Consider the following 115343-nt stretch of genomic DNA (forward strand, 5'->3'; position numbering starts at 1 on the left):
ACCAGAACAAAGCGATTGATTGGTTTAATTTGGTGAGGGCTAAAAACAGAAAGCGCCGTAAATAATTCATTTACAGCGCTTTTGATCCTAATTGAATAATACTTGGCGGAGAGTTGGGGATTTGTTTTAACGTTAATTTTCTGCGCTTATTTGATATCTTGAATGGTTTTCAATTCGTACTCACCGAATTACTCACCACTTTTTATTTATAAGTATATAGCTGCAAACGCTATATTCAAATATACAAAAAAAGGGAAAAAACAAGTCTTTTTATTTATGAAAACGTATGTTCGAATCGAATGGATTTACTTTAAGCCCTCTAGTCGGAGGCAAACCAAGTACGAAAGATTTCGCAACTGCAACCATTTTAAAAAGATTTAGCGGCAGCCCGATCCCGGGGAATGTCACAACTAAGTCAGTCTGGATTGCTTATTCATCGCTAAAAGATTAACTTTATTTAATCGTGAAATAAACACATATCCAATTTTAGGGTGATATAAGCGACCACTGATTTGTGCACCATATTTAATGGCATTGATACAGTTGCCAGGCAAATCACATCAACTCCATTTCGCGAAATTCTTTTAGCCGGGCGCCGGAAATATTGGACAATATACTGGTAATCAAGAGGCAAAAAATTGCTAATTTAGTGCTCTAATCATGCTCGATAATTTTTTTAATAAACTTTCAAAAGCGATAACACTGACAGAAGCTGACAAAGGAATTTTCAGGCAGCATATCAGTGTAAAGAGACTGAGAAAACATCAATATCTGTTGCAAGAAGGAGAAGTTTGTAAATCGGTGGCCTTTGTGTGTAAAGGTATGCTCCGCTCTTACCTGGTGGACAAAAAAAATAACGAACACATTATACAATTTGCACCGGAGGGTTGGTTTATATCTGACCTAAATAGTTTCATAATAGAAGATATTTCCAATCTGAATATTGAGGCTGTGGAAGATTCTGAATTGATATTAATAAGCAAAGCTGCACATGTATATCTGGAAACCGCAGTTCCCGGATTTTACAAATTTAATTATATGCAGTACCGCGGTGCCTATATGTCGCTGCAAAAAAGATTAACAGACATGTTTATGTTGTCGATTGAAGAAAGATACACCAAACTTTTAAGCATATATCCGGATATTACGCAGCGGGTACCACAACACATGATCGCTTCATATCTTGGGTCAACACCTGAAACGCTAAGCCGTGTCAGGAAAAAAATCTTTGTAAAAAAAGACTGAAGCATTGATCGAAATCAATATTATTTCTTGATTCATGTCAAGATAAGGGAACAGGTTTCACGCTACTTTTATGCCGAAGCTCCTGTTATCAAATTAAGCGTTAAAACGCAGGTTTGTCGGCGCTGAAGCATTCGTTTAACTAAAAAACCAATTATTAAAACATGAAGAAATTATTACTATCTGCGGTGATGCTGCTTTTACAAACCTCGTTATTTGCCCAAACCACCACCTGGAAAAATGATAAAATGCATTCCAAACTTAAGTTTACTGTTACTCATCATTTACTTTCGGATGTGGATGGTTTGTTCAAAAAATTTGATGTGACCATAACAGCGGCCAAACCCGATTTTAGCGATGCCGTTTTTGAGCTATCAGCCGACGTGTCTTCAATCAACACCGAAGTTGAAATGCGGGATAATGATTTAAGAAGTGCTAACTTTTTTGATGCTGCAAAATATCCGGCTATCGTTTTCAAAAGCTCATCAATAAAGGCAGATGGAGCGAACAAGTATAAGCTTACCGGCAACCTAACCATGCATGGCGTTACCAAGCCTGTAACAATGGACCTTTGGTACCGTGGCACAAAAGAAAACCCAAATAGCAAGAAAAACGATGCCGGTTTTAAATTGAGGGGTACATTAAAGCGTTCAGACTTTGATATTGGTTCGGGCACTCCCAATGTACTTGTGAGCGACGAGGTAGAAATTGCAGCTGACGGCGAGTTTGCGAAAGCTAATTGATAATGCCGATCAAGCAATTTACTTTCCTTTGTCAGCCCGATGCACACAAATTATCCTATCAAAGCTATAATCTGATAAGAAATGATATGCTTCGGGTCTGTACGCGATTAAACCTGTATTTTTCTTAAGCAATAATATAATGAAGAAATACATCATTGCCATTGTATTAACTACTTTTGTCACTCGCCAGGCTTATGCTCAGTTGCCTGTAATACCGCTTGGAAATCAAAAATCCTTGCTGCAAAGCAGCAACCCTAAACTTGCAACCAATAAAAAACTTGTGTATGATTGCTGGCGGGAAGTGCTGGAAGCCGGCCATCTTGAATTGGCAGATAAATATCTCGCCGAAAGCTATATACAGCATAACCCAAATGTTCCCACAGGACGAAAAGGATTTGTTGAATTATTTTCAAAATTTGCAAAGCCGAGGCCAATTGTCGACACCATAAAAGCGCCTGTTGTAGCTATTGTAGCCGAGGGTGACCTGGTGGTAATAAGTTTTGCCGCGAAATTGCCGGAACCAACCGACAGCACGAAAACCTATACTACAACATGGTGCGACATGTTTAGAATTGAAAACGGCAAACTGGCGGAACATTGGGATGGGGCGCAAAAAACAAAGAATTAACTGAATAAGCATCTGGTCAAAATATTTAATACAAAATTATGTACGTGTCAAACAGAAGGAAATTCTTAGGGCAGTTGTCAGTTATTACCGCGGCTATTACCCTTCCTAAGTTTGCGAGATCTTCAGTTCAGGCCGATGAGGAATTCATAATAGTTGAGGCGGCTGAAGGCAAGCTTAGGGGTGTAAGAAAGGATGGGGTTTGCTTATTTAAGGGCGTTCCCTACGCCGGAAGGCTCTCGGGCGACAGGCGGTTTAAAAGGCCCGCCAAACTGGAACCGTGGCAAGGTGTCAGGGATGCCCTGGAGTTCGGGCCGCCAGCTATTCAGGGCGATACTTTCAATCCGTCGTCAAGAGAGGATTGCTTGTTTCTTAATATCTGGACACCGGCCAACGACGGCAAAAAGCGACCGGTAATGGTTTATAATCATGGCGGCGGTTTTGCAAATGGCTCCGGCGCGGCACCCGGTCAGGACGGTGCAAACCTGGCAAAATACTTTGATGTAGTAGTTGTGGAAACAAACCACCGGTTAGGGCTGATGGCTTTTCTGTATCTCGAAGATATTGCAGGCCCGGAATATGCGGGTTCTGGTAATAATGGCCTCCTGGATATCGTCGATGGTTTAAAATGGGTGAAAAAGAATATTGCGGCATTTGGGGGCGACCCTGAGAACGTGATGATATTTGGAGAATCAGGCGGCGGGGCAAAAACAAGCTGTTTATATGCGATGCCGGCGGCTGCACCCTATTTTAACAAAGCCTCCATCGAAAGCGGCCCGGGGCTAAGGATGCTGCCAAAAGAAGCGGCAGTGGAAATGACCAAGCTGGTATTCCAGGAACTCAACATCGATCTGAAAGACTGGAAAAAAATCCTCGACGTCCCAGTTAAGGATCTGATCGATGTTCAAAATAAAGTTCCCCGCCTTATGGCTAACAGCGACTACATCCGCAAACACGGCGTTGTAGGTTTTGTTCCTAATAATTTTGCGCCGGTGGTAGATGGTGTTGCACTGCCACATGATCCTTTTGATCCGTTTGCGCCGAAGATATCAAAGGATAAACCGCTGATGACCGGTTGGAATGAAGATGAATGGGCATTTTTTGCCATGTATTCACACGATGTCGGCCCGCTGAAAAGCGATTTTACATTTGACGCATTACAGGCAAAATTTGAACCGGAGTTTGGCGCTGATACGAAAAAAATTATTGAGACCTACAGGCGAACCCTGCCGAACGCGTCGGCAAGCGACATTTGGATGGCTGTAAAATCAATTAATATGATGGGGCTGGGGACGATTGCCATCGCAGAAAGAAAAGCGGAGCAGCACGGCGCGCCTGTATATTTGTATAATTTTGGCTATAAATCGGAAGCAAAAATCCCTGACACGGATTATCCTTTCGGTACGCCGCATGCTATGGATATTACGTTTAAATTCAATAACGAAGTGCCGGGTGCAAAGCCTGGGTTTTTGAGCGGGAACAAGCCTGAGCGCTTTGTTGCATCACATCATATGGCAGAGCTATGGACGACTTTTGCCAGGACGGGTAAGCCTGCAGCGAAGGATGTTCCAGAATGGCCTGCTTACAATTTGAACAATAGGCCGACTATGCGTATTGATACAAATTGCGAAGTAATTTATGACAGGTATAAAGAGGAACTGGCTTTGTGGCGGTCTATCGACAGAATAAGCTATCACCCGCTAAATTCAAGGTGAATATATATGTTTAGCGTTTTACCGGATTATTATCGAGCATGATAACGAAGCGAGTTTCGCCCCGCGTTTTTCCCTTTGCAATCAATTTGGATGCCACCGAAAAAGCTGCTGAACTTTGGCAATTGTTTAACAAGCCATTCAAACACAGCATCAACTGGAAATTATCATTTTTCGATTTTCTGAATGATTCGCTGGTCAGCGCGAACTACACGATCAATTACTGCAAACCATTAACAGAATTGACACCCCGATTGTCATTCTTTTTGAAGGCTTAAAGAAATACAGATAAATTGATCTAAACCTGTTTCAAAAGATATCATCGATCATTGTTACCAAGAACGAAAAGGCATCCATGTACAAACCTGGATGGATTTATGGATTTCGTCGGTATGGCTACAATTAAAGAAGTGGTACTCAAACACCAAAAAAAGAAGGCGGTACTTATAACATTAAGTATCGGTTGACTCACAATCGAAAAATAACTTACATCAACACGAATTATTTTGCTGGGGAAAGCCAACTTAAAAAGGACTTTCTGTAAAAGGCAAGTTTTTGCTTTCCGTGATAACCCCATTTACCGTAGTTCCTAAAGATTAGGAAATGGAAATGAATTGCATCTTTCAACCAACTTAACCCGTCAGCATCTAACATTAAGAAAAATCTCTAACGCCTCATTTAAAACAGAGGCATCAGAGATTTTCGGCAATTTATGAAATAGCCTAATTGATTTTTTTTTTACTTATATTTTCACAAATCCCCATTGCTGATTTTTGCCCCCATAGTAGTCATTTTGGTCGACCGCGCTACCATTTCTGAATGGAACTGCGGGATCAGTCCCTAAAGTAACTTCCAGGGCTTTTCCGCTATTTACGTTGATGATTTTATAGAACCCGTTGTATGTTGGCTGAATTAACCAGTTTTGATTAGCTCCGCCTGTACCTGTATAATCCCACATATCCACGGCACCGCCGTTAGCGCCAGACCAACCCCATACCTCTAAACATTTCCCGCTAACATGCATAGGCGTTAACATGTAGCCGCCATTTGCCGCAGCTTGCACTTTAAATTGCTGATTTGCTCCGGCTACATACTCCCATTGATCTGCCAGCGACCCATTAGCAGTTGCCCAGCCACCGATCTCCAAGGGCTTAAAACTATACCTGTTGATAATCTGGTACACACTACCAACCTGGAATGCCGGGGATGCCCCGGTTTGTGCCCCTTGTACAAGGGCCGCCAAATCCCGTTGATCCTTTACGGCGTAAGTCGATCTATTAATGAGAGACCCGGTATCCCAAAGAAATGGTAGTATACCGTTCCCCGAAGCCTGGTGCATACAGTAATTATACCAATAAGCCCTGGAAGCAAGGTTGAAGTTTAAAGAGTCTCCCATAAGGTTTCGGTCCATTACCGCAAATTCTCCCATTATTACCGGGATTCCATGGTCAACAAATTTTGTCTTCATCATTTGGAAATTTTCGTTAATGGTCGATTCCTCACCCCAAGTCGGATTGTTCGCAACATCGAAGGTGGTGTGATATCCCGAACCCCAATAAAAAAACCTGTTACCATATGATTGGTCGGCGTCCAACAAACAGAAGTTCCAGGGAGTGTAGTTATGGATTTCCACCATCAAACGGTTGGATGCCGGATCTGTTGGCATTGTGTTCATCAGATTGTTCGTATAAACAATATCACCTCCTTTGGGCCCCTGGATAACCAGCGTCCTGTAGCTGTTGTGTCCGCCGGTTGACCTCACCGCGTTGATAAAAGTTTGATGATAAGAAAGTAGAACTCTCATTTCTGTGCTATCCGTTGCGTTAGGTTCATTCGCGCTGGCAAAAAGCAGGTGTTGATCAAAACCACGCATTTGTGTTGCAATTTGTTCCCAAAGTGCTTTTTGTTTGGCATTAACGGCGGCCTGCGCGGTGGTAGTGCAATTAAGCTCCAACCATCCGCCGTCCCAATGTATATTTAATATCGCATACATCCCATCGTTGACGCAGTATTGCACAACCTGCTGCACACGGGCAAGCCAGGCCGGGTCTATTTTTGCAGTTGTTGAATCTGGTACATGTGACCAATTCCAATTGCAAGGGATCCTTATGGCGTTAAACCCCCTTTGTTTATAGCTGTCGATGAGTGCCTGGGTAATATTGGGGTTTCCCCACCCGTTTTCGTTATATTGGGCTTCCATAGTGTTGCCAATATTAATACCCAACGTCATATTTGCAGCGATTTGAGTTGCTGTACTGGTCATCCCTGTTTGATCGGGTGCTAGCGGCGAAATATTGTAACTCGGATAACTGGTGGCGGTTAGCGTTTTAGTGCTCGTTTTAACAAGCGATTTAACGTCCGGGGAAGCGATTTGTTGCTTCTTGCACCTTGTCAATGCCAGGATTGCAAGAATGCATAAAAAATAACTTAAAGTTTTCTTCATAAAAAAATGGTTAGGTCGGCGATGTTTAAATCTGCCGGTATTAATAATTTGGTTAATTGCGTGTGAAAGTGTTAGGTGACCATGTAAAGCGAGGATCTATTTATCGTTAGCTTTAAGGCTTATATATAGGTATTGGTGCAGGCAGTTATATTGGTAACTGCCCTAAGCCAACGGGGTATTAAAAAAAATAATGGTAAGGCAGTTGCCGTTCCGCGTAAAGCGGAGTTTAACATTAGTTTCATTTTTCGATAGGATAAAACAGGCCTGGGCCGGTTTATTTGTTAATTGGTTAGATGTCGTTTTTCAGCAAGCAGGAAACAATTAATGAAAACAAAACAATTAAAGTCAACGAAACACAGCTGCCGGAATAACGGGCATGTTTTAATTAGCGATAGTTGAATTTGTACCGGGTTTGTTAATCGATCAGTAAAATTAGGGAAGAGGCACTTTAATGATAGGGCACAAAAGTCAAAAAAAAGGGCACTAAAAGTTCATTTAAAAAAAACAACGGTCTTTGAGAAATTCGTGTAAACACCGTCTCATTTGAATAAAATTCATAAAATAGTGTAGAAAATGAGCATTAATCATTTTAATAAACTGTAACTAGGAATGTGCCGTACCTTTTAAAATCGGATAGCCTACAAGGTAACGACCAGTAACAGCGTTTTTTATTATGGGAATGCCCGGCAATGATTGTATCATAGCATTACCAACTCGTAGATTTCAGGGTAGGTTATTGACATTCGGCTGATCAACTAACGGAATCGACACTTTTATCTCGTTAATTGCGAATTTATTTTACTTTTATGGTACGGTAGTGTACCGGCTTGCTAAAGAGCCAGGTTCCTGATTTCCAATATCTCAACTAAATTTTAATGCGTGTAAAACTTTATATTGTCGTTTCAGCATTGTTTTTTGCTTACACGAACAATTTTGCGCAAAACAGTCAATACCAGTTTTCGCGGCTCAATATAAGTAACGGGCTGTCACACAACCAAGTCACCTGCATTTTTAAGGATTCTGAGGGCTTCATGTGGTTTGGTACTTCTTCTGGTCTCAACCGTTATGACGGTTATACTTTTAAAGTATTCAAGCACGACGTAAATAATAAAAACTCCATTAATGAAGATTACATAAATAATATTTGGGAAGGACCTGACAAAAAATTATGGATAACAACTCCGGCTGGATATTCTTTTTATGATCCCGAAACGGAACAGTTCAACAATGATGTATCGTCAGTACTTTATTCCCTTAAACTTCCGGGGTATCCGTCCGTTTCCAAGATAATTCACAACGGCAAAGGCGACTTTTGGTTTCTGTATCCCGAGTCGGGCATTTACAGGTATAATGAATTGAACAAAACCACCACACATTATTATCATCACCATAGTTCAAGCCCGTCGTTATATTCAAGTTTAGTTACAGACATTGTGCAGGATACAACCGGCAATCTATGGCTTGCTTATGACGACGGCGTAATAGAGCTATTTGATGTAAAACGCAATGTAATTACTTACCATACAGATATTTTTAAAAAGGCTGCTGATAATAAAGGCAGGAACTACTCGCTAACTATTGACAGTGAAGGCGATCTCTGGGTGTTTACCCCCAACATGGATTCCGGCGTCTATTATTACAGCCGCCGTACGGGACGGTTTCGGTACATCACAAAAGAATCGGCAGAAACGCCGCTTACATCGAACAACATCACTAATATTATTCAAGCCAACGACGGCCTCATGTGGATATCCACTGATCATGGCGGAATAAATTTATTGGATAAAAAAAGGGGGGGAATTACTTATTTACTAAATAGGGAAGATGACCCAAAATCGTTGGGACAGAACACCGTAGCGCTTTACAAAGACAACAAAGGTATTATGTGGGCCCGTACGCTTAGAGAGGGGGTAAGTTATTATCATAAAAATATTATTAGGTTCCCGTTATACAGGCACTTTGCTTCAGCCCCCGCCAGCCTTAAGTTTGAAGACGTCAATAAATTTGTCGAAGATAAAAACGGTAACTTATGGATCGGGACCAATGGAGGCGGCTTAGTTTATTTTGATCGCAAAACAGGCAAGTTTACCCAGTATAAACATGATCCGGGAAATCCGAATAGCCTCACCAGTGATATTATTGTTAGTTTGTGTATTGACCATGATCAGCAACTATGGATAGGTACGTATTTTGGCGGACTGGATCATTTTGACGGAAGAAAGTTTATTCATTACAAACATAATGGCAAGGTACCTACGAGCATTGCCGATGACCGGGTATGGAATATTTTGGAAGATTCATCGAACCGGTTATGGATAGGCACGTTTGCGGCGGGGTTGCAAATGTTTGACAGAGACAAAAAAATATTTTCCTCTCCCTTTAAGCAAACGGATATCAGGTCGCCTTATATATCCGCACTCATTGAGGACACCAAAGGGAATCTCTGGGTAGGAGGATATTTGGGGGTAGATAAAATATTAAAAAATGGACGTGATGTTATACATTATAATAAAAAGAAAAACGACCCTAACAGTTTAATCAATGATGACATTCATAATATCACGCAGGACAGCCGCGGCCTGATGTGGATAGCAACAAGGAATGGACTAAACATATTGAACCCCGAAACCAGCCGTTTTATCTCGCTTACAAAAAAGGACGGGTTGCCAGACAACCAGGTTTTGAATGTATTGGAAGATAACAGCGGGGCCATGTGGCTAAGTACGTCAAACGGCCTGGGCCGGATAACGTTGACACCAGGCAATGGCACCTATAAATTCCAATTTGAAAGTTTTGATGAAACAGACGGCCTGCAGGGCAGAGAGTTCACTGTAAATGCAGCTTTAAAAACCAATAAAGGGGAATTGGTATTTGGCGGCTCGCATGGCTTCAATATTTTCGACCCACTAAGTATACACCCAAATATAGATGAGCCTAAATTAATTTTCACCGGCTTTCAGCTATTCAACAAAAGTATAGCAGCTAATGAAGAAGTTGAAGGCCATGTGGTATTATCTAAAGCAATTTCGGCTACACAGGAGATAACGCTGAAACACAGCGAAAATGTGTTTACCATTGAATTTTCCGCCTTAAATTTCTTTAATCCCAATAAAATAACGCATCAGTATATGATGGAGGGTTTTGATAAAGGGTGGCTTACTGCAAATAATGCTACCCGGAAAGCTACCTATACCAACCTTGACGGAGGCGATTATACTTTTAAAGTACGGGCTATTGGCCGGGAGGGGAAATGGAAACCCAGCTATATAAAATTAAAAATAAAGGTATTGCCCCCCTTCTGGAAATCTACCTTGGCTTATATCATTTACCTGTTGCTGATAACAGTGGCTATCTTATTTATACGCCGGCGCGGGATACAAAAAATAAGAAGACAATTCATAGCAGAGAAAGAAAAAATTGTAGCTGAGCAAGAAAAATTTAAAGCCGAGAAAGAAAAACAGGAAGCAAAATTGATAATTGAACAGGAGCGTCAGGAGATTAAGCGAATGCAGGATCTTGATCAATTGAAAACTAAATTTTTGACCAACGTAAGTCACGAGTTCCGGACACCGATTTCGTTGATTATGGCACCGGTCGAAAAAATGCTTACCCACGCTGATCAGGAACAGAAACAACAGCTGGGCATGATAGGGAAAAACGCCAGGCGATTATTGAACCTGGTAAACCAATTGCTTGATTTCAGGAAGATGGAAGTTCAGGAGTTGAAATTACATACCAAGCCAGGGGATATTGTGAAGTTCATTAACGAGATATACCTTTCATTTACTGATATCGCTGAACAAAAAGAGATTAATTTTATTTTTGATACCTCGATTGATTCGTTGTTTACTGATTTTGACCATGACAAGATAGAAAGGATATTGTTTAACCTGCTATCAAATGCGTTTAAATTTACACTTCCGGGCGGCCAGGTAAGCGTTTTGCTTAATGTAGATGGCGAAACTGCCGACGCCCCGCTTGAAATTAAGGTGATTGATACCGGTATTGGCATCCCGCTTGAAAAACAAGGCAAAATTTTTGAGCGCTTTTTTCAACACGATATTCCCGAATCGATGATTAACCAGGGTAGCGGCATCGGCCTGGCAATTACGCATGAGTTTGTGAAAATGCACGGCGGCGAAATTACTGTTGAGAGTGAGCCTGATCACGGAAGTTGTTTTACCATTAAATTGCCTTTTGTAATCTATAACGGTGGGGAAATAAACCTTCCATCAGACGATGATATTGATAACGACAGCACAAACGACGTTACTCAAAATGAAAGTAAAACTATCGTTAAGCAACCGCGATCAAATAAAAAGCAGGTAGTTCTTTTGGTTGAGGATAACGATGACTTTCGCTTTTACCTGAAAGACAATTTAAAAGAGGTATTCTTTTTAATCGAAGCTTCAAACGGGAGGGAAGGCTGGCAAAAAGCCCTGTCGCAACATCCGGATATTATTGTAAGTGATATCAGCATGCCCGGGATGTCGGGAATTGAGTTGTGCAAAAAGCTAAAGAAAGATAAGCGTACCTCGCACATTCCCGTTGTGCTGTTAACCGCGTTATCGGGCGACGAAGAACAGATCAAGGGTCTGGAAATTGGCGCCAATGATTACATGACAAAACCATTTAATTTTGAAATACTGCTGTCAAAAATCAAAAATATTTTAACCCTTCGGGACACCTATAAACGCACGTACAAAAAGCAGATAGATGTGCAATTGCAGGAAACTCCTTTAGAAAATGAAGATGAAAAGCTATTAAAGAATATAGTTGAGTACATAGAACTTAATATCTTAAACGACAACCTTTCAGTAGATGAATTAGGTCGTCAGATGGGCATCAGCCGGGGATCGCTTTATAACAAAGTTTGGATGCTCACCAACAAATCACCTGGTGAATTTATCCGTTCCATAAGGTTAAAAAAAGCGGCTTACTTGCTTGGAAATAGCCAGATGACCGTTAGCCAGATCTGCTACGAGGTAGGCTTTAATACCCCCAAACATTTTGCGAAAATGTTTAAGGAGGAATATAACATACTACCTTCTGCGTATGTCAATTCCATTCGTCAGAAAAAAAGTAATTCCGAAGCTGAAAGTAAAGAATAATGATCTCTATGCTGTTTTGTTTGCTATAAATGCGAACGAATGAGCGACAAGTTGCCATGCAAGAACCTACATTCAAAACGGTGTTGCAAAATATATTTGTGCCTTTTACCCGGTCGGTAAGCCCCCAAAAGAAATAGCATTTATACAGTAAGCGATAGGCTTGGATGCACCAATTATTGTTTATTTCAAATTTACATGTCAAAACAAAGGCGAAGCCGTTGTCAGCGTTTGTTGGCCGATCAGTGACTATTGGTTATTTGCATTTTTTAAAAACGGTTCGTTTGGCTCCAAATTACAACTTTCGTTCGGTATTTAGGGTAAAATAGGTTGGTTTTAATGCTTAATAAGCTTATTTACAGGTAGTTGTTGAGTTTGGATTTTTGATCCATACTTTTGGATAAAACTACCCTTTCCCTTTTTTTACGTTACCATAGCTTCATCCCCGGAATATGAGTCCGAAGTAATGTCCTTAAAGAACGTTGCTTTTGAACATGTTTTCACCAATAACCAATAGGACCAACAGTTAACTTTTTTGAATTAGTAAACATCCGTCTGGCTGCACCTGAAGTTTTTTAACTGATTGTTCGGGCAGCCGTTTCATGTGAAGCAACTATCAGTAAAGTAGTTTTCGAAGGTTGTTTTTGGTATTGGGCCACCTAAAAGATGTGATAACGAAATAAATTATGAATGAGAGAAAAACCAATTAATTACTAACCAAAAACAATGTACCAATTATCAAACCTTAAAATCCTTTTAAAAGATGGATAAAAATTTACAAAAGAGAGTGAAATATCAGATTTCCTTAATTATCGCGGGTTTATTTTTTTATATATCTGCCCATGCGCAAACCGTAAGCGTTACGGGGAAAATAACAAGCGCCGACGATGACCAGCCGATACCAGGCGTAAGCATTAAGATTAAAGGGACAGCCCTGGGCACCGTGTCCAGCATCGACGGTAGTTATACCATTGCCGCCGAGCCGGGCAAAGTGCTTGTTTTTAGCTTTTTAGGTTATTCGCCACGTGAAATAACCGTGAAACAAACCGGTGCAATTAACGTCAGGCTAAATTCAACATCCAGCCACTTAAGCGAAGTTGTTGTTATTGGTTATGGTACTGCAAAAAGAAAAGATGCTACCGGCTCAATAAGTTCAATAAAGGGAGATGACCTACGCCAAACACAACCAACTACCTTTGACCAGGCCCTGCAGGGAAAAGTTGCAGGGGTTGTGGTTCAGCAGGTGTCGGGCCAACCAGGTGGCGGTGTATCTATTCAAATACATGGCGTGTCTTCTATATCTGGCTCAAATTCGCCATTATATGTAATAGATGGTATTATTATTCCACCGGTCGGTGATCCCGGTAATGGCTCCAATCCATTAAATACTATTAATCCTGCTGAAATAGAATCGATAGATGTATTGAAAGATGCGTCTGCAACTGCTATATACGGTTCGCAGGCAACCAACGGCGTTGTTGTTATTACTACAAAAAGAGGTAAATCAGGTGCTCCACAGGTAGCTTATGATTTCTATGCCGGTTATCAGGAGTTGCCAAAAGCACTCCCTACAATGAACTTGCAGCAATTTGCCACTTTCATTAATGCCAGGGCACAGGCGTGGGGCTTCGATTCAAGGGACGCATTTGCCAATCCTCAATATTTAGGTACCGGTACCAACTGGCAAAAAGAATTATTCCGAAAAGCTCCGATGAACAGTAATTCACTTCGAGTAAGCGGCGGCGATGATAGGACCCAATATTCACTTTCAGGCTCTTATTTTAACCAGCAAGGGATAGCTGCCGGGTCTGTATTTAAAAGATCATCAGTACGGTTTAACCTTGATAATAAAACCACCAAATGGCTAAAAATAGGAACCAGCCTTCAATTAGCTCACGTTTCTGAAAACCAAAATTCTACTGCCTCTGGTGTAATTGGCAGTGCGCTATTCCTTACACCCGATGTTGCTGTAAAAAACGCCGATGGCTCCTGGGGGGGGGTTACCAACACTTCCGGTTATGTGACTCCAGTTCCCAACCCGGTGGCGTTAGCCCAACTTAACAAAAACGTTAGCACAAGAAATCAAGTGTTTGGTAACGCGTATGTCGAAATACAGATTACTAAAAATTTAACATTACGAAATGAAGTATCCGGTAATTTCGATTTTAGTAACCGGGATTATTTTTATCCAACTTTTGCTTTTGGTAAATATGTTAAAGGTACTAATGATGGTGGCTCAAGCATGAACCAAAACTTTTATACGGTATTACGCAATTTCCTAACTTATAGCCAATATTTCAGTGAATTTAATTTCAAAGTTTTAGCAGGGCACGAAGGGCAGTCAAGCTCTTTCGAAAATGTTGGCGGCTCACGGAATAATTTCCCTTCAAACAATGTGCAGACCCTTAATGCCGGCGATGCTATCTCGGCCAAAAACTCAGGCGATAATGGTCTCGGCAATTCATCGGAAGCCTATTTCGGTCGGGTTGATTTAAACTTTTATGATAAATATCTGATCACCGGTAATATACGTGGCGATGGTTCTTCAAATTTTCCACCCAACAATAAATGGGCTACTACCTATTCAGGGGCATTTGCCTGGAAAATTAATCATGAGTCATTTTTGAAAGGTGTAAATGATATAAATGAGTTGACACTGAGACTTGGTTACGGCCTTACCAACAATCAAAACATACCAGGCAATACTTTTGCAACCCAACTTAATACGGTGGTTAATGGCTTATCGGGTATAGCACAGTTTCAAGGTAATTTGGCAAATCCTTACATAACATGGGAAAAAACAAAGGATTTCAATGCCAGCCTTGACGGAACGTTTTTTAACGGGCGCTTAGGTTTTTCATTTGGTGTTTATCACCGCTTAACAAACGGACTATTGTTAAGGGTTCCACTTCCTTTATATAGCGGTGCTTCCCAGCAGGGCGAGGGATCCATGCAAGCGCCTTACGCCAATGTGGGTTCTATGAGCAATAAAGGGTTTGATTTAAGAATCAGTACTACAAATATTAGTTCTAAAGCTTTTACATGGAAAACTGATTTTACCGTATCGCGTAATATTAATAAAGTGCTCAGTTTAGGTGCAGGCGGAGCTGATGCTAACCTAAGCCAGACAGCATATATAAGTCCCACCCAAAAACTCGTAGTCGAAAAAACGATGGTTGGTCAGCCCATTGGCGAATTTTATGGCTATATATTCGATGGCATATTTTCAAAGCAAAGTGATTTTCAAACACATGCCTTGCCTGTTGACCAAAGCGGTAAACTTTATCCAATTTCGCAATCCGGTGGAGGTATTTGGTACGGCGACCGTATGTTCAAGGATTTGAATGGCGATGGTGTTATCGACTCAAAAGACCAAACCTTTTTGGGTTCCCCGATCCCCAAATTTCAGGGTGGGATTAACAATACAGTTACCTTCAAAAATTTCGACCTGAGTATTTTCTTCAGTGGCAACTATGGCAACAAAGTATTTAATCAATTGGCTGTAACACAAACCAATTCGCTAAACAATACTAACTATTTTGCATCGGTATTAAATTACGCAAAATTGGCTTTAATAAATCCCGCCGGCTCTGCATCTGATGTTAACAATGTATACGTTACCAACCCAAATACCACTATTGTAGGTTTGAGAAATGATAATACCAACGAAAATTATCGTTCTTCCACTTTGTTTTTCGAAAATGGTTCATTCCTGAAGTGCAAAAACATCACATTAGGTTATAAGTTGCCGCAAAATATTTTATCAAAAATACGCGTGAGTGCTTTTAGGATATACGGTACCGTGACCAATGTGTTTACCATTACAAAATACTCGGGCATGGATCCTGAAATTGGCTCATGGAATCCACTTCAGGCTGGGTGGGACAATGGTTATTATCCTCAGCCACGCACATTTACTATTGGTGCAAACATAACCTTTAACTAATAGATCAATCACCACTCAAAAAAGGTATTTATGAAATCACTTAATAAAATAATATTTGCTTTGCTATTTGCGGCAGCAATTGCCGGATGCAAAAAGGCTTTTTTGGACCGTCCATCTACCTCGCAGATAAGTTCTAATAATTTTTACAAAACCACCTCCGATTTGCGGCTGGCTACAGCAAGCTTATATGGCGGTACGGCGTGGTCGCAATGGCATAATGGGGCTTTGCTACAACTTGGTGACATATTGAGCGGAACTGCTAATCGCCAATGGATTGGCGACTGGAGCCAGCTTTATACGCGTACAATTACAGAGAATAACGGCGTAGTGTCAAGCGGTTGGACGGGCCTGTATAATGTTATAGGACAATGTAACGGGGTTATTAATGCCATACAGCAACAAGCCTCTGCTTCTATCCCGGCAGCAGACAAAAATGCCGCCATTGCCGAAGCAAAGTTTATTCGTGCCGTAGCTTATTATCATTTGGCTATTTATTGGGGTGCAGTGCCTATTATTGAAGATAACAGTAAACTGATAAAAGATCCGCTTCTTAATCGCAACATTGTTTCGGATGTCTATAAACTAATCACCAAAGACCTTACTTATGCCGCGCAAAATCTTCCAATCAAAGGTGAAACAGGTAGGGTAACCACCTGGTCGGCGCAAGGAATGCTGGCTAAAGTATATTTAACAAGGGCAGGTTTGGGCAAAAGTGGCACGCGCGACCAGGTATTGTTGGATAGCGCCATAAAATACGCGCGCAATGTGTGCAAAAGCGGGTTATCGCTTCTTGGGCAGGATGATCCGCAGCATCTGGGTTATTATAATCTTTTCAGGTCGCAATTCAATGATAACCCTGAATCATTATTTGCCCTTCAATGGGCGCCAGGTGTCAATTGGGGAAATGGCAACCGTAATTTAAACTATTCGCCAAGCAACGATATAAATCCTCAAAAGTCAGGCGCATGGTCTGCATTATATCCAAGCTACGACTTATATAAGATGTACACAACCCAGGATTCAATAAGGCGCAAAGCCACTATTATGCTCATCGGAGATAGATATCCCGAATTAAATGCAGCCGGAGGTGGCTATAAGGCAGACCAGGTTTGTATGAAAAAACACATTATTGGCAACGAAAAAGATAACGCTGCGCCAACAATGGACCCTGAGTCATCCCCTGAACACAATGCAATCCTTAGGTTGGCCGATGTGTATTTGGTATATGCCGAAGCTATTTTGGGTAACAATGCTACTACAAGCGATGGTGAAGCCTTAACTTATTTTAATAAAGTGCGGTCAAGGGCCGGTGTGGCCCCTGTGCAGTTTTTGGATGCTGCTACAATACTGAAGGAAAGAAGGATTGAATTTGCTTTTGAAGGACAATATTGGATGGACCTGGTACGGTGGTCTTATTACCAACCTCAACAAGCTGTTGATTGGATCAATAAACAAGATCGGGCCGCATTTAGTTATGATGCTACTACCCATATAGCTAAAAGGGATACTACTGTCCCTGCACCTACTCTTCCGGCAACTATCAGTTCATTTACAATACAAATTCCGGGATCGGAGCTAACAATGAACCCTAAATTGGCAGCCCCACCAGTACCTTATTATTAATTAACATTTAAAAATAAATTATATGAAAAAGATTTTAAATGCCCGCTTATGTTTATTGCCGCTTTTACTAATGATAGTAGCTTTACTGCCTGCTTGTAAGAAGATGAACGACAGCAGCAATGCCGGTGCTCCCAGTATAACAAGCGTAAGATTGTATCATCCGTCGCCTAAGGATACGCTTATAGGTACTGGTAATCTTAATGCTGATACTTCCTTTACCGGACACTCAGGAAAATATGTGGTTATAATCGGGCATAATTTGCAAAATGCAACCAATATCACATTTGATGGGGTTCCTGCCAGTTTTAACACTGCTTTATTTGCGCCGAACAGCGCAGTGGTGAGTATACCTTACATTGAGTTTTCAAAAATTGATACTGCTAAACTCTATACTATACAGTATACTACGCCGGCAGGTTCAACATCGTTCGCTTTCAAATTAGGCCCGCCGGCGCCAACCATTAGCGCTGTATCCGATGTATTTGCCGCCCCCGGCGATTCGGTTTATCTGTACGGTTCCAATTTAGTATTGGTTCAGCAGTTTTCATATGGCGGAACCAATATTCCAAAATTTAACTCAAATGCCAATGGTACTTCTCTTGGTTTTCTGATGCCGGCAACAACATCCAACAAGTTAATCATAGTAACCACTAAATCTGGTATTGCCCGGGATACCATAAATGCGAAGCCGATCATTTATAGCATTTCCAACTGTAATCCCGAACTTGGTGATTCGGTTTATGTTTATGGTAATTATCTTAAGACTATCTCGTCAATTACTTTTGGCGGTGCTACTATTACAAATTTCACCGAAGGTCCACATGGCGCTTATGTTAAGTTTGCGGCTCCAGATAGGTATAGCTACGCTAATGGAACAGTGACCATTGGTACCAGTTATGGAACGGTTTCTACTGTTTATCAAGTAAATACTGCAGATAAGGTTTGGGATGGTCTTTTAGCAGATTGTTGGTGGGGTAATTATTTTGGTGTTAATCCCTGGGGGTCTACAGTTGAAGCCCTTGGCTATCGGGATGCCGCATATGATGGTCCGATGGGATCAAATACTCACTATGGGAATGATCAGTTTGGTATTTTGATAAGTCCTGTTTTAGCTGGCGGTGCAAGTACGTACTTTCCATTGGGTAATTCTAATCCAACTGCTAATCATCCTCGTAATTACTGGATGCCTGTGGCAAATCTTACAGATCCTCCTTCAAACTGGGCTTTTCAATTTGACATAAGTGTGCCTCGGCCATGGAATGGAGGCACTCTTTATATTAGCACTGAATTTGCAGGTGACAGTTATGTTGCGCGTTATGAGCCGTGGAAAATTCCTGGTTCAAATGTTACCAAATCTTTTAAAACGAAAGGCTGGCAAACCGTAATTATTCCTTTATCTGAGTTCAGATCAAAAGTTAACGAATTAGGGGATGGTGTATCAATTACTCAAATAAGCCAATTATTAGGGGGTACTGGTACTAATAGTTATAATATGACCCTTAAAAATTTTGATACTTCGCCAACTGCAACTGATTTTAAAGTCGCTATTGACAATATCAGGTGTGTGAAAATCAAATAGCCTACAGCCCCACTGCAGCATATCGTTGTGGGGCTTTTTAACCAATTAAAATAAAAATGAAAATTAAGTATTGTTTTACAATATTGATAACTGTTATTACAGTTATATCTTTATTCTCCTGTAAAAAAACGAACCCAGCCCCGCAACTAACAGTTAGTGCATCTACAATAACTTTTACAGGTGATGGGGGTACCGAGGACGTAACCGTTGCAGTTAATGCCGATTGGAGCATCGACAATCCTGCTTTTTCGTGGTTGCAAGTAAGTACAACATCAGGCAAAAGCGGTAGCACTGTTATTCATTTAACAACATTATCGCCAAATGGCACAGCGGCAATCCGCTCTGGTATTTTATACATAAGTTCGTCCAATGGCCAGGGAAGAAGGTTGATAGTTTCTCAGGCCCCCACCTTATACCCAAATTATAATACATCGCCTATAGCGCCAGATATGACTGGAATGACCAGTAACGCCGTGCAATTGGCGGCAAAAATGCGTACGGGAATGGGAATAAATTTTGGCAATACTATGGAATCGCCAAACGAAGGTGATTGGCAGAATAGTAAATTGACCGAGTCGTATATAAAATATATAAAAAGTTTAGGGTTTAACTCTGTACGGCTTCCCTGTAACTGGGTTTGGACCCATTTAAGCGACCGGAGCAAGGCAAAAATTGATCCTGCATGGCTTGCGCGGGTGAAAGAAGTGGTTGGATGGTGTGTGGCTAATGATATGTATGTGATACTGAATTCTCACGATAGTCCCAATGCCAATGCAATTAAGCAAGATTCTGTTAATGCGATGCAAAAAGCAATTTGGGAGCAGATTGCTACAACCATGCGCGATTTTGATGAACACCTTATTTTTGCCGGCTTGAATGAACCAAGTGCTGATAATGCTGCGCAGATGGCCATACTTAATGGTTATCACGAAACATTCATCAATGCGGTTCGCTCTACAGGAGGCAGGAACAGTTACCGTGTGCTGGTTGTGCAGGGGCCGACTACAGACCCTAATAAAACTTCTACTTTGATGACTACTCTTCCTGCAGACAAGATTGCTAACAAGTTGATGGTCGAGGTGCATGACTATACGCCTTCTACATTTACGATACTAACGGATGGAGATGTAAGTTGGGGCAAAATGGTTTACTACTGGGGAGCTGGAAATCATTCTATTATTGAGCCAGACCGCAACGCCACATTTGGAGAAGAGGATGCGGTCGCTGCTGAACTCCTACCGTTGAAACAGAAGTTTGTTGATAAAGGTATCCCTGTGGTGCTGGGTGAATATGCAGTATGGAGGAGGACTGCCGCCACCAACAGCAAGTATCTTCCTAAGGATCTGGATATGCACAATAAATCTGTGGATTCCTGGGCAACTTTTACGACCAAAACTATGAAAGCGAATGGTCTTATGCCATTCTATTGGGAGATAGGTTTTATGTTAGACAGAGCTAATAATGTGGTAAAGGACCAGCGTATGTATGATGCCATTAAATTAGGGTATAAGTAAAATTAATGTTGAATTAAAGCGCTTACTGGAATAGTGGTACTGTGAACAAATTAGACAGTACCGTTTTCTGGTGAGGTAAACTTCAAAAAATTCTGTGATCCTTGTGAATCACAGAATTTTTACCTCGATCGATTTGGCTAATGAATAATCAAGGCGGGCAACGTATTTAAAGCGGCACAATTGCCTACTGACCCGACAACGCTGAAAGGAGCGGTGGGGCTTTAAAAATACCCTAAGTTTTACGACAAAGATCAGAAGTGGTAAAAATTAAATAAGAGAGAGTTTTAGTTGAATATAAGTAGATGCCTGGGGCCTTTACCGAGAGGTCCCGGCATTTTTTAACTATAACAATTCTGTTTTCGACATGAAGGAAATCAACAATGATCTATTTAAACGCATGACGATTGCCGCGGCTAATGGTACCTGGTTAAAAAAGAGAATATGGAAGATCAAATCATTTCAAAAGCGCCGGAATTAGATGAAAGTAAAATTAAAGCTTTGATAGAGAATTTCGATACGATTGGGATGTTGCTTAAGGAGCACCTTACTATTTTAAGCAACCCTATCTTAACGCCTGAATCGAGAAAAATGTGTAACGAGGGCTTGGTTCTTATTAAGCAGTTCACTCAAAAATGTTTAGAACATTATGGGATTTAGGATATTATGGGATGCTCCCGCGAATTTGATATCCGGGCGAATGATTACCTGGTAAAAAAAGCGAACATGGAAAATCAAATTATTTCAAGAGCGCCGGAATTAAACGAAAGTGAAATTAAAGCTTTAATAGAGAATTTTGATACGATCAGTATTTTGTTGAAGGAGCACCCTGCTTTCTTCAGGAACCCTCTCATATCGCCTGAATCGAAAAAAATATTTAACGAGGGCCTGATACTTATTAAGGAATTCACTCAAAAATGTTTAGAGCATTATGGGATGAGGTACCTTTAAAATAAGATTTTGACGACAGGTTTTATAATATTCGATCTTTTATAGCCTGTGTTTTTGGGTATAACTGTAGAGATGTATTGAATGCAAAGAGAACGGCTACACAAATGGGCAGTCAAATAAACTTATAAAAGAGCAACGAAACAGATGAAAAAAATAATTTGGGTACTGGTGGTTTTGCAATTCGCTTTTTTGACAAAAGTAAAGGGTCAAAGAGCAATTAACGTAGATTTAAACAAGACATCGGGTAAACTCAATACCATGTTTAACGCCTGCGTAGGTGCCGGCCGGGCAAATGAAGGGCTGCGCGCCGACTGGCAGCAACAATTAGAATATGTAAGAAAACAATGTGGTTTTCGGTATATCCGCATGCATGGGCTACTCACCGATGATATGGCTGTTTATACCGAAGACTCAAAAGGGAACCCTCAATATAATTATATGTATGTAGATGCGCTTTTTGATTTTCTGCATAAAATTGGCATGAAGCCTTTTGTAGAGCTGGGCTTTATGCCTAATGCGCTGGCAAGCGGCAATCAAACGATTTTTTGGTGGCAAGGTAATGTTACCCCGCCAAAAGATTATAATAAATGGCAGGCGCTTATCACCAACCTTGTTCAGCATTTTACAGAACGGTATGGAGCAGGGGAAGTAAAGTCCTGGTATTTTGAAGTATGGAACGAGCCGAACTTATCTCCCGGATTCTGGACAGGGACGCAGGACGATTATTTCAAACTGTATGATTATTCAGCAAAGGCGGTTAAAAGCGTAGACCCCGAATATAAGGTAGGTGGACCGGGCACTGCAGGTGCCGCCTGGGTTTCTGACATGATAACCCATTGCAACAAAAACAACGTCCCGATTGATTTCATCAGTACCCATTCTTACGGTGTAAAACAAGGCTTCCTGGATGAGTATGGTAATTCGGGCACGGTATTGAGTAAAGATTCGCTGGCAGTGAGTGGTGACGTGTTGAATTCACGTAAACAAATTTCTCAATCGGCGATACCCGGCCTGGAGCTGCATTATACAGAATGGAGTTCATCGTACACACCGGCAGACCCTGTGCACGACAGTTACCAGGAAGCTGCTTATATCCTGGAAAAACTAAAACAAGTTGGCAACGCGGCCAACTCCATGTCGTATTGGGTTTTTACCGATATTTTTGAAGAACCCGGCCCGCGGTTTACACCTTTTCATGGAGGGTTTGGTTTACTAAACATTCTGGGCATAAACAAGCCTGCTTTTTATTCTTACAAGTTTATGAATAAGCTTGGTAGTACCGAGTTGGTCAATAACGATACACGTTCATGGGTTTGCAAAAATGATAAAGGGGATATCCAGACATTATTGTGGGATTACACTTATACTTTACCGGATTCTGTTAATAATCAGTCTTACTATATCAAAGATCTGCCCGCTAAACCAAAAGGCAAAGTGAAAATAAATCTATCGCATGTGCCTGCCGGAAAATATACAATGGAAGTTTATAAAGTAGGTTATAGGGCGAACGATGCCTATACACGCTACGTGGATATGGGCAAGCCCGGACAGTTAAACAAGCAACAGGTTGAGAAGTTAAAAGAAGAAAATGGCTCTCCTGTAGCAAAACAAGAAATTATAATAAAATCCAATGCTGTGTACACCGGCGAATTTGATATCAGGGAAAATGATGTTATTCTGGTAAACTTTATTAAAAAACCTTAACCCATGAATGTATTGATACCAAAGTTGAAAATAGTAAAGATAACCTGCATCTGTTATGCCTTTTTTTCGCTGCTGATAGTAGGAGTGGCAAATGCATAGCGTATGCTGAACGATAACGAACAAGAAGAAGAGAACTAAGAATTTATGAAATATATCATTGCCTGTTTTATGGCATTTTTTGTTGCCGGCGGAGTTTCGGCACAAAACAAAAGTGAGGTAGCGCTTAACGCGAAGATCAACCGGATAGTCAGCAAAATGACGCTGGAAGAAAAAATAGAAATGCTTCACGGCAACGCGTTATTTTCTTCGGGAGGCGTAAAACGTTTAGGTATCCCGGAGCTTACCTGCGATGATGGCCCGTTGGGTGTACGTGAAGAGATAAAGCGTTTTGACTGGGCTTCGGCTAACTGGACAACTGATTCTGCCACGTTTTTGCCAAACGGCTCGGCAATAGCGGCCACCTGGAACCCCATAATGGCAAACCGCTATGGCGTAGTTATTGGAGAGGAAGCAAATGCGCGCAAAAAAAATGTAATGCTTGCTCCGGCATTTAATATTTGCCGGATGCCGCTTTGTGGCCGTACCTATGAATATTATTCGGAGGATCCTTATTTGAATAGCCAATTGGTTGTTCAGTCCGTAAAAGGCATTCAAAGCCAGCATGTGGCTGCTTGTATAAAACATTTTGCCGCAAATAACCAGGAATTTAACCGCGATAGCGTAAACACCATAGTTGATGAAAGGGTATTGCGCGAAATTTATTTCCCGGCGTTTAAAGCAGCCATACAGCAAGGGAATGCTTATACCATTATGTCGGCCTACAATAAGCTGAACGGTTATTGGTGTTCCGAGAATGATTTTTTATTGAATAAGGTGCTGAAAAACGAATGGGGCTTTAAAGGAGTGGTCATGTCAGATTGGTCCGGGACGCACCATACCGTTGCTGCCGCCAACAATGGGCTGGACATTGAAATGGGATCAAGCGGGCCGTATGATCAGTGGTATTTTGCCGAGCCGTTACGTAATGCTGTTAAGGAAGGCAGAGTTCCGGTAAAAACAATTGACGATAAGGTGCGCAGGATTTTGTGGGTGATGTGTCATACCTCTATGAGCGCCAATCATCCAAATGGATCTATCGCTACATTAGAGCATGCCAAAACCGCCTATGATATTGCGTCAGAATCCATCGTTCTGCTAAAAAACGACAATCATTTGCTACCGTTAAAAGCAGATACCATTAAAAGTATTGCCGTAATTGGTGATAATGCCATCCGCACATTTGCTTTGGGCGGGTATGGCGCTGGTGTAAAGGCTAAATATGAGGTTACCGCGTTAGCAGGTATAAAATCAAGGTTCGGCAAAACGGCCAAAATCAGTTTTGCCCGGGGGTATAAAACAAACTACCTGGCAAGCAATACTGACGAGCAAAACCTTGGCTATGACCAACCCGATCAAAAGCTGATTGACGAGGCTGTGGCGCTTGCAAAAAATAGCGATGTGGCCATTTTATGTATCGGTTCTAACCGCGAATATGAAAGTGAAGGTCATGATCGTAAAAGCCTGGAATTGCCTTTCGGAGAGCAGGCATTGGTTAATGCGGTTACAGCGGTTAATGCCAATACTGTTGTTGTAATAATGGCCGGTGCACCCTATGATCTGAATGAAATTAAAAAATCCAACCATGCAGTTGTTTGGTCGTGGTTTAACGGTTCAGAAGCCGGCAATGCACTGGCCGACGTATTAAAAGGGGGTGTAAACCCATCAGGCAGGCTGCCATTTACTTTTCCTGTATCGTTAAAAGATTCCCCCGCTGCTGCCTTAAATACTTATCCGGGCAAAGGCGGTACGGCCGAATATAAAGAGGGGATATTGGTTGGCTATCGCTGGTATGACACCAAGAAAATTGAGCCGGAATTCCCATTTGGTTATGGGCTCTCTTATACTGATTTTTCCATCAGTAAACTTTCTACAGATAAATCAAGCTATAAAAAGAGTGAAACCATCCGTGCAAAATTCACCATCAAAAATACAGGCAGCCGTTATGGCGCCGAAGTTGTGCAATTATATATAAGCGATCCGGTTTGTTCTGTTTTGCGCCCGGAAAAAGAACTTAAAGGTTTTGAAAAGATATTTTTAAAGCCCGGTGAAACAAAAACAGTAGAAATGCAGGTGAACGTTGCTGACCTGGCATTTTATGACGAATTAAAAAAATCATGGAATGCTGAAGCCGGTGAATACATCCTTCAATTAGGTAATTCATCACGCAATATTTCAAAAACAGTAAAAGTCTCAGTTAAATAAACTCATTTCGGAAGCATTTTTAAGTTTATAGAAAATCTGTGAACTGAACATAGGGCTATCCGGAATATCGATAAACTCAGAAATAATTTCCAAAGCAAATGCCCCAGTTGGCTTTATTAAATAAGTGTAATAAATACAATAAATGATATTGACTTTCATGATGAAAAAGTTATTACCAGGGCAAAAAAACAAATGACAATATGAGAAATGCGATTTACAGGTTATGGGCAACGGCCTTAATTATCACGCTTATAGTGCCGTGTTTATACGCGCAAAAAGCTACTAATCCCATTATTTATGCAGATGTACCGGATATATCGATAGAGCGCGTAGGCAATAGCTATTACATGAGCAGCACAACCATGCACATGAGTCCTGGTGTACCGATTATGAAGTCGAACGACCTGGTAACCTGGAAGACGGTGGGTTATGCATATGATACTTTAGCAAATATTGATGCAACAAATCTCACAAATGGCAAAAATATGTATGGGGAGGGTTCGTGGGCAAGTTCTATCCGTTTCCATAATGGCACCTATTATGTAAGCACATTTTCTGCAAATACCAATAAAACGCACGTTTACAGTACTGAAAATATCGAAAAGGGTCCGTGGAAAGCCAGGTCTTTCGTCCCCAACCTGGGTGATCATTCCTTATTTTTTGATGATGATGGAAAAGTGTATATGATTGGCGGGAGCGGAGATTTAAGGTTAGTTGAATTAAAGGACGACCTTTCCGGTATAAAACCCGGCGGAACGGACAAAATTATCATTGAAAAGGCAGGCGAGCCTTCGGGCGGTACCGGCCTTGGTCCGGAGGGCTCTCAGCTGTTTAAGATAAACGGCAAATATTACCTTTTCAATATTACATGGCCAAAGGGCAATATACGCACTGTTACCATACACCGGGCAGATAAAATCACCGGCCCGTATGAAGGACGAATTGGCCTACAGGACCTGGGCGTGGCGCAAGGCGGATTGGTTGAAGCGCCAAATGGCGCCTGGTACTCTTATTTGTTCCGTGATTATGGCTCGGTGGGTCGTATTCCCTATTTGGTACCTGTAAAGTGGGTGGATGGATGGCCCGTTTTGGGCATTAACGGCAAAGTGACCGATACACTCGACTTGCCGGCCGGTAAAGGTTTGATCCCGGGTATCGTTGCCTCGGACGAGTTTGCCCATAAAAAAGGCGAACGGACACTACCGCTGGTTTGGCAATGGAACCATAACCCGGATAATAGCTCGTGGTCTGTAACGGCACGTAAAGGGTATTTACGACTCAGCACCGGCAGGATTGACACCAATTTCCTGATGGCACGAAACTCATTGACACAACGGACAATCGGCCCGGTATGCTCCGGGGCAGTTTCGCTCGACGTTTCTAATATGAAAGATGGTGATTTTGCGGGTTTGGGCCTTTTGCAAAAAAATTACGGGTTGGCTGGTGTAAAAATAATGGGTGATGGCAAAGCTATCGTCATGATCAATGCAAGCACCGGAAAACCTGTAGAAGCACAAAAAATCCCCTTAAACCAAAAGGTAGTATACTTTAAGGCGGAATGCAATTTTACGGACAGAAAAGACGTGGCCGATTTTTTTTACAGCCTTGACGGGAAAACGTGGATACCATTGGGCACGCAATTAAAAATGGCCTACACCTTCCCGCATTTTATGGGCTATCGTTTTGCCTTGTTTAATTATGCTACAAAAAATATAGGGGGAGCGGCCGACTTTGACTTTTTTCATATAACAAATTCCATTTCTCAGGAAAAATAAAGAATTGGCGATAAATGGATCTGATTTATTCTTAGGACTCAATAACTTGTTTGTAACCCAATTTAAGCCAGCCTGTTCGACCGGTACATACAATTACTATTATTAAATCAACAATTATGCAGTTAAAAAAACAAATACAGTCATTCGAATTCAAAAAGCTGTACGCTGCTTTTTGCCTTACATTAAGCATATTGGCAATTAGTGCCAATGCGCAAACTATAAATTTAAATGGCAAAGTCGGCGGAAAAAGATTTGATGGTGTAGGCGCCGTTAGCGGCGGCGGAGCCACTTCGGTATTGTTAAAAGACTATCCGGAAGTACAACGTAACCAAATTATGGATCTCCTGTTTAAACCTAAGTTTGGTGCATCTATGAACGCGCTACTGGTTGAAGTCCCGGGTGACGGGAATTCTACTCAGGGTTCTGAACCAAGCCATATGCATACCAGAGATGATCTCAACTATGATAGAGGATATGAATGGTGGGTTATGAGCGAAGCAAAAAAAAGAAATAAAGATATTTCACTTGATGCCAATGGATGGAGTTGTCCCGCATGGATTGGCAACGGTGTTTTTTGGTCGCAGGATATGTGCAATTACTATGTAAAATGGATACAGGGTCTAAGATCAACCTACGGGCTAACCCTTGACGCCATAGGCTGCCGCAATGAAAAAGGAGTTAATGAAGATTTTGTAAAAAAATTCAGAAAAATGCTTGATTCGAGCGGTTTGCAAAACGTTAAAATACACGCCTTTGACAACTGGGAAAAGAGCAAATTTGACTGGGTAAAGGACCTTGATACGGATATAGAATTACGAAATGCTGTGGCTATAATAAGCAACCATACCATGTCTGAAATAGCAACGCCTGAAGATGTGAAAAAATTAAGCGACAGGCTGAATAAACCCATTTGGAACACTGAAGAACATACCTACAAAGAGGGGTTTGATTGTGAAATAAGTTTGGTAAAATCTATTAATGAAAACTTTATAGTCAGCGGCGTTACTAAAATTATAAGCTGGTATTTAGTAGGTTCTGTTTATCCAACAGAGAGTTACCCTGAAACTCCCGCGGCAATGATAGCCAATTCGCCCTGGAGCGGTTTTTACAGAACCCGTGAGGTACTGTGGGGATATGCACATTATGGGCAATTTGCGCAAATTGGATGGCAATATTTAAACGGCGGTAGTGGTAAGTTAGATGGTGGCGGCACTTATGTTACCCTTAAATCGCCAGGCAAAGATTATAGTGTAATTTTTGAAACCAAGGATGCTAAAGCTACACAAACTGTTACATTTAACATAAGCGGGGCGCTCTCTAACGGTAAGCTTTGCGTTTGGCGCAGCAACGAAAAGGAACAGTTTGTACGCTTGGCTGACATTACACCCAAAAACAATACTTATTCCGTTACCCTCGACCCGAAATCTATTTATTCTATATCGACTACAACTGGCCAGCAAAAAGGTTCGTTTGCGGAAATCCCGGCAGAAAAGAAATTCCCGTTCCCATATTATGAGACGTTTGATGAATATACTTCACCTAAACAATATGGGTATTTACCACACTATACTGCCGATATTTCAAGCATTTTTGAAATAGCTAACCGGCCGGATAATAAAGGTAAATGCCTTCGCCAGGTTGTTGCGGCTACACCACAAAGTTGGGCGCCAGAATGGATGCCTTATACCATCCTTGGTGATGATAGCTGGCGGGATTATGAAGTCAGCGCCGATATATACTTAGATAATGGTGGCGCAGCAGGCGTCATGGGTCGTATTAATAATGTAGGTGCGGGTTATGGATGCGTATTGAAAGGTTATTATTTTAGTGTCGGGATAGATGGCACCTGTTCATTGTTTATTTCTACACAAAAGGAAAATGAAGCTGTCGGAGTTAAGCTTGCCGATGCTACTATACCTAAATTTTCGGCCAAAAAATGGCATAATTTAAAACTCCAATTCTCTGGAGATACGATCAGCGGTTTTATGGATGGTATAAAGGTGTTGTCAGCAAAAGACAGTGTTTTTTCCAAAGGCATGGCCGGCTTAATGACAGGTACGGATCCTAAGCTTAGAAATACTGCTTTTTTTGACAATCTGATTATTAATAAGGTAAATGGGCCAGTACCAAGGCCTGTACTGTTTAACGACATATCGCCTATTTATAAAAAATAATTTTTCAGGCTTAATAAAATTCTTTGCTGGGTTACTCACAAGAACTTATTTATAAATCAAAATAAAAAAATGAAAAGAAATTATCTCGTTCTAATTTTCATCAAACACACACACATTGTTCCGATAGTGAATAAAGTAAGTAAAAATATATTTTCTATGGCCTTCGCACTTACTGCTGTTTTTAGCCTAAGCAGCATAAGTACTCTTTCCGCACAAACTATTTGGTTAGATCAACTGGATCTCAGCACAGCTTCGCAGGGCTGGGGCATGCCTAAAAAAAACAGGTCGGTTGATGGCAACATCATGAGCATCGCAGGCAAAACTTTTGAGCGTGGCTTCGGCACACACGCAGAAAGCTCTCTTTTTATTCAGCTCGGTGGTAAGGCAAAGTCGTTTACCGCGCAGGTTGGCATTGATGATGAGGTGAAAGGGCGTCAGTCCGCCGTAGAGTTTATTGTATATGGCGATGGAGGGAAGCTTTGGTCGAGCGGTGTAATGCATGATGGTGATACTGCCCGGCTATGTAATGTGAAACTTTCGGGTGTGAAAAAACTTGAGCTGCTGGTAACAGACGGAGGGAACGGTAACAGCAGCGATCATGCCGACTGGGCAGATGCAAAATTTGAGGCGGCTGGTGTGGCAAGTTTTGCTACTTATTATCCTGTCCCAAGTGAGCCTTACATTCTTACCCCTAAGCCATCGGCAAAACCGAAGATCAATAGCGCAAGCGTTTTCGGTGTCCGTCCGGGCTCGCCGTTTCAGTTCAGGATACCTGCCACCGGAGACCGGCCGATGACCTTTATGGTTACCGGTTTGCCTCAGGGACTAAAGCTGGATCAAAAAACAGGATTTATCACCGGTAAGCTTTTAACAGCCGGCACTTACGTTATTCAATTAAAGGTAAAGAATGCGAAAGGTATAGCCGAAAAAAGTTTACGCATTATCTGTGATGATAAAATTGCACTTACCCCGCCAATGGGTTGGAATAGTTGGAATTGTTTCGCTGGAGAGGTTTCTGCTGAGAAAGTCAAGCGCGCTGCGGAAGTAATGGTGAAAACCGGACTTGTAAATTACGGATGGAATTACGTAAATATTGACGACTACTGGCAAAATAACCGCGATTCGAAAGATCCTTCCCAGCAAGGTAAGTTCCGGGACGAAGCTGGTAATATAGTTCCTAATAAAAGGTTTGGAGATATGAAATCCCTGACAGGCTATGTGCATGGCTTAGGTTTAAAGATCGGCATTTATTCCAGTCCTGGTCCCTGGACCTGTGATGGCGGTGCCGGTAGCTATGGTTATGAGCGGCAAGATGCCGAAAGTTATGCCAAATGGGGTTTCGATTATCTGAAATACGATTGGTGCAGCTATGGAGGGGCGTTAAATGGAATACCTGATAACGACCCAAACAAAGTAGCCTTAATATCTTACAACGGAGGTTATCAATTGTCTACCGCCGTCAAACCATATAAACTAATGGGAGATTATATCCGTCAGCAACCCCGCGACATTGTTTTCAGCTTGTGTCAGTACGGAATGTCGGATGTTTGGAAATGGGGCGGTTCGGTAGGTGGAAACACCTGGCGTACAACAAATGATATAACAGACAACTGGTCCAACGTTAAAAGTATTGCATTAGCTCAGGATCAGTCTGCAGCCTGGGCTAAACCCGGTAACTGGAACGATCCGGATATGCTGGTTGTAGGAACAGTAGGCTGGGGTAGCCCACATCCCACCATGCTTAAACCAGATGAGCAGTATCTTCACTTCAGCCTTTGGAGCCTTTTCTCAGCGCCTCTGCTAATTGGTTGCGATATGGAAAAGCTGGATGCCTTTACCCTGAATTTATTAACAAACGATGAAGTGATTGCTGTCGATCAGGATGCTCTTGGCAAACAGGCTACCTGTGTTCAGACTATCGGAGATTTGCGCATTTATGTAAAAGAACTTGAGGATGGCAGTCGTGCGGTAGGCTTTTGCAATTTCGGTCTGGAGAAAGTGGATATCTCTTACAAGGATCTGAAAAAGCTTGGTATTTCAGGAAAGCAAAAGGTGCGTGATCTTTGGCGTCAGAAAGATATTGCAACAATCCATGCGGGCAAAGAGGCTCTTTCGGTGAAGGTTCCGGTGCATGGAGTGGCTCTGTACAAATTTACGCCGATTAAATAGGAGGATAATATCTATTAACCTGCATCTGTTTTCCGACAGGCTGGAGCCGGAGGGAGTTTAGCTCGCGCGGGCAGAACACCGTCCCTCAAGAAAGAAGTTCGAACTATTGATGGAATTGAATCTATCCCCTGCGAAAAAGGATACAACATCATTATAAACAAGGGTTGCCAATAGTTTTTTTGACCGAATTATTAGTGATATTGACACTTTTAAAGTTAAACAGACAATGCAAAAGCCGCATTTGATGCAATTTTACTTTTAGTTGAGAAAGGTTATATTAAAGATAGCCCATATTGCTAATGCGCCAAACCTATCTATACTATTTAACGACACTAACTATTAATTAATATATAATAGCATGGTTATTAAAACCAAATTTCCTAAAGTTGTAAAACGTATATTTATTCTCATTGCGTTAATCAACTGTTCATTTTGCGTTTACGCAGCCGATAATGTCTACAATGTTAAAAATTACGGTGCCAAAGGCGACGGAAAATCGATGGACGCACTTGGTATTAATAAAGCCATTGAAGAAGCTGCTGCCAACGGAGGCGGGACGGTATTGGTACCTGCAGGCAATTATCTGTGCGGCTCAATTCACCTTAAAAGCAATATTAATTTATTAATAGACCAAGGTGCTACAATTATTGCGGCAACTATTGCCGAAGGAGGCATTTACGACGAACCCGAAGTAGCTGAAAACGATAAATATCAGGATTTTGGGCATAGCCATTGGCATAATAGTTTAATATGGGGAGAAAATCTGGAAAATGTGTCGATAACTGGTACCGGCATAATTCATGGCAAAGGCCTTGTTGGATACAACGAAAGGGGTGAAAAAAGGCCAAATAAGTCTATCGCATTAAAACGCTGCAAAAATGTTTTACTGCGTGATTTTACGATTTATGAAGGCGGTTGGTTTGGCATACTGGCAACTGGTGTTGACAACTTTACCCTTGATAATCTTAAAATCGACACGAACCGCGATGGAATTGACATAGATTGCTGTCGCTATGTTACCGTTTCTTACTGCAGGGTTAACTCACCAAATGATGATGGCATTTGTTTAAAAAGCAGCTTTGCGCTAAATCAACTTCGCGCAACGGAAAATGTTACTATCACTAATTGCATTGTAAGCGGCTACAATATGGGCTCCGTGTTAGACGGTACTTATAAAAGGACGCCGCCATCAAATAATTTTGATCGCGGACCTTTTGGCCGAATCAAGTTTGGAACAGAATCTAATGGTGGTTTTAAGAGTATTAGTATTTCAAACTGCGTATTTGATTACTGCCGCGGTTTAGCAATAGAAACAACCGATGGGGCTTCAATTGAGGATGTAACGGTAAATAATATTACAATGAGGGATATTGTTAACTCTCCCATCTATTTGCGAATCGGAGGCAGGATGCGAGCTCCTGAAGGCACTGCCCCTGGTCAGTTGAAACGAGTTAATATTGGAAACATAGTAGCCTATAACGCCGACCCAAGACAAGCTTCAATTATTAGTGGAATTCCATCAGCTTACATTGATGATGTTAGTCTGCATGACATTCGTATATACACTACAGGCGGCGGAACGCTGGAGCGGTCTAAGAGAGAGATGCCAGAAGTTATTAAAGACTATCCTGAACCTGAACGACATGGCATAACGCCTTCGTATGGTTTTTATGTGAGACATGTAAAAAATATTGACATGCACAACATTAAAGTAATGTCTTTAACAGCTGACCACCGCCCTGTATTTTTCTTTGATGATGTAATTGGTGTGCAAGCCAACTATCTTGATATAGCAAAGCCGACAGGAGAACCTCGGATAACATTTAAAAATGTTGAGAACATCAGCTTGAACGCTGTTACCGAATTAAAGAACACTACAATTACAAAAACTGCAACTACAGAGTTAAAGTGAGTGTGCCCAGGGCAGCTTTGCAGAAATAATCGCGAGAACACTCAAATACACTTAAAATAAAAAATAAAATAATATGAAACGCAGGCAACTTTTAAAGCATCTGGCAGCGTCAATTCCGGCGGTGGCATTGGCTAAACATATTCATGCTGCTGATAACCTACTTAATAGTAATCACGAATTTATGGCTTCGGCGCCGTTTAAACCAAGCTGGGACTCGCTGTCTTCCTATCAAGCTCCGGATTGGTTCCGTAATGCCAAGTTTGGGATATGGTCGCACTGGGGGCCACAATGCCAGCCAGAGCGCGGCGATTGGTATGCACGGGGCTTGTATGAAGAAAATTCCGATTATTACAAATGGCATGTAGCCCATTATGGGCATCCTTCCAAAGCAGGTTTCAAGGAAGTAATACACAATTGGAAAGCTGAGAATTGGGACCCGGAGAAACTTGTGGCATTGTATAAACGTGCAGGAGCACAATATTTTTTTGCAATGGCAAACCACCATGACAATCTTGATTTATGGGACAGCAAATACCAGCCATGGAACTCAGTGCGTGTAGGCCCTAAAAAAAACATTGTTGCCGGTTGGGCTAAGGCAGCTAAAAAACACTCACTTCCATTTGGGTTAAGTGTTCATGCAGCTCATGCATGGATGTTTTACGAAACTTCGCAGGTTTCGGATAAGAGTGGCCAATTTGCCGGTGTACCCTATGATGGCAATCTTACAAAAGCTGATGGCAAAGGTACCTGGTGGGAAGGGCTTGACCCTCAGGAATTGTATGCCCAAAATCATAAATTAAGCAAAACGTTCGATTGGGATTGGAAAGATAAAACGCGCTGGCCCTCTCCGGCTTACTGCGAAAGGTTTTACAAGCGCACTATGGACTTGATCAAGCAATATAATCCTGATTTGATTTATTTTGATGACTCAAGCCTCCCGCTTTACCCGGTAAGCGATGTAGGATTAAGATTTGCGGCCAATTATTATAACCAGAATATGGCAACACACAACGGGAAACTTGAAGCTGTTTTGTTTGGAAAAAAACTGACAGATACAGAGAAGAAATGTATGGTTTGGGATGTTGAGCGCGGCGTACTGGATAATATACAAGCCCATCCATGGCAAACATGCTCGTGTATCGGAAACTGGCATTATGATAGTGGATTGTATGAACGTGGTGGATATAAATCTACCCAAACAGTTGTTCAAATGCTGGTTGATATTGTGAGCAAAAATGGCAATCTCCTGCTCAATATCCCTGTTCGCGGCGACGGAACCATAGATGAAAAAGAAGTCGCGATTGTGGAAGGTATTGGTGCCTGGATGGATATTAACAGCGAAAGCATATTTGGTACACGTCCGTGGAAAGTTTTTGGAGAAGGGCCGGCTACGGGGTCGGTAGCCGTACTTTCGGGTGCGGGTTTTAATGAAGGTAAAGGCAAATCGTTTGGCGCATCCGATATCCGCTTTACAACTAAAAATGGCCTGGTATATGCAACAGTGCTGGGCTGGCCAGAGAACGGGCAGGTATTAATTAAAACAATGAAGTCGGGAAACCCTAACCAGGAAAAGGCTGTATCGTCCGTAGAAATGCTTGGTGATGGGCAAAAGCTCAAATTTAATCAAACAAATGAGGGCCTACTTGTAAAATTAAGCGAAAAGCCGAAGCTCTCTTATGCGTTTGCATTGAAGATTTCTTAACAGGCGGGGATGAGTATGAGGTTAAATTATATTGACAACGTGATAAATTTGATACATCAAAGCATCTCTATAAGCGGAGTAAAAGGAAAGTTTATAATTAAATAAAGAACTCGGTAGAATATGATTTTGAAAACGATCAGGGTGAATATAATTCAGCATTAAATAAAAAATGAAACATTTAAGGTTTAAAGTTTTAATTGGCATCACAATTTGTTTAATTGCCTTTTGCTCCGTTGGCAATGCGCAAACACTTGCTGCTACAGATGCCCAAATGCAACAATGGCGCGATGCAAAGTTTGGGCTTTTTTTGCACTGGGGGTTATACTCGCAGGCAGCAGGCGATTGGAAAGGCAAGCCCTACAAAGGCAATGAGCACTTTATGATCTATGAAAAGCTTTCACTGAAAGAATACGGTAGTTTGGCTAAAGATTTTAACCCAACTTCATTTGATGCCGGCAAGTGGGTAAAAGCAGCTAAGCAGGCTGGGATGAAATATATAATTATTACATCCAAGCATCACGATGGCTTTGCCATGTTTAACTCCCATACAAACGATTATAATATTGTAAAACAAGCCCCTTTTAAACGAGATCCTCTTAAAGAGCTTGCTGATTCTTGTAAAGCATACGGGATGAAGTTAGGATTTTATTATTCTTTGGGAAGAGATTGGGAGGATCCGGATGTAGCTACCGATTGGCCAACAAAGGGAGCCAGAAGTAATGTGGTTGATTATCCGGATGAAGATGCAAAAGATTTTTCTAAATACTTTGAAAGAAAAGTAAAACCTCAGGTAAAACAATTACTTTCTGAATATGGCACTGTTAGTGTTCTTTGGTTTGATACACCTGAACGGATAAGCAAGCCTCAAAGTGAAGAGTTGTATGCAATGGTCAAATCGTTACAGCCAAATTGTATAGTAAACAGCCGTGTGGGCAACGGGTTAGGCGATTTTAAAGTATCCGAGCAGCAGATCACAGATAAAACAGATAATCAACCGTGGGAGTCTTGCATTACCATGAGTAAAGGTTGGGGTTATAATAAGCATGATACGGAATGGAAAAGTCCCGAGCTTATTGTGAGGCAACTGGTTGAGGTTGTTTGTAAGGGAGGGAACCTTTTATTGAATATTGGCCCCAAAGGTGATGGAACTTTTCCTCCACAGGCAATTGAAAGATTAAAGGCTGTTGGGAAGTGGATGAATATAAACAGTGAAGCAATTTACGGCACAAGTCCATGGATGGTTGCCGGAGAACAGATATCTGAGGTCACACTTAGTTCAAGCGCAATAAAAATAGATGTTGATAATGATGCCACTTCTACAACAATACTGCCCGACATTTATTTGGCGGCAAAAGGGAAGGTGATCTACGTTTTTGCACGTAGCTGGAAGGAACCGGCTATAAATATCAAAAGTATTAGTGCTGATAAGTTTACTGTGGTCAAAGTAACTTTGCTTGGGGCAAAAACTGCGGTTAAATGGGAACAAAATAAAAACGGATTAAACTGTAGTGTGCCATCTGTGTTGCCCGGCGAAATACCTGTTTATGTATTTAAAGTGCAATTGAAGTAATTATAGTGCAGCATGAATAATAATGTTGAAGTATGTTTGCCGAGTAGTATAACTTTGTTTTAAAATGAAAAAAACAACATTTCTTTACCTCATTCCTGTTGCGTTATTGGTTTTGCGATCATTGCCTGCTACAGCTGGGGATAAATTTGATATCATCCGAAAAACATTGTTGCTCAGCAGCCAACACCGACAATAAGCGATGCTGAAGCTATTCAAAAACAACAACGACAAAATGGAAGTTGGTATGATGTTAATTATGCCGACAGACATGGGACCGAACCGCGCCAGTTATACAAACTAATGATGCAATGGTTTGGTATTCGCACGTGCCCAATAGCAAGGATATTTATGTCGCTATATTCAACCTGGCGGCACAGATGCAGGATGTGGATGTAAACTTTGCCCAACTTGGCCTGAACGGAAGGGTAGCCGTTCGGGATCTTTGGGAAAAACAAGATGCAGTTACCTTTAAAGACGAATATAAAAAAACAATCAATACACACGGGCCGCTTTTGTTAAAACTACCGACGCTTAATTATCTATTCGAATAAACAATGAAAATAAACAAACGGATATTATTAGTACTTTTTACACTATTCCACTTTTTTCAAACATCCGGTTATGGCCAAATGACTTTGCCAAAAGTGTTTGGCGACAATATGATTTTGCAAAGAGGCATAAAAATTCCTGTTTGGGGAAAAGCAACTCCGGGTTCTTTGATTGTTGCAACGCTTGGTAAAGTAAGTACAAAAGCAAAAACTGATAAAGACGGTAAATGGATGTTGCATTTTCCGACGTTTAAAGCAGGTGGCCCGTATGCTCTCAAAATTTCTGAATCAGGAAAGCCCGACTTCGCAATAAAACTAACGGGGATTCTTATCGGGGATGTATGGTTGGCTTCGGGGCAATCCAATATGGAATGGCAGGTACAACAGGCGCGGGATGCTCCGAATGAAATTGCCAAAGCAGATTTTCCGCAAATTCGCTTTTTTGTGGTAGAACATGATATTAAGTTTAGTCCTGAATCTGATTTTTTAGCGGGTAAGTGGAAACTATGCGACACAAATAATGTAAAGCAGTTCTCTGGCGTGGCCTATTATTTCGCCCGTAAAATACATAAAGAGAAAAACGTTCCTATCGGTATTATTCAAAGTACGTGGGGTGGAACGCCTGTGCAGGCATGGACAAGCCGGGAAATGCAGCTTACATCCTCAGTTACTAGGGCAAAAATGCTTGCAAGTGATACACTGACTCAAAACAATGTTGTAAAAGATAGCCTGGATATGATACGTTTTTGGGACATCGTTTATCATCCACAGAATAATACTGATAAAACTGTTCCTTTACCGGATTATGACGATTCTGGTTGGACCGCAGTTGAGATGCCCCGACTGGTTAAAGATTTTGGAATTGGAAAATATGAAGGGGTGATGTGGTTACGTAAAAAAATGGTGTTACCCCCATCCTTTGCAGGAAAAAATTTGGTGCTGAATATTGGCTGTCCTGAAATGAATTACTCACTTTATTTTAATGGCGCTGAAATATGCAAAACGATTTGGAGTAGCAATCCAAAACAATCTTATACTATTCCTGCCGGTCTGGTTAAGAACGGAGAAAATACCATTGCTATCAGAGTAGCTATGTTGTGGGGCGGTGGCGGATTGAACCTTCCGGCCGAAAATATTTATATTGTCGATGAAGATGCTAAGGTTTTTTTAGCAGGAAAATGGTTATATAAAACAGATATTGAACCGGTCCTTCCTAAAATCCACAATTACCAAAATTACCCCGCGGCGCTGTTTAATGCCATGATTAATCCACTAATTGCTTTTGGGGTCAAAGGATTTATCTGGTACCAGGGTGAGGCAAATGCTTCGGAGGCTTACCGCTATAGAGAATTATTTCCTATGCTGATCAATGACTGGCGAAAACACTGGCATCAGGGTAATCTTCCTTTTTTATATGTTCAGTTGGCAAACTTCCAAAAAGAAGATCCGCTTCCTGCTGAAAGTGAATGGGCTGAACTGAGAGAGGCGCAAACATTAACACTAAATCCTTTTAGTGAATCTGCATCGCGGGTTGCAAGTCCCAGCGGTCAGCAGTGATCACTACCTTCTGCGTTGTCAGGCTTTCGTGAGCTGCATAAACCATTGCCTGCAATGTGTCCAGGTATGCGTTGAATGCCCGGACAGATTCCTTTGTGCCTTTTAAGCGGCCTGCATTACTGTTCCATTGCGTGGGTTCACAGGTTCTTGATGTGGTAGTTTCCGCACGTTTCCCGTTTACCGTAATACGTAAATACACGGGTATGGGGCCTTCATTGTAGTTCTTTGGTTTCTTCAAATAGAAGAGCAAGCTGAAATTAGTTTTCATGTTAAATAACATTAAAAAGGTGAAACAAAACTAAGCTTGCAGCTAATAGAAATCAAGATGTTTAAGTTTTGAACATGTTGACAATCAAAACAATATGTTCAATTCGGTGAGTCGTTAAAATCTCAAAATTACTCACCTTATCGCTCTCTTTTTTGACGCAAATCGATGGCTATTTTGAGCATTCGACATAAAAACAAAAGCCTGCAATCATTTGATTTGCAGGCTCTTAAATAATTTGATATCAAAATCAGCGGAGAGTTAGGGAACAATAACTCGTTTAAATTCCGCTATCAATCAATGCTTTGTATTTCATCCAATTACAGGTCACCTAATAGGGCACCTTAATAATAGACAATTTTCGCTATAACTTAGTCGGACGAATGTACGAAAAAAACAATATTTGTTATTAGACCTGAGCTCGGATTATAGACTTACTAAACATAAATCTGATCGTAGCCAACACCTTGCAGTTGCCAAGCTTACCTCAAAAGGATTTAAATTAATAATAGTAAAACAAATTGCTTATCTGTTGGTTGAAAATATAGTACCGGTTAAAACAAGGCACTATCCTAAAAGTCTTGTTGATCTTTAACAGGCAGGCGCGGAATTAAATCGGGCCTGAGCCTGTTTCTATGTTATAAACAATTCAATTACCATCCTCTACTAAGGTAATTTCCTTTTCTGACAATTATTCAAATTATTCAAAATGGTAAAGAACAATTATACCCGCTATTTTCGGGTGTTTAAAAATGATACCGTAGTAACAGAAATTTCTACAAATGATTTCCGGAGAATAAAGCTCAGGCCTGTAAAAGAGAACTGGCTCATCGGCGATACAACGGAGGTACTTGACACTATTGCCGATGTGTCATATGCCCTACCTGTTAACAGCCAGTTATTTTACGGATACGCGACCCGTTCTAAAGCAATGGAAATGGCCAAGGCCGGTGCGCTCAGTTATATCGATAAGCTTATAGATGAGGGAACTCCCGGGGAAGAAACATTACTCCAGTACCGGCGCGATCATTACGAAGACCTGCATATCAATCTGGTGTACGATATGATCGAAAATGTAAAAAGAACTGAAAGGGGCGAGGGTGAAATCATACCACAACATGTGCCTTTATGGTCTTAACAATAAACGCCGGTTCATCCAGCATCAAATTCGGACTCTACGAAGAGTGTAGCAGTCCCGAGAAAACATTTGGCGGCCAAATAAACAGGATAGGATTGCCTGGCTCAAGGCTTAGTTATACCAATTTTAGAACAAATCATAATGCCGATACTGAATCAAAATCAATGGATTACGTTTCGGCAGTCACATTCCTGGTAAGCTGGCTTGAAAAACAGATCAATTTCAGCGAAATAAATGCTATCGGGCACCGTGTAGTGCAGGGTATGGCGCATACCAAACCTGCCATGATCAGTACGGAACTGCTGGATGAACTCAAACTTATTATTCCTTATGACCCCGATCATTTACCTGTTGAGATCGCACTGATAGAAGCATTCCAAAAATATCATCCGCGGATACCACAATACGCGTGCTTTGACACTGATTTTCATGCAGGCATGCCGCGGGTGGCCCAACTCCTGCCTGTGCCACGCCGTTTTGATCAGCGCGGTATCCGTCGCTATGGATTTCACGGTCTGTCGTACAGCTATTTATTGCAGGAGCTGGAAAGCCAGGTTGGTAAACAGGCCCTTATGGTTCGCATAATCCTCGCCCACCTGGGTAATGGCGCCAGTGTCACCGCTGTTTATGATGGGAAAAGTATGGATACCAGTATGGGTTTCACTCCCGCGGGCGGTTTGCCCATGAGCACACGTTCGGGTGACCTCGATCCTGGAGTGGCCTGGCTCATGATTCAAACCGAAAATCTATCTGCTGAAAGGTTCAATCACCTTATTAATCACGAATCGGGAATGCTGGGTATCTCGCAGACAACCGGCGACATGAACGACCTGCTTAAGCAGCAACATAATGATATCCGGTCGGCAGAGGCTGTAGCATTGTTTTGTTACCAGGTAAAAAAATGGATCGGCGCTTATGCTGCTGTTCTAGGCGGTGTAGACATCCTTGTGTTTTCAGGCGGCATAGGCGAAAATTCTCCCGAAATAAGGGCGAGAATTTGTGATGGTCTTGAGTTTTTGGGTATAAGCCTGGATGCCTCGCGAAATGATGAAAATGAGCCCCTGATTTCTTTAAATGAAAGCAGGGTTATGGTAAAAGTCATATCCACCAATGAAGAGTTAATGATAGCACAGATCGTAAACAAAATGCTTGTTCATAAACAACTATTAGAATCATAAAACATGAATATTACCGAAGATATAATCATAGAAGAGCGGACCTCGCTTACTGCGGAGATGTTGAATAAAATTAACGCCTATTGGCGCGCGGCTAACTACCTTTCGGTTGGTCAACTTTACCTTCGCGACAACCCCTTGTTAAAAGATCCGCTGAAATTAACGCACGTTAAAAACATGCTGCTGGGACATTGGGGCACAACACCCGGGCAAAATTTTATTTATACCCACCTCAATAATATCATCAAAAAATACGACTTGAACATGCTATATATTTCCGGCCCCGGACATGGTGGCCCGGCTGTGGTTGCCGGGACATATCTGGAAGGAACCTACAGTGAGGTTTATCCGGAAATTACACAAGACACAGAGGGTATGAAGAAGCTTTTTACGCAATTTTCATATCCGGGCGGAATCTCCAGCCATGCATCTCCTCAAACCCCGGGTTCTATACATGAGGGCGGCGAATTGGGTTATTCACTTAGCCACGCTTTTGGAGCGGCATTAGATAATCCTGATCTGATAATCGCTTGCGTGGTAGGTGATGGAGAGGCCGAGACCGGGCCATTAGCTACTGCCTGGCATTCCAATAAATTTCTGAACCCGCTGGCAGATGGTGCTGTTTTGCCTATCCTGCACCTTAACGGGTATAAAATCTCCAACCCGACAATTTTAGCCAGGATTTCGGGCGAAGAACTTGAACAGCTGTTTCGGGGATATGGTTATGTGCCCATTTTTGTGGAGGGTTCAGAACCAGAACTAATGCACCAGGCCATGGCGGCAGCTCTGGAACAAGCCATGCACCTGCTTAAACAGATAAAATACAATGCCTATGAGCATCCAAACAGCGTGCACTCTAAATGGCCAATGATCATATTAAGATCGCCAAAAGGATGGACTGGGCCGCAGGAAGTTGACGGGCATAAGATAGAAGGCACATTCAGGTCGCACCAAATCCCGTTGTCGGTTTCCGCGGCAGATCCTGAAAGTCATCTTCAATTGCTGGAAAAATGGATGAAGAGCTATAAACCCGAAGAACTGTTTGATGAAAACGGCAGGTTGATGCCGGAACTGGCTGACCTTGCCCCTAAAGGCGACAGCCGGATGGGCTCCAATCCCCATACCAACGGTGGTTTATTGCTGAAACCCCTGCGGATGCCGGGGTTTATGAGTTATTCAGTGCCTGTTCCTGAACCTGGGGTAAAAGGTGAAGGCGATGTTCATGTAGCAGGGCGTTTCCTGCGCGATGTCATTAAACAGAACCCTGCTAATTTCCGGATCTTCGGCCCGGATGAAACTATATCAAACAGGCTGGAGGCTGTTTTTGAAATCACCAACAGGCAATGGAATACCGAAATAAAGGAGAACGATGAATATCTTGCCCCGGCAGGCCGCATTATGGAAATGCTGAGCGAGCACCAGTGCGAAGGCTGGCTGGAAGGTTACCTGCTTACAGGCAGGCACGGAGTTTTTAACTGTTATGAGGCATTTATCCATATTGTGGATTCGATGTTTAACCAACATGCCAAATGGTTAAAAACTACGCGGGAAATCCCCTGGAGAACAAAAATAGCATCATTGAACATTCTGCTTACCTCAACAGTTTGGCGCCAGGATCATAACGGTTTTACCCACCAGGACCCCGGTTTTATTGATCATGTAATCAACAAAAAATCGGAGATTGTAAGGGTGTACCTTCCGCCCGATGCCAATTGCCTGCTATCGGTCATGGATCATTGCCTGCGCAGCTATCATTATGTAAACGTAATCATTGCCGGTAAGCATCCATCGCCCCAATGGCTTGATATGGACGAGGCGGTGGAGCATTGCACACGGGGTATAGGTATCTGGGACTGGGCCAGTAATGACCAGCAGTGTGATCCCGACGTTGTAATGGCCTGTAGTGGCGATGTGCCCACACTGGAAACGCTGGCCGCGGTATCCATACTAAAAGAACATTTGCCCGAAATAAAAATAAGGGTAATAAATGTGGTTGACCTGTTGAAACTGGAAAGGCAATCAGAGCACCCGCACGGTTTAACCGATCATCATTTTGATGAGCTTTTTACCACGGACAAGCCGGTCATTTTCGCCTTTCATGGTTACCCATGGTTAATACACCGTTTAACTTATAACCGTACCAACAACCCTAATATCCATGTGCGCGGCTATAAAGAGGAGGGGACTATAACAACCTCCTTTGATATGACTGTTTTGAATGAAATGGACAGGTTTCATCTGGTTATAGATGTGATAGACCGGCTGCCGCAAACCGGTAGTAGGGGTACATATCTGAAACAAAAACTGCAGGATAAGTTAGTTGAGCATAAACAATACATTAATACCTATGGCGAGGATATGCCGGAGATCAGGAACTGGGTGTGGGCAAAATAAATATAGTATTAAATATATATTTATTAAGACAAATAATTGCCGAATACTATCCGTAATGTTAACTTATTAAAAAAACATAATGCAAAAAGAAGGTACAGTGAAATTTTTTAAATGCCGCTAAAGGCTTTGGGTTTATTTCACAAAATGACAACAGAAGTGAAATTTTCGTTCATGCTACAGGTTTGATAGACGAGATTTGTGGAAATGATCAGGTCGCTTACGATGTATAAGAAGGCCGTAAAGATCTTAATGCGACCAATGTTTAAGTAATTTAATCATCTCACAATATCATATTCGCAAAAGCACCTTGCCCTAAAGTCGGGTGCTTTTTATTTACATACCCCGCAAACATGCAGGAAAAAGTACGGAGGCTAAAAGAAAATTAATTCATCAACAAAAAAAAAATGCAGATAGCTATCAGTCAAAAAGTAAAAGATTCCTTTTTGACCTAAGGATATTGCAGCTGAAAACGGCTTCAAAACCGAAAAGCCATGGCAGTTCAGGCTGGTTAGCCAGGCTGATAAAAATTTAATTGAAAAACAATATCATGCCAGTGTATCTGTTATGCAGGTGTTGATAAACTTGCTTCCATGCTGACGCGGGTAGAGGCCTAACTTACGCTGCCGGCTACAGGATCCATCAGCCTCAAAGACATTCAGCTTAACGAATTACAATACCTGATCGCATATAACCCACTGCAGGAAAGCGATAAATTATCAATGGTGCTATATGAATGATCTATTACCAATTATTGACTTGGATAGTTTCACCAAAACTATGGTAGATGGCTATGCTAATCATGCATTGACTAACGTAAATGACCTTGTGGTCAGGCTCAGTATCATGACCGAAGATTTTTACTGGCATTTTCATCCATATTCTGACGAGACGTTCCTGGTGATTGAAGGGACATTGCTGCTCGACCTTGAACAGGAAACGGTTACGCTCAAGCAGGGTCAAATGTATACGGTACCTCAAAATGTACATCATTGTACACGGCCCGAGAGCTTTTTTGATTTCTCACAACTACAAAGGAATAAGTGGACTAAGTGGATATCCCGGAGCCCCGATCAATGCATTCTGAAATGGAGTAAAAGGTATTCCGTTGCATTTTGACCATGATAATTTAATACCGATAAGTTTTGGACGTTATGACATAACTCTATGCTATAGACCGCACGGAATGATATGGGCAAGGCTCCCGGAATATCCAATATGAACTGCATTGTTCATCTTATTTAGTTTAACTGATTACCGCTGTACATACCGTCTTTGTAAATGTGAGCCCGCTCATCGGTCAGGAACAAAACCAGTTCCGCACCCGAACTTGTCTTTACTTCAAAGCCTTCATGCCGGAAGATCAACCCCTCCTGTTTCCGGAGGTGGATATCACTATTAACGGTTATGGCTCCCTGGTAAACATATAAAAGTCCGGTAAGTTGCGCGGCGGGGAGGGCAGGTAAACCGGCTGAGGTTCCCGCTGCCAGCCGGTTGTCATAGATCCACGTCCGGCTGCTGAACTGAAAAGCGGCGTCCGCTACCGGTGAAGCGAGCAAACGCCACAGCTGGTCGCTGTAAAGTTTGTCCAGGTCATGAAAGATCACCTGCGGTTTTAGATCTTTTTCACCCGGCCGGATGAAGATCTGCAATCCCTCATGCGGCTCGGCTGTGCCGTCGATGTCTTCTTCGTGCTGAAAGAATTTACCCGCTTTCATCAGCATCATACGGCCACCGCCAATGGTCTCCTGAAAGCCCTCGGAGTCGCGGTGTAGTACCTTTCCTGTCCGGAAATAAGAAAGAATTTCATCATTAACATGGGGATGCATCGCAATATGATGCCTGCCCTTGAAGGTCGCATGATCGATACGGCCGATGCTACCCAGGCCGGTATCGCTTTCACCTAAAACCAAACCCGGGTAAAGTATCTTAATAGGACCGTTACCGCGGAAAGCGCTGCTGTTTATTTTCTGTAACATGGCAATTTGTTTTTAAGCCGCGCCGGTGATCCGGCGCGGCATTTATCGATTAATTGAATAACAGGGAATAGATCTCGTCGATAACGATCGGTTTGGCGATCTCGCCTTCTGGTGAGGCCCAGCTACCGATCAGCTCAGAAACGAACTGGCTGATAGTGGTGGTACGAACGCCGTTCGCTTCCCATGTACTGCGGGCCACGTCTTCGGCGATCTGCGTTGGTGAACCACCGCCATCAATGACCACCTGTACATCAAAGCCTTCTTCCTGCATGTCGATCGCCGGCCATACGATACAAACGTCATTGGTAAGGCCTGCCATAACGATGTTCTTCCGGCCACTGGCCGCCTTTAATACAGCTGTTTTAAAATCCGCATCATCCCAGGCATTGGTGATACCCTGGCGTTTAACGCGCTCCGCGTATTGCTGCGGCAATATTTCCTGCAGATCATTGATCAGCGGGCCCTGCTGCATGTCTTCCTGACTGGTGGTCAGCACGACGGGAATGTTCAGCCCTTTGGCCAACAGCGCCAAAGCACGGGCACGTGAGATGATCACATCATGGGGACGGTTAGCTGAAAAATTAATGGTTCCTTGTTGGTGGTCGATCAGTAATATGACGGTGCCTTCGATCTTGAACTTTTTCATATGCTTTGTATTTTTTAATGTTTACAAAGCAAAAGTACCGGGCATGAGACCCTCCGGACGATGACTTTTGTCACGAACGCCTGGTGACAAAGGTCACGGTGATCCTCAGCGTAGCGAACGTGACCGGGCCCTGCTCAGCGTTTCACGGGCGATGCCCAGGTAAGAGGCGATCTGGTGGGCAGGAAAACGTTGTACGATCTCAGGATACAGCTGTTCAAAGTGCTCATAGCGTTTGATGGCCGGCAGGCTGATGGTGTCGTCCAGCCGTTTCTGGGAAGCAATGTGGTTGTTTTCGCTCATCTGCCAGAACATGCCTTTGATCACCGGTATCTCCAGCAGGTCATCCAGCCGTTCTCGTGGCATCAGCAGGAGCTCCGTATCTTCCCAGGCCTCAATAAAATATTTGGAAGGCGTACGGTTCATGTAACTGGCACGGTCTGTGATCCACCAGTTTTCAATAGCAAGTTGCAGGATATGTTCATTACCCTGTTCATCCACACTGAACTGCCGCGTGGCACCACTGATGATAAAGCCTGTATTCGTACAGATCTTGCCCTCTTCCAGGAAATACTGTTTACGGCGCAGGCGTTTGGGCAGCATGATCCCACGGATCAGTTCTTTTTCCGCATCGCTCAAGGTTTGCTTACCGTAACGCTGGATATAATCAAAAAGTGCTTCGTACATGGATCTTTAAACAAAAATAACATTTTGCCTACATTTCGCATCAGCCTGCTGTCAATTAACACCACTACTCAATTGAAAGCTGACGAAGCCTTTTATCTCGTTGGCATTTGACATCGACGGTAGAGAGCTGCTAAAGTTCATTGGCTGCGGGCTATAGTTGCCTTACTTTCCTGAATATATTCGTCCTTTTTATGAACAGATAGCTTAATTATGTTCTTTACGGAGTTTATCTGATCTTACATTACTCCAAGGTGTTCCTTGAATATTGGTTTTACAAATATTTCAAGCAAAGTAGTACGCCCAAGGACATCTCCTGTCTGGGTTCGGGCGCAGGTTCGGTTCATGTTTTCGAGGGCTTTATGGACTACCTGTCTTATCGCAGTTTAAGTTCCTATGAGGACGAGACAGTCAAGCATTTGTGCTGGAACGGGCGGTTAATCGCCTATGCTTTGTGTGGCAATGAAAAATGCGACAATAGACAGTAGTAACCCGCTTAAGAATACCATATAGGCATAGGAGAGATAAGTGAACTTTTTACTTAATACCTTGCTCACATTGAATACTTCTTTGTAGATCCCGGCGTAGATCTTTTCTTTGCCGCCTTTAAAAAAGTCGTTCGAATCTTTTGGCATTAGTATCAAAATCCGCTTCACGGAATTCTGTGACGATAAGTTCAAATCAGGAACAAAACAATTTATAAAAACTAATTCAAACTAAATATTATGCAAAACACGTACCTGACAGCGCTTGTATAATTCGTAAAAGATATTCCTTTGACCATGATAATTTATTGATTTAGCACCGATAAGTTCGAAACGTTATAATACAACCCGATACTATAGGAGGTGCGGAATGACATGGTCCAAGCATTATAATATACTTTTCGACCCTTATCTTTTTACGCTTAAATGAGCGACAAACAGATTAGGTATTCATGTTATATCACCAGTAATTTTTTGATTAAAATAGTGAACTTTTAATAGGAAAGGATATTTTAATGTGTGTTTAATGTGACAAATGCTGGCTTGGCATACCGTATCTTTATAAAAATCAACTTTGGTTGTAATAAACTTACAACATTTCTATATTTAAAATAATCAATACCTTCTTGCTTCTTAAACTCATCACTACTTAGATATTGCCCCAACTGATTCTGGTAATCTTTAAGCCGTATAATTATCAACCTGAGTCAGCTAAGACATCATGAGTAATCAACAGCCCCCCATGCGCGCCGCAGATGCACAACGACATTTGCTGTCAGGACAGGTCAATCCTTTTTCATTCGACCCGAAGAACGAGGCCGATGAACTCGGTTTTAAACCAGGTGAACCCTGGAACCCGCAGATCGCCACCGAAAACGAAATGATCGGTTTGAAAAAGCAATATCACCCGGTGATTTCGCTGCGGCTGCAGGTACAAACGTTGTTAACAGATCAAAGCGAAATTACCGCAAACGTTCGCCGAAAACGAAATGGCGTTTACGGCCGATGACTTGTCAAGTTATGAAAAACTACATCTGTCGGCCTATCCGACGAGAAGCTTTCGCAGTTAATCTAAGTTGAATTTATACCACTCGATTCGGCGAAAATGAGTCGAGACCAATCCCCTCGTGAAACTGTCGTTGACCGGTTCCTCCAACTTTGATTAGAGATTCGATTAGTTAACATAAAATACAAAGCCATGCGCAAAGACAAAGGCGGAAAAAACGTCAAGAAAGAGCCAGCCACTGGCAGTAAGAAGACTTTATCTGATTACCAGGCAGGCAAAAAATTAACAAGTAACAGTAATTTAATTAACAATAAAAAAGCACAATGAGCCAAAAGACCATTATCCAAAATGCCAGGGAATATGTATATGACTTGCGAAATACAGCAAATGAGAACGGCCTTAAAGACAGCGATACATGGCAGCTTAGCCTGGTAAGCGGTTCAGAAAAAAAGACATTAGAAAAAAGTTATCAGCCTACCGTAGTTATTGCGCTGCTACCCGACGTTATTAAAGTTTTTATAACAGAGGTGAAAGCTGCTATGAATCGCGCTGATGCCGCTTTCAACAGGATTGGCAATTTGGATCTCAAAACCAGTGAGATGCAATTTCTTGTGGCTTACAACAATAAGCGGGCGAGGCGATAGTCAGCCTCCTTCGCGGTGCATTGTACAAAGGCTGGAATAAAAGGAACCTGTTTTATCCGGTACCACTGGTGTCCAAACATGGCGCATCCGCACCGCAGTTCAATCAATGGGAGACGCTGCTGCTAAAGCTCAAAACTAATTATTCAAACATAATGAACTATAACTCCAGCAATACAACTGATCCTCAACATTTTAAAGCTGAGGAATACCCTCGGGTAGCAGCGGAATTGGAGCTATTGCACCAAGCGGTAGCCGATTTGCCGAAAGCTTACAAAGCGGAAATATTTATATCCTTTCTCAAGGACCACAGCATCAAAATTGCCTGGATTTTGGAGAACCCGGTCGTTGCCAGGCAGGCGCTTTCAGGAAAACCTCCCGCAATTCATATTGAAAGGCTTTTTACCTCATGCCGGCAAAACACCGGATTTCTCAGGGAGTTTGAAGATTATTTCAAAAACGTGATGTCAGAAAACCAGTGACCTGCGGGATACCTGAGACAGTTGTCGGGCAAGCCGATATTCTATAGTGGTTTAAATCTTTATTAGTCAGCTAATTTCCCCAAATTATGAGACGTCAGCATTTTATCAGATACTACCGGGTTTACAAAGACGATACTGCCGTGACGGAAGCCTCAGTCAATGACTTTAAACCTGTATTACCCCGGCGTTTGGCAACTAAGCCTGCCGGAGTCACAGGGCCGCGAGCTGTCCTGTGTTCAATATCTCTTTATTCCCTACCTCCCGGCTAAAACATGTTTTATGGCTATTTAGATAAAGCGACCGCCATGGAAAAAGCCAAAGCAGGGGCGCTTGTCTATATCAACCAAATGGTGAAAGAGGTGGAAAGGGGCATCGAAACTGGGCTATACCGAAACGATCATTATGGCGATCTGAATATTAACCTGCTGAATGCTGACATAAACAGAATAAAAAGACGAATGAACATGAAATAATTACATGAAACTATGGTACACAGGACAGGATATTTATTGAAAAAGGCCGGCGGTGAACGCTACATCCAGGTGGAAACTATCCTCATATTCTATAAACAGGAATTTATCAGCACAGGAAAACATCTGCTATTTGAAAATGAAGCGTTTATCGGTCACATTACGGTATCGGACGGCGAATACCTGGCCAAAGGTCTTGTCGTGCTTTCAGAGGAGGAAAAAGCGGAACTGATTCGCTTTTTAATGCTTTTCACACCACCACTTTATGACCCTCCTGCTTCCCAGTTCGGATTTGGCATCGAATTGGATGAAAACCTCACCTATTGCGAGGTAGTTTTAGCGAATGATCTCTACGAGATATGGTATGACGCCAAACTTACTGCAAAGCTTTATCAAGACGAGCATTTCAGATGGAAACAATTTTCTGGGAAGCGCCTGCAGCCATCAGTTATTAGGGAGATAACAGACCGTATTGAGGCACATTATAGTGCTGAATAATCGAGTCGCCGGCAGAAGTGACCATTCAATGAAAAGAGTAACATAATAATATTAATAGATAGACAAATGAGAAATAATACTTTTGAAGCCAACAACGAACGTATGATAACTGCCGCGCAGTGGGGCGCTATTGGTGTCATAAGGGAATTAATCCATCAGGGTGCTGATGTGAACACCCATAACAAGGATGGCATGACACCGCTGATTGTCGCCGTTTATAATCACCAGCATGACGCTGTTAAGCTCTTGTTAGCTCTTGGCGCTGATGTAAATATCGCCGATGCAAGCGGAAGCAGCGCGCTCATGGGGGCTGCTATTAAGGGTTACACAGACATTGCCGGATATTTGATCGTTGCAGGTGCCGGATTTAACATCCAAAACCGAAATGGCAGCACTGCCTTAATGCTTGCGGTCATGTATGAACGTGATAACGTGCTCGAACTACTCCTCGAAAAAGGCGCTGATCCACACTTGAGCGATCGCGACGGTCGGACAGCCGCTGATATCGCCAGCCAGCAGGGCAATCAGCAGGCGCTCACGCTAATATGTCAATCCACCTTATAGAAAGAAGCTCTTCAATTTGTTGCGACTGTCGAAAAGAGGTCTGATATCCTGCTACAGATCTTAAAGCCGCTAAAGATGACGCTTTGATAGCTTACGACCTTGGCCTATATACCTATTGGAACCAAGTAAATAAGGTTGCGGCCTACGCTAATTACGCGAAAATCATGGGATAAGTCACAAAAAATCATTTGCGTAAACCAAAACTGATCACGAACGTACATCTTTGATGTGAGAATTATCGTGGTGGATGATCATCCTTCCGTCAATTGTGGCCTGTGCCGGTATTTGGATCGCCAGGACGATATAAAGTCTTGGATACGGTCACGCCGCGCTCGCCTTGTTAAAGGGCAGGATAGCGGCCAATATGGTGCTCAACCTTCAAGGCTATGTTCATATTTCATATAATTCAATATTTATAAAACTTCACTGATATAGCAATTCGATTATAGTTGAAGTCGTCCAATCGGTAACCTTCGAGGAATTTTTTCTGCCTTCGATTGTTTTTGCCCCTTTACGATTTTTCTTCCCAGATAGTATTTACGGCCTGTTCGCTTGCTTATACCAGATTTACCGGTAAATCGAGCGCCTCGTGCTTTAAAAGTTAGTTTTAATATTTTGTTACTAACGGCTAAAATGCTTCCCCAAGGTTTAACACCAGCGCTTTATAGCCTTTGCTGAAGGCGTAATCAATACCGATATTGGTGTTGGAACCCTTATTGAATTTTATCCGAAGGCCCGTACCGGCGGCCGGGTGCCAGGATTTGAACAAAGTGCCCGAACCACTGACGGTATTAACGTCGGCGAATAGCACGAACCCCAACAAGCCATTAGCGGTCAGATCACGCCGGTATTCACTTTCGAAGTAAAATAATGATTTGCCGCGGTAGCGGTTCTGATCAATACCCTCGCCGGAACGGTTATAAGGATCCCAGCCGAGGCTTGGCAGGTCGAGATAAGGCGCATTACTGTTGAACACGGTCCAGAAATAAGACCAGAAAGCCAGCGTATTCTGCTGATTTTTATTGGCCTTATTCAGCGGTACATATTTTCGGTAGTCTACATACAGGGAGTTCCAGCTGTTGTTGCTGCCCATAAAAGCCGGATTTAACCGGTAAACAATATTTAAATAGGAACCGGGGAGCGGATTGATCGAATTGTTACGCGTATCGTACAGCAAAGACAGGTTGATGCCCGAAGATACCGAGCTGCTGCCGGTGCCGTAAGCATAGCCGGTATATTGCTTCAGATCAACCCCGGGATCGTCGCTTTTAACGCTACTGTGATAGTCCAGGTTATACCCGCCACCGGCAAAGAAATATGGTGTGATCCGTTTGAGCGCGCTTTGATAAAAGCGGATATAGTTGTTATTTACCTGGGATCTATCGCTGTAGGTATGGCTGCTGCCTAACCCCCAGGTATATTGCGGATAGACCAGGAAGCGGATATCGCCCTGTATGTTCCAGGTATTATCCTTCAGCCAGATGCTTGAACGCAGCGGCAGGCCAAATCTACCCTTCAAGTTCCAGTAAGGCGCGAATGTTGCGCTCGATAAGTTGGTCGTGCTCTGCGGTCCAAGGTAAGTTCCGGCCGTAGTGCTGGTGATCAGGGCCCTGCCCGTACCGCCAGGTACGGCACCGGGAATGGGCAGAATAGAAAAATAGATCTTCTTCTCCTGCTGTGTCCTGGGTTTTTGCGGATTGATTTTAAATAGCTCTTTGGCTATGTCGATCAGGTCGGTTTGCCTGGCGGTATCCTTGACAGCGCTTTGTTTTGGGATCATATTCGAGGCATCCTGGGCCAGCAAGAGCGTAGGGAAACAGCAAAACAGGAACACCACCCATTTGAATAATATTTTCATCTTCGATTGTTTGCTTAGCGCCTTAGCCTTTTAGGGCTATAGGCCACCAGGTATTGTAAATTTTGCCTCCGGATTGCTGTGGCGTCCCAGGTTTTTTCCACTCCGGACGGCTTTTGAGCTAATTTGAACCTAACGGAACTGAGTACCTCAGCCAACATCTCTGGCAGCATATTGACAGAAAGTGTCGGGGAATACTGTTTTTCGATAGCTGCTTTTTCCACGCTGCTGGCCATGCCGAGCTCCCAGTTCTCATCGGCTTTGAAGCCGAATTCGCGGGCACAGTTCTTCAGGTCATAGAAATATATCTTTGCCTGGAATTCAATAGTTTGATCACTCATTTATTTCTTTTTATTAATAGCTGCGTCGTCTTTCGACACTGTTTTCTTCCCGGCCTGGTAATCGGAAGTGGCTTTTTTGCCTTCTGTGGACGGTGCCTTTTTGACGTTTTTACCGCCTTTGTCTTTGCTCATGATATGATGTTTTAATAATTTGAATTAATAAGTTTTTCTCAGTTTAATGATCCGTAGCCAGTGCATGGCCTTCATAACAGGATAAACCGGGTCGATCTCGAACCAACGGTTGCCGAAGTTGGCGCTGTTAGGGTGTTTATGGTGATTATTCTGAAAGAGTTCACCCAGCATCAGAAAGTCGAACGGCGTAGTGTTTTTAGATTTGTCTTTATTATCGAAATTGGTATAACCGTATTTGTGGCCGCACCAGTTGACGATAGCGCCATGGATGGGCCCCATCATGAAGTGGATAGGCAGCAATAAAAACAACCACCAATAAGGAGCAAAGAAAATATAGAATGCAGTATAAGCCGCACCGAATAAAATCCGCGACAGCAATGCAGAACCCATACGGTCGACCAGCGGCCATTCGGGATAGTGACCGGGAAACTGTGCTTCCGGATCTTTCGTCCGTTTAAGGTAATCGCTGAAGGTATTGATCGTTGCTTTCATCATCTGAAAGACATCAACGAAGAAATGCGGTGAATGCGGATCTTGTTCTGTATCGCTGAAGGCGTGATGCGCACGGTGCATGAGCGCATAGGCGCGTGGATTTAAAAACGAAGCGCCCTCAAAAAGATAGGCCAATAAATAAAATATCCGCTCCCAAAACTTATTGGTCGTAAACATGCGATGTGAAGCATAACGGTGCTGAAAGAAAGTTTGAAAAAACAGGGACAGGAACCAGTGGGCAATAAAAAAGGAGAGAATGATTAGCATATATTCAGTTAATAGCAATGGAAAGTTCGACAACCGGGAAATAACCAGGTATGGATTGGTGATTTTAGAAAACAGAGAGGGCTTTTTTCACTGTGGCCTGGACTTAGAAAGGAAAGGCAGCGCGGAATGATTAAGTGCGCTGACCGGCCAAAAAACAGCAGGTTCTTTAAAGACTACAATATTAAACGTCTTTTGTTTCTTTTTATTTGCCTGGCATATAATATTTGTCGCTGCAACATCTGGATCGGGCGATAAATTGATCTACATGCTGTAAGAAATGGTCGATATTAAATGGCTTGACTATAAAGTCATTTCAGCAAACTGTGGCCTCGACATCCTGCTTAGCCTGATGTGCCGACATGATTAGCACCGGGACCCCGACTGTTTGCTCGTTTTTACGTAGTTGCCGGCAATTGTCCAATCCGTTACCGTCGGGAAGCAGGATATCCAGTATGAACATGTCCGGCAAACGATGACCAACCACTTCGTTGAAATGGTTCACGGTGCCGCACGGCCCGACATCATAGCCTGCGTTATAAGATGTAGCCATATGGCAACCTCGCTTTAGGAGTTTAGCGAGAGCAAAGCGCGGGTAGTATATCTATAACTTTTTTACTTTAATCGCGTTAAGTCCTTTAGCTCCCTGCCCGGTTTCGAAGGTTACTTTATCATTCTCCCGGATGGCTTGTGTCAAACCATTGGCGTGTACAAAAATACTTTCCTGGCTGGCGAGGTCTTTGATAAAGCCATAACCTTTGGATTCGTTATAAAAGGCGACGATGCCATTTCGCACGGGATAAGCAAATGCAAGGTTTTCCTGCTTAGGTACGCCAATCTGGATATCCTCGGCATTCATTATTTTCCTTTTATTCGGATCAGGAGGGCTTGAGGTGATATTGCCGTTCTCATCAATATAAGCCATCATGTCTTCCAGGCTTTTTCCTTTGTTTGAATTTGCTTTCCTTTCTTCTGCCTTGTCTTTCTTATCAAGTTGCTTTTTAAACTTTTTCTTTTCCCGTTCCTTTTTACTGAAGGTTTCTATTAGTTTGCCCATAGGAACATAATGTACGAAAAAAACAGATGAAAAACGACGATTTAGAACTTTATTTTAATAACGATGATCTTTACACCAATTCATAAGCGAATATAATTTTCTGAAAACCAATAATTTGTATTATTTGATATTAAATTCATTACATTTGATATACTACTATAGACTGGCCGTATAGCCAATTAAACAATCAGCGGTGCTAAACGGTAAACTATAACGGCATCCCCAATTATGATGAAAAAGGACGAGCAAATCTTTATCCTCGAAGCAGCCGGATTAAATGGGGTTTGTACTAATCATCGCCTGACAGTAACTAAAGCATTTGGCGATACAACTGCCTACCTGAAAGACGAAAATTTTGTATATGAACTCGGGGAATTGTTGCCTGATAAAGTTTCTGTGATCGTTAAAGCCGCGGCCTGCCAGGCCCTGGCATCCAATCAACCGGTCACACTACGTGGGCTGGAATTCCCGAACGCGCAATCCGTCGACATAGCTATTTACCCCTTCGTTACCGGGGCATCGGTAGCTCGTCAATTGCTTCTGCTGTTCACGCCCCCTATAAGAAAAGTCACGGACCATTCAATATTTAAGCCGGAGGATTTTCAGCTACTTACCCGGCAGCACCAAGCCGGTTTGGAAGAAAAACTTGCAAAAGCCGAGCATAAGCTGGAGCTGGCCTATGCATCAATGAAGTCAGCTGATGAAAACGCGCAATCTGTTAACGAGGAGCTGCAGTCGGCCAATGAAGAAATGCTCAGCGCTAATGAGGAACTGCAATCGGTCAATGAAGAATTACAAACGGTTAACCGGCAACAGCAACAGATCAATACCGAACTGTCCGAGTCAAACGACGACCTGAATAATTATTTTCGCAGCAATATCAATGGGCAGTTATTTGTGGATCACAACCTGCTGCTGAAAAGATTTTCACCGGCAACGGTAAAGCATATCAATCTCCGGGAAACTGATATTGGCCGGCCATTGACACATATCACGACCAATATCAGGTTACAGTCGCTCGTTTCGGACATTCAAAAGGTTATGCTGGACGGCCAGACCATTATCCGGGAAGCGGAATCAACTGACGGTAAAATCTATCAGGTCATGACCATGCCCTATATCCATCAGAACACCGATAACATAGACGGTGCCATCGTCAGCTTTTATGACATCACCGAACTAAAGGCCTTGCTTGCGGCACTGGATATCAGCAACAAGTGCCTGACCGAATCGGTTGCAGCTATGGAAGTAAGCCAGGAGAAAGTAAGCCGCTTACTGGAGAAAGAGAAATTGCTGAATAGTTTGAAGAGCCGCTTTGTATCCATGGCTTCGCACGAGTTCAAAACTCCGCTTACGTCCATCCAGCTTGCTGCCGAACTGATCGGTAGTGTCGCGCTTAAACTGGACCACCCGATCGTAAAGAAGTACACCGATACGATTAGGAGCGCGGTAAATAACCTGACTAATATCTTGAACGATTTCCTTTCGCTGGAGTTGTTGGAGACCGGCCGGGTCGATCCAATACTGAGTGAGTTCGATGTGGTCAAATTCGCGACCGATATTACCGACGATATGCAGTCCCTCGCAAAAAGGGGGCAACAAATCAGCTATCGCCATTTCGGCAATGACCGGTTTGTAACACTCAACCCCTCACTGCTTAAAAATTGTATCATCAACCTGATCAGCAATGCGATCAAATATTCCGGCACGGATTCGTTGATTAGTTTTTCTACACGTATAACCGCCGGCAAGCTGACCATCATTATCAGCGATAACGGCATTGGCATACCCGAGGAAGATCAAAAATATCTTTTTGAAGCCTTTTTTCGGGCGCGTAATACCGAAAATATACCCGGCACCGGGTTGGGCCTCAATATCGTCACACGTTATACCGCCTTGATGAACGGTAAGATCCGGTTCAAGAGCCAACTTGGTTCAGGGACAGCTTTTACGATCACCTTTCCGGTTAAAGTTAAACAATGAAACAATAAGCTTATTTAATAGCTTACTATATAATATACACCTCTTTTAATAAACCTGTCAGCCATGGCTAAAATTGTTGATCAACAGTATATCATAGCCATCGGCGCATCTGCCGGCGGCCTGGAAGCAATATCTGCATTCTTTGACTACACGCCGCTGGATTCCGTATCTTATATCCTGATACAGCATCTTTCGGCTGATTTCAAAAGCCAAATGGTACAGATCCTGGCCCAGCATAGCAAATTACAGGTGGTTGAGGCCATTGAGAATGTGGATATCAAATCAAATACGGTGTACCTGATCCCGAGCACCAAATTCATGATCGTGAAAAATGGCCGTTTGATCCTTTCTGATAAAAAGGACCAGCCCCGCCCGCATATGACAATCGATTATTTTTTCAGTTCCCTGGCCAAGGAACGCGGGAACAAAGCAATCGGTATCATATTATCGGGCACCGGCGACGATGGTTCAAAAGGCATTGTGGCGATCAAAAAAAATGGTGGTATCGTCCTTATACAGGATCCCGCTACTGCAAACTTTAAAGGCATGCCCGAGGCCGGTATCGCAACGGGTTCCGCCGACTGTATCCTGTCACCCGAAGCCATGCCCCAGATCATAGAAGATTATGTCCGGGACGGTGTGCTTGAACTGCTGACCGATCAGCCGTCGGCCCAGATCAGCGAAGCAGAACTCGCGCAGATCCTGACGTTGATTAAAGGTAATCTCCCACTGGATTTCACCGACTATAAACGCGCGACTATTATCAGGCGGATCAAGCGGCGGATGGTCGCGCTTAACTTCAGCAAGATTGAAAAATATTATCAATATTTAAATGGAAATGCAGCAGAGATCACTTTGCTGGCCAACGATTTTCTGATCAGCGTAACCTCTTTTTTCCGCGACCCGGAAGCCTTTAAGATCATCGAAGAGAAGGTCATCCCGGAAATCATCAAAAAAAACCAGACAGAGGTACTGAAAATATGGGTAGCCGGTTGTGCAACCGGCGAGGAAGCCTACTCATTGGCGATACTTATCAAAGAGTATTTAAACAAGCATCCTAAAAATATAGAGATCAAGATCTTCGCCTCGGATATTAGCAAGGCGGCGTTAGATACCGCTTCGAAAGGTATTTATCCGGAGAGTATTATCAAAACCGTATCGAAAGAGCGGTTGCAGCAGTTTTTTACGAGAGAAGGCGCGGGTTTTAAAGTTAAACATGAGCTACGCAAAATGCTGATCTTTGCCCAACACGACGTGACTAAGAATCCGCCTTATTGTAATATCGACCTGATCAGCTGCCGCAACCTGCTCATCTACCTGAATGTGACCTTGCAGCAAAAGGTATTCGCCATGCTGCATTTCGGCTTAAAACAAGGTGGTTACCTGGTTTTAGGCCTCAGCGAGAGTGCATCGGTCATCAAAGATGGTTTTAACGAGATCAGCAGCAAATGGAATATTCTGAAAAGCAATAAATCGGGCCGGGCTATACGTTTTGATGCATTTGCTTCTCATTATATTGGCGAAGTGAAAACAACGCGCATGGAAATACCTCCCAAATATATTGCCCCGGTATCAAAAAACGAGCTATTGGACCAGGTCAGCTCCGCGCTGTTAAGAGAGGCTGCTTTCAACGGAGTATGTACGGATCAAAACCTGTCTGTCATTCAGTCCTTCGGCAATACCCGACCCTATTTAAAGAACATCAACTTTAACCACAACCTCACCGACTTGTTGCCGGAGCATCTGACCGTTATCTTTAAAGCAGCAGCCCACAAAGCCATGAAGCTAGACGAAAAGGTGGTGCTTGACCAGGTCAACCTTAACAAAGATCAACTGATCAATATTACCCTTAGCCCATTTACCGTGACCGGGTCAGGTGAAAAGTTGCTGCTGGTATTGTTTACTGAAAGCGCGAACGCGGTCACTGAAAAGCATATGATCCAAATGGGCGATATCAACGAAGTAACCCGGGAGCATGTGATCAGCCTGGAGCAAGAAGTGGCGCAATTGAAACATGCCGTAGCAGTAGCGGAGGACCGGATCGCCTCTTCCAATGAGAATATGCAATCATTTAATGAAGAGCTCCAGTCTGCTAACGAGGAGATGCAATCTGCCAACGAGGAAATGCAAAGTACGAACGAAGAGCTGCAATCGGTCAACGAGGAACTTCAAACCGTCAACAAGAATCATCAGCTGACCATTGATGAGTTAACGGACCTGAATGACGATCTGAATAATTACTTCCGCAGCAATACCAACGGCCAGTTGTTTGTTGACCGCGAATTGCTGCTAAAAAGATATTCTCCGGGAGCGGTAAAACATATCAACATACGCGAAGGCGACATTGGCCGGCCGCTCAGTAATATTACTACCAATATTAAATTTGAGACCCTAATTGATGATATCCGGGCCGTTATACATGACGAAGAACCCATTACCCGGGAAGCAGAGTCAACCAACGGTAAGGTTTACCAGGTAATGACGATGCCATACCTGAAGAAGAACAGTAAAAAAGCCGATGGTGCTATTATCAGTTTTTATGATATCACTGAACTGAAAAAACTATTGCAGGAACTGGATATCAGCAATAAAAATCTGGACATTAGTAACCGCAGTCTTGATAACCGCAATAAAAGCCTGCTGAGAATTAATGCTGACCTGAACAACTTTGTTTTCGGCGCATCGCATGACCTGAATGCGCCAATTGTGAATATTGAAATGCTGCTGGAGATACTCAATGATAAACTGGATACCAAAGACCCTGAAGTAGTAGAGCTATCCGGCATGATGAACAAAGCTGTCTCCAATTTTAAGGCGATCATCCGTGACCTCGCCGGCGTAGGCTATATGGAGTCAGAAGATACCGGAGACATCCTGGAAAGCTTTCCAGCACTTTTTAAAGAGATTACGGAGACCTTATCAGAAAAAATCAAGACTACAAAAGCGGTATTCTATACGGATTTTCAGACAAAAGAGGTCCGGTTCGCCAAAAAGAACCTGAGAAGCGTTATGCTGAACCTGATCACCAATGCACTGAAGTTCCACGCTGCCGATCGTTTACCGGAGATTCACATCAAGACTGAAAAAGATGGTGAATTTATCGTGTTAACCATCAGCGATAACGGCATAGGGATCACTAATGAAGAAATCGATAAAATTTTTAAAAAATATAAACGGTTAAGCAATGAGACAGAAGGTACGGGAATCGGGCTTTATCTCATCCGGAAGATCGTCAATGCGTCCGGTGGTAAAGTCGAAGTGAAATGCAAGCCGGGTAATGGTTGTGCTTTCAAGATATTTTTTAAAATATAGCCTAATAGAACTAAGGCTAAGAAGTAAGATCAAACCAATAGTATTAATTATTCTCGGTGATCTTTTTAAATTTTACCCCTAATTGCATAACGAAATACTTTAAAGTGTTTCTCTTCCTACTCAGAAACACTTATTTTTGAATAAACCCGCTATCAAATGAGCGTAACATATTTCAAACCATGTGATCGTTTCGATTTTGCGAGGGATACCTTGGACATTGGCAATCCATTACAATGGGACAGGTCTCATTTTCTAAAACACTTTTTTAAAAGAGTGTTTGCCATTCCAGAAGACCGAATCGATGAATTTTACCAACGCCACTTGGCTTATTATTTATCCAGGCATACTGATGGTACAGAAGAGATATTCTTTAAATATTTTTGGTCGCTCATTGAACGGCAATTGAAAGTGTTGTTGGGCAAGGACGTTTATGATAAAAATCATTTGAGGAATGAGCGGGAAATAATACGATTGCAAAAGTTTACGACAATGTTAATCGCGCTTGACCGCTGGAATATACACAAGTCCAATGATGCAGTTATAGCGCAGCAGGAATCGGAGATAATTGCACTTAAACATGAGGTGACCCAATTGAAAGCCGATCTCAAGAAATCGACCGCGCTTGAAACTGAGGGTTACATCAATATCCCAGAGGGCTACCGAAATACCGTTTTACACCTGCATTTACAAATGCAGGAACTTACAACACCTGAAGGGAGGGAACTCATGTTTTCGCAAACACAAAGCGTTTGGATGAAGATGATCTGCAAGTATTTCCGCGAGGGCGATAAAGAGATTAATTATGAAACGATACGCCGTTATTTTCCAGGTGACAAGCGGGACCCGGGAGATAAACATGCCGATATTCCTGCAAAAGCAAAGCTATTTACGATCAATCCCGCGAAAAAAAGGAATTGATTTTTTCATTTGCCGGCAAAGTAATCAGTTATTTGCCAGTATATCAGCAAGCTGTTAGTCAGAATTTTATAAGCTATTAATCCTTTCTTTAAACAACTCCATTTTAACCATGCAGTTCTGTATGGTCAAGAAATCTATTCTGTACAGCACACATTTGTTCCAAAACAAATGCTATGCAGATAATCAACCAAGAAGCTCTTAGCCTGTGCATACGCCAAGCGGTGAGGGCAGAACTACAAGAACATTTTAAAACAGGCGGCAGTCAGCTGGCTAACTCAGAAAAACTTTTATCCAAGCAAGAACTTGCTGCCGAACTCGGCGTGTCTCTTGTTACGCTTACAGATTGGATGAAAAAAGGTTTACCCTATTTGCGCCTGTATAAAAGGGTGTACTTCAGAAAAAGTGAGGTGTTGAATGTCATGCAACAAACCATTAACGATTAAAACAAGGAGGAACAGATGAATGTGGAACTGATCACCAAAGGGGATTTACAGGAATTTAAAAGTGATCTGCTAAATGAGATCAAAAGGATCATACAGCCCGGACAGGGCAGTACCAAGAAATGGTTAAAGAGCGTGGAGGTTAGAAAACTGTTGGGGATATCGCCTGGCACACTTCAAAATTTACGGATCAATGGCACGCTGCGGTTTACCAAAGTAGGCAGCATCATGTATTACAAGTTGGAAGATATCAATAAGATCCTGGAGGAGAATACAAATGACGCTGCGAAAGGAAATGGTTAAAGAACTGGCAGCCTATGCCAGTTTGCTTAAACGGATGGAAAAGGATAACAGGTTGTTGCCAACACACCTTAGTCTGTTTACCGGCTTATTCGTTTGCTGGCAGCGAAACGGTTTTAGAAGCCCATTTAGTGTGACCCGGAAAAAGCTCATGGCGTTTTCCAAGGTCGCGTCTATTGCCACTTATCATAAGTGCATTAAAGAGTTGGATGAGTATGGTTATATCCGGTATCAGCCGTCCTATCATCCGAGGCTGGGTAGCCTGGTTTACTGGCCGGAAGCATAAGCAGTCGCAAAAAAGGATGCTGTCTGAATCCGCGCAAAACTTCGTTTTGCAACATTGGAATAACATACCGCAAGCGGTATGCAGCACCTATACAGACAGTGTGAAATATGGCGGAGAAATTTACGACTCGAAGGGAGCGAGTTAATGTTTTTGCTTCACAAAAACCCGGATACACCCCGCAGGGGTGATCCGGTAACTCGCTCCCGTTGGTCGGTTTGGGAAGAGGTTTTAAGAAAGTATTTTATGACAGGATCATCTGAAAAAGAGAAAATACAGAAAAAGCGCTTGCCGGGCAGGCCAAAAAAGGCGGTCAGCAGGAGCGATTTCCTGATGGTTCGGTTAACGCCGACGGAACGAGTTCTTATTGATGGACGGGCAAAGAAGGCAGGGTTGAAAACCAGCGAATGGTTTCGTAGGGCTGCCAAAAGCGCGAAAATATTCCCGCGTTTTACTGTTGAAGAAACCGGTTGGTTCAGGATGTTAGCCGGGCTTGCCAATAACCTTAATCAACTGACACACCTTGCCCATGTGGCCGGGCTTTTTTCACTTGCCCTGAAATGCCAGGCTTTGCTGAAACAGATCGAGGATTTATTAACTAAGATCAGCGGCCATGATGGGTAAACCAATCATCGGGCGAAGCTTTGGCGGCTGTATCCGTTATGTGGTGAACAAGCAGGATGCGAAGATCATTGCTGCCGAAGGGGTGCGCATGCAGAGTGCCGGTACGATCACCCATGATTTCAACCTGCAACGGAAGATGCGGCCGGAATTGGGTAAAGCTGTGGGGCACCTGGTTTTAAGCTGGAGCAGGGAAGATCTGTCTAAGCTAAGTGATGGGATCATGGTAGAACGGGCAAAAGAATATATGGATAACGTCGGTATCCGTAATACCCAGTTCGTTATAGTTCGTCACCATGACAGGGAGCACCCGCATTTACATGTGATCTATAACAGGGTAGATAATAATGGTAACACCATTACCGATAAAAACAACTTCGCCAAAAATGTCAAAGCCTGCAAAGAGATCACGCTAAAGTATGGATATCATTTAGGAGAAGGCAAGGAACAGGTGAACAGGCAAGCCTTAAAAGGAAAAGAGAAAACCCGGTATGAGCTTTTTGATGCCATTAAAGCAGCGCTTAAACAATCAGGTGACTGGAAACAACTGGAAGCGAATCTACAAAAGCAGGGTATTGGTATCGCTTATAAATATCGGAGCGGTAGTAATGACGTGCAGGGCATTTCTTTCGAAAAGGGCGATGTCAAAATGAAAGGTTCTGATATTGACCGGAGTTTGAGTTATGCTAGGATCGATATGCAGCTTAACCGGAATCTACAGGCACAGCAGGAACATGTAGTAAGAAAAGTGGATTCACCTTCATTAGCCGATCAGTTACGGGAGGCGATCAGGCAGCATCCCCAGGCTGATCATGTACATGTTCCAGGTGGCGGTAAAGGCATTCTCGAAACTTTGCTGGAACCGCAGTTTGTTGCCGGTCCGCCCGATCCGTTGGGGGATGCGGACATAGCCAAAAGGAAACGAAAGAAACATGAAGCAGAGCATTCCCAATCGCAAGGGATAAGCAGGTAGCGTGATTACAAACAAGATTATTTAACTATTCAAATTCAGGAATTATGCAACAGGAAGAACTGGAAGAAAAAATAACAATGCTGGAGGAACTGATACAAGGGTTCATTCAAAGGATAACAATAATAGAAACCGAAATGCCGGATTTTCTAAAGAGTTTTTTAAATCAATACAAGGAAACGTTAGACCGGATATCAGTCAGGATAGAAACGGCCAATAAACGTTATGACGATAAAAAGATCCAGCAACAGATGGATGAATTAAAAGATGTGGTTTCGAGGGTACCTAAAGTAATTGATGTTAAAAATAGCCATCATTTTGGGGCATGGTCAAAAAGCCTGATTATCGGGGTGGTGGTAGCTTTTGTTGTTACAGCCGGATCATTTGGAACTGCTTTATATTTAAATCATCAAAATGACCGGCTAAACGAGGAAGCTTATAATTTTTGGCTGGTTAGGGCGATGTATCCTAAAACTGCGGAAACCATTATTACGGGAATAAAGAATGATCCGAATACTTTTATAGCTAAGGCTGAAAAGGCAATGGAGAAACAGGAGGCGATTGCTGCCGCTAAAGCTATCGCCGATCAGGCAGAAAAGGATCAAAAAGTGGCGAGGGATAATTTGGAGAAAGTAAGATCGGCAAAATGAGTAACCTTTAGCTTGTTTCATTTTTAGATAGGAAGGGATGGCCATGCGACTGCGGCAGGCGGCTCCATTGCACCACGCGCTCCGGGTTCCATTACGCGCTCCGGGTTCCATTACGCCGACAGCCTGACCACCGCACATGCAGGAGTGTATTCGTGCCTCATACACACCTGCCTTTCCCGCCCGCGGATTATCGGTTAATCACAGCACCGCGGTCACTAAGATAGCTACGCAGGCAAACTGTCAAGGCTATATAAACCGGCTATCGCCGGGCCTTGACAGTTTGCCTGCTAACAGCTCCCGTTGTTTAAGCGGTGATATGACTGGTGTGCGCAGATCAAAAGTCGAAGACAATTCGGTTCGCCGCTTCTTTTTTTTGCCTTGTCCATGACACGGGTATACCGCTGCGTTGTTTTAAGGTGTCGGTGCCCTAATAGTTTTGATATGGTAAGATATCTGTGCCGTGATCGAGTTGTAAGGTTGCATAGGTATGTCGGAGGCAGCTAAATGTTAAGTGTTTATTTATACCCGCTTGCTTTGGCCATGTTTTGAGCATATCCCGGGTGTAATTATAGTTAACTTTTGGAAAGACAGTCGCTTCAGGATTGCCACGTTCTCCCATTAATTCAAATGCCTGGTTAGAAATATAAACGTGTTGAGGCTTATAAGTTTTGCGCTGACGGAATTGCAGGTAGTAACTATCTCGTTCACCGCGAACCTGATTCCAGGTAAGGTATTTGACATCACAAAACCGAAGTCCGGTCAAAATTGCCAATAATACCACCTTTTTATACAGATCATCTTTCACAGGAGTTTCAAGCAATTTTCTTATTTCATCCATCGTTAAGTACTCAACCTCTGCTTAAGTTCGGGCAGAGATCGTGGATTATTCCCCGGCCCTGCCAGCTTCACTGTGATTGCGGTTTTGACTCTCGGTGAAAGACTTTTGCTTAATGAACGAAAAAATAAAAAATGATTCAATCGGCCTGCTATTCCAGCAGGCCCTGAATAAAAAGCTCGAATCCGATCTAAGCAAGCACCACAAAAACAATTTGCGCTATGCCTTTAACCATTTCATGGACTTTCTTGGAGCGGACGGACGTGAAATGTCGATCCGGGAATTGACGACCTCCAGGATTGAAGAGTTCTTACAGCTTTTCGGTTCTTCTGCAACGTATTATATGAACAGGCGGCGGGAGCTGAACATACTTTTTAACCTCGCTTCAAGAATGATCGACGAGGATTTGATGGCCGCGAAAAGAACTGAATCCAGGCGGGTTAAAGCAACACTCCATCTGGCTTACGAAAAAGAACAATTAGAGCCTGTATTTACTTTCCTGAAAGCTAACCACACAAATCTTTACCGGTGCTGCCTGATGACTTACGGTTGCTTATTACGTCCGCATGAAGAGATCAGGTTGTTAACCAAGAAACACTTCAGGAAAGACAATACGGAGATTCATCTCGATGGCTCAGAAAACAAAGGCGGCAAGATCCGTGTGGTTTACGTACCGGATTACGTCAGGGATGAACTGGAACCTGTATTACGGGAGTTAAAAAGGGAAGATAATATCTTCAGTGGTATTAGTGAACCTTTTAACCAAACCTATTTTGGAAAGCAATGGAACCGTGAAAAAAAAGAAAATGCTAAGCCATGGCCTGATCTATCCTAAACAAACCCTATATTCTTTCCGGCATACGGCCGCAATTGACGTGTTTCGCCGAACAAAGGATGTTTATATGGTTCAAAAGATCATGGGACATTCCTCAGTGGTCATCACATTAAAATACCTGCGCAGCCTTGGTGAGTTCGATACCGAAGAATTGAAGGCAGCAGCCCCGGTATTATGATCACATTTACACGTGAAGAGTTGTACCGGCTTGTTTGGGAAACACCCATGACACTGATCGCGAAGAAATATATCATATCTGATGTAGGCTTTCGTAAGTTATGTATCCGCATGGACGTTCCTGTTCCCAAGCGGGGACAATGGGCTAAGATCCAGGCAGGACATAAACTGAAACAGCCCGTGCTGCCCATAACCGGCAAAGTTTATAAACCGGCTGTACTTGATGAAAGACCAGCCGGAGCACCGGTAAAAAAGGTTTGTCAGCTAAAAATTCATACCAGGAAAATAGCATCTGAAAAGCTGCCTTTCAGAGTCCCTGATCGTCTCGTCAGACCAGAGCCGGTTACGCTCGCTGCCAGGGAGAGCCTGAAAAGACTGACTGATCCGAATTTTCCGGGCATGGTAATCACGGCAAAGCGGGAACTGGATATCAAAGTCTCACCTGCTAACGTAGGGCGTGCGCTCCGCTTTATGGATACGCTTATCAAATGCGTGAGGGTACGTGGCTATTTATTTGAACTGCATGACGATGGGAGTTATGTCGTGATACGCGACATCAAATTAAAAGTAACATTTCGGGAGCGGACAACTAAGGTGAGGATTTATGATAAATCTTATCGTAATTATGAATGGCACCCGAACGGGAAAGTTGTTTTCAGAATTGATACGAGGCTGAAATCGGAATGGCAGGATCTTAAAGCAGTTTTGCTCGAAGAGCAATTACCCAAAATACTGGCAAAGTTGGAACTGGCTGCAAAAGAGGAAGAACTTTACCTGGAGAAAGCGCGGATCTGGCAGGCAAACTGGGAGCGGGAAAGAAAAGAAAAAGCTGAATTTGAAGCCAGAAAGAAACAGGAAAAAGAAGCTTTCAAAGAATTGATGAGGGATGCCGAACGCTGGAAGCAAGCTCAACTCATCCGGGAATATACATTGGCTATGCCGGATCCCGATCCGCAATGGTTTGCTTGGGCGAATGCTAAAGCAGACTGGCTGGATCCTTATGATCCTGGCAATGATGAATGGTTGAAAGATGCGGATAAGAATGATTTCTGAACCTTTAGTGTGCCATCGTTAAATAAATACTAAATACATTTACAATTATGCAATTACAGATAGCCTCGGACCTTCACCTGGAGTTCCCGGAAAACCGGAATTACATGGCTTTAAACCCTTTGCAGGTAAATGGAGATATCCTTTTATTGGCGGGAGATATTATGCCATTGAAAGATATTGACCGCCATAGTGATTTCTTTAGTTTACTTGCAGACAATTATGAGCATACGTATTGGGTTCCCGGCAATCACGAATTTTACCATTTCGATATAGTCAACAGATCAGGTGTTTCTCGTGAGTCGATCCGATCTAACGTGACGCTGCTTAACAATTCTACTATTGAATTGAACCGGGTCAGGATCCATTTTACGACACTATGGTCAAAAATATCGAAATATAAAGCCCGTTATATCGAACGGGGGATGATGGATTTCAGGGTGATCAGAGATGAGGGCAGGTTGTTCTCGGTCGAAAAATACAACCAGATGCATTCTGATTCCCTGGCATTTCTCGAAACTGCATTGAAGGCTGGAGCGGATAACCGGAATGAGGATGTCAGGAACATCGTTGTGTCGCATCACGTGCCCACATTTCAGCATTATCCCAGACAATATTTAGACAGCGTTTTAAATGAAGCTTTTGCAGCCGACTTAGATGCTTTTATCGAGGACAGCGGTGTTGACTATTGGATATACGGCCATCATCACGATGCCACTCCTGAATTTAATATCGGGAAAACTAAGCTGCTGACCAATCAACTCGGATATGTACATCAGGACGAGCATTGCAATTTTGATCGCGGCAAGACGATAACAATTGATGTATAGATAAGATAAAGGATGCACTGGCATGGAAATCCATGCCAGTGTTCCTAAATACATAGAGGTAAATTGAATGCCTTTTTTTTAAAAGCTATCAGTATCCGGCATATAGCCAATTCTTTTTCTATCTATTGGCTGCGATTTTTTTTCGATCAGTTCATCAAGATAGCCGAACACCAATTCAATGCTTTTATCCTGCCTGATCAGTTTGCTTTTGATCTGTTCAATTTCCAACCGGAGTTCTGTATTATCGAGGTACATGTTTCGTATCCGGTTGAATATCCGCATAACCTGAACATTAACCTGGATGGCCTGTTTGCTGTTCAATACGCTTGAAAGCATCAGCACCCCATGCTCAGTGAACACATATGGGAGTTTTCTCCTTCCGCCTCGTTTTGATGTCGCAATTTGCGACACCAAACTTTCAAACTCCGATTCATTCAACCTGAACATAAAATCATCTGGAAACCTGTCTAAATTCCTGGTTACCTGTTCGTTCAAACGCCGTGTTTCTACACCATAAAGTTCAGCCAGATCGCTGTCAAGCATCACTTTCTGATCCCTGATATAATAGATCTTGGTCATGATAATATCGTCTGATATTGGAGTTGTATCGCTCATTGATTTCTTGTTTGAAAATTTAAGGATTAACCATAGAGCCAATTATGGCTCTATGGTTGTGTAAATAGGCGGTTTAATAAAGCTTCCTTAGCTTAGACATGTCCTGGGCTACTTTCATATCAAGGATCTTGGCGTAATGCTGAGTGGTTTTGATATTGGTATGGCCAAGCATTTTTGATACGCTTTCAATGGAAACGCCATTTGCAAGCGTTACAGTAGTCGCGAATGTATGACGGGCAATGTGATAGGTTAATTCTTTGTTGATACCGCAGGCATCTGCTATTTCTTTCAGATAGCTATTCATTTTCTGGTTGCTTAATACAGGGAGCAACAAACCATCATTCACGCATTGAGGATGCTCTTCATACTTGGCCATTAATTCCATTGCCTGGGGAAGCAAAGGAATACGGGAAGAAGTATCTGTTTTTTGCCGACTGGTGTAAACCCATTTCTGCCCGTCGATTCCGGTGACAATTTCAGTACGTTTTAGCTTCTTCACATCTGCATAAGCTAAGCCGGTGTAACAACTGAAAAGAAAAATATCCCTTACCTGAGATACCCGGTCGCTAACCAGTTGCTTATTCGCCATCGCCTCCAGTTCTTCGGCATTTAAAAAATCCCGTTTAACTTCCTTTACTTTTGGTTTGTATTTAACAAACGGATCTTTATCAAGCCAACCATTTGCGATACAGATCAGGATAATCTTCTTGAAATTTTTAAGGTATTTGACCGTCGAATTATTGTTGCAGCCTCTTTCTGAACGGAGATAAAAATCGTAAGCCATAATGAACTCATGATCGATCGCCCGGATATCGATATCGTGGGCATTATATTTCCAGATCAAAAATGCCTGTGTATGCTTCAAGCTTGTTTCGTAACGGTCAAGCGTACCTTTTGCATATTCTTTGCCAATAAGCGCGGCAACCTGCCTGTTGTGTTCCTGAAATATGGGCACCAACATTTTTCCAGGTGAAGGCTTGCCGCCGAGAAGTCTGTCTTTCAAATTAGTCGCGGTGATCAACAACTTTCGTTCCATCATATCCCTATGAACGTCATACACCTGGTGTTCTAAAGTTTTCAAGTAGGCATTGATACTTTTTATCTCTTCATTGTTGCCGGATAATTTTTGCCCATTTGTGTTCCATTTGTCGGGATTGACATAGCGTTTAGAGGAGACTTCGATGCGTACGCCATCAACAGTGATACGCAGGTAAACAGGGGCGAGGCCTTCGGCATTTGTTTTTGATCTCTTTACGTAAAAGAGCAGGTTAAAAGATTTGTTCATCGCTGAAGCTTTTAAGTGAATAAAATTAGTTACATATCCTGCTGAAATCAAGATGTTTAAATATTGAACATGCTCAATAACAGCGACTTATAAGCATTCCGGTGACCGATAGGATTACCTTGAAATAGGTCACCCACGGGGCACCAGAACAAAGCGATTGATTGGTTTATTTTGGTGATGGCTAAAAACAGAAAGCGCCGTAAATAATTCATTTACAGCGCTTTTGATCCTAATTGAATAATACTTGGCGGAGAGTTAGGGATTCGAACCCCAGGAACCTTTCACAGTTCAACAGTTTTCAAGACTGCCGCAATCGACCACTCTGCCAACTCTCCGGGCGCAAAAGTACAAATCTGAACCGAATTGCCAAATCCGAATTGTTACTTTAAGCGAAGGTTAAGTAAAAGTTATAATGCAGTATCTGTTTATCAGACTATTATAATTGAAATTTTTTTTGAATTTATTATCCCGAGTTCGGAAATTCACCTCGATGTCCGTATAATCAGGTTTAATGATTCTGCAGATCATGTTCAAATCTTCTCATACTTTCAAATAGCATGGCAAATCCATCGGCCATTTGACCAAACAAGCGCTCATCAATACTGTATTTAATTGAGCCGCGTAAACCATGAGTCTTTATAATACCCATCCGTTTTAATTCGGCAATGTGCTTGGTTATTGTTTCCTGGTTAAACGGGATGCTATATAAACTTTCTTTGGGTACTAAATTGCCGTTAGCTATAATAATACGGACAATGGCAATTCTGACGGGCAATGCAAGGGCTTTCGCAAAATTAGCCAGTTCGTTATCGGTATTTGAAAATTTTAAGTTGAAATAAGGCATAACTTGTCCACACGGTTGTTAAATGAATTAATTGTTAGTACGGCATTAATTGCCGTAAATGCAGGTAATAAGAAAATAAGAAAACATTGTAAAGGTATTGGCAGGTGAGAAGCTGATAACTCAGATTTTCCAGGTACAGGTAATGGAAAAAATGTTAGCAGCATAAAAAACCTTGTGAGACCGAAATCTGCTTTGAGTATCATATTGTGATATGAACCGGAACGGGCATAACTCGCAGGTACGAATTAACCTGAATTGATTACTTAATGCAGCTAAGGTTTTGCCGAAAATTACCCGCGGGCGGGATAAAAAGAGAACAGGTGCAGATTTGCCATCATTTGCACTCGAAATAACCGGACCGTTTTGTTTTACCGGTCCGTTATTAAGCGTTAAATACTTTCCTGTTTTAGCATGACCTGCAATTTTGGGACATCGTGTAACATACAAACACGAAAAAAAGAAATATCCTATAGCTATAAATAAGCATAGTATTCTTTTACCTAATGTTTCTGTCGCCATGCATCATAATTTTCCAATTCAAATCTATGCGCCTAATATTAATAGTATGTTGTTAAACGATTAAAATAATATTAAGTCAATTGATGTTTTAATTTTCAATTTTGTATATTTAGACATAAAGCAGAATGCTTTAACCTTTATAAGTAAAATGATGTGTTTGCTATGGGCAGATATGTTAAAATATTATTCCCTTGTTTGATACTTTTAAGTACAGTTAATTTGTCTGCTCAAAATAACAGGAGGATTTGTTTTGCTTTTTATGATGGTACATTTAATGCCGATGCTTTAACTATTAGCTATACCACAAGCGGACTATCAGTAAATAACATACAAAGCTTTTATACCAATGTTGATGCCGGTAATTATAAATCTTTAATTGATGCATTGTTGAGTTATAAACAAGATCACCAGCTTAATGACTGGCTGTATTACCAGCTCGTGCGCAAAACTGCCCAGCAAATAAGCCCTAAAGAAAAAAATTACAATACGTACACCTTGTATAAATGGTTCCTGATGGTTAAATCGGGCTATGACGCACGACTGGCGCTGGCCGGAAAAAAAATCATTTTTTATGTTTACAACAATGAAGATGTATCAGATATTCCTTCTTATATGGTTGATGATAAAAAGTACATGTGTCTTAACATTCATGACTACCCGGGTACTGATCTTACAATACAACCGGCTATTCCTGTTGATATCAATGTGCCGGGTGCAATAAACTCATTTTCATATAAGGTTACGAGGATGCCTGATTTTACGCCTGCGGACTATGTGGAAAAGGATCTGCAGTTTACCTATCGGCATAAGGCATACTATTTCAGGATTAAGCTTAACCCGCTGATTGATTCCATTTTCAGGAATTATCCGGTTGTAGATTTCGAATCTTACTTCAATATACCCCTTAGTAAAGAAACTTATGGATCGCTGATCCCTTTGCTAAAAAAAAATGTGGACGGCATGAGTATCAAAAAAGGCGTTGATTACCTGATGCATTTTACGCGATATGCCTTTTTATATGAAAATGATGATATGAATTTTGGCCGGGAGAAACGGTTGAGCCCGGAAGAAACCCTGTTTGCTCAATACAGCGACTGCGATGATCGTGCCGCGTTGTTTTTTTACCTTGTTAAAGAAATATACAATTTGCCGATGATAGCGGTGTTATATCCCACTCATATAACTATGGCAGTGCAGTTTGATAAACCGATGGGGAAACCTTTGCTTTATAAAGGAAAAGCTTATTCTTTTTGTGAGCCTACCCCACAGCTGCGTGATCTGAAGATAGGACAGATATCTGCCTCACTTAAACAGGTACCTTATAAGGTTGTGTACGAATATAACCCATAAATTGAGCTGGCAGATCAGGGCTGCTGTTCCGCCTTGTTAATAGCACTGAGCATATTTTCAAACTCGGCTGTATATCTGTTCCAGGTTGGCCAGTTTACATCATACAGTGATTTTTTACCATCAATTGCAACAGTAATCAGCCTGGCATCCATCAATTCTTTTAAATGATGGGATACCGTTGGCTGCGCTAAAGGGAGTATTTCAACTATTTCGCCGCAGGTAAAATGCTTGTGCTGTGCCAAAATACGCATAATAGCGATTCTTGCCGGGTGCGACAGTGCTTTTGCTACCATTGATATGTCCTGATCTGTTGCGGCAAACTCAGTCTTTTTATGATTAGCCATGTTTAAATATGAGTTACAAATATATAATTCATATTTAAACATGAACAACTCTCGGCCGTAGCCTTCATCCAATCTTCATAAGGTTACATAAAATTGAATTTTGCTTTCTGAAAGTCTGGGTCTGGAAAACTCATATTATCGTCGAATACACTTTATATTGTTTCTGAATGGTATTATACTTCTGTGGTAGTAAACAATGGAAAAAAAAGATTTAGGGTCGAGTTAAAAAAAGTATTAGCCGCCAGGCCGAATTGTTTTTTGCCTGAAATTTAAAGTTCTCCTGATACGTGTTGTTAATAACAGTTCGTAGCCATCTTGTTGTATGATCCTGTTTACGCCGTTAGATGGTTACATTAAGGATACCAATACTATTCCCGATAAGCGGGCCGATCAAATCAAATGGCTGATAGGGGGGGATTTGTATTGTTTTATTTCTGCTTATTAATTAATTGTAACTTGTTTTTTGCATAGAAATATAACCTGAAGGAAATGTATAACGTATAAGGAAACAATTTAAAACCAAGCGCACAAAAATCTTGAAAATAAGCTATTTGAAAATTATCCTGCTATCAATCTGTGCACTCTTCATAAATAAGCTCGCTCTTGCAGCTACTTTTGATTGGACCGGCGCGGGGACATGTTCAGGTTTTTTATGTTCTGGTGGTTATATAAACGGCACTTTATGGAGTAATCCGGATAACTGGACTGTTGGAGGACTGACAACAACCTCGTACCCCGGCCAGGGCGGAAGCACTACCGATATTGTTCGCTTTGGTGTCACAGGATCTACTTACACAAATCAACCTGTCCTTTCGGCAAACGTTACAGTAGCTTCGATCACTTTTGGGCGGATTCAATACGTTTCGGGAGGAGTCTTAACGGGCACCTCGCTAACCGGGACAATATTAACTGTAAATAGCGCGACATTGACCGTAACAGGTGATATTACCCAGGATGTCAATACTAATGCAAGTGGTACCATTTTCAATGATATGAGGGGAACCGGTACAATTTCCTGCACAAACATACAGATCGGTACTAATTCAGCTACTTATGGCAGTTTTTCATTTTTGTTTTCGGAAGTCAACACACTAACAGTTAGCAACAATGTAAATATACATCTGAATGTAAAACAACAAAACGGAAGTGGATTCAGATTGGAAGGGGGGACTATGACCATAAATAACCAGATAACTTTTACGAATCACAGTGTTACCAATCAGAACGGCGCTTACTTTACGGTGAATGCTCTCACATCATATAAAACAACTAATACGGTTGTAAATCCAACATTAATCCTTAATGCGACAAACGCTATCGGAACGATACCTGTACCTTATGCGTCCTGTAACTTTTATGGTGACCATGGAGGTAAAGCTACTGTTAATTATAAAGGGGCTAACCCAGTGATTTATACAACTTCGGTTCAGGGTTTTGGTCCGGGTGGTGGTCCTGTAAACCCAAATGCGGCTACAGATCGTATTTATGACAACCTTATTATACAAGGCAGTGGTACCGCTGTTATTGGTGGTACAACGGCTGGTCAAACAAGTTATTTAAATATCGATTCCACATTTACCACAAACTCAAATGTGTCATTTTCCAATGCAACCAATACAGCTACAAAAGTTGGTGTAGCCGGATCAACAGCGGCCACCTGGACGAATAATTCGGCAGCAACCATTACCGGTGGTACGGGATCAATTGATATAAACGGAACACTCAGCAATGCAGGTACCATGAATATGGGTACGGGCGCTTTAAATATCGCGCGTAATTACACAAATACAGGCACGTTCACGCCTAATGCATCCGCGCTGATATCATTTGACGGTACAACCCAAACGCTTACAGACGCAACTGCTACGGGAACAAATTTTTACAACGTTACCTTCACAACTGGCGGAACAAAGACAATGGCCTCAGGAAGTAAATTTACCGTCGCGCCAACTTATACATTAAATGTTAACTCGTCGTCAACGCTTGCGGTAGGCAATGCCACGTCGACCACAACGGCGCTTACCATATTATCCACCGCTGCAGGGGATGCAAGTATCGGTAGTCTTTCAGCAGGCACCATTACCGGCAGTATCAATGTTCAACGTTATGTGAAAGGTACATTGCGTCGTTATATGCTAATGTCATCGCCGGTACTTAATACAACATCAACATTTTTAACAACAGGTTCGCTTAGCACCTATAATCTTTTACCGCTTATCGCTACAACCTACATTACCGGTCCAGGTGGTACAACAAATGGATTTGATGATGCTACAGCTACCGGCAACAGCCCTTCGGTATTTGTTTATGATGAAAACGCACCGGTTACTTCGGATGTAAATCAGGTATTGAATAATGAATACAAGCCTTTTAGCTCAACCAGTCAGGGTTTGCCACCTGCAAACGGTTTTTTATACTATTTCAGAGGGAGCAGGAGTGTAGCAAACCCCTTTGTAAGGCCTTTTCCGGCAACAGATAATGCTACGCTAAACTTTTTTGGAACTGTTATTAAGGGTACGGGGGCCAGCAATGCAACATTAACGGCCAATATTGTGAATTTTCCATCTACACCGCCAACTTATTATACAACTACGGCGGTAAGTGCCCCGGCTACCCTGTCTTATCACACGTCAACACCGGCTGTTAAACAAGGTTTAAACCTTATTGGTAATCCATATGCGTCGGTAATAGATCTGCATACCCTTTACACGGTAAACACCACCAACAAATTTTATTATATGCTGGTAAAAGATGCCAGTACCGGAACCAATAGCTCGTCAACCAAATTCGCGTTGTACGATGCCAGTACCGGATCTATTGGCACAGGAGCAAGTCGCTACGCTTTATCAGGGCAGGGATTTTTTACCGTTGCAACTTCTGCTTCAGCTATTAAGTTTGATGAAACAATGAAGGTGGCATACTCAAATTATAGCGGAGCGCTTCCATCAACCCCTGTATTTAATGTGGTTGGCAGCCCTTCAAAAAATATTGCGGCTTCATTTGCAGCAAGCCCGGCTACCAATAATGCTGAAAGCAGTATTCCCCGTCTAACCATGAACCTGGTACAAGACACTGTTGTTCACAACTCTACCGACATCAATTTTGATGAAAATGCTACCGCCAGGTTTGTCCCCGGCGAGGATGCGCCCTACTATCGGCCATCGGGGCAGGGCGATTTGTTTTACTCGTTAAGCAGCGATTCGGTAGGGTGCTTTGCTAATTACACAGGTAACCTCGAAAAATTAAAACGTGTAAATCTCATCGTTACTTTCTCTAATTATGGTACGTATAAACTCACTTCACCTATAAAAAAGAATATCGACGCAAGGTACTCCATCTATCTAAAGGATAAATACACCAACGATTCGCTTGATGTTGTGCATAACGCCGAATATGCGTTTAAGGTCGAGTCGAACCCGGCAAGCTATGCTCATGACAGGTTTTATCTTAAAATCGGTATCGTGCCGGGCCATGATTACCGTTTATTGACCTTTACAGGAAAGAAAGTTACTGAAGGGGTAGCACTGAACTGGGAAACCAACAACGAAAGTAATTTTACCAAATTCGCCGTTCAGAAAAGCGCGGATGGCGGAAAAACTTTTTTAACCATCGATAGCCTGCAATCAACAGGAACAGGTAAATATACTTATACCGACCAAACTCCGGGGAGCGGCCAGATCATTTACAGGCTAAGCCAAAACCTGGTAACCGGCGAAACTAAATTATCTGATAACCTCAATTTTGAAATCCGACCGGGCGCCGGAGTCGTTAAATTTCTGGTATATCCAACCGTAGTTTCAGCCAGCACAGTCAATATAAAAGTAGAACAAACATCAACCAGAGCTGTTAGGATCAATATAGTTAGCCCTTCGGGCGCTATTGTCAGAAAGCTATCGGCTATTGGTACTAATACCTTGCAGGAAAATGTTAATAGTTTGGGCCGGGGACTTTACATAGTAGTTGCAGTTAATGAAGGCACAGGAGATAGGATTGGGAGCGGAATGTTTTTTAAACAATAACAGTATGTACGTATTATCTATGATTACATCAAAATGGAAAACAGTATTAGCTATTATTATAATCAATTTGCTTGCAGTGTCCTTGAGTTTTGCAGATCCGGGAGATGGTCTTTGCGATGGTAATGATGGCGGACCTGATGGCTGCCCGCTGGATACCTGGGTATGGATATTAATTTTAGTTGCGCTATTTTTTACCGTTCGGCATTTAAGGTTGAATAACCAATCTAAAACTGCATCATAACTTCGGTTTAAATGATTTTTATTTACTGATAAATATACTTTATCAGTAAATAAACTCACTCCTGGGTTAATGCTAAAGTTTTAAGCTTAACGGATTAGGATAATTGTCGCTTTGGTCTTCCGCCACATTGTCCAGGCATTTAAAGTCTTTTTCAATAAGCAGATACATCGGGCCGGTATTATTTTCATAACCAACGCGGTCGGTACTTGTCCATTCAATGGCCATAGTAACCGGCATATGCATAATGATCGTATTGGCGCTGAAGTCTGCGGTTAAAGAATCATTTGAAGAGCGTTGCAATGCATATTTAAATACCTGTGAACCAAAATTGGTGCTTTCTTCCAAATAGCCGTCCCTGTCAAAGTTTTCAACGTCTGTTTTGGTTAAGCGATAGCGCAGCGAGTTTCCTTTTATCCTGATCTTCATTTCTTTAATTTTTTACGTTAACAACATCACCTATAATAATAATAGCGGGGTAAGTAAGCTGATTATCTGCCGCAATAGCTTCAAGACCGCTTACTTTTCCTTTTGCCGATTTTTGTTGGGGCAATGAAGCATGTTGTATAATAGCTGCCGGTGTATCTCCTTTTCCAGCCTTTATATAGGCTGATGCTATTTCTGCCAGCTTTTTCATCCCCATATATATAACAACTGTTGCGTTACTGTGCATAGCGCAAGTTAAATCGGCAGATAGACTGCCATCTTTTTTGGTGCCGGTAACCATCCATACGCTTTCGCTTACTTGCCGGTGGGTTAGGGGGATGTCTTCCAGTCCGGAGGCCTGCATGCTGGTTACACCGGGTATGTAATGTGTGGTGATGCCATGTTGGCGGGCATAAATGATTTCTTCAAACCCGCGGCCAAATATAAACGGATCGCCTCCTTTTAACCTTACTACGTTACCTTTAGTAAATGCGTAGTGTTTTATCAGCTCATGAATTGTTTCCTGCGGTGTATAATCACCATAAGGTTGCTTGCCAACGTATACCTTTTCACAATCATCCCGGCTTATCGCAAGTAACTCTTTGTTAGCCAGGTTGTCATATAATATCACATTTGCCTGCTGTAATACCTTAAATCCCTTGATAGTCATCAATTCTGGGTCTCCCGGGCCTGCTCCAAGTACAAAAAGTTCCGGATTTTGTATTTGTTTTTGCATTTTGTTAAATTAGTGATTAAAAAATAGGCTTTTAAGCCTTTATATTTTGATGATTTTGTTAAAATTTCAAAATAAATTAAAAAAAAACTGTTCAAAAAATGATATAAATTATATCAACAGCACTAATTTATGAACTTAAACGCCAATAAGCATGATTTATTTAATAAAAATTGAAATTAAATTTTTATTTGATGTTTTTTTGAGTTATAATTGTGATATAAATGAAATCAAGGTCGCAGTTGATTCATTTTTAGTTTGAAAATTGCTTTAACATTTAAAAAATTTCGATATGTCAAAACCAACCATCATTGTTGTTGGCAACGGTATGGTAGGTTATAAGTTTTGCGAAAAACTTTTAGCCAGATCAACACAGTTCCAAATAATTGTTTTTGGCGAAGAGCCGCGTCACGCTTATGACAGGGTGCATCTTAGTGAATATTTTAACGGCAAGACTGCTGATGACCTGTCGTTATCCACTTTATCGTGGTATTCAGATAATGGCATCGCGCTGCATTTGGATGATCCCATTCAGGAAATCAACCGCACCGAAAAAACAATCCACTCTTTAAAAGGCGTTACACTTAAATATGATTATCTGGTTTTAGCAACCGGCTCATCGGCTTTTGTACCCGATATTCCGGGTATTGAAAAGGAAGGCGTGTTCGTGTATCGCACCATTGAAGACCTGGAGTTAATCAAGGCCTGTGCTGTTAATGCAAAATCAGGAGCTGTAATGGGCGGTGGCTTGCTGGGGCTGGAAGCTGCAAAGGCTTTAATAGATCTTGGCATTTCTGAAACGCATGTCATCGAATTTGCACCGCGCTTGATGCCGCGTCAGATAGACTCTGCAGGGAGTAATATGTTGCAAATGAAATTGAGCCAGTTGGGTTTGCATATTCACCTTAATAAAAGCACTGCCGCTATTACCGGCGATAAAAAAATCCACTCGTTAAAATTTAATGACGATAGTCAGCTTGCTGTAGATATGCTGGTTATATCGGCCGGCATCCGTCCGCGCGACGAGTTGGCTAAACTGGCGGGTTTGCATGTAGGTACCCGTGGCGGCATTGTAGTGAACGAAAAAATGCAAACCAGTGATGAATGTATTTATGCCATTGGTGAGTGTGCCTTATACGAAGGTATGATATATGGCCTCGTTGCACCCGGCTATGAGATGGCTGATATTGTAGCTGCTCATTTAACTGAGGCTGATAAGAGTTTTTATGGCTATGATATGAGCACCAAGCTAAAGCTGATTGGTGTTGATGTGGCCAGTTTTGGTGATGCCTTTATTACTGAACCTGATTGCCGTACTATTTTGTTTGAGGATACGCATAAGGGGATCTATAAGCGCATTAATATAACAAATGATGGCAAAAACCTTTTAGGCGGTATTTTGATCGGCGATGCGGATGCTTATAATATGCTACTGCAAACCGTTAATAATAAAATAGTGCTGCCGCCGGATCCTGAAGATCTGATATTAGGATCAAGGGGGGGCGAAGCCAACGCAGGGGCAGGCGTAATGAGTTTGCCCGATGATGCGCTGATCTGTTCATGTGAGGCGGTTACCAAAGGTGCTATCTGCTCGGCAGTGAACGATGGTGGTGTTACCGGTATTGACGGTATGAAAAAATGCACCAAGGCGGGCACGGGCTGCGGTGGTTGCGTGCCATTGGTGAAAGATTTGATCGCCGGCACCATGAAGGCAAATGGTCAGTATATTAAGAATGTTATTTGTGAGCATTTTGATTACTCACGCCAGGAATTGTTTGATCTTGTTAAAATAAACGGACTGAAAAACTACGACCTTGTGCTTGATCATTATGGCAAGGGCGATGGCTGTGAGATTTGCAAGCCGGTTGTTGCCAGTATTTTATCCAGTTTATGGAATGATGTTATTGTAAAACAGGAAGTAATACAGGATAGTAATGATCGCTTTTTAGCTAATATTCAAAAGGGAGGTACTTATTCTGTTGTGCCACGTATTCCAGGCGGTGAAATTACGCCTGATAAGCTGATTGTAATTGGCCAGGTTGCTAAAAGATACGGGTTGTATACTAAAATAACAGGAGGTCAGCGTATTGATATGTTTGGTGCGCACCTGAGCGATCTGCCTTTAATCTGGGAAGAGCTTATTGATGCCGGCTTTGAAAGTGGGCACGCTTATGGTAAAGCACTTCGTACTGTAAAAAGCTGTGTAGGTAGTACCTGGTGTAGGTTTGGCTTGCATGATAGTGTGACTTTTGCCATTGAGGTGGAGGATAGGTATAAAGGGATTCGCGCACCGCATAAAATCAAAGGTGGCGTAAGTGGTTGTGTGAGGGAGTGCGCCGAAGCGCAATCGAAAGATTTTGGAATTATAGCCACCGAAAAAGGCTGGAATTTATATGTATGTGGCAATGGCGGCTCCAAGCCGCAGCATGCCCAGTTGCTGGCTACCGATATTGATAAGGAAACAGTTATTAAATATCTCGACAGGTTCCTGATGTTTTACATAAAAACCGCCGACCAGTTGACCCGGACCGCAACGTGGCTCAATAAGCTGGACGGCGGCATGAGTTATCTTAAAAATGTAATAGTAAATGACAGCCTTGGGTTGGGTGAGCAGTTGGAAGAGGAAATGCAGGCATTGGTAAATACTTACCATTGCGAGTGGAAAGAAGCTATAAATAACCCTTCAATGCGCAAGCGCTTCGCTCATTTTATAAATGCGCCTGATGAAAAAGATCCTCATGCTCAATTTGAGCCAATGCGTGAACAGGTACGCGCTAAAGAATGGTAGATTTTATTAGGAAATCCCGAGTTTTTAGTTCAAAGTTAGATTGATCATTATTAAAAAGAAAACACAATGGAAGCAACGATAGCAACCCAATGGATTATGGCCTGTTATGTTGATGATGTGCCCGAAAATGGCGGGTCATGTATTAAGCACGGAGATGAACAGATAGCAATATTTAATTTTACACGCCGTAATGAGTGGTATGCAACGCAAAATCTCTGCCCGCATAAGCAGCAAATGGCAATATCGCGTGGCATGATCGGCAGTGCCGGCGAAAGCTGCGAGCCAAAAGTAGCTTGTCCTTTTCATAAAAAAACATTTTCGCTGCTTACCGGTGAGTGTTTGGGTGAAGAGGAATTGGTGATAAAAACTTATCCGGTAAAAATAGCCGACGGAAAAGTTTTTGTCGGAGTTGATTAAATGCTGGTGTATTTGGGCGGAAAATAAAACGAATTTTACATTAAGCGCCGTTGCCGAATGGGGTAATGGCGCTTTTTTTGTGTTTTTGTTTAAAATTTCAGTGTATTTTATACACCAAGGCATTGGTTAATACAGTCATGTTCGTTTTGACTGTCTTTTTTTGAATTTATTTTTCGAATTTTTAGAGTTTAAAGCGAATTAAAATGGCTTTCTATCGATATATGTGATTTTTTGTGGTGATTTTATTCTGTTGAAAGGATTTTAATTTGGGTTTTGCGATAGTTTGTTGTTTTTTTATCTATTAATAAATTGTTAAAAATGTATTTCTGCTGTTTTTGATCGTTTATAATTTGAATTTTTATCAAAAAATATAGTTTTTAATGATTTTAATCATAAAAATTCATTTTAAAAATCAATTATTTGTACGCAATCATTAAATAAGTTATATTTATCATAATTAAACAGATAAATACATCAAAAAAGATTGAGCCTATGGTAAAAATCAAAAATTCATAAAAAAAGCCCTGCCGGGAGGTCGCATTCCCAGACAGGGTTAAATAGTTTTTAATCGCTTTAACAAATAAAAAACCAATTCAAATGTACAAAAATGTATCTAATCAATACACTATTGGAAAAATTCTATTAATTATATCATGTTTCTTTTCTTATAATGCTTCTGCGCAGCTGTCTTTAACAGGGCAGATCAAAACAAGAGGCGAATTGCGTGATGGTTATGGAACTTTAGAACCGATAGGTAACAAAAATGCAGCGTTTGTATCCCAACGAACGCGTCTCACCTTTAATTACAAAAGCAGCAAGCTTATTTTCCAGACTTCCGTACAGGATGTAAGGCTTTGGGGCCAGGATGCCTCAACTATTACTATCAACGACGGCAGCCGGCTAAGCCTTCACGAAGCATGGGCCGAACTGATCCTCTCCAACAAAAAAGACACTTCCTTTAAAAAATCACCTGTCGATTATTTCGCTATAAAAGCTGGCCGGCAGGAAATTAGCTATGACGATGAACGCTTGCTTGGTGCTACCGATTGGATTCAGCAGGCCCGCAGGCACGACGCTATCGTATTAAAACTTCTTCAATCAGGCTGGCAGGTTGATCTTGGCGCTGCCTTTAATCAAAGCTCTGATGCTATTAATTATAATGGCACCTATTATACACCGGCCAATGTACCCGCTACAGTAAAGGATAGCAAAGGTAATCTGGTTAATACCCCTGCCGGGCTTATCCCGCTGGTTAATGCTTCGGGCGTTAGTGCCAAAAATGGCAATCTTTCATTTTTAAATCCTCCCGGTACTAACGGGCAAAACCAAAACTATAAAGCGCTTGAATATCTCTACTTTGCTAAAAAAATTAATAAAACTAAAGTAACCGGCCTTTTCCTGGCCGATCAATTTGCCAAATACAAGCTCGATTCTGTAAAAAATGTATCAGGCGAAGACGTTGGTTATGTATACGGTCGCCGGTTTAATCAACCAGGAGTTAATACCCGCTATACAACCGGCTTGCTCATCAATCCCGTTTTCGGCAGTAAAGACGAATGGGCTGCTACAGGTGGCTTTTACTACCAGGGCGGACACGACCGTGATGGTGCTAAGTTAAGTGCTTATACTTATACCGCATCTTTATCATACAAAAGCAGTAACATAGCTTATACAGCCGGATGGGATTACCTGTCAGGAAACGATGCGCTATCCACCTCAAAAACCAATCACAGGTTTGATCCATTGTATGGTACCCCACATAAGTTCTGGGGCTATATGGACTATTTTTATGCAGGTAGCGGATCCCCAACCGGCGGTTTGAGCAACCCTTATGTTAAAATCAAATACCTTTCAGATAATAAGCGCTTTAGCGTTGATTTAGCTAATCATTACTTCCTATTAGCTAAAGATCAGAAAGGAACAAACGGACAGCCTATAGATAAATACCTCGGTACCGAATTTGACCTCACCAACAGCTATAAGCTTAACAAATTTACCGCCGTTGATCTGGGCTTATCCTACATGGCAGCAACTCACAGCATGGAGTATGCCAAAGGTTTAACGCCGGATAGCAGCAAACTGCACCCGTTTTGGGCGTACCTGCAGCTTAATATCAAACCTGAGTTTTTGAATAAGTAATGTAGGCTAAAAGCTTAAGGCTAAAGCCGAAAGCGAGAAATGTTAAAAAATCAAAGTACAAACAAACAGCTTTTAGCCTTAGGCTTTGAGCTTTAAGCTTAAAAAAATGGAAAAACAACTTACCAAACTCAACATATTTTCATTGAAGGGTGTACAAATGCGCACCTTTCACATTACCTGGCTCATGTTTTTTGTTTGCTTTTTTGGCTGGTTCGGACTGGCGCCATTAATGCCAACCATCCGTGCCGAATTACATTTGAGTAAAGGACAAGTGGGTAACACCATCATTGCATCTGTAGCTGCAACAATTATTGCCCGCCTTATTATAGGTAAACTTTGTGATACCTGGGGGCCGCGCAAAACAGCCGTTAGGTTATTAATAATAGGGTCCTTACCTGTATTTCTGGTAGGTCTGGCACATGATTACACGTCTTTTTTATTGTTTCGTTTGGCAATCGGTGTAATAGGTTCATCGTTTGTAATTACTCAGTTCCATACTTCGATGATGTTTGCGCCGAATATAAAAGGCACAGCCAACGCGGTAACCGGAGGCTGGGGTAATCTTGGCGGTGGAGTAACCAATATGGTGATGCCTTTAATATTTGCTGCTATAGTAGGGGCCGGCTTTACCAAGGCCGAAGCCTGGAGGTATGCTATGATAGTTCCGGGTGTAATGATGCTGATAATAGCATTCGTATACTGGAAATTTACCAAAGACACTCCTAACGGCAACTACGACGAAGTTGGTTATGCCAAAACCAATCCATCCAAAACCGACTGGTCAATATTGGCCGACTGGCGCGTTTGGGCATTAACTATGGCCTACGCTATGTGTTTTGGCATGGAGATCACTTTTGATAACGTTGCTTCCCTGCATTTTGTAGATACTTTTCATTTGTCGCAAAGCTCGGCTGGTTTCTGGGCAGGTATTTTTGGCTTCATGAACATTTTTGCCCGCGCGTTAGGCGGCATCGTATCTGATAAGGTTGGCGGAAAATTCGGGATGCGCGGTAAGGGGCTACTTCTGGCCGGCGTGCTGCTGCTGGAGGGTATTGGCCTTGTTCTGTTTGCAAATTCGGGCAGCCTTACAATGGCCATTATTTCCATGCTTTCATTCGCGTTGTTCCTCAAAATGTCAAACGGCGCCACTTATGGCATAGTGCCTTTCATCAACAGTAAAAATGTTGGGATGGTAAGTGGTATAGTGGGTGCGGGCGGTAACCTTGGCGGGATGTTATTTGGATTTCTTTTTAAATCGGAGCATATCACCTATATACAGGCATTTACCTACATCGGTATAACTGTTATGGTAATTTCCGTGATTGTGCTGATCACCCGTTTTCAAAAACAGGCTGAAGCTCAAACAGCAGATGAACCTGCTTTAGCTTTAGGAGCTTAAAGCCCGGGCAAAAAAAACTTTAAGCAGAAAGCCATTAACGCTTTCTGCTTAAAATACATAATAAATAGTAATAAATAAAAGAGCTTTTGGCTTTCAGCCTTAAGCTTTTAGCTTAAAAGAAATGTTGAACAAACGCCCTCAAAATACATTTAAAAGTACTTGCTGCTACTGCGGAGTAGGATGCGGCGTGGTAATTAATAAAGAAAAAAATGGCAGTATAACGCTTGAGGGCGATAAGGACTATCCTGTAAATAAAGGCATGTTGTGCAGTAAAGGGCTTAACCTGCATTACACAGCTAACGATAAAACCGACAGGCTGCTGTACCCTCAAATGCGTTATAACAAAAGCATGCCCCTGCAAAGGGTAAGCTGGGACGACGCATTGGAGCGCACAGCAGCCATTTTTAAAACGTTCATTGATAAATACGGGCCGGATTCGGTTGCATTTTATGCCTCAGGCCAGTGCCTTACAGAGGAATATTACGTTGTTAATAAGCTAATTAAAGGTTTTATCGGCAGTAATAATATAGATACTAATTCGCGTTTGTGTATGAGCAGCGCGGTTGCCGCGTATAAAATTGCTTTAGGCGAGGATACTGTACCTGTTTGTTATGACGATATTGAACTGGCCGATTGTTTTTATGTAACCGGAGCTAACCCAGCCTGGTGCCATCCTATTTTATGGCGAAGGGTTGAAGCGCATAAAGCCGCAAATCCCGATGTGAAAATCATCGTTGTTGACCCCAGGGTTACGGATACCTGCAGCAATGCCGATCTGCACCTGCAGTTAAATCCGGGTACCGATATCACACTTAACCACGCTATTGGCAGGGTATTGATAGAGAACGGTGATATCGATATTGATTTTGTACACAATCATGCTGATGGTTTTGAGCAGTATAGCAAACTGGTATTTGAACGTACCCTTGCTGAATCGGCTGCTATTTGTGGTGTAAGCGAAAACGATATCCGCCTTGCTGCCGGTTATATTGGCGAAGCGAAAGGCTTCATTTCAATGTGGACAATGGGCTTGAACCAAAGCGCTGTTGGGGTAAATAAAAATTTAAGCCTCCTGAATCTTAATTTGATAACAGGCCATATTGGTAAGCCCGGATCTGGCCCATTATCACTAACCGGGCAACCAAATGCTATGGGCGGACGTGAAGTAGGGGGGCTTGCTAATCTTTTACCGGCGCATCGTGTTTTAACCAATCCGGCAGACAGGGCGGAGGTACAGAAGTTTTGGGGAGGTACAGAGATAGCCGCAAAACCTGGTCTTACCGCAACGGAGATGTTTGAGGCCCTGAATGATGGCCGCCTTAAAGCCATCTGGATTATATGTACCAACCCCTTAACCAGCTTGCCAAACGTACGCCTTGCCGAAGAGGCTTTGAAAAAAGCAAAGTTTGTGGTGGTTCAGGAGATCAGCAATAAGCCCGAAACATTGGCCTATGCCGATGTGATCCTCCCCGCAGCAGCCTGGGCCGAAAAGGAGGGTACGATGACCAATTCTGAAAGGCGGATCAGTTATTTGAGTAAAGTACTTGACCCACCAGGCGAGGCTATGCCGGATAGCGAGATCATTTGCCGTTTTGCTCAAAAAATGGGGTATAAAGGCTTTGATTTTAAAAACGCTGCCGAAATTTATGCCGAGCATGCTAAACTTACCGGCAAAACCAATATTGATATCAGCGGGCTCACCCATGATACCATTATACAACAACGGTCAATACAATGGCCTTATAAAAAACGTAATGCGATACCAGGAACACCCCGCTTGTTTACCGACAAGCAATTTTATACCGAAACACGTAACGCTAAGATAAGCGCGGTACCGGATGCGCATACCAGCGAGGTTCCTGACGGCGACTATCCTTTTATTCTCACTACCGGCCGTATCCGCGATCAATGGCATACCATGAGCAAAACCGGTAAGGTGAATAAGCTTAACCAGCATATTAAAGAGTCATTTATCGAGATCAATCCTGCTGATGCTGAAGCATTGGAGATCAGGGAAGGCGATGTAACTATTATTACATCCAGAAGGGGGGAAGTGAGGGTAAAAGCCCGGATTACCGAACAGATAAAGCAGGGTGTTGTTTTTGTGCCGATGCATTGGGGCAAGATCCTGAACAATGATCTGCACCGCATTAACAACGTTACCAATGATGCGCTCGACCCGATATCAAAGGAACCGGATTTTAAATATTGCGCGGTAAAGGTTGAGAAATATAAAAAGCCTTTTCAAAGAATTGTAGTTGTTGGCGCCGGTGCTGGTGCGCATGGCTTTGTACGGTCATACCGGGAGCTCAACAAAGATGATGAGATCATCATTTTCAGCAAAGAAGAATATCCTTTTTATAACCGCGTAATGCTGCCCGATTATATCAGTGGCGAACAAAGCTGGGAGCAGCTGATAAAAATGACCGATGATGAAGAACCAGAACTCAAAATAAGGTTATTGCGGGGCGTGAGCATAGAAAAAATAGATCGCGTTAATAAATATGTACTCGATAGCCGCGGTGTAAAAACCTATTACGATGTGTTGCTGCTGGCAACGGGCAGCCGGGCGGCAATACCTAAAAACGTTCCATCGTTGCCGGGGATCTTCAGCATGCGCAGCCGTAACGATGCCGACAACTTTAAAAAGCATGTGCCTAAAAACGGCCATGTGGTTATAGTGGGCGGCGGTTTATTAGGATTGGAGATGGCTGCTTCTTTGCGTGAAATAGGGATTACCATCACTATTATTCAACGTACATCAAGGTTTTTAAACCGCCAGTTGGATGAGTTGGGCAGCAGGCTCTTGCACGAAGAAATGGTTGACCAGGGCTGTGACATCTTTTATGACGACGAAGTGCAATTGTTTTATGGCCGCAGCAAGCTCACCGGTATCGGTTTAAAAAGCGGTCGAAAAATTGACTGCGATGCAATGATTCTTGCCATTGGTACTACGCCAAACCTTGAAATAGCCAAAGATTGCGGCCTTGAAATTAAGCGCGGCGTAATTGTAAACGAACGTTTACTTACCAGCGATCCGAACATATACGCCATTGGCGAAATAGCGGAGTTTAACGGCACATTATATGGTATAACCGCTGCTGCGGAACAACAAGCTGCTGTAGTTGCAGGTTATATGAACGGCGACATAGCCAGTTATTACAAGGGCAGCCTGTTTATGAATATCATCAAAATTCATGGCTTTGATTTATGCAGTATCGGTTTATCTGATTGCCCGAATGAAAAAGACTATGAAGAAATAGTGTTTATAGATAAGGCAAAGCGTTATTATAAAAAATGCATTATTCACCAGGACAGGTTGGTGGGCACCATTTTAATTGGAGATAAAGGCGAGTTTCAGGAATTCAGAGAGCTGATAGCGAACAAAACCGAACTCAGCGATAAGCGCCTTAAACTGCTTCGTAGCGGTAAAGCAGCCGAACCTGTTTTAGGCAAACTGGTTTGTAGTTGTAATAATGTGGGTGCCGATAATATACGTAATAAAGTAGCCGGCGGCTGTACGCAACTGGCCGATGTTTGCAGCCAAACCGGAGCCGGAACAGGCTGCGGATCATGCAGGCCCGAAGTAAAACGCTTGTTGGAAGAAGTACTTGAGCAACAATTATTAAAAGCTTGAACCAATGGATAATAAGCAACTAATTAAGATAAATTTACCCGGCGGTGTAGCTTCTGCCGGTGATTTTTACGAGATGCTCATCATTGCGCAAAATGCTGGTGCTAAACAGGTCCGTTTTGGGAACCGGCAGCAATTGTATTTTGAAATTGAAGAAGCACAGCTGGAGGATCTGGAATTTGATATGCTTAGTGCCGGTATTGACCATGAAGTTAACCAGGATACTTATCCCAACATCACCAGTTCGTATATAGCTGATGGTATTTTTAACCAGGAGAACTGGCTCAAAGAAGGTGTTTATAAAGACATTTTCGATCTGTTTGATTATCAGCCCGAACTGAAAATAAACCTGGTTGACAGCAATCAAACTTTTGCTTCGTTTTTTACCGGTAACCTTAATTTTATTTCTTCGCCGGTAAGTAATTACTGGTACTTATATATCAGGTTTCCTAAAACTAATATCCTGTATTGCTGGCCTGTATTGGTTTATTCGGATGATATTCCCGCCATTGGCAAAGCGATACAACAGGTTATATTTGCCAACAAAAAGCTGTTTTACGATCAGGTTGAAATTAATCCGGATGAACTTTATCAATTGGTTACTGCCGGTTACCAGTTTGTAATCCAGGAAATTGATCAACCGCTTATCATTCCCGAATTTCAACTGCCCTATTATGAGGGTTTTAATAAGCAGGCTAACAAATACTGGTTGGGTATTTACAGGCGTCACGAACTTTTTGATATTGAATTTTTGAAAGAGATCTGTAACCTGTGTATGCAAACCAGGGTTGGACAATTGTATTTTAGCCCATGGAAGTCCTTACTCATTAAAAATATCGAGGCAAAGCACAGGCCGTTATGGGGCAACCTACTTAATAAATACCGGGTAAACATCAGACATGCTTCAAATGAGCTTAACTGGCAGGTTGAAGACCTTTGCAATCCCTGCCTTGAGCTTAAGCAGCAATTGGTAAGCGAATTTGAAGAGGCCGATTTGCGAACATATGGACTTAGCTTTGCCATAAAGCGGTCGCCTAAATCGGGGATTTATGGCTCAATTATGATCCGCGCGCGGATGCCCGATGAATTTGAAATTGTGCATACACGTGACTTTAACCACAATACCCGCGAATTTGTGATATACAAACAAGGCGTTGCCAAAGCAGATTTAAGCAGGCACCTGACAGCGCTTTGCGATATGTTTTATGAACAACAAATCAATAACCTATTACCATTGCCGGTAAGCAAAACCAATAATGAAATTAAATCACCCAATCAAAAAACAGTTCATCAATGTAAAAGCTGCTTCACTATTTATGACGAGGTGTATGGGGATGTATTTAATAAAATAGAGCCTGGGATAGCCTTTGCAAATTTAGGCGATTATGAATGCCCGACCTGCGGTGCCGAAAAGGAAAATTTCGCAGAATTGATATATCAAGCCGATTAATCGTTTTTAAGTAAATCAATTTGATAAAAAGCGGCCTGTACGTTAAGCGAACAGGCCGCTTTTTTTTATAATATACCTTCGGTAATTTATTTTGCCGGAGTAATGATAATATTTCTGTAATCGATAGGTCCGTGATCCCCCTGGATCAGCAGCGGCCCTGGTTCACCTTCTTTACTGTCGATAGCCCCGCCGGTAATGCCCGGAATTTCCTGCTGGCATATTACCATAGTACCGTTGGCTACGATGGTAACTAACCGCCCTACCAGTGTAATATCATATGATTGCCATTCCCCGGCGTTTTTTGCCATCATTTTATTAGGCGGCAGGAAACCGTAAATAGCGCTAAACTGGTTATTGATAGGTTCAGGCTCACCGGTTTTAGTGTCGATAACCTGTACCTCATAACGTCCCCGCAGGTAAACGCCGCTGTTGCTGCCTTTTTGATAGCGAAATTCGATGTGTAATTTAAAATCGCTGAATTTTTGATCGGTAATAAGGTTTGCGCCGGAGTGCTTGCTCCTCAATATGCCCGATTCTACTACCCATTGGTTTTTGCCGTCCGTATGCCAGCCTTTGGTGTCTTTGCCGTTGAACAGTTTAACAGGTTTGCCCCAAACCGGTGCCTTTGCCCTTATCATAGATGGAGCTCTGACACCTGTAAAATGATAGGTAACCCCATCTGAATATACCATTGTTCCGGTTAATTCTTCGCCCCTAACCTCAAATTCAAAATCCATGTTCCGGTTTCCCTCTTCCCATTGCAGCGGGATAGAAAAGCTGTATTTGCCGTCATGTGGTTTTACTTCTGATATTGGCCGCGCACTTCCGAAAGCATAGGTAAAACGGCCAATTAGGGTATGTGCACCTGATTTTTGAACTTCCAGCCAGGAAGGAAGGCTTTTGCCACCTTTATCAATAGTTATATCCCATCGGCCGATAACGGCAGGATCCTTTGCCTGTTGAGCTCTGGCTCCGGAAATTATAAAAAGCAGCAATCCTGCGATGAGCTGTATGCGGATGAATCTGCTATTTGAGTTCTTTTTAATAGTAGGTTGGTTTCTCATAATTTTTAAATCTACAAACTATCATCCAATATTTTATTAGACGGTTAGTTTTTTGTAACAACCATGCAGCGATCATTTTCTTAAAGTTTAGTTAACATTAGTAATGTAGGTTTGTAGCATCAAATGATAGAAATTGCCGATACTATTTACTTTCACGAATCAGGGAAGACGATCATTCGGCTTTTGATCTGCTGTTTGAGCGTTATTGGGAGAGATCATACCGGGCAGCCAGCGCCAGGCTTGACGACGAAGCGCAGGCGCAGGACCTCGTTCAGGAAATTTTTATCAAGCTGTGGCAGCGCAGACATTCCCTAAGCATTCAGACAAGTTTCGAGCAATATTTATTGAGCGCAGTACGTCTGAGCGTGATCAGTTATTTCAGAACTCAAAAGGTTACGCATGTGCGCCTGGAGGATGCGCTGCAGCGTGTAGAATTGCTTGAAAATTCCGTACATGACCATTCCGGATATCTTGAGTTGGAGCAAACGCTTGAACAGGCGGTTAAGCATATGCCCGAAATGCTGCAAAAGGTTTACGAACTGCGCAGCGAAAACCACTCGGTAAAAGCAATTGCCAGCGAATTAGGACTGGCTGAGCAAACGGTAAAAAATTACATCTCTGAAGTACTGCGCCGGCTCCGTATCGCTATCTCCGAAAAACACCCCGAACAAAGCGCCGCCTATTTAGCACTAATACTATTTGTGCTTTACAATTAATTAACAAAATGTTGATGTAAATTATAAGTACCTCCAGGGCCTTTTAACGACTTACTGTTGAAAACCCACTATGGAGCTACGTAAATTTATAAAACAACTGGGCCGGTACCAGAAAGGCGCAACTAACGAAACCGAAAAAGCGATCATTGAAGCCTGGTATGATTCATATGATGCCGGGAATGAAAAGCAAGCGTTGCCGGCAGAAGAGCTGGAGCGCGTAAGAAATGCTATGCATGCAAAGATCAGCGGCTCCATCAATACGCCTGTACGGTCGATGTGGTTCAGCTATCGAATTGCTGCAAGTATTTTATTGTTATGCTGCTCCGCTGCGTTGATTTATTTTCTGAGAAACCCCGCAACTATAGTTCCGGAAACTTATACCACTTTAAGTACACATAACGGTGAGATCAGGAAACTGACATTGCCGGATAGTTCTGTTGTTTGGTTAAATGCCCAAAGCCGTGTACGGATCCCTTCTAATTTTGATAAGACTATACGCCAGGTTTACCTGGATGAGGGGGAGGCTTATTTTGAGGTTAAGCACAATGTTCACAAACCATTCAGGGTTATCACCGCTCCTTTACAGGTGCAGGTTTTAGGAACCTCGTTCAACATCAACGCATATCACAGCCTTCCTCATGTTAAAATTACTGTTGTTACCGGCAAGGTAGGGGTAAGCAAAGGAACAAAGTTGCTTTCATTCCTCGCACCGGGACAGGAACTCAGCTATATGACGGACAATGGCACCTTTGAGCAGAAAAAAGTGGATGCCGGTCAAAGCCAGAGCTGGAAAGATGGTGACACTTATTTAAATCGTGTAAAGTTTGAGGAACTGTCATTGGTTTTTAAAAACCTGTATGGCCTTACTTTAAAAGCGGGCAGCAAACGGGTGCATGATTATTTATTCACCTTACGTATTAAGCGCAATACACCGGCCACAGAAACGCTGAAACTCATCAGCGCCATACATAATGCACATTTCAGAAAGGAGGGTACCAACGTAATTATTTATTAACCCTTAAAAAAGAAACCGGTCCTGTTTCAGCAGGAGCCGGCTTTAATTTCAGCAGGTGAAGGTTTGCCGACCACAACCCGCAATGCTCAGCAAAATTTGACTATTACAAAGCAATCAAAAATATGAATTTCCATACACAGTTATGCAGACAGTTTATGCGTATCTCTTTTTTACTAATTTCCATATCAATAACCATCGGCCTGGTATCTGTAAAAGCTACTGAGTTAGCGGCCCAGGGGGTAAATACCCGGCTTGATATCAGCATCGGGAACGAAGACCTTTCTTCAGTTATAAAAAAACTGGAGCAAAAGGCCAACGTTGCTTTTACCTATGACGAGTTGTTTTTAAAAATCGCTAATAAACACGTCAATGCGGCAAATTATCAGAACGAAAGCCTGAAAAATATCCTAACGGATTTGTTTAAAGGGCAGGAGATAGGCTTTAAGGAGCAAGCCGGTAATATTATACTTTACAGGCAGCTTACCGGACGGGTAAGCGGGCGGATAACAGATGAAAGCGGACAGCCCTTACCTGGTGCATCGGTAAGCATAGTTGGTACCTCGTTTGGAATGATGACCGATGCAGATGGCAGGTACAATATCAGCCTGCCCGAAGGTACTTACACCGTGGCTGCTTCATTTGTGGGTTACAGCCGTGTTGAATCTGCTAATATTACAGTCAATGGTAATCAAACAACTACTTTAAATATCCGCCTTGTGGCCGGTAGCCAGTTAAAAGAAGTTACTGTAAGTTATGGAAAACAGCGTGCAAGGGAAGTTACGGGTTCGCTTACCCAGGTTGATGCAGCTCCGCTTCAGGATATGCCTGTAATGCAGTTTGCTCAGCAATTGCAAGGAAAGGCGGCCGGTGTCCAGGTTGCGCAAAGCAGCGGACAACCGGGCCGTGGCGTAGAATTCAGGATCAGGGGTGCGGCTTCTTTTTATGCCAGCAACCAGCCTTTGGTAGTGATTGATGGAATCCCTGTTACAGGCAGCATCAATAACATGAATCCTGCCGAGATCGAAAGCTTCAGTATTTTAAAAGATGCTTCGGCTACAGCGCTTTATGGCTCACGGGCAGCAAATGGCGTGATACTGATCACTACAAAACATGCTAAACCGGGCGATGCTCAAATTGAATTTAATGCTAATTATGGTGTGCAGAAAATACCGGGCGAGCGAGTTCCAAAAATGATGGATGCCCGTGGCTTTGCCCAGTACATGAATGAAAAATTTGCCGATAGCCGTCAGTACGAACCTGGCTATACAACAGCTACCCCAGCCGATTATTTGAACCCGGAGCAATATGGCGAAGGTACTAACTGGTATAAACTGCTTACCCGTACTGCTCCGATTCAAAGTTATGACATCACCATCCGCAGCGCGCGCGAAAAATCAAGTTCGACAGTTATGGCTGGTTACCAGGAGCAGCAGGGCGTACTGATTAATACCGGCACCAAATTGTTTTCATTGCGTATAAATCAGGACCTTTCATTAAGCAACGATAAATTAAAAATAGGCTTTAATCTTGCGCCAAGCTATCGCCTTGATCATAACAACCGTTTAGGTACTGATGGGGTTGGCGGTTTGTTTGAAAGGATTTTTGAAGCCAGTCCGTTAAAGTCGCCTTATAATGCAGATGGCAGTTACAACCGTGATACTTATTCACCGGGTATGGTGGCTTATATTAACCCGCTGGCCCAGTTCAACCTTACTAACGATGATTATAAAACTACACGCATCCTGGCCAATGGCTATTTAAACTACGAGTTTTTAACCGGCCTGAGCATTAAAACTAATATCGCTGTAGATAAAGGCGCCGAAACCCGGCAGTATTTCCAGTCGGGTGTAGTTACTTCAACGGTAGGTCAGGCCACCGGAACCAGCAGTTCAGTAGATAATGGATCATATACTGCGGAGGCGAACCTGGTTTACCATAGATCTTTCGGAGATCACAATATTGAAGCACTGGCAGGTTATTCTGCTCAAAAATATAGCGGTACTAGTAATACGTTAACCGGTTTAGGTTACCCAAGCGACGATATCCCATATTTAAACGCGGCTACAAGTTTATCAGAAGGTGGCAGTTCATATAGTGCTTATTCGTTGTTATCTGGTATCGCTCGTATTAACTACAATTATAAAGGCAGGTACCTGCTGCAGGGGGCTGTTCGTCGTGACGGATCTTCGCGCTTTGGTGCGAACCAGCGCTATGGTAATTTCCCTTCGGTATCGGCAGGCTGGGTAATAAGTGATGAAAAGTTCATGGATCGTTTCAGTTTTCTTAACCTCATGAAGATCCGCGCGAGCTATGGCGTAACCGGTAATAATTTCTTTCCGGGTTACTATGCTGCACAGGCAACAATAGCGAAATATTATTATGAATTTGGTGGCGCATCTGTAGCAGGGCAAACCATTAACCGGTTGGCTAATGATGACCTTCGCTGGGAACGCAATAAACAATTCGATATCGGTTTAGACCTGTCGCTGTTTAACAATCGTTTGAATTTCACTTACGATTATTACCACAAAATATCCGATGGGCTTATCATGCAGCGCCCTATACCTAAGGCGTCGGGCTTTACCAGCATCCTGGATAACGTGGGTGCTATTGAGTTATGGGGACACGAGTTTACGGTTAACTCAACCAACCTTACCGGGAAATTGAAATGGACAACTAACCTGAATGTTTCCTTTGATCGCAACCTGATCAAAAACCTGGTTTCTCCGGGTTACATCCGCAGAAACAACACGGTATCGTCTGATTATTACCGCCAGCAGGAGGGACACCACCTGGGCGAGTTTTATGGCTTTGTATTTTTAGGATTGTATAAAGATGCCAATGACCTGGCTAATTCGGCCAAGTACGGCAGCGCTTCTGACGTCGGTACTATCAAGGTTAAGGACATTAATGGCGATGGCGTTATCGATGATGTGAACGACCGTACCTTTATCGGGGATCCAACGCCAACATTTACTGGTGGCCTTACCAACAACTTTGTTTATAAAAACTGGGACCTGAACATCCACATGGCTTTTTCAGTTGGTGGCAAAATATTAAATGCGGCTAAATGGGCTTATCAAACCAATCTCGATGGTTCACGTGTGATGCTTGCCGCTGCTGCCGACCGTTGGAGATCGCCGGAAAACCCTGGCTCGGGCGTTTATCCACGTACAAAAACCGGAACTACAGCAATGGGAAGGCAAGTTAACTCGCAATGGGTTGAGGACGGCTCATACCTAACTGCAAAGAATATTTCGCTGGGATACCGGTTTAATTTGGGCGAAAAGTTTTTGATGCGCAGCTTAAGGGTTTATACTTCTGTTCAGCAAGCTTTTGTGCTTACCAAATATTCGGGTATGAACCCGGAGATCAACTTCGCCGGGCTTGATCCTACGCTGGGTATTGGCGTTGATGAAAATGCTTATCCTATCCCACGCACCTTTTCATTTGGTGTTTCAGCAACTTTTAAATAATCTCCCAAAGAACATTGTATGAAAAAGACATATATCATCCTTGCTTTAACAGCGCTTACCGCGGCTTCGTGTAAAAAAGACTTTATTGATCTTACGCCTAAGGATTCCTATACCGATGCTACATTTTATAAAACTGTCGATCAATTTAAACAGGCCGACATCGCCGCCTACGCACCACTGCGTGACGTTTTGGTAAACGATTACTTTACTTCAGAAATGCGCTCGGACAATACCATTTACCAGCCTTATCCCAGCAACCGTGGTACCGCGTATTTATATCGCGAAAGTATTTCAAACTTCACAAATACATCTACCAACGATTATGTAAACGCTGTTTGGCAGCATTGCTATACTGGGATCTCCCGCACCAATATTGTTATTGAGCGATTGAGAGCTGCGGATTTTGACGCGGCTGTTAAAGCGCCCATTGACGGCCAGGCCAAATTTTTAAGGGCTTTTTATTACTTTAAACTGGTTAAGTTATTTGGTGGCGTTCCTTTATTTTTAAAGGAAGTGACCAAGGCCGAAGATGCCTTTTTACCACGTTCAGCAGCTGACGCGATATATAATCAAATTATTGCCGATGCTAAGGATGCCATCAGTGAGTTGAGTGCACCGGCGAAATTCCCTCAAACAGGAGAAGCCACCAAAGGATCGGCAACGATGCTCCTGGCCGAGGTTTACGCTACTCAAAAGAAATGGGCAGATGCTGAAACCTTACTAACTACGCTTTCGGGCATGGGTTACGGATTAAACGCTAATTACGCAGATGCCTTTACACCCGGAAATAAAAACAGCAAAGAATCATTATTTGACATCCAGTTTTTAGAAGGGACAGTTTTAGGCACTACGCCAAACCCGCTGCCTTTTCATTTTTTACCGAGGAGTACAAATACCTCAATCATCACCGGGATTAATATCAACAACAGCTCAACCGGTGGCTGGAATACACCTACCCAGGATCTTATCAATGCCTATGAGCCCAATGACAAGCGCCTTGATGCTTCTATCGGGATTGTTGAAGGTACTTATAACGCCAGCGACCTGTTTGTTTATTCGGCCAATAAAAGTGTAATTGGTTATACACCGGCAGCAGGTAAAATGGGCGTACCTTACATCAAAAAGTACGAGCACCCGCCACTCATTGCGGTTACCGGGTCAAGTGATAACTTCCCTGTTTACCGTTATTCAGATGCATTGCTGCTTTTAGCCGAAGCACAGAACGAGCAGGGTAAATCGCCATTAACTGCACTGAACACAGTAAGGTCAAGGGCTGGGCTACCCGCAACAACCACTGCCGACCAGGCATCTTTGCGCACTATCATAGCACATGAACGCCGGGTCGAGCTGGCCTTCGAAAACCACCGCTGGAACGATCTTGTACGCACCGGCCAAGCTGTTGACGTGATGAACGCTTTTGGAGCTGTACTAAAAACTCATGTAAACTACCTTACACCTGATACTTACAATGTAACAGCCAATAAATTGTTATATCCCATCCCACAGCCCGAAATTGATTTAAACCCTGGCTACATGACTCAAAACCCGGGTTATTGATCCATCAATGTTTACTGTCCCCGCTTTCAGATTGCTGAAGGCGGGGAATAGTTTCACCATCAAACTAATACCACATGTTACCGAAATACAGAAATGCATTCGCAGCCGGGCTTTGCCTTGGCTCATTATTGTTGAATAACAGCGCGCAATCAGAACCATTGCTTCCAAGAGATACCGTGTTAAACACTCCGGGACCCGAAGCAACGGTAAAATCCGGCGATTTTTCAATCGCTGTAATTCCCGATTCGCAATACTACCTGCCCCAGGCACAGCTTGGCGGAACTTTTGAGATGTTCAAGGCGCAAATTGACTGGATCCAGAAGAACAAGACTAAAGAAAACATAGCCTATGTAGCACACATGGGTGATATTACCGAACATGGTGATAACCCGGTAACAGCCAGAAGCGAGTGGTACCTTGCCAAAACCGCGCTTTATGGCCTGGAAAATCCAGTTAGTATTCCTTACGGTTTGGCTGTTGGTAATCATGACCAGTTCCCGTCACAGCACCCGGTTACAGGCACTACTAATGGATATAATCAATATTTTGGTGTAAAACACTTTGAAGGCCGTTCATATTATGGCGGTCATTACGGTGATAATAACGATAGCCATTATGACTTGTTTACTGCGGGAGGTATTGATTTTATCGTGTTGTTTCTCGAATTTGATGCTTTTAACGAAGATCAGGCAGGGCTGTATGGTTGGGCTAACCAAATTTTAAGCAAATATGTCTCCCGCAAGGCAATTGTGGTAAGCCACTCCATTTTACACTTTAACCCGGTAAAGGGTTCCAATGTGCCGCAGGCTCCTTTTAATGCACAGGGCAAGGCTATTTATGAGAGCCTTAAAAACAATCCCAATATGTTTATGATGCTTTGCGGGCACGTTGGTGATAATGGGGAGGGTTATCGTACAGAAGTTTTTAACGGCCACACGATTAAGGTCTTCCTTAACGATTATCAAAGCAGGCCTAACGGCGGCAATGGGTTGATGCGTTTGTATAAATTTTCGGTTAAGCGCAACGAGTTGTCAGTCAAAACATTTTCTCCTTATGCCAAAACAAGCGAAACGGACGCCGATAGCCAATTTACGGTTTCTTTATTTGATACACCTGTAAAATAATAGCTATGAAGATTTTTCTTAAAGCGCCGGCAACCATTACCCCGTAGTTTACACTCAATAAACGATTGGCAAAGATTACGAAACCAACTATCCTGAAAAGGTGGTTGGTTTCGTGTTTGTGAGATTATTGGTTATTTTTTATCCGTTTTTTCAAGCAGTGCCAGGATTCTGTCGAGCTTGTCTACTTAAATGGCGTTTAAGCGCAGTTGTAATTCTTCAATTTCTTTTTTTGCTTCCACATTGGTTCGGAAGTCTTCATTGGCCTGGGCGCGGTCACGTTCATTTTGGCGGTTCTGTGCCATCATGATAATCGGGGCTGCATATGCCGCCTGGGTTGAAAACAACAAGTTTAATAAAATGTATGGGTAGGGATCCCAATGACCAATAAAGGCCACTACGTTTAGCGCCATCCACAACGCAACAATTAAGGTTTGAATGATGATGAACCGCCATGAACCCATGCCGGCCGCTACAGAGTCGGCCAATCGCTGGCCAAAGTTCACAGAATCAATATGCCTTTGATACCAGTTTTTTTTATTGTTTGACATTTTTTAAGAATTAAGCTTTAGGTAATAAATATATTAATTTAATTGCTGTGGCTGCTTATTGGGCTGAAGTCCTTATGGTATGAGCAAGAAAAGTCATTTTGATTCGCATACTGCGTTAATCAAATATTTCTACCCATAATCTTCAAATCTCTGTAACTTTAAGATACATGTCATTATGTTATATAGCTTTGAACATATCCCAACACCTCAGTACTGGCTCACCCGCTTTGTGATTCTTCGCCTACTGGGTGCGGTTTACGCGGTAGCGTTCCTTGTAGCTATAAACCAGGTACTGCCCTTAATGGGCGCAAATGGCTTATTACCGGTTGATAATTATTTGCATCAGGTAAGTATAGCACTGGGTTCAAAAGGAGCAGGATTTATGCGGCTGCCTTCAGTGTTTTGGTTTTGGCACTCAGATCGGGCATTACTGCTTGTTTCATGGATAGGTTTAATTTTATCCCTGATTGTTGTGGCCGGTTATGCCAACGCGCTTTCAATGGGGGTATTGTGGGTATTGTATCTATCATTGGTACATGTTGGGCAGGACTGGTATGGTTATGGTTGGGAAATCCAACTTACAGAAACCGGCTTTCTGGCTATATTTTTATGCCCTTTGCTGGATATGCGGCCCTTTCCTAAACGCCCGCCGCCTTTGCTCATTATTATCCTGTTTCGCTGGCTCATCTTCAGGATTATGTTTGGTGCTGGAATGATCAAATATCGTGGCGATGCTGTGTGGCGCAATGGAACTGCATTGTATTATTATTTTGAAACCCAGCCAATACCGGGACCGTTTAGCCGCTGGTTTCACTTTCTGCCACATTCGTTATTGCGGCTTGGTGTTTGGTTCAATTGGCTGGCCGAACTATTGGCACCCTGGTTTGTTTTTGGTCCGCGGATATTCAGACACATCGCTGGTAGTGTTATTATTTTGTTTCAATTTGCAATCATCTCGAGCGGGAACCTTTCTTTTTTGAATTGGCTTACCATTGTGCCTGCGCTGGCTTGCCTTGATGATGGTTTTTGGGCTAAGCTTTTGCCGGGTGTACTTGTACGCAAAGCTGCGAAGGCCGAAGAGCAAGCTGAAGTTTCGCAGCCTATGCAGTACACCGCACTGATAGTAACTTGTATAGTAGGATTGCTAAGCTTCCAGCCCGCGTTTAACCTCCTGTCGCCCAAACAAATTATGAATACCTCATTTGATCCACTGGAGCTTGTAAATACCTATGGTGCATTCGGCAGCGTGGGACAGGAACGTTTTAATGTAGTTTTTGAAGGAACAAGAGACCTCAATCCCGATAGTGCAAACTGGAAAGCTTATCCTTATAATGGCTTGCCGGTAGCACCTGACCAGTCTCCTCGCCAGGTGGCGCCGTACCAATTAAGACTGGACTGGCAGATGTGGTTTGCCGCAATGTCCACAGCCGATCAGTACCCCTGGACATATCATCTGGCGTGGAAACTATTGCATAATGAACCGGGGGTAGTTGGTTTATTTGCCGGAAATCCTTTCCCGGAAAAACCACCGCGTTATATTCGTGCAGTTATTTACCGTTACCGTTTTGCCCGTCCCGCGCCTGGTGCCGGCCCTTACTGGGAGCGGGAAAAGTTAGGATTATGGTTACCGGTGCTTTCCGCGCAAAACCCGCAATTTGTTGCTTATCTGAAAGGCCAGGGCTGGCTATAGGCTACGGTTAATCCGGCTCCATTTCAATTGAAATCAACGACCTGCATCAATAACTATTTTTAAATTTTATTTTCGCGAAAATATTTTCTTAATGAAAGAGCAATTGTCTGGTTTACTTACCGCCCTAAAAGAGGGTACAGTTACATTTAATGAAGTTATCGAATTTATTAATAATTATTACGAGCATCAGCCAACTGCATTTAAAAATGGCAATGTTTATAACGAAGCAGCTCAGAACCAGGGCAGCGCCAGGGTTTTCGCTTTTGCACAACTCAATAATCTAAGTGAGCCTGATACGCTTTATTTATTTGCGGAGCACTATAGGACCGTCCTTGCAAATCCAGATGGTACAGATCATCAGAATATCCGTCAGTTTATGGCCTATGGCTGGCCGGGAATCAGGTTTGAAGGAGATGCACTTGTATTGAAGTCAGGACAGGTCTGAAGCGGACCTTAAGATTCCGTTATCGACATATTTAGCAATAATTTACGATATATCATTTAAGTAAAGGTTGACCGGTACAGAGCGTATTATTAATTGTATTCTAAACAATCATTTATTCACTTACTTATTGATTATTTGAATAATAGATTGTTACTTTATGATTCCAATTATAATATTGCTTTGTTTAACAATTTGGGTTCATCCGATATAGGTGACGAAATATCAAATTCGCTGCACCAGCGTCTGTCATCGGGCGATGAGCTTGCTTTTAAATTATTCTTCCAAAAAAACCAACCCCGGCTTTTCGCTTATATTTATAAAGTTGTCAAGTCTCGCGAAATTGCAGAAGAATTGGTGCTTGATATTTTTGTAAAGATCTGGTCGGCTAAAGAGATCTTAAGTGAAGTAGAAAATGTTGATGCTTTTCTTCACCGGATGGCTGTAAATAAATCACTCGACTTTTTACGTACGGCCGCCCGCGAAAAAAAAATACAGCAGCTCCTTAACCAACACATGCTGTATGAGCAGGCAACTGCAGCCTCAAATCATGATTTTAAAGAATATAACCAGCATGTGATACATTGTTTGCAAATGCTTACTCAGCAGCAACAATTGATACTCAATTTAAGCCGGGAAGAAGGGCTTACGCATGAGCAAATTGCTGATAAGCTAAACCTGTCAAAAAACACGGTAAAAAATCACATTGTTACTGCTTTAAAAAAAATACGCGAGTTTATAAAACACGGTCAACTATCCATCCTGCTTACAATCTCGTTTTTTTTTATTTTTTTTCAGATCTGATTAGTCCTCTCTTCTCTTTTTATCGTCATGTATATGAATTGGTTTTAAACCAGCCAAGTGCAGCATGTCAACAGCCTCTGTTTTTCGCATAAAATACTTATTTCAAAAATACCTGGACACCTCGTGTACTACAGAAGAGTTTAACGAACTTTTTGAGCTGATGGCCAAAGAGGAGAATTTGCCAGAAATTGAAGGTTTATTGGAGAAACTATGGGCCGATACTGAAATGAAACCTGATGCTGACGCAGAAGTCGTTCACCAGGAAGTTTTATACAATAAGTTGCTTGAGATTGTAAAAAAGGAAAAAAACGTTTACTCATTTCAAAAAAGAAGCTCCAAAACAATTATCCGTTCGGTTGCCGCTACCATTGCATTGTTAATATGCGCAGGCCTGTACTTTTTACACACAAGGCCTAAACCAATGCCCATGCAGGCCCGGGTAACACTATCAAACTCCGTCCGCCATGTGCACGAGATCAGGCTGGCCGATGGAAGCGTAGTGACATTAAATGAGAACAGTCATTTAGATTACCCGGCAAAATTCACCGGGAAAACCCGCGAAGTATATTTAACCGGCGAAGCTTATTTCGATGTAAGGCATGATCCGCTTCACCCTTTCCTGGTGCATACAGGGCAAATTACAACCCGCGTGTTAGGTACGGCATTTAATATTAAATCGGCAGGCAGTTTGATCCAGGTAACGGTAACCCGTGGAAAAGTTAAAGTATCTACCCCTAAAAAAACCTTAGGCATTGTATTGCCCAATCATCAGATAAGTTATAACGAAATCAATAATCAATCTTCCATAGATATATTGAATGCCAAAACAACGGTACTTTGGAAAGAGACCGATTTGGTGATGGATCATATAACATTGAAAGAAGCCGCGGCCGTTTTAACAGAAAGATATGGTGTAAAAGTTATCCTTGATAACGAAAAGATAGGAAGCTGCCGTTTTAGCGCAACCTTCTTAAATACCACGGGGTTGGAACAGGTTATCAAAGTATTATCGCACCTGAATAATCTGAGCTATAAATGGAGTAAGGAAGGTGATGTTACGCTATCCGGTTCCGGCTGTGAATAATAACCAATTTTTTACCTCTTAAATAAAAAACCTATGAAACATTGATACTTTAAACCTTCCAGATTAAAAAAGCCCCGTTGCTTACGACTTCTCACATCATTCGGCGACAGGGCAAGTATTTAACCAATTATTATTAACCGATTAAAACCAATGCAAGTTATGAAAAAAACTCTTGCGTTTAAGCAATGGTGCACATTATCCGGTGCCTCTGCACGCCAATTTTTAAACACGTTCCGAAAAGTTATGCGATTCAGTTCTATGATCCTGTTGGTATTTCTGGTCTCCGGCCAATTGCTCTTGGCTTCCTCAAGCAAGGGGCAATCGCTCGATAAGATCAATGTCAGGCTGGAAGTAGGTAACGAGACGATAAAATCGGTAATCAAAAAAATTGAAAAACAAACCAATTTGCGGTTTGCATATAAAGACAATGTCCTGTCACCCAACGCCCGTGTTACCCTTTCTTCACTCGACAAATCGGTAAAGGATATCCTGGACGAACTTTTTGCCAGCCGGGGAATTGGCTACAGCCAGATAGATAACAATATTATTTTGTTTAATACCACAACCGTAGGGCCTGCTGCGAGCAACAACAATGGGCAAATTGAAACAATAACCATAAATGGCAAAGTAACCGACGAAAAAGGCGAACCCCTGCCTGGTGTATCGGTAAGGATAAAAGACACTGATATCGGTGTAGCAACTAATGTTTCAGGCGATTTTACCATTACTGTTCCCAATGCCAATACCGTATTGGTATTTACTTTTTTAGGATTCAGGCCGTTAGAACAGAGTGTTAATGGCAAAACCTTTTTAAAGGTGGCTTTAGTTCCTTTAAGCAAATCGCTCGAAGAGGTGATTATTGTGGGTTATGGCGCGGTAAAAAAGAGGGATCTTACCGGTTCCGTTGTTTCTGTTAAGGGGGATGAGATCACCAAAGTTGCGGCATCAAATCCTATGGAAGCGCTTCAGGGAAAGGTTTCGGGTGTAGATATCGTGCGTACAAGCGGTGCTGCAGGTGCAAATGTAAGCGTAACTGTTCGTGGTAACCGGTCTCTATCTGCAGGTAATGGCCCGCTTTATATAGTCGACGGGATCCAGTACAGCAATTATGAAGATATCAATCAAAACGATATTGCATCAATGGAGTTTTTAAAGGATGCTTCATCAACTGCTATTTATGGTTCGCGCGGAGCAAACGGCGTAATTATAATTACAACAAAAAGAGGCAGCAGCGGGCAACCGAAAGTAGCTGCGGGTTCATATTATGGAATTTCGGATGTTGCAGGCTATCCGGTACCCATGACAGGGCCGCAATATGCAAACCTGAAACGTGAAAGCTTCAGAACTATCGGAACATGGAATTCCCCTGCCGACGATCCGAAAGTTTTTACCAGTGCAGGCGATCTGGCTGCGGTTCAAAGCGGCCTGTCATATTACTGGCCGGGGTTTTTACTGCATAAGGGCTCCCAACAGGATTACAACGCCAGCGTTTCCGGTGGTAGTGAAAAAACAAAAGCCTACTTTTCTTTTGATTATTTTAAGGAAAAAGGGTTATATGCTAATGATTACTCAAACAGGTATACCCTGCGGTTAAATATAGATCACCAGTTATTCAAAGCTTTTAAAGTGGGGCTGCAAAGTCAGCTTGCTTATTATGATCAAAACCTTCGAAACGATGGGGTATTATCCATAGCCAATAAAATTATTCCCTATTTTAATCCGTATAATGCAGATGGTAGTATAGCTAAATTTCCGGGTAACGGTAACCAGGCCAATCCTCTTTTTGATGATGATGCATCCCAGTTTGTAAATAAAAACAAGATTACTCATTTGCTTTCAACCGCCTATGCAGAATGGAAGCCAATAAATGGTTTAACCATACGGTCAAATTTAGGTATCACACTATCTGGTTCACGAAACGGCCATTTTGAAAGTGCCAATACTATAAACCGGGCCTTATCTTCAGGGTCATTGTCGTCAGTAACCAATTCAAACGAAACTAATTTGCTTTGGGAAAATATTATTACCTGGCAAAAGACAATAGCCAGGCATAGCGTAGTTGTAACGGGTGTTACCAGTTATCAATCAAATGTTATGGACCAATCTGCAGCACAAGGCACCGGACAATTAATACCCGACCAATCTTTCTACGCGCTGCAAAACAATCCGTCTAACTTAAAAATATCAAGTAATTACGTTGGGCAACATTTAACTTCAGGAGCATTACGTTTAAATTATGCGTTTAAAGATAGGTATTTACTAACCCTCACCGGGCGTGCTGATGGTTCATCAGTATTGTCGTCAGGAAATAAATGGGCATTCTTCCCTTCGGCTGCCGCGGCCTGGCGTGTGGTTGATGAGGGATTTATGAAGACCCAAAACGTGTTTTCTGAGTTGAAATTACGTTTAAGCTATGGGGTTGCCGGCAATGCTGCTGTAAGCGCATACCAAACACAAAGTAAGGCAGTGCTTATTCCATTTTCATGGAACGATATAACTGCGTTAGCATATGGCCTTGATCCCAATATCGGAAACCCTCAATTAAAGTGGGAGTTAACAGGAACCTTAAACGCCGGTATAGATTTCGGAATTTATAAAGACAGGGTTTCGGGCACTATAGATTATTATGATTCGCACACCAGGGATTTGTTATTGCCACAGCAATTACCTGCCTCAACAGGAGCGCTAAGAACATTGGCCAATGTTGGCAAAAGCCGTAATACAGGTATTGAGATTGCACTGAAAACCATTAACATCCAATCAGAAAGCTTTACATGGACATCCAATATCACCTATACACGCAATAAGGAACGCATCACTTATTTACCAAATGGTGTGAACGACCTTGCCAATGGCTGGTTTATAGGCTACCCGGTTGTATCTTTTTACGATTATCAAAAAACAGGTATCTGGCAAACATCTGAAGCCGCCCAGGCTGCAACTTATGGGTACAAGCCAGGTGACATTAAGGTTGCTGATTTAGATAATGACGGAAAGTTTACCACAACATTTGACCGTAAAATACTTGGCTCAGCTGTCCCAAGGTATAGCTTTGGCTTTAGCAACGATTTCAAATATAAGGGCTTCGATTTAAATGTGCAGGTATTTGGACGTATCGGGCAGACGTTCGTATCTCAATACGCATTGAAGTATGAGCCGAATGGAATTGAAAATGGCGCCAATGTAGACTATTGGACGCCGGAAAACCCAACAAACGCCTACCCAAGGCCAAGTGCCAATATCACAAAGGCATCCGAGCCATTTGCTTCAACCTTGGGCTACAAAGATGGTTCGTATGTTAAAATAAGGAACGCAACGCTTGGGTTTACCTTTCCCGCAAGTGTAACTAAACCCATCCATGTATCTAATTTAAGAATCTATGTGAGCGCCAAAAACTTTGCGACCTTCTCAAAGATAAAGGATTATGATCCTGAAGGCGGTGGTTCATTTGACAGGCCACTTACTAAATTGTTCCTGGCCGGTGTAAACCTTTCTTTTTAACAAATACTAATATCTTAAAAAATATATTATGAAAAATTTACTAAAAAGTTGGGCGCTGCTGCTTATAGCCATTGCCACTTTATTTAGTGCCTGCAGCAAAAAGCTCGAAGAATATAACCCCAGTAACTTAACCGCTACAACGGTTTATACCAAAGCGGTAGGTTTTGAAACATTGGTTAATGCAGCCTATACCTATACCCGGTTTTGGTATGGGAAGGAAGAAGGGTACCTGGCCTCTGAAATGGGAACGGATATCTGGACGAGCGGTACCGGCGACCCATACCCAATGTTTACTCAATATATTAATTTACAAGGCACTGCAGACCCGCTGCCGTTATTGTGGAACAACTTGTATGCCGGTGTAAATTTATGTAATACGGGCATAGCCCAGATTGCTGCCGTTACAGATTATACGGCAGCCCAAAAATTGAACCGCGAAGCCGAGCTGCGTTTTTTAAGAGCATTTTATTACTGGCATATTGTGGAAACCTGGGGTGGTGTAAACTTTACCACCAAACCAACCGCAGATGCCAATACAGAAGCTAATAAAACGCCGGTTGAGACTTTTTATAAGCAGATATTTGAAGATCTTACATTTGCAGTAGCTAACCTGACTCCAACCACCACCGATTATGGACGGGCAACAGTGCCGGTAGCTAAAGCCTTTTTAGCACGGATGTACTTAACCCGGGGTATGAATGCCGAGGCATTTAACATGGCCGATGATGTGATTAAAAACTATAGCTATGTATTGCAGCCTAAATATGCTGATCTGTGGAATATGGGGAACCTGAAAAATAAGGAAGTGATTTGGGCCATTGATTATTCAACCAACCTGGCCAATAACGATCTTACCTCGGCAACATATCCAAACGGGCACTATCGCGGTTCAAACAACGGGCACTTACTATACCTGATGGTTTATGACCAGGTAAATTCAAGCCTGCTCGTCCGTGATATTCCGAACGGAAGGCCGTTTAACAGGTATATGCCCACTTTGGCTTATCTAAACATGTTTGATCAGCAAAATGATTCACGCTATGCCGGTTCTTTCCAAAGTGTTTGGTATGCTAATAAAGCAGGTACTTATAATGGTAATGCTGTTAAAGTTGGCGATACGGTTTGTTATACCCCCAATGCAACTATACCTGCAGCATCGCAGAGCAGTAAATATGTTACTTATGACCTGTCCAAGGTATATAAATCAAATGGGGTGCCTATTCAGCGTAAGTTTTATGTTTCTTTATCGAAATTTAAAGATTCAACACGTGCAAGTGTGGCTGAGGCCCAAAGTGCCCGCGATGTTTTTGTGATCAGGCTGGCCGAGATGTACCTGATTGCTGCCGAAGCAAAATTAAACCTGGGCGACCCGGGAACCGCGGCAACTTATATTAACGTACTTAGGACAAGGGCGGCAAAACCTGGTCATATAGCAGAAATGCAGATCACTCCCGCACAGGTTACGCTCGATTTTATTTTGGACGAAAGAGCACGTGAGTTGGGCGGCGAACAGTTACGCTGGTTTGATTTGAAGCGGACGGGTAAATTGGCGAGCCGGATCCAAGCTATGAACCCGGACGCCGCAGCCAATTTTAAGCCATATGAATTGGTACGACCCATACCTCAGGGACAAATTGATGCCGTAACCAATAAAGATGTATTTAAACAAAACCCGGGCTATAATTAATTTGAAACGGTATAAAAGGGGATCTGATAAATGATCCCTTTTTATAATTTTTGAGCCTGCTATAAGTATGCAACCGGAGAGAAAAAATTTTGCTAAAAAACAATATATGATGTACAGGAGCGGTAATATTAAAATTAAAGGCTTATTATTTATCTGCCTTTTAATAAGCGCGTTATTGTTGATGTCTTTTCTGATTACTCCCGGCCATACCACCGTATACCTGGCGGGTGATTCAACAATGGCCAATAAGCAGCCAAAGGCATTTCCCGAGACAGGTTGGGGGATGCCTTTCAGCGCTTTTTTTGATAGTACGGTAGTTGTTGACAACCGTGCTCAGAATGGCCGAAGCACCAAAACGTTTATTAGTGAAGGCTTATGGAGCTCTATTATCGGCAGTTTAAAGGAAGGAGATTATGTATTTATACAGTTTGGCCACAATGATGAGGTACCTACTAAAAAGAGCTATATCAATGAACAGGGGTTCCGGGATAACTTAGCAAGGTTTATCCGCGAAACCAGGGAAAAAAAAGCAAACCCGGTATTGCTGACACCAGCAGCGCGAAGAAAGTTTGATACAACAGGAACCATCGTTAGCACACATGAAGTGTATTCGGCCATAGTGCGTAAACTGGCAGCAGAACAAAAGGTCCCGCTGATTGACCTGGACAGGGAAAGCCAGGCTTTATTGCAAAAACTCGGGCCCGAGGGATCAAAAAAGTTGTTTAATTACCTTAATCCGGGAGAAAGTATTAACTATCCGGAAGGCCGGGCTGATGATACGCACTTTAGTGAGCTGGGAGCCCTGAAAATGGCCGAAATAGTTTTAGCAGGCATCCGGTCGTTAAAGCTTGGGCTTATCGCGCATATCGCGCATTCAAATGTTAAACCTTTATATGAAAAATAAATTGCTGTTCGTTACGCTATTAATTATAAACGGACAGGTTCTTGCGCAACAAAAAAAAGGACTATCCGTAACTGATGCCAGTTATATCTCTAAAGTATGGGTGGCAGATCGGGGTAATGGCACCTATAAAAATCCGGTGATAAATGCCGATTATTCCGATCCTGACGCTATTCGCGTTGGCAACGATTTCTATCTTGTATCTTCAAGCTTTGAAGCAATTCCAGGTTTGCCTGTTTTGCATTCAAAAGATCTGGTTAACTGGAGCATCTTAGGTTACGCGTTATTGAAGCAGCCACCCTTTGATCATTTTGACGTACCGCGGCACGGCGATGGGGTTTGGGCTCCCGCCATCCGCTATTACCATAACGAATTTTATATTTATTATCCTGACCCTGATTTGGGCATTTACGTGGTAAAAGCTAAAAATCCCGCCGGCCCCTGGAGCAAACCTGTTATGGTTATGGAAGGCAAAGGTATAATAGATCCCTGTCCGCTGTTGGATAGCGACGCTAGTATGTACCTTGTGCACGGCTTTGCAGGCAGCCGGGCAGGTATAAAAAGCGTAATCGCTGTAAACAAATTAAATAATGACGGAACCAGGGTGGTTGACGATGGCGTGATTGTTTATGACGGACATGAAATGGACCCTACCATAGAAGGCCCTAAGTTTTATAAGCGTAACGGGTTTTACTACATTTTTGCTCCGGCTGGGGGCGTCCCCACAGGCTGGCAACTGGCGCTGCGTTCAAAAAATATCTATGGGCCATATGAGCGGCGGGTAGTAATGGATCAGGGGAAAAGTAGCATCAATGGCCCGCATCAGGGTGCATGGGTGGATACACCAACCGGAGAAGACTGGTTTCTGCATTTCCAGGACAAAGGCGTTTATGGGCGCGTGGTGCATTTACAACCAATGATCTGGAAGGATAACTGGCCTGTTATTGGTGTAGATACGGATGGTGATGGCAAAGGCGAACCGGTATTAACGTATAAAAAGCCCAATGTTGATAAAATCTTTCCGGTAAGCACTCCGCAGGAAAGTGACGAATTTAATACCATGTCTCCGGGCTTACAATGGCAATGGATGGCTAACGCGAAGCCCGTATGGATGTTTATGAATACCAATAAAGGCGCTTTGAGGCTTTATAGTTATCAACCGCCAAATGATGCCGCTAACCTGTGGTTTACGCCAAATGTGCTGTTACAAAAGTTTCCGGCTGATGAATTTATGGCTACTACCAAAATCACCTTTACGCCTAACTTAAAGCTGGAGGGTGAAAAAACGGGACTTACCATTATGGGTTTCAGCTACGCTAATATAGCCATGCAAAGTAAAAAGGATGGCATATACCTGGTATTTACTACTTGTACGGAAGCAGATAAGGGCAAAAAGGAGCTGGAGGAAGTAATTACGAAGCTATCGTCACCAACTGTTTACCTGCGTGTTAAAGTAACGAAGAATGCTGTATGTAACTTCAGCTACAGCACCGATGGAATAGATTATAAAAATACCGGCAGGCCATTTACGGCCGAGGCAGGCCGTTGGATTGGGGCCAAGATTGGCTTGTTTTGTACGCGTACAAGCCAGATCAATGATTCGGGCTATGCTGATGTAGACTGGTTTAGGGTAACGCCTAATAATTAACACGTTGTGTGGGCTATATTGGAACTGGTATCCATCAATTGTAAATCAACAACTAATAAAAATAAATGAAGATGATCCGGTTAGTTTATCATCACCAAAATGAATTCGTATGAGAAGTAATCAGCTTATAAAAAGGCGCCTGCTTGTTATTGCCATCCTTGCACAGTGTTCATTGATATTACAGGCACAAAACAAGCAGCCTTACTCGCAGCGCATGACACAAACGGTTATGAATATCTGGAAAGACAGCCTGACAACCGGCGACAAGTGGACTTATGACCAGGGCGTGATTTTGAAAGGCATAGAGGGCGTGTGGCAACAAACAGGCGACAAAAGATACTTCAGCTATATACAGCGATGTATGGACAGATATGTTACGGCCGACGGCAATATCCGCACCTATCGGCAAGCTGATTATAATATAGATAACGTATTGTGCGGCCGTAATTTGTTGACGTTATATAAAGTGCTGGGTGCCAAAAAATACTATAAAGCGGCAACGTTGCTGCGTGAACAACTGCGGAAACAACCGCGTGTACCACAGGGAGGCTTTTGGCATAAAAACCGTTACCCAAACCAGATGTGGCTGGACGGTTTATATATGGGCGAGCCTTTTTATACCGAATATGCTGCTGCTTTTCATGAAGATACCGCATTTAATGATATAGCCAGGCAATTTATCCTGATGGAAGAAAAAGCCCGCGACACAAAAACCGGGCTGTTGTATCATGGCTGGGATCAAAGTAAAAAAGAACGTTGGGCTAACCCGGAAACCGGTCAGTCGGCTAATTTTTGGGGCCGGGCAATGGGTTGGTATGGGATGGCATTGGTTGATGTGCTTGATTATTTTCCGGCGCAGCATCCCAAACGCGTGGAGTTACTGGCAATACTTAACCGGTTTGCCGAGGCAATTGTTAAATATCAGGATGAAAATTCTGGCTTGTGGTACCAGGTACTTGACAAAAGTGACGCCAAAGGGAATTATCCGGAAGCATCGGCATCATGCATGTTTGTATATACCATGGCAAAAGCGGTGAGGCAGGGATACTTACAACCAACCTATTTACCCGCCATTCAAAAAGGCTATAACGGAATTATCAAAAAGTTTATTGAAACAGATGCAAATGGGCAGTTGAATCTTAACGGCACCGTCAGTGTGTCGGGTCTTGGAGGGAAACCATACCGGGATGGGAGTTACGAGTATTATTTAAGCGAAAAGGTAATAACTAACGATGCTAAAGGTGTCGGCGCATTTATATTAGCCAGTGTTGAGGTAGAGCGCCTGGCCGATGCGCATAGCGGAATGATAAAACAATAATTCTGGTAGTCGAAAAAATCTTATGTATCATAATTATCACTAATTCCATTGCCGATTATAGGAATGGGGTCGCCACTAATATGCTTTAGATTTTTAACTTTGATCCACTATGAAATGGATCACGCGTGCCCGTCCTAAAATTGACCGTATTGCCTGCCCCTGGCTCATCAAACGCTTCATTGATCCTGAAGGTGAAATTATCTACGTTCCGTACGAGGAAGTGCTGGCGAAGGCAGCTGAACTGGATGCTATCCCCTTTGATATTCCCAATGTAGAATATACCCATTACGAAGATCAATGCACCTTTGATTATTTCCTTAAAAAACACCAGTTAAAAGATGTAGCTTTAAATCGACTGGCCTCAATAATCAGGGGCGCGGACACCGACCGTCACGATTTTGCGCCGCAATCAGCCGGTTTGGAAGCGGTATTTTCGGGGTTAAGGCATGATATTGCCGATGATCAGCAACTCCTGGCATTAGGCATGGTGATCTACGACGGACTATACAACTGGGCCAAATACCTCCATAAACAAAAACATACAGACGGGCCTGTTGAACAAAGGCTTATAGAGGTTTACCACCAGTACCTCAAAACTAAAGAAGATAAAAAAGCGCCATCCTGGACAAATGAACTGAAAGAGATGATCCAGGACCAGATCGACACCAATATGAGCCTGAGCCTGCAACAGGCATCCGAAGAGCTGGAAATCAACCCGGCTTATTTATCCAGGGAGTTTTCCAAATATTTTGAGAATATGAGCTTTGGCGATTATATCCGGAAAATGCGGATTGAAAAAGCCATTAACCTGATGGAGACCACCACCCACAGCTTCACAGAGATTGCTTACCTGACCGGCTTTTCTGATCAGGGCCATTTTTCGAGGATTTTTAAACAACATACTGGGCAAAGCCCTTCGGAGTATAAAAAAATCCTGGCCAAAAAGTAAAATCTATCCAAATGGTAAATTTTATTCAAGCTTTTCCTGTAGATTGTTTATAGCGTTGCAACCATAAATTTATATATAGTGTATTCAAAAACCTATTCGAAATTTTATCAGGCTAAAACCTCAAAAATTATACTGTTGATGCTGGCCATGGGGTTGTTTTATCAGCAGCTTCATGCACAGCAATCCGGCAGCGTTTACCTTGATTCCCTGCTCAGCACGGCAGCCCGTAATTATCCGCTGATTAAAGCCAAACGTTTGCAGACCCAGGGATTGCAATATGCCGTTAAATTACAGCAAAACGGCATCATTCCTTCTATAAATGCATCTTACCAGGTAGATTACGCTACTTACAACAATATTACGGGTATGATCTACCCGCAATACATTACACCTATCAGCGGCCCGCCAAGCAAATCAAATGATTATAAAGGCACACCGGGAAGTGCTGCAGCTCTGAACCTGCAATGGGAGCCTTTTACCTTTGGGCAGCGTGGAGCAGCCGTTGAATTGGCCAGGGGAAAACTCAAAAACGGGCAAGCCGACGAAACGCTTACTGTTTTTCAGCATAAGATATTTGTGATTAATGCCTGGCTCAATTACCTGCTTACGGCCGACCTGGTTAAAGTTTATCAAAGTAATATCAGCAGGGATGCTTATCACCTGAAACAATCGCAGGCTGTTGTATCAAGCGGGTTAAGACCCGGAACGGATTCATCTACTTTTCACGCCGAACTGGCTAAAGCGCAGATACAACTCATAGCTTTTGAACGCCGAAGGGATTCATGCCTGATCGTTTTAAAAGAACTTACCGGGGGGGATTTACCTGGTGCCCCTGTAGCAGATTCTGCGATGTTTAAGAACCTGCCTGTTGTTCCACTCAATGCTGATGATATTGAACATCCCGAGGTTAGCTTGCAAAAAACCAATGTACTGACCAATGAGTTAACCCTTAAAACCT

Annotated in this window: 91 protein-coding genes, 1 tRNA gene and 1 pseudogene (1 of these 93 cut by a window edge); 71 read left to right on the top strand and 22 right to left on the bottom strand. The window is 42.5% G+C overall.

Annotation, left to right across the window (positions count from 1 at the left end):
• The first annotated feature begins 660 nt into the window (after positions 1-660).
• The 5 genes from ACP26M_RS07090 to ACP26M_RS07110 all read left to right on the top strand — a co-directional run bounded on the left by ACP26M_RS07090 (position 661) and on the right by ACP26M_RS07110 (position 4600).
• The gene (locus tag ACP26M_RS07090; protein ID WP_426587443.1) at positions 661-1245 is read left to right on the top strand and encodes a Crp/Fnr family transcriptional regulator; all 585 of its coding nucleotides are present in this window, start codon (positions 661-663) and stop codon (positions 1243-1245) included.
• Between the two features lie 161 nt (positions 1246-1406).
• A complete protein-coding gene (locus ACP26M_RS07095; RefSeq protein ID WP_426587445.1) occupies positions 1407-1985 on the top strand; it encodes a YceI family protein in 579 nt (192 codons plus the stop codon).
• A gap of 139 nt (positions 1986-2124) precedes the next feature.
• Positions 2125-2613, top strand: a complete 489-nt coding sequence (locus tag ACP26M_RS07100; protein WP_426587447.1) for a nuclear transport factor 2 family protein — start codon at positions 2125-2127, stop codon at positions 2611-2613.
• 44 nt (positions 2614-2657) lie between these two features.
• Positions 2658-4325 (top strand): carboxylesterase/lipase family protein, encoded by a 1668-nt coding sequence (locus ACP26M_RS07105; protein WP_426587449.1) that lies wholly within the window; start codon positions 2658-2660, stop codon positions 4323-4325.
• A gap of 38 nt (positions 4326-4363) precedes the next feature.
• The gene (locus ACP26M_RS07110) at positions 4364-4600 is read left to right on the top strand and encodes a hypothetical protein (protein ID WP_426587451.1); all 237 of its coding nucleotides are present in this window, start codon (positions 4364-4366) and stop codon (positions 4598-4600) included.
• Between the two features lie 464 nt (positions 4601-5064).
• Here ACP26M_RS07110 and ACP26M_RS07115 read toward each other — a convergent pair whose 3' ends face one another.
• Positions 5065-6585, bottom strand: coding sequence for a cellulase family glycosylhydrolase (locus ACP26M_RS07115; RefSeq protein ID WP_426587453.1), 1521 nt, complete (start codon positions 6583-6585; stop codon positions 5065-5067).
• Positions 6586-7640: 1055 nt separating this feature from the next.
• On the opposite strand from ACP26M_RS07115, the gene ACP26M_RS07120 reads away from it, so the two are divergent.
• From ACP26M_RS07120 to ACP26M_RS07200, 17 genes are all read left to right on the top strand, one after another.
• Positions 7641-11876: a two-component regulator propeller domain-containing protein gene (locus ACP26M_RS07120; RefSeq protein ID WP_426587455.1), complete on the top strand. Its 4236-nt coding sequence runs from the start codon at positions 7641-7643 to the stop codon at positions 11874-11876.
• A gap of 760 nt (positions 11877-12636) precedes the next feature.
• Positions 12637-15819 (top strand): SusC/RagA family TonB-linked outer membrane protein, encoded by a 3183-nt coding sequence (locus tag ACP26M_RS07125; protein WP_426587457.1) that lies wholly within the window; start codon positions 12637-12639, stop codon positions 15817-15819.
• A 30-nt stretch (positions 15820-15849) separates the two neighbouring features.
• Complete coding sequence (locus ACP26M_RS07130; RefSeq protein WP_426587460.1) at positions 15850-17442, top strand: RagB/SusD family nutrient uptake outer membrane protein; 1593 nt, start codon at positions 15850-15852, stop codon at positions 17440-17442.
• Positions 17443-17464: 22 nt separating this feature from the next.
• Positions 17465-19021, top strand: coding sequence for a glycan-binding surface protein (locus ACP26M_RS07135; RefSeq protein ID WP_426587462.1), 1557 nt, complete (start codon positions 17465-17467; stop codon positions 19019-19021).
• A 56-nt stretch (positions 19022-19077) separates the two neighbouring features.
• A complete protein-coding gene (locus ACP26M_RS07140; RefSeq protein WP_426587464.1) occupies positions 19078-20535 on the top strand; it encodes a cellulase family glycosylhydrolase in 1458 nt (485 codons plus the stop codon).
• Between the two features lie 441 nt (positions 20536-20976).
• The gene (locus tag ACP26M_RS07145; RefSeq protein WP_426587466.1) at positions 20977-21192 is read left to right on the top strand and encodes a hypothetical protein; all 216 of its coding nucleotides are present in this window, start codon (positions 20977-20979) and stop codon (positions 21190-21192) included.
• Between the two features lie 66 nt (positions 21193-21258).
• Positions 21259-21483 carry a hypothetical protein gene (locus ACP26M_RS07150; protein ID WP_426587468.1) on the top strand — a complete coding sequence of 75 codons (225 nt, stop codon included), beginning with the start codon at positions 21259-21261 and terminating at the stop codon, positions 21481-21483.
• A gap of 144 nt (positions 21484-21627) precedes the next feature.
• Complete coding sequence (locus tag ACP26M_RS07155; protein ID WP_426587470.1) at positions 21628-23187, top strand: GH39 family glycosyl hydrolase; 1560 nt, start codon at positions 21628-21630, stop codon at positions 23185-23187.
• Between the two features lie 144 nt (positions 23188-23331).
• Positions 23332-25488: a glycoside hydrolase family 3 C-terminal domain-containing protein gene (locus tag ACP26M_RS07160; RefSeq protein WP_426587472.1), complete on the top strand. Its 2157-nt coding sequence runs from the start codon at positions 23332-23334 to the stop codon at positions 25486-25488.
• A 200-nt stretch (positions 25489-25688) separates the two neighbouring features.
• Positions 25689-27263: a glycoside hydrolase family 43 protein gene (locus ACP26M_RS07165; protein ID WP_426587474.1), complete on the top strand. Its 1575-nt coding sequence runs from the start codon at positions 25689-25691 to the stop codon at positions 27261-27263.
• A 116-nt stretch (positions 27264-27379) separates the two neighbouring features.
• Entirely contained in the window at positions 27380-29437 is a 2058-nt protein-coding gene (locus tag ACP26M_RS07170; RefSeq protein ID WP_426587476.1) for a hypothetical protein, read from the top strand.
• A 69-nt stretch (positions 29438-29506) separates the two neighbouring features.
• Positions 29507-31606, top strand: a complete 2100-nt coding sequence (locus ACP26M_RS07175) for an NPCBM/NEW2 domain-containing protein (protein WP_426587478.1) — start codon at positions 29507-29509, stop codon at positions 31604-31606.
• A gap of 358 nt (positions 31607-31964) precedes the next feature.
• Positions 31965-33518, top strand: a complete 1554-nt coding sequence (locus ACP26M_RS07180; protein WP_426587480.1) for a rhamnogalacturonidase — start codon at positions 31965-31967, stop codon at positions 33516-33518.
• Between the two features lie 73 nt (positions 33519-33591).
• Positions 33592-35220 (top strand): alpha-L-fucosidase, encoded by a 1629-nt coding sequence (locus tag ACP26M_RS07185; protein ID WP_426587482.1) that lies wholly within the window; start codon positions 33592-33594, stop codon positions 35218-35220.
• A gap of 169 nt (positions 35221-35389) precedes the next feature.
• Positions 35390-36790, top strand: a complete 1401-nt coding sequence (locus ACP26M_RS07190) for an alpha-L-fucosidase (protein ID WP_426587484.1) — start codon at positions 35390-35392, stop codon at positions 36788-36790.
• A 308-nt stretch (positions 36791-37098) separates the two neighbouring features.
• Positions 37099-37341 (top strand): hypothetical protein, encoded by a 243-nt coding sequence (locus ACP26M_RS07195; RefSeq protein WP_426587485.1) that lies wholly within the window; start codon positions 37099-37101, stop codon positions 37339-37341.
• Between the two features lie 3 nt (positions 37342-37344).
• Complete coding sequence (locus ACP26M_RS07200; RefSeq protein WP_426587487.1) at positions 37345-38895, top strand: sialate O-acetylesterase; 1551 nt, start codon at positions 37345-37347, stop codon at positions 38893-38895.
• On the opposite strand, the gene ACP26M_RS07205 is transcribed toward ACP26M_RS07200, so the two are convergent.
• Positions 38849-39163 (bottom strand): Arm DNA-binding domain-containing protein, encoded by a 315-nt coding sequence (locus tag ACP26M_RS07205; RefSeq protein ID WP_426587489.1) that lies wholly within the window; start codon positions 39161-39163, stop codon positions 38849-38851. The genes ACP26M_RS07200 and ACP26M_RS07205 overlap by 47 nt on opposite strands.
• Before the next feature lie 706 nt (positions 39164-39869).
• Here ACP26M_RS07205 and ACP26M_RS07210 point away from each other — a divergent pair.
• From ACP26M_RS07210 to ACP26M_RS07230, 5 genes and pseudogenes are all read left to right on the top strand, one after another.
• Complete coding sequence (locus ACP26M_RS07210; protein WP_426587491.1) at positions 39870-40298, top strand: hypothetical protein; 429 nt, start codon at positions 39870-39872, stop codon at positions 40296-40298.
• Complete coding sequence (locus ACP26M_RS07215) at positions 40289-41476, top strand: acetate/propionate family kinase (protein ID WP_426587493.1); 1188 nt, start codon at positions 40289-40291, stop codon at positions 41474-41476. Before ACP26M_RS07210 ends, ACP26M_RS07215 begins: the two co-directional genes overlap by 10 nt.
• A gap of 3 nt (positions 41477-41479) precedes the next feature.
• Positions 41480-43867: a phosphoketolase family protein gene (locus ACP26M_RS07220; protein ID WP_426587494.1), complete on the top strand. Its 2388-nt coding sequence runs from the start codon at positions 41480-41482 to the stop codon at positions 43865-43867.
• 79 nt (positions 43868-43946) lie between these two features.
• Positions 43947-44097: pseudogene (locus ACP26M_RS07225) on the top strand (cold-shock protein).
• Between the two features lie 499 nt (positions 44098-44596).
• Complete coding sequence (locus ACP26M_RS07230) at positions 44597-44983, top strand: cupin domain-containing protein (protein WP_426587495.1); 387 nt, start codon at positions 44597-44599, stop codon at positions 44981-44983.
• A 122-nt stretch (positions 44984-45105) separates the two neighbouring features.
• Here the strand turns inward: ACP26M_RS07230 and ACP26M_RS07235 are convergent, their stop codons facing one another.
• The 4 genes from ACP26M_RS07235 to ACP26M_RS07250 all read right to left on the bottom strand — a co-directional run bounded on the left by ACP26M_RS07235 (position 45106) and on the right by ACP26M_RS07250 (position 47805).
• Positions 45106-45843 (bottom strand): pirin family protein, encoded by a 738-nt coding sequence (locus ACP26M_RS07235; protein ID WP_426587497.1) that lies wholly within the window; start codon positions 45841-45843, stop codon positions 45106-45108.
• A 49-nt stretch (positions 45844-45892) separates the two neighbouring features.
• A complete protein-coding gene (locus ACP26M_RS07240; protein WP_426587499.1) occupies positions 45893-46489 on the bottom strand; it encodes an isochorismatase family protein in 597 nt (198 codons plus the stop codon).
• A 105-nt stretch (positions 46490-46594) separates the two neighbouring features.
• A complete protein-coding gene (locus ACP26M_RS07245) occupies positions 46595-47173 on the bottom strand; it encodes a Crp/Fnr family transcriptional regulator (protein ID WP_354437241.1) in 579 nt (192 codons plus the stop codon).
• A gap of 434 nt (positions 47174-47607) precedes the next feature.
• A complete protein-coding gene (locus tag ACP26M_RS07250) occupies positions 47608-47805 on the bottom strand; it encodes a hypothetical protein (RefSeq protein ID WP_426587502.1) in 198 nt (65 codons plus the stop codon).
• Between the two features lie 571 nt (positions 47806-48376).
• On the opposite strand from ACP26M_RS07250, the gene ACP26M_RS07255 reads away from it, so the two are divergent.
• The 7 genes from ACP26M_RS07255 (at position 48377) to ACP26M_RS07285 (ending at position 51316) form a co-directional block, all read left to right on the top strand.
• Positions 48377-48664, top strand: a complete 288-nt coding sequence (locus ACP26M_RS07255) for a hypothetical protein (protein ID WP_426587504.1) — start codon at positions 48377-48379, stop codon at positions 48662-48664.
• Positions 48665-48853: 189 nt separating this feature from the next.
• On the top strand, positions 48854-48988 hold the full coding sequence (locus ACP26M_RS07260; protein ID WP_354437244.1) for a hypothetical protein: 135 nt from the start codon (positions 48854-48856) through the stop codon (positions 48986-48988).
• A complete protein-coding gene (locus tag ACP26M_RS07265; RefSeq protein WP_426587506.1) occupies positions 48985-49305 on the top strand; it encodes a hypothetical protein in 321 nt (106 codons plus the stop codon). Before ACP26M_RS07260 ends, ACP26M_RS07265 begins: the two co-directional genes overlap by 4 nt.
• A gap of 68 nt (positions 49306-49373) precedes the next feature.
• Positions 49374-49784, top strand: coding sequence for a hypothetical protein (locus ACP26M_RS07270; RefSeq protein ID WP_426587508.1), 411 nt, complete (start codon positions 49374-49376; stop codon positions 49782-49784).
• 305 nt (positions 49785-50089) lie between these two features.
• Complete coding sequence (locus ACP26M_RS07275; protein ID WP_426587510.1) at positions 50090-50257, top strand: hypothetical protein; 168 nt, start codon at positions 50090-50092, stop codon at positions 50255-50257.
• Positions 50258-50269: 12 nt separating this feature from the next.
• On the top strand, positions 50270-50752 hold the full coding sequence (locus tag ACP26M_RS07280; RefSeq protein WP_426587512.1) for a hypothetical protein: 483 nt from the start codon (positions 50270-50272) through the stop codon (positions 50750-50752).
• 66 nt (positions 50753-50818) lie between these two features.
• Positions 50819-51316, top strand: coding sequence for an ankyrin repeat domain-containing protein (locus ACP26M_RS07285; protein WP_426587514.1), 498 nt, complete (start codon positions 50819-50821; stop codon positions 51314-51316).
• Positions 51317-51944: 628 nt separating this feature from the next.
• On the opposite strand, the gene ACP26M_RS07290 is transcribed toward ACP26M_RS07285, so the two are convergent.
• The 6 genes from ACP26M_RS07290 to ACP26M_RS07315 form a co-directional block, all read right to left on the bottom strand.
• Entirely contained in the window at positions 51945-53174 is a 1230-nt protein-coding gene (locus ACP26M_RS07290) for a BamA/TamA family outer membrane protein (RefSeq protein ID WP_426587516.1), read from the bottom strand.
• A 14-nt stretch (positions 53175-53188) separates the two neighbouring features.
• Positions 53189-53512 (bottom strand): hypothetical protein, encoded by a 324-nt coding sequence (locus ACP26M_RS07295; RefSeq protein WP_426587517.1) that lies wholly within the window; start codon positions 53510-53512, stop codon positions 53189-53191.
• The gene (locus ACP26M_RS07300; protein WP_354437251.1) at positions 53513-53644 is read right to left on the bottom strand and encodes a hypothetical protein; all 132 of its coding nucleotides are present in this window, start codon (positions 53642-53644) and stop codon (positions 53513-53515) included. It lies immediately after the preceding gene.
• A 24-nt stretch (positions 53645-53668) separates the two neighbouring features.
• Complete coding sequence (locus tag ACP26M_RS07305) at positions 53669-54403, bottom strand: acyl-CoA desaturase (RefSeq protein WP_426587519.1); 735 nt, start codon at positions 54401-54403, stop codon at positions 53669-53671.
• 313 nt (positions 54404-54716) lie between these two features.
• The gene (locus ACP26M_RS07310; RefSeq protein WP_426587521.1) at positions 54717-54953 is read right to left on the bottom strand and encodes a response regulator; all 237 of its coding nucleotides are present in this window, start codon (positions 54951-54953) and stop codon (positions 54717-54719) included.
• 51 nt (positions 54954-55004) lie between these two features.
• Complete coding sequence (locus ACP26M_RS07315) at positions 55005-55457, bottom strand: cold-shock protein (protein ID WP_426587523.1); 453 nt, start codon at positions 55455-55457, stop codon at positions 55005-55007.
• Between the two features lie 228 nt (positions 55458-55685).
• Here ACP26M_RS07315 and ACP26M_RS07320 point away from each other — a divergent pair, with 228 nt between their 5' ends.
• From ACP26M_RS07320 to ACP26M_RS07360, 9 genes are all read left to right on the top strand, one after another.
• Positions 55686-57440, top strand: a complete 1755-nt coding sequence (locus tag ACP26M_RS07320; RefSeq protein ID WP_426587525.1) for an ATP-binding protein — start codon at positions 55686-55688, stop codon at positions 57438-57440.
• A 63-nt stretch (positions 57441-57503) separates the two neighbouring features.
• Complete coding sequence (locus ACP26M_RS07325) at positions 57504-60752, top strand: CheR family methyltransferase (protein ID WP_426587527.1); 3249 nt, start codon at positions 57504-57506, stop codon at positions 60750-60752.
• Positions 60753-60908: 156 nt separating this feature from the next.
• Positions 60909-61670, top strand: a complete 762-nt coding sequence (locus ACP26M_RS07330) for a hypothetical protein (protein ID WP_426587530.1) — start codon at positions 60909-60911, stop codon at positions 61668-61670.
• Between the two features lie 173 nt (positions 61671-61843).
• The gene (locus ACP26M_RS07335) at positions 61844-62113 is read left to right on the top strand and encodes a helix-turn-helix domain-containing protein (RefSeq protein ID WP_426587532.1); all 270 of its coding nucleotides are present in this window, start codon (positions 61844-61846) and stop codon (positions 62111-62113) included.
• Positions 62114-62128: 15 nt separating this feature from the next.
• Complete coding sequence (locus ACP26M_RS07340; protein ID WP_426587534.1) at positions 62129-62413, top strand: helix-turn-helix domain-containing protein; 285 nt, start codon at positions 62129-62131, stop codon at positions 62411-62413.
• Positions 62388-62696 carry a hypothetical protein gene (locus ACP26M_RS07345; protein ID WP_426587536.1) on the top strand — a complete coding sequence of 103 codons (309 nt, stop codon included), beginning with the start codon at positions 62388-62390 and terminating at the stop codon, positions 62694-62696. Before ACP26M_RS07340 ends, ACP26M_RS07345 begins: the two co-directional genes overlap by 26 nt.
• Positions 62697-62939: 243 nt before the next feature.
• Positions 62940-63317: a MobC family plasmid mobilization relaxosome protein gene (locus tag ACP26M_RS07350; protein WP_426587538.1), complete on the top strand. Its 378-nt coding sequence runs from the start codon at positions 62940-62942 to the stop codon at positions 63315-63317.
• Positions 63307-64287 (top strand): relaxase/mobilization nuclease domain-containing protein, encoded by a 981-nt coding sequence (locus ACP26M_RS07355; protein ID WP_426587540.1) that lies wholly within the window; start codon positions 63307-63309, stop codon positions 64285-64287. Before ACP26M_RS07350 ends, ACP26M_RS07355 begins: the two co-directional genes overlap by 11 nt.
• 44 nt (positions 64288-64331) lie before the next feature.
• Positions 64332-64934: a hypothetical protein gene (locus ACP26M_RS07360; RefSeq protein WP_426587542.1), complete on the top strand. Its 603-nt coding sequence runs from the start codon at positions 64332-64334 to the stop codon at positions 64932-64934.
• Positions 64935-65361: 427 nt separating this feature from the next.
• Here ACP26M_RS07360 and ACP26M_RS07365 read toward each other — a convergent pair whose 3' ends face one another.
• Positions 65362-65772 carry a tyrosine-type recombinase/integrase gene (locus ACP26M_RS07365; protein WP_426587544.1) on the bottom strand — a complete coding sequence of 137 codons (411 nt, stop codon included), beginning with the start codon at positions 65770-65772 and terminating at the stop codon, positions 65362-65364.
• Positions 65773-65884: 112 nt separating this feature from the next.
• Here ACP26M_RS07365 and ACP26M_RS07370 point away from each other — a divergent pair, with 112 nt between their 5' ends.
• The 3 genes from ACP26M_RS07370 to ACP26M_RS07380 all read left to right on the top strand — a co-directional run bounded on the left by ACP26M_RS07370 (position 65885) and on the right by ACP26M_RS07380 (position 68661).
• Positions 65885-66604 carry a hypothetical protein gene (locus ACP26M_RS07370; RefSeq protein WP_426587546.1) on the top strand — a complete coding sequence of 240 codons (720 nt, stop codon included), beginning with the start codon at positions 65885-65887 and terminating at the stop codon, positions 66602-66604.
• 174 nt (positions 66605-66778) lie between these two features.
• Positions 66779-67834 (top strand): hypothetical protein, encoded by a 1056-nt coding sequence (locus ACP26M_RS07375; protein ID WP_426587548.1) that lies wholly within the window; start codon positions 66779-66781, stop codon positions 67832-67834.
• A gap of 47 nt (positions 67835-67881) precedes the next feature.
• The gene (locus ACP26M_RS07380) at positions 67882-68661 is read left to right on the top strand and encodes a metallophosphoesterase (RefSeq protein WP_426587550.1); all 780 of its coding nucleotides are present in this window, start codon (positions 67882-67884) and stop codon (positions 68659-68661) included.
• Positions 68662-68739: 78 nt separating this feature from the next.
• On the opposite strand, the gene ACP26M_RS07385 is transcribed toward ACP26M_RS07380, so the two are convergent.
• From ACP26M_RS07385 to ACP26M_RS07400, 4 genes are all read right to left on the bottom strand, one after another.
• On the bottom strand, positions 68740-69276 hold the full coding sequence (locus ACP26M_RS07385; RefSeq protein WP_426587552.1) for an ORF6N domain-containing protein: 537 nt from the start codon (positions 69274-69276) through the stop codon (positions 68740-68742).
• Between the two features lie 73 nt (positions 69277-69349).
• The gene (locus ACP26M_RS07390; RefSeq protein ID WP_426587554.1) at positions 69350-70561 is read right to left on the bottom strand and encodes a site-specific integrase; all 1212 of its coding nucleotides are present in this window, start codon (positions 70559-70561) and stop codon (positions 69350-69352) included.
• 245 nt (positions 70562-70806) lie between these two features.
• A tRNA-Ser gene (locus tag ACP26M_RS07395) sits at positions 70807-70896 on the bottom strand.
• Positions 70897-71069: 173 nt separating this feature from the next.
• The gene (locus tag ACP26M_RS07400) at positions 71070-71405 is read right to left on the bottom strand and encodes a hypothetical protein (RefSeq protein ID WP_426587556.1); all 336 of its coding nucleotides are present in this window, start codon (positions 71403-71405) and stop codon (positions 71070-71072) included.
• Between the two features lie 738 nt (positions 71406-72143).
• On the opposite strand from ACP26M_RS07400, the gene ACP26M_RS07405 reads away from it, so the two are divergent.
• The gene (locus ACP26M_RS07405) at positions 72144-73274 is read left to right on the top strand and encodes a hypothetical protein (RefSeq protein WP_426587558.1); all 1131 of its coding nucleotides are present in this window, start codon (positions 72144-72146) and stop codon (positions 73272-73274) included.
• A gap of 14 nt (positions 73275-73288) precedes the next feature.
• Here the strand turns inward: ACP26M_RS07405 and ACP26M_RS07410 are convergent, their stop codons facing one another.
• Positions 73289-73618 (bottom strand): ArsR/SmtB family transcription factor, encoded by a 330-nt coding sequence (locus ACP26M_RS07410; RefSeq protein WP_426587560.1) that lies wholly within the window; start codon positions 73616-73618, stop codon positions 73289-73291.
• A gap of 536 nt (positions 73619-74154) precedes the next feature.
• Here ACP26M_RS07410 and ACP26M_RS07415 point away from each other — a divergent pair.
• Both ACP26M_RS07415 and ACP26M_RS07420 read left to right on the top strand, forming a co-directional pair.
• Entirely contained in the window at positions 74155-77637 is a 3483-nt protein-coding gene (locus tag ACP26M_RS07415) for a beta strand repeat-containing protein (protein WP_426587562.1), read from the top strand.
• A 4-nt stretch (positions 77638-77641) separates the two neighbouring features.
• Positions 77642-77878: a hypothetical protein gene (locus ACP26M_RS07420; RefSeq protein WP_426587564.1), complete on the top strand. Its 237-nt coding sequence runs from the start codon at positions 77642-77644 to the stop codon at positions 77876-77878.
• Between the two features lie 72 nt (positions 77879-77950).
• Here the strand turns inward: ACP26M_RS07420 and ACP26M_RS07425 are convergent, their stop codons facing one another.
• Complete coding sequence (locus ACP26M_RS07425) at positions 77951-78304, bottom strand: DUF7009 family protein (protein WP_426587566.1); 354 nt, start codon at positions 78302-78304, stop codon at positions 77951-77953.
• Positions 78305-78308: 4 nt separating this feature from the next.
• A complete protein-coding gene (gene cobA, locus ACP26M_RS07430; RefSeq protein ID WP_274988599.1) occupies positions 78309-79037 on the bottom strand; it encodes a uroporphyrinogen-III C-methyltransferase in 729 nt (242 codons plus the stop codon).
• A gap of 289 nt (positions 79038-79326) precedes the next feature.
• Between cobA and nirB the strand changes: the two genes are divergently transcribed.
• The 6 genes from nirB (at position 79327) to ACP26M_RS07460 (ending at position 90861) form a co-directional block, all read left to right on the top strand.
• Entirely contained in the window at positions 79327-81822 is a 2496-nt protein-coding gene (gene nirB / locus ACP26M_RS07435) for a nitrite reductase large subunit NirB (protein ID WP_426587568.1), read from the top strand.
• 66 nt (positions 81823-81888) lie between these two features.
• Complete coding sequence (gene nirD / locus ACP26M_RS07440; RefSeq protein WP_090525796.1) at positions 81889-82239, top strand: nitrite reductase small subunit NirD; 351 nt, start codon at positions 81889-81891, stop codon at positions 82237-82239.
• 597 nt (positions 82240-82836) lie between these two features.
• Positions 82837-84378 (top strand): alginate export family protein, encoded by a 1542-nt coding sequence (locus tag ACP26M_RS07445; RefSeq protein WP_426587571.1) that lies wholly within the window; start codon positions 82837-82839, stop codon positions 84376-84378.
• Between the two features lie 106 nt (positions 84379-84484).
• Positions 84485-85777: an MFS transporter gene (locus ACP26M_RS07450; RefSeq protein WP_426587573.1), complete on the top strand. Its 1293-nt coding sequence runs from the start codon at positions 84485-84487 to the stop codon at positions 85775-85777.
• A gap of 121 nt (positions 85778-85898) precedes the next feature.
• Positions 85899-89414, top strand: a complete 3516-nt coding sequence (locus ACP26M_RS07455) for a molybdopterin-dependent oxidoreductase (protein ID WP_426587575.1) — start codon at positions 85899-85901, stop codon at positions 89412-89414.
• A gap of 4 nt (positions 89415-89418) precedes the next feature.
• On the top strand, positions 89419-90861 hold the full coding sequence (locus tag ACP26M_RS07460) for a rubredoxin (RefSeq protein ID WP_426587577.1): 1443 nt from the start codon (positions 89419-89421) through the stop codon (positions 90859-90861).
• A gap of 86 nt (positions 90862-90947) precedes the next feature.
• Here the strand turns inward: ACP26M_RS07460 and ACP26M_RS07465 are convergent, their stop codons facing one another.
• The gene (locus ACP26M_RS07465; RefSeq protein WP_426587579.1) at positions 90948-91925 is read right to left on the bottom strand and encodes a 3-keto-disaccharide hydrolase; all 978 of its coding nucleotides are present in this window, start codon (positions 91923-91925) and stop codon (positions 90948-90950) included.
• Positions 91926-92083: 158 nt separating this feature from the next.
• Here ACP26M_RS07465 and ACP26M_RS07470 point away from each other — a divergent pair, with 158 nt between their 5' ends.
• The 5 genes from ACP26M_RS07470 to ACP26M_RS07490 all read left to right on the top strand — a co-directional run bounded on the left by ACP26M_RS07470 (position 92084) and on the right by ACP26M_RS07490 (position 99813).
• The gene (locus ACP26M_RS07470; RefSeq protein WP_426589706.1) at positions 92084-92641 is read left to right on the top strand and encodes a sigma-70 family RNA polymerase sigma factor; all 558 of its coding nucleotides are present in this window, start codon (positions 92084-92086) and stop codon (positions 92639-92641) included.
• A 70-nt stretch (positions 92642-92711) separates the two neighbouring features.
• The gene (locus ACP26M_RS07475; RefSeq protein ID WP_426587581.1) at positions 92712-93656 is read left to right on the top strand and encodes a FecR family protein; all 945 of its coding nucleotides are present in this window, start codon (positions 92712-92714) and stop codon (positions 93654-93656) included.
• Positions 93657-93778: 122 nt separating this feature from the next.
• A complete protein-coding gene (locus ACP26M_RS07480) occupies positions 93779-97132 on the top strand; it encodes a SusC/RagA family TonB-linked outer membrane protein (RefSeq protein ID WP_426587583.1) in 3354 nt (1117 codons plus the stop codon).
• 18 nt (positions 97133-97150) lie between these two features.
• A complete protein-coding gene (locus tag ACP26M_RS07485; protein ID WP_426587585.1) occupies positions 97151-98689 on the top strand; it encodes a RagB/SusD family nutrient uptake outer membrane protein in 1539 nt (512 codons plus the stop codon).
• A 74-nt stretch (positions 98690-98763) separates the two neighbouring features.
• Positions 98764-99813: a metallophosphoesterase gene (locus ACP26M_RS07490; protein WP_426587587.1), complete on the top strand. Its 1050-nt coding sequence runs from the start codon at positions 98764-98766 to the stop codon at positions 99811-99813.
• A 185-nt stretch (positions 99814-99998) separates the two neighbouring features.
• Here the strand turns inward: ACP26M_RS07490 and ACP26M_RS07495 are convergent, their stop codons facing one another.
• Positions 99999-100361 carry a DUF1003 domain-containing protein gene (locus tag ACP26M_RS07495; protein WP_426587589.1) on the bottom strand — a complete coding sequence of 121 codons (363 nt, stop codon included), beginning with the start codon at positions 100359-100361 and terminating at the stop codon, positions 99999-100001.
• A gap of 175 nt (positions 100362-100536) precedes the next feature.
• On the opposite strand from ACP26M_RS07495, the gene ACP26M_RS07500 reads away from it, so the two are divergent.
• The 11 genes from ACP26M_RS07500 to ACP26M_RS07550 all read left to right on the top strand — a co-directional run.
• Complete coding sequence (locus tag ACP26M_RS07500; RefSeq protein WP_426587591.1) at positions 100537-102051, top strand: lipase maturation factor family protein; 1515 nt, start codon at positions 100537-100539, stop codon at positions 102049-102051.
• A gap of 91 nt (positions 102052-102142) precedes the next feature.
• Positions 102143-102496, top strand: coding sequence for a HopJ type III effector protein (locus tag ACP26M_RS07505; RefSeq protein WP_129570123.1), 354 nt, complete (start codon positions 102143-102145; stop codon positions 102494-102496).
• 180 nt (positions 102497-102676) lie between these two features.
• Positions 102677-103297 (top strand): RNA polymerase sigma factor, encoded by a 621-nt coding sequence (locus ACP26M_RS07510; RefSeq protein WP_426587593.1) that lies wholly within the window; start codon positions 102677-102679, stop codon positions 103295-103297.
• A gap of 64 nt (positions 103298-103361) precedes the next feature.
• Positions 103362-104381, top strand: a complete 1020-nt coding sequence (locus ACP26M_RS07515; RefSeq protein ID WP_426587595.1) for a FecR family protein — start codon at positions 103362-103364, stop codon at positions 104379-104381.
• Positions 104382-104624: 243 nt separating this feature from the next.
• The gene (locus ACP26M_RS07520) at positions 104625-107882 is read left to right on the top strand and encodes a SusC/RagA family TonB-linked outer membrane protein (protein ID WP_426587597.1); all 3258 of its coding nucleotides are present in this window, start codon (positions 104625-104627) and stop codon (positions 107880-107882) included.
• A gap of 28 nt (positions 107883-107910) precedes the next feature.
• A complete protein-coding gene (locus ACP26M_RS07525; protein WP_426587599.1) occupies positions 107911-109569 on the top strand; it encodes a RagB/SusD family nutrient uptake outer membrane protein in 1659 nt (552 codons plus the stop codon).
• A gap of 181 nt (positions 109570-109750) precedes the next feature.
• Complete coding sequence (locus tag ACP26M_RS07530) at positions 109751-110473, top strand: rhamnogalacturonan acetylesterase (protein WP_426587601.1); 723 nt, start codon at positions 109751-109753, stop codon at positions 110471-110473.
• Complete coding sequence (locus ACP26M_RS07535) at positions 110463-112118, top strand: glycoside hydrolase family 43 protein (protein ID WP_426587603.1); 1656 nt, start codon at positions 110463-110465, stop codon at positions 112116-112118. The genes ACP26M_RS07530 and ACP26M_RS07535 overlap by 11 nt, the downstream gene beginning before the upstream one ends.
• A gap of 109 nt (positions 112119-112227) precedes the next feature.
• Complete coding sequence (locus ACP26M_RS07540; RefSeq protein ID WP_426587605.1) at positions 112228-113436, top strand: glycoside hydrolase family 88/105 protein; 1209 nt, start codon at positions 112228-112230, stop codon at positions 113434-113436.
• Positions 113437-113545: 109 nt separating this feature from the next.
• Positions 113546-114385 (top strand): chromate resistance protein ChrB domain-containing protein, encoded by an 840-nt coding sequence (locus tag ACP26M_RS07545; protein ID WP_426587607.1) that lies wholly within the window; start codon positions 113546-113548, stop codon positions 114383-114385.
• Positions 114386-114463: 78 nt separating this feature from the next.
• Positions 114464-115343, top strand: the 5' portion of a protein-coding gene (locus ACP26M_RS07550; RefSeq protein WP_426587609.1) for a TolC family protein. 527 nt of this gene lie beyond the right edge of the window; only the first 880 of its 1407 coding nucleotides appear in the window; the start codon lies at positions 114464-114466; its stop codon lies beyond the right edge, outside the window.

Source organism: Mucilaginibacter sp. R-33 (assembly GCF_049949235.1).
Taxonomy (GTDB): domain Bacteria; phylum Bacteroidota; class Bacteroidia; order Sphingobacteriales; family Sphingobacteriaceae; genus Mucilaginibacter.

What these genes read in the sequence shown, in the direction of transcription:
- ACP26M_RS07090 (WP_426587443.1), top strand. Translation starts at nt 661, where the DNA reads ATGCTCGATAATTTTTTTAATAAACTTTCAAAAGCGATAACACTGACA.
- ACP26M_RS07095 (WP_426587445.1), top strand. Translation starts at nt 1,407, where the DNA reads ATGAAGAAATTATTACTATCTGCGGTGATGCTGCTTTTACAAACCTCG.
- ACP26M_RS07100 (WP_426587447.1), top strand. Translation starts at nt 2,125, where the DNA reads ATGAAGAAATACATCATTGCCATTGTATTAACTACTTTTGTCACTCGC.
- ACP26M_RS07110 (WP_426587451.1), top strand. Translation starts at nt 4,364, where the DNA reads ATGATAACGAAGCGAGTTTCGCCCCGCGTTTTTCCCTTTGCAATCAAT.
- ACP26M_RS07115 (WP_426587453.1), bottom strand. Translation starts at nt 6,585, where the DNA reads ATGACCAGTACAGCAACTCAAATCGCTGCAAATATGACGTTGGGTATT.
- ACP26M_RS07120 (WP_426587455.1), top strand. Translation starts at nt 7,641, where the DNA reads ATGCGTGTAAAACTTTATATTGTCGTTTCAGCATTGTTTTTTGCTTAC.
- ACP26M_RS07125 (WP_426587457.1), top strand. Translation starts at nt 12,637, where the DNA reads ATGGATAAAAATTTACAAAAGAGAGTGAAATATCAGATTTCCTTAATT.
- ACP26M_RS07130 (WP_426587460.1), top strand. Translation starts at nt 15,850, where the DNA reads ATGAAATCACTTAATAAAATAATATTTGCTTTGCTATTTGCGGCAGCA.
- ACP26M_RS07135 (WP_426587462.1), top strand. Translation starts at nt 17,465, where the DNA reads ATGAAAAAGATTTTAAATGCCCGCTTATGTTTATTGCCGCTTTTACTA.
- ACP26M_RS07140 (WP_426587464.1), top strand. Translation starts at nt 19,078, where the DNA reads ATGAAAATTAAGTATTGTTTTACAATATTGATAACTGTTATTACAGTT.
- ACP26M_RS07145 (WP_426587466.1), top strand. Translation starts at nt 20,977, where the DNA reads ATGGAAGATCAAATCATTTCAAAAGCGCCGGAATTAGATGAAAGTAAA.
- ACP26M_RS07150 (WP_426587468.1), top strand. Translation starts at nt 21,259, where the DNA reads ATGGAAAATCAAATTATTTCAAGAGCGCCGGAATTAAACGAAAGTGAA.
- ACP26M_RS07155 (WP_426587470.1), top strand. Translation starts at nt 21,628, where the DNA reads ATGAAAAAAATAATTTGGGTACTGGTGGTTTTGCAATTCGCTTTTTTG.
- ACP26M_RS07160 (WP_426587472.1), top strand. Translation starts at nt 23,332, where the DNA reads ATGAAATATATCATTGCCTGTTTTATGGCATTTTTTGTTGCCGGCGGA.
- ACP26M_RS07165 (WP_426587474.1), top strand. Translation starts at nt 25,689, where the DNA reads ATGAGAAATGCGATTTACAGGTTATGGGCAACGGCCTTAATTATCACG.
- ACP26M_RS07170 (WP_426587476.1), top strand. Translation starts at nt 27,380, where the DNA reads ATGCAGTTAAAAAAACAAATACAGTCATTCGAATTCAAAAAGCTGTAC.
- ACP26M_RS07175 (WP_426587478.1), top strand. Translation starts at nt 29,507, where the DNA reads ATGAAAAGAAATTATCTCGTTCTAATTTTCATCAAACACACACACATT.
- ACP26M_RS07180 (WP_426587480.1), top strand. Translation starts at nt 31,965, where the DNA reads ATGGTTATTAAAACCAAATTTCCTAAAGTTGTAAAACGTATATTTATT.
- ACP26M_RS07185 (WP_426587482.1), top strand. Translation starts at nt 33,592, where the DNA reads ATGAAACGCAGGCAACTTTTAAAGCATCTGGCAGCGTCAATTCCGGCG.
- ACP26M_RS07190 (WP_426587484.1), top strand. Translation starts at nt 35,390, where the DNA reads ATGAAACATTTAAGGTTTAAAGTTTTAATTGGCATCACAATTTGTTTA.
- ACP26M_RS07195 (WP_426587485.1), top strand. Translation starts at nt 37,099, where the DNA reads ATGGTTTGGTATTCGCACGTGCCCAATAGCAAGGATATTTATGTCGCT.
- ACP26M_RS07200 (WP_426587487.1), top strand. Translation starts at nt 37,345, where the DNA reads ATGAAAATAAACAAACGGATATTATTAGTACTTTTTACACTATTCCAC.
- ACP26M_RS07205 (WP_426587489.1), bottom strand. Translation starts at nt 39,163, where the DNA reads ATGAAAACTAATTTCAGCTTGCTCTTCTATTTGAAGAAACCAAAGAAC.
- ACP26M_RS07210 (WP_426587491.1), top strand. Translation starts at nt 39,870, where the DNA reads ATGGTAAAGAACAATTATACCCGCTATTTTCGGGTGTTTAAAAATGAT.
- ACP26M_RS07215 (WP_426587493.1), top strand. Translation starts at nt 40,289, where the DNA reads ATGGTCTTAACAATAAACGCCGGTTCATCCAGCATCAAATTCGGACTC.
- ACP26M_RS07220 (WP_426587494.1), top strand. Translation starts at nt 41,480, where the DNA reads ATGAATATTACCGAAGATATAATCATAGAAGAGCGGACCTCGCTTACT.
- ACP26M_RS07230 (WP_426587495.1), top strand. Translation starts at nt 44,597, where the DNA reads ATGAATGATCTATTACCAATTATTGACTTGGATAGTTTCACCAAAACT.
- ACP26M_RS07235 (WP_426587497.1), bottom strand. Translation starts at nt 45,843, where the DNA reads ATGTTACAGAAAATAAACAGCAGCGCTTTCCGCGGTAACGGTCCTATT.
- ACP26M_RS07240 (WP_426587499.1), bottom strand. Translation starts at nt 46,489, where the DNA reads ATGAAAAAGTTCAAGATCGAAGGCACCGTCATATTACTGATCGACCAC.
- ACP26M_RS07245 (WP_354437241.1), bottom strand. Translation starts at nt 47,173, where the DNA reads ATGTACGAAGCACTTTTTGATTATATCCAGCGTTACGGTAAGCAAACC.
- ACP26M_RS07250 (WP_426587502.1), bottom strand. Translation starts at nt 47,805, where the DNA reads ATGCCAAAAGATTCGAACGACTTTTTTAAAGGCGGCAAAGAAAAGATC.
- ACP26M_RS07255 (WP_426587504.1), top strand. Translation starts at nt 48,377, where the DNA reads ATGAGTAATCAACAGCCCCCCATGCGCGCCGCAGATGCACAACGACAT.
- ACP26M_RS07260 (WP_354437244.1), top strand. Translation starts at nt 48,854, where the DNA reads ATGCGCAAAGACAAAGGCGGAAAAAACGTCAAGAAAGAGCCAGCCACT.
- ACP26M_RS07265 (WP_426587506.1), top strand. Translation starts at nt 48,985, where the DNA reads ATGAGCCAAAAGACCATTATCCAAAATGCCAGGGAATATGTATATGAC.
- ACP26M_RS07275 (WP_426587510.1), top strand. Translation starts at nt 50,090, where the DNA reads ATGGAAAAAGCCAAAGCAGGGGCGCTTGTCTATATCAACCAAATGGTG.
- ACP26M_RS07280 (WP_426587512.1), top strand. Translation starts at nt 50,270, where the DNA reads ATGGTACACAGGACAGGATATTTATTGAAAAAGGCCGGCGGTGAACGC.
- ACP26M_RS07285 (WP_426587514.1), top strand. Translation starts at nt 50,819, where the DNA reads ATGAGAAATAATACTTTTGAAGCCAACAACGAACGTATGATAACTGCC.
- ACP26M_RS07290 (WP_426587516.1), bottom strand. Translation starts at nt 53,174, where the DNA reads ATGAAAATATTATTCAAATGGGTGGTGTTCCTGTTTTGCTGTTTCCCT.
- ACP26M_RS07295 (WP_426587517.1), bottom strand. Translation starts at nt 53,512, where the DNA reads ATGAGTGATCAAACTATTGAATTCCAGGCAAAGATATATTTCTATGAC.
- ACP26M_RS07300 (WP_354437251.1), bottom strand. Translation starts at nt 53,644, where the DNA reads ATGAGCAAAGACAAAGGCGGTAAAAACGTCAAAAAGGCACCGTCCACA.
- ACP26M_RS07305 (WP_426587519.1), bottom strand. Translation starts at nt 54,403, where the DNA reads ATGCTAATCATTCTCTCCTTTTTTATTGCCCACTGGTTCCTGTCCCTG.
- ACP26M_RS07310 (WP_426587521.1), bottom strand. Translation starts at nt 54,953, where the DNA reads ATGGCTACATCTTATAACGCAGGCTATGATGTCGGGCCGTGCGGCACC.
- ACP26M_RS07315 (WP_426587523.1), bottom strand. Translation starts at nt 55,457, where the DNA reads ATGGGCAAACTAATAGAAACCTTCAGTAAAAAGGAACGGGAAAAGAAA.
- ACP26M_RS07320 (WP_426587525.1), top strand. Translation starts at nt 55,686, where the DNA reads ATGATGAAAAAGGACGAGCAAATCTTTATCCTCGAAGCAGCCGGATTA.
- ACP26M_RS07325 (WP_426587527.1), top strand. Translation starts at nt 57,504, where the DNA reads ATGGCTAAAATTGTTGATCAACAGTATATCATAGCCATCGGCGCATCT.
- ACP26M_RS07330 (WP_426587530.1), top strand. Translation starts at nt 60,909, where the DNA reads ATGAGCGTAACATATTTCAAACCATGTGATCGTTTCGATTTTGCGAGG.
- ACP26M_RS07335 (WP_426587532.1), top strand. Translation starts at nt 61,844, where the DNA reads ATGCAGATAATCAACCAAGAAGCTCTTAGCCTGTGCATACGCCAAGCG.
- ACP26M_RS07340 (WP_426587534.1), top strand. Translation starts at nt 62,129, where the DNA reads ATGAATGTGGAACTGATCACCAAAGGGGATTTACAGGAATTTAAAAGT.
- ACP26M_RS07345 (WP_426587536.1), top strand. Translation starts at nt 62,388, where the DNA reads ATGACGCTGCGAAAGGAAATGGTTAAAGAACTGGCAGCCTATGCCAGT.
- ACP26M_RS07350 (WP_426587538.1), top strand. Translation starts at nt 62,940, where the DNA reads ATGACAGGATCATCTGAAAAAGAGAAAATACAGAAAAAGCGCTTGCCG.
- ACP26M_RS07355 (WP_426587540.1), top strand. Translation starts at nt 63,307, where the DNA reads ATGATGGGTAAACCAATCATCGGGCGAAGCTTTGGCGGCTGTATCCGT.
- ACP26M_RS07360 (WP_426587542.1), top strand. Translation starts at nt 64,332, where the DNA reads ATGCAACAGGAAGAACTGGAAGAAAAAATAACAATGCTGGAGGAACTG.
- ACP26M_RS07365 (WP_426587544.1), bottom strand. Translation starts at nt 65,772, where the DNA reads ATGGATGAAATAAGAAAATTGCTTGAAACTCCTGTGAAAGATGATCTG.
- ACP26M_RS07370 (WP_426587546.1), top strand. Translation starts at nt 65,885, where the DNA reads ATGAACGAAAAAATAAAAAATGATTCAATCGGCCTGCTATTCCAGCAG.
- ACP26M_RS07375 (WP_426587548.1), top strand. Translation starts at nt 66,779, where the DNA reads ATGATCACATTTACACGTGAAGAGTTGTACCGGCTTGTTTGGGAAACA.
- ACP26M_RS07380 (WP_426587550.1), top strand. Translation starts at nt 67,882, where the DNA reads ATGCAATTACAGATAGCCTCGGACCTTCACCTGGAGTTCCCGGAAAAC.
- ACP26M_RS07385 (WP_426587552.1), bottom strand. Translation starts at nt 69,276, where the DNA reads ATGAGCGATACAACTCCAATATCAGACGATATTATCATGACCAAGATC.
- ACP26M_RS07390 (WP_426587554.1), bottom strand. Translation starts at nt 70,561, where the DNA reads ATGAACAAATCTTTTAACCTGCTCTTTTACGTAAAGAGATCAAAAACA.
- ACP26M_RS07400 (WP_426587556.1), bottom strand. Translation starts at nt 71,405, where the DNA reads ATGCCTTATTTCAACTTAAAATTTTCAAATACCGATAACGAACTGGCT.
- ACP26M_RS07410 (WP_426587560.1), bottom strand. Translation starts at nt 73,618, where the DNA reads ATGGCTAATCATAAAAAGACTGAGTTTGCCGCAACAGATCAGGACATA.
- ACP26M_RS07420 (WP_426587564.1), top strand. Translation starts at nt 77,642, where the DNA reads ATGTACGTATTATCTATGATTACATCAAAATGGAAAACAGTATTAGCT.
- ACP26M_RS07425 (WP_426587566.1), bottom strand. Translation starts at nt 78,304, where the DNA reads ATGAAGATCAGGATAAAAGGAAACTCGCTGCGCTATCGCTTAACCAAA.
- cobA (WP_274988599.1), bottom strand. Translation starts at nt 79,037, where the DNA reads ATGCAAAAACAAATACAAAATCCGGAACTTTTTGTACTTGGAGCAGGC.
- nirB (WP_426587568.1), top strand. Translation starts at nt 79,327, where the DNA reads ATGTCAAAACCAACCATCATTGTTGTTGGCAACGGTATGGTAGGTTAT.
- nirD (WP_090525796.1), top strand. Translation starts at nt 81,889, where the DNA reads ATGGAAGCAACGATAGCAACCCAATGGATTATGGCCTGTTATGTTGAT.
- ACP26M_RS07445 (WP_426587571.1), top strand. Translation starts at nt 82,837, where the DNA reads ATGTACAAAAATGTATCTAATCAATACACTATTGGAAAAATTCTATTA.
- ACP26M_RS07450 (WP_426587573.1), top strand. Translation starts at nt 84,485, where the DNA reads ATGGAAAAACAACTTACCAAACTCAACATATTTTCATTGAAGGGTGTA.
- ACP26M_RS07455 (WP_426587575.1), top strand. Translation starts at nt 85,899, where the DNA reads ATGTTGAACAAACGCCCTCAAAATACATTTAAAAGTACTTGCTGCTAC.
- ACP26M_RS07460 (WP_426587577.1), top strand. Translation starts at nt 89,419, where the DNA reads ATGGATAATAAGCAACTAATTAAGATAAATTTACCCGGCGGTGTAGCT.
- ACP26M_RS07465 (WP_426587579.1), bottom strand. Translation starts at nt 91,925, where the DNA reads ATGAGAAACCAACCTACTATTAAAAAGAACTCAAATAGCAGATTCATC.
- ACP26M_RS07475 (WP_426587581.1), top strand. Translation starts at nt 92,712, where the DNA reads ATGGAGCTACGTAAATTTATAAAACAACTGGGCCGGTACCAGAAAGGC.
- ACP26M_RS07480 (WP_426587583.1), top strand. Translation starts at nt 93,779, where the DNA reads ATGAATTTCCATACACAGTTATGCAGACAGTTTATGCGTATCTCTTTT.
- ACP26M_RS07485 (WP_426587585.1), top strand. Translation starts at nt 97,151, where the DNA reads ATGAAAAAGACATATATCATCCTTGCTTTAACAGCGCTTACCGCGGCT.
- ACP26M_RS07490 (WP_426587587.1), top strand. Translation starts at nt 98,764, where the DNA reads ATGTTACCGAAATACAGAAATGCATTCGCAGCCGGGCTTTGCCTTGGC.
- ACP26M_RS07495 (WP_426587589.1), bottom strand. Translation starts at nt 100,361, where the DNA reads ATGTCAAACAATAAAAAAAACTGGTATCAAAGGCATATTGATTCTGTG.
- ACP26M_RS07500 (WP_426587591.1), top strand. Translation starts at nt 100,537, where the DNA reads ATGTTATATAGCTTTGAACATATCCCAACACCTCAGTACTGGCTCACC.
- ACP26M_RS07505 (WP_129570123.1), top strand. Translation starts at nt 102,143, where the DNA reads ATGAAAGAGCAATTGTCTGGTTTACTTACCGCCCTAAAAGAGGGTACA.
- ACP26M_RS07515 (WP_426587595.1), top strand. Translation starts at nt 103,362, where the DNA reads ATGTCAACAGCCTCTGTTTTTCGCATAAAATACTTATTTCAAAAATAC.
- ACP26M_RS07520 (WP_426587597.1), top strand. Translation starts at nt 104,625, where the DNA reads ATGCGATTCAGTTCTATGATCCTGTTGGTATTTCTGGTCTCCGGCCAA.
- ACP26M_RS07525 (WP_426587599.1), top strand. Translation starts at nt 107,911, where the DNA reads ATGAAAAATTTACTAAAAAGTTGGGCGCTGCTGCTTATAGCCATTGCC.
- ACP26M_RS07530 (WP_426587601.1), top strand. Translation starts at nt 109,751, where the DNA reads ATGTCTTTTCTGATTACTCCCGGCCATACCACCGTATACCTGGCGGGT.
- ACP26M_RS07535 (WP_426587603.1), top strand. Translation starts at nt 110,463, where the DNA reads ATGAAAAATAAATTGCTGTTCGTTACGCTATTAATTATAAACGGACAG.
- ACP26M_RS07540 (WP_426587605.1), top strand. Translation starts at nt 112,228, where the DNA reads ATGAGAAGTAATCAGCTTATAAAAAGGCGCCTGCTTGTTATTGCCATC.
- ACP26M_RS07545 (WP_426587607.1), top strand. Translation starts at nt 113,546, where the DNA reads ATGAAATGGATCACGCGTGCCCGTCCTAAAATTGACCGTATTGCCTGC.